At 50.3% G+C, this 115343-nt stretch carries 105 protein-coding genes, 1 pseudogene, 1 riboswitch and 1 other annotated feature (2 of these 108 only partly in view); of the genes and pseudogenes, 48 read left to right on the top strand and 58 right to left on the bottom strand.

Going from position 1 to position 115343, the window contains the following annotated elements; genetic code table 11:
• Positions 1–417: the 5' portion of a zinc ABC transporter permease subunit ZnuB gene (gene znuB / locus AB8809_RS13490; protein ID WP_015840070.1), read on the bottom strand. The gene continues 369 nt to the left of window position 1, outside the view; 417 of the gene's 786 nt are visible here — the first part of the coding sequence; the start codon lies at positions 415–417; the stop codon falls past the left edge of the window.
• Positions 414–1172 carry a zinc ABC transporter ATP-binding protein ZnuC gene (gene znuC / locus AB8809_RS13485; protein ID WP_015840071.1) on the bottom strand — a complete coding sequence of 253 codons (759 nt, stop codon included), beginning with the start codon at positions 1170–1172 and terminating at the stop codon, positions 414–416. The genes znuB and znuC overlap by 4 nt, the downstream gene beginning before the upstream one ends.
• A gap of 76 nt (positions 1173–1248) precedes the next feature.
• On the opposite strand from znuC, the gene znuA reads away from it, so the two are divergent.
• From znuA to lpxM, 3 genes are all read left to right on the top strand, one after another.
• Positions 1249–2268 carry a zinc ABC transporter substrate-binding protein ZnuA gene (gene znuA, locus AB8809_RS13480; protein ID WP_349856318.1) on the top strand — a complete coding sequence of 340 codons (1020 nt, stop codon included), beginning with the start codon at positions 1249–1251 and terminating at the stop codon, positions 2266–2268.
• Between the two features lie 12 nt (positions 2269–2280).
• The gene (gene mepM / locus AB8809_RS13475; RefSeq protein ID WP_349856317.1) at positions 2281–3603 is read left to right on the top strand and encodes a murein DD-endopeptidase MepM; all 1323 of its coding nucleotides are present in this window, start codon (positions 2281–2283) and stop codon (positions 3601–3603) included.
• A 240-nt stretch (positions 3604–3843) separates the two neighbouring features.
• Entirely contained in the window at positions 3844–4815 is a 972-nt protein-coding gene (gene lpxM, locus AB8809_RS13470) for a lauroyl-Kdo(2)-lipid IV(A) myristoyltransferase (protein WP_015840074.1), read from the top strand.
• Positions 4816–4949: 134 nt separating this feature from the next.
• On the opposite strand, the gene pyk is transcribed toward lpxM, so the two are convergent.
• On the bottom strand, positions 4950–6392 hold the full coding sequence (gene pyk / locus AB8809_RS13465; protein WP_349856316.1) for a pyruvate kinase: 1443 nt from the start codon (positions 6390–6392) through the stop codon (positions 4950–4952).
• Positions 6393–6650: 258 nt separating this feature from the next.
• Entirely contained in the window at positions 6651–7520 is an 870-nt protein-coding gene (locus AB8809_RS13460) for a MurR/RpiR family transcriptional regulator (protein WP_010275858.1), read from the bottom strand.
• A 398-nt stretch (positions 7521–7918) separates the two neighbouring features.
• Between AB8809_RS13460 and zwf the strand changes: the two genes are divergently transcribed.
• Together zwf and AB8809_RS13450 are read left to right on the top strand one after the other, a co-directional pair.
• The gene (gene zwf / locus AB8809_RS13455) at positions 7919–9394 is read left to right on the top strand and encodes a glucose-6-phosphate dehydrogenase (protein WP_015840076.1); all 1476 of its coding nucleotides are present in this window, start codon (positions 7919–7921) and stop codon (positions 9392–9394) included.
• Between the two features lie 168 nt (positions 9395–9562).
• On the top strand, positions 9563–10204 hold the full coding sequence (locus AB8809_RS13450; RefSeq protein WP_181828434.1) for a bifunctional 4-hydroxy-2-oxoglutarate aldolase/2-dehydro-3-deoxy-phosphogluconate aldolase: 642 nt from the start codon (positions 9563–9565) through the stop codon (positions 10202–10204).
• Positions 10205–10405: 201 nt separating this feature from the next.
• On the opposite strand, the gene purT is transcribed toward AB8809_RS13450, so the two are convergent.
• A complete protein-coding gene (purT, locus tag AB8809_RS13445; RefSeq protein ID WP_349856315.1) occupies positions 10406–11584 on the bottom strand; it encodes a formate-dependent phosphoribosylglycinamide formyltransferase in 1179 nt (392 codons plus the stop codon).
• Positions 11585–11784: 200 nt separating this feature from the next.
• On the opposite strand from purT, the gene AB8809_RS13440 reads away from it, so the two are divergent.
• Positions 11785–13836: a prolyl oligopeptidase family serine peptidase gene (locus AB8809_RS13440; RefSeq protein WP_349856314.1), complete on the top strand. Its 2052-nt coding sequence runs from the start codon at positions 11785–11787 to the stop codon at positions 13834–13836.
• A 364-nt stretch (positions 13837–14200) separates the two neighbouring features.
• Here AB8809_RS13440 and AB8809_RS13435 read toward each other — a convergent pair whose 3' ends face one another.
• A complete protein-coding gene (locus AB8809_RS13435) occupies positions 14201–14431 on the bottom strand; it encodes a DNA polymerase III subunit theta (RefSeq protein WP_015840081.1) in 231 nt (76 codons plus the stop codon).
• A gap of 370 nt (positions 14432–14801) precedes the next feature.
• Here AB8809_RS13435 and ftnA point away from each other — a divergent pair, with 370 nt between their 5' ends.
• Positions 14802–15308, top strand: coding sequence for a non-heme ferritin (gene ftnA / locus AB8809_RS13430; RefSeq protein ID WP_015840082.1), 507 nt, complete (start codon positions 14802–14804; stop codon positions 15306–15308).
• Here the strand turns inward: ftnA and AB8809_RS13425 are convergent.
• Positions 15300–15494, bottom strand: a complete 195-nt coding sequence (locus AB8809_RS13425; protein WP_349856313.1) for a hypothetical protein — start codon at positions 15492–15494, stop codon at positions 15300–15302. The two genes, ftnA and AB8809_RS13425, sit on opposite strands and share 9 nt — an antisense overlap.
• A gap of 96 nt (positions 15495–15590) precedes the next feature.
• Here AB8809_RS13425 and AB8809_RS13420 point away from each other — a divergent pair, with 96 nt between their 5' ends.
• Positions 15591–15947: a YebY family protein gene (locus tag AB8809_RS13420; RefSeq protein ID WP_205948023.1), complete on the top strand. Its 357-nt coding sequence runs from the start codon at positions 15591–15593 to the stop codon at positions 15945–15947.
• Between the two features lie 558 nt (positions 15948–16505).
• Positions 16506–16718 (top strand): cold shock protein CspG, encoded by a 213-nt coding sequence (gene cspG / locus AB8809_RS13415; RefSeq protein WP_010275831.1) that lies wholly within the window; start codon positions 16506–16508, stop codon positions 16716–16718.
• Positions 16719–16945: 227 nt separating this feature from the next.
• On the opposite strand, the gene AB8809_RS13410 is transcribed toward cspG, so the two are convergent.
• On the bottom strand, positions 16946–17254 hold the full coding sequence (locus AB8809_RS13410; RefSeq protein ID WP_015840084.1) for an excalibur calcium-binding domain-containing protein: 309 nt from the start codon (positions 17252–17254) through the stop codon (positions 16946–16948).
• 237 nt (positions 17255–17491) lie between these two features.
• Between AB8809_RS13410 and AB8809_RS13405 the strand changes: the two genes are divergently transcribed.
• A complete protein-coding gene (locus AB8809_RS13405) occupies positions 17492–17638 on the top strand; it encodes a hypothetical protein (RefSeq protein ID WP_205948024.1) in 147 nt (48 codons plus the stop codon).
• Positions 17639–17680: 42 nt separating this feature from the next.
• On the opposite strand, the gene AB8809_RS13400 is transcribed toward AB8809_RS13405, so the two are convergent.
• Positions 17681–18163, bottom strand: coding sequence for a hypothetical protein (locus AB8809_RS13400; RefSeq protein WP_349856312.1), 483 nt, complete (start codon positions 18161–18163; stop codon positions 17681–17683).
• Between the two features lie 274 nt (positions 18164–18437).
• Positions 18438–18665 carry a YdgH/BhsA/McbA-like domain containing protein gene (locus AB8809_RS13395; protein WP_181844199.1) on the bottom strand — a complete coding sequence of 76 codons (228 nt, stop codon included), beginning with the start codon at positions 18663–18665 and terminating at the stop codon, positions 18438–18440.
• Positions 18666–18868: 203 nt separating this feature from the next.
• On the opposite strand from AB8809_RS13395, the gene AB8809_RS13390 reads away from it, so the two are divergent.
• Positions 18869–19936, top strand: a complete 1068-nt coding sequence (locus tag AB8809_RS13390; RefSeq protein ID WP_349856311.1) for a malate/lactate/ureidoglycolate dehydrogenase — start codon at positions 18869–18871, stop codon at positions 19934–19936.
• A gap of 39 nt (positions 19937–19975) precedes the next feature.
• A complete protein-coding gene (locus AB8809_RS13385) occupies positions 19976–20671 on the top strand; it encodes an extensin family protein (RefSeq protein WP_349856310.1) in 696 nt (231 codons plus the stop codon).
• Positions 20672–20690: 19 nt separating this feature from the next.
• On the opposite strand, the gene AB8809_RS13380 is transcribed toward AB8809_RS13385, so the two are convergent.
• The 4 genes from AB8809_RS13380 to yebS all read right to left on the bottom strand — a co-directional run bounded on the left by AB8809_RS13380 (position 20691) and on the right by yebS (position 26525).
• Entirely contained in the window at positions 20691–20882 is a 192-nt protein-coding gene (locus AB8809_RS13380; RefSeq protein WP_349856309.1) for a YebW family protein, read from the bottom strand.
• A 118-nt stretch (positions 20883–21000) separates the two neighbouring features.
• Positions 21001–22455, bottom strand: a complete 1455-nt coding sequence (gene rsmF / locus AB8809_RS13375; RefSeq protein WP_349856308.1) for a 16S rRNA (cytosine(1407)-C(5))-methyltransferase RsmF — start codon at positions 22453–22455, stop codon at positions 21001–21003.
• A gap of 144 nt (positions 22456–22599) precedes the next feature.
• Complete coding sequence (locus AB8809_RS13370; RefSeq protein ID WP_349856307.1) at positions 22600–25242, bottom strand: MlaD family protein; 2643 nt, start codon at positions 25240–25242, stop codon at positions 22600–22602.
• 2 nt (positions 25243–25244) lie between these two features.
• Positions 25245–26525: a membrane integrity lipid transport subunit YebS gene (gene yebS, locus AB8809_RS13365; protein ID WP_015840093.1), complete on the bottom strand. Its 1281-nt coding sequence runs from the start codon at positions 26523–26525 to the stop codon at positions 25245–25247.
• A 292-nt stretch (positions 26526–26817) separates the two neighbouring features.
• On the opposite strand from yebS, the gene AB8809_RS13360 reads away from it, so the two are divergent.
• The 3 genes from AB8809_RS13360 (at position 26818) to prc (ending at position 30202) form a co-directional block, all read left to right on the top strand.
• The gene (locus AB8809_RS13360) at positions 26818–27324 is read left to right on the top strand and encodes a GAF domain-containing protein (RefSeq protein WP_015840094.1); all 507 of its coding nucleotides are present in this window, start codon (positions 26818–26820) and stop codon (positions 27322–27324) included.
• An 84-nt stretch (positions 27325–27408) separates the two neighbouring features.
• A complete protein-coding gene (gene proQ, locus AB8809_RS13355; RefSeq protein WP_349856306.1) occupies positions 27409–28167 on the top strand; it encodes an RNA chaperone ProQ in 759 nt (252 codons plus the stop codon).
• Positions 28168–28186: 19 nt separating this feature from the next.
• Positions 28187–30202 carry a carboxy terminal-processing peptidase gene (gene prc, locus AB8809_RS13350; RefSeq protein ID WP_015840096.1) on the top strand — a complete coding sequence of 672 codons (2016 nt, stop codon included), beginning with the start codon at positions 28187–28189 and terminating at the stop codon, positions 30200–30202.
• A 140-nt stretch (positions 30203–30342) separates the two neighbouring features.
• On the opposite strand, the gene AB8809_RS13345 is transcribed toward prc, so the two are convergent.
• From AB8809_RS13345 to AB8809_RS13335, 3 genes are all read right to left on the bottom strand, one after another.
• Entirely contained in the window at positions 30343–31200 is an 858-nt protein-coding gene (locus AB8809_RS13345) for a helix-turn-helix transcriptional regulator (protein WP_349856305.1), read from the bottom strand.
• 46 nt (positions 31201–31246) lie between these two features.
• A complete protein-coding gene (locus tag AB8809_RS13340; RefSeq protein ID WP_015840098.1) occupies positions 31247–31879 on the bottom strand; it encodes a YbhB/YbcL family Raf kinase inhibitor-like protein in 633 nt (210 codons plus the stop codon).
• Between the two features lie 397 nt (positions 31880–32276).
• Positions 32277–33098, bottom strand: coding sequence for a helix-turn-helix transcriptional regulator (locus AB8809_RS13335; RefSeq protein WP_349856304.1), 822 nt, complete (start codon positions 33096–33098; stop codon positions 32277–32279).
• Between the two features lie 141 nt (positions 33099–33239).
• On the opposite strand from AB8809_RS13335, the gene AB8809_RS13330 reads away from it, so the two are divergent.
• Together AB8809_RS13330 and AB8809_RS13325 are read left to right on the top strand one after the other, a co-directional pair.
• The gene (locus AB8809_RS13330) at positions 33240–34466 is read left to right on the top strand and encodes an MFS transporter (RefSeq protein WP_349856303.1); all 1227 of its coding nucleotides are present in this window, start codon (positions 33240–33242) and stop codon (positions 34464–34466) included.
• Positions 34467–34671: 205 nt separating this feature from the next.
• Entirely contained in the window at positions 34672–35208 is a 537-nt protein-coding gene (locus tag AB8809_RS13325; protein WP_182099646.1) for a methylated-DNA--[protein]-cysteine S-methyltransferase, read from the top strand.
• A gap of 67 nt (positions 35209–35275) precedes the next feature.
• Here the strand turns inward: AB8809_RS13325 and potD are convergent, their stop codons facing one another.
• From potD to potA, 4 genes are all read right to left on the bottom strand, one after another.
• Positions 35276–36319, bottom strand: coding sequence for a spermidine/putrescine ABC transporter substrate-binding protein PotD (gene potD, locus AB8809_RS13320; protein WP_349856302.1), 1044 nt, complete (start codon positions 36317–36319; stop codon positions 35276–35278).
• A 90-nt stretch (positions 36320–36409) separates the two neighbouring features.
• A complete protein-coding gene (potC, locus tag AB8809_RS13315; RefSeq protein WP_129704678.1) occupies positions 36410–37186 on the bottom strand; it encodes a spermidine/putrescine ABC transporter permease PotC in 777 nt (258 codons plus the stop codon).
• Positions 37183–38043 (bottom strand): spermidine/putrescine ABC transporter permease PotB, encoded by an 861-nt coding sequence (gene potB, locus AB8809_RS13310; RefSeq protein ID WP_180776906.1) that lies wholly within the window; start codon positions 38041–38043, stop codon positions 37183–37185. The genes potC and potB overlap by 4 nt, the downstream gene beginning before the upstream one ends.
• Positions 38027–39142, bottom strand: a complete 1116-nt coding sequence (gene potA / locus AB8809_RS13305) for a spermidine/putrescine ABC transporter ATP-binding protein PotA (RefSeq protein ID WP_349856301.1) — start codon at positions 39140–39142, stop codon at positions 38027–38029. Before potA ends, potB begins: the two co-directional genes overlap by 17 nt.
• 358 nt (positions 39143–39500) lie before the next feature.
• Between potA and pepT the strand changes: the two genes are divergently transcribed.
• Positions 39501–40733 carry a peptidase T gene (gene pepT, locus AB8809_RS13300; RefSeq protein ID WP_349856300.1) on the top strand — a complete coding sequence of 411 codons (1233 nt, stop codon included), beginning with the start codon at positions 39501–39503 and terminating at the stop codon, positions 40731–40733.
• Between the two features lie 77 nt (positions 40734–40810).
• Here pepT and AB8809_RS13295 read toward each other — a convergent pair whose 3' ends face one another.
• The 8 genes from AB8809_RS13295 to rluE all read right to left on the bottom strand — a co-directional run bounded on the left by AB8809_RS13295 (position 40811) and on the right by rluE (position 49259).
• Positions 40811–41932: a cupin domain-containing protein gene (locus AB8809_RS13295; RefSeq protein WP_015840107.1), complete on the bottom strand. Its 1122-nt coding sequence runs from the start codon at positions 41930–41932 to the stop codon at positions 40811–40813.
• A gap of 331 nt (positions 41933–42263) precedes the next feature.
• Positions 42264–43718 (bottom strand): two-component system sensor histidine kinase PhoQ, encoded by a 1455-nt coding sequence (gene phoQ, locus AB8809_RS13290; RefSeq protein ID WP_181844186.1) that lies wholly within the window; start codon positions 43716–43718, stop codon positions 42264–42266.
• A complete protein-coding gene (gene phoP / locus AB8809_RS13285) occupies positions 43715–44404 on the bottom strand; it encodes a two-component system response regulator PhoP (protein ID WP_015840109.1) in 690 nt (229 codons plus the stop codon). The genes phoQ and phoP overlap by 4 nt, the downstream gene beginning before the upstream one ends.
• Positions 44405–44786: 382 nt before the next feature.
• Positions 44787–46157 (bottom strand): adenylosuccinate lyase, encoded by a 1371-nt coding sequence (purB, locus tag AB8809_RS13280; RefSeq protein ID WP_349856299.1) that lies wholly within the window; start codon positions 46155–46157, stop codon positions 44787–44789.
• A 150-nt stretch (positions 46158–46307) separates the two neighbouring features.
• A complete protein-coding gene (hflD, locus tag AB8809_RS13275; protein WP_181846651.1) occupies positions 46308–46946 on the bottom strand; it encodes a high frequency lysogenization protein HflD in 639 nt (212 codons plus the stop codon).
• Positions 46947–46948: 2 nt separating this feature from the next.
• Positions 46949–48055: a tRNA 2-thiouridine(34) synthase MnmA gene (gene mnmA / locus AB8809_RS13270; RefSeq protein ID WP_015840112.1), complete on the bottom strand. Its 1107-nt coding sequence runs from the start codon at positions 48053–48055 to the stop codon at positions 46949–46951.
• Between the two features lie 138 nt (positions 48056–48193).
• Positions 48194–48640: an NUDIX hydrolase gene (locus AB8809_RS13265; protein WP_349856298.1), complete on the bottom strand. Its 447-nt coding sequence runs from the start codon at positions 48638–48640 to the stop codon at positions 48194–48196.
• Positions 48633–49259, bottom strand: coding sequence for a 23S rRNA pseudouridine(2457) synthase RluE (rluE, locus tag AB8809_RS13260; RefSeq protein WP_181829148.1), 627 nt, complete (start codon positions 49257–49259; stop codon positions 48633–48635). Before rluE ends, AB8809_RS13265 begins: the two co-directional genes overlap by 8 nt.
• A gap of 131 nt (positions 49260–49390) precedes the next feature.
• Here rluE and icd point away from each other — a divergent pair, with 131 nt between their 5' ends.
• Positions 49391–50644: an NADP-dependent isocitrate dehydrogenase gene (gene icd / locus AB8809_RS13255; RefSeq protein ID WP_015840115.1), complete on the top strand. Its 1254-nt coding sequence runs from the start codon at positions 49391–49393 to the stop codon at positions 50642–50644.
• Positions 50645–50692: 48 nt separating this feature from the next.
• On the opposite strand, the gene AB8809_RS13250 is transcribed toward icd, so the two are convergent.
• From AB8809_RS13250 to AB8809_RS13240, 3 genes are all read right to left on the bottom strand, one after another.
• Positions 50693–51799, bottom strand: coding sequence for a 4Fe-4S binding protein (locus tag AB8809_RS13250; RefSeq protein ID WP_349856297.1), 1107 nt, complete (start codon positions 51797–51799; stop codon positions 50693–50695).
• A 442-nt stretch (positions 51800–52241) separates the two neighbouring features.
• Positions 52242–52592 (bottom strand): Mor transcription activator family protein, encoded by a 351-nt coding sequence (locus tag AB8809_RS13245; RefSeq protein ID WP_180776898.1) that lies wholly within the window; start codon positions 52590–52592, stop codon positions 52242–52244.
• A 484-nt stretch (positions 52593–53076) separates the two neighbouring features.
• On the bottom strand, positions 53077–53811 hold the full coding sequence (locus AB8809_RS13240; RefSeq protein WP_015840118.1) for a helix-turn-helix transcriptional regulator: 735 nt from the start codon (positions 53809–53811) through the stop codon (positions 53077–53079).
• Positions 53812–54209: 398 nt separating this feature from the next.
• Here AB8809_RS13240 and AB8809_RS13235 point away from each other — a divergent pair, with 398 nt between their 5' ends.
• From AB8809_RS13235 to ihfA, 20 genes are all read left to right on the top strand, one after another.
• Positions 54210–54467: a hypothetical protein gene (locus AB8809_RS13235; RefSeq protein ID WP_015840119.1), complete on the top strand. Its 258-nt coding sequence runs from the start codon at positions 54210–54212 to the stop codon at positions 54465–54467.
• Positions 54468–54862: 395 nt separating this feature from the next.
• Complete coding sequence (locus AB8809_RS13230) at positions 54863–57031, top strand: EAL domain-containing protein (protein ID WP_182099652.1); 2169 nt, start codon at positions 54863–54865, stop codon at positions 57029–57031.
• Between the two features lie 165 nt (positions 57032–57196).
• The gene (locus tag AB8809_RS13225; RefSeq protein ID WP_015840121.1) at positions 57197–58942 is read left to right on the top strand and encodes a sensor histidine kinase; all 1746 of its coding nucleotides are present in this window, start codon (positions 57197–57199) and stop codon (positions 58940–58942) included.
• Positions 58939–59688: a LytTR family DNA-binding domain-containing protein gene (locus AB8809_RS13220; RefSeq protein ID WP_349856296.1), complete on the top strand. Its 750-nt coding sequence runs from the start codon at positions 58939–58941 to the stop codon at positions 59686–59688. Before AB8809_RS13225 ends, AB8809_RS13220 begins: the two co-directional genes overlap by 4 nt.
• 184 nt (positions 59689–59872) lie before the next feature.
• Positions 59873–61096, top strand: coding sequence for an OFA family MFS transporter (locus AB8809_RS13215; RefSeq protein WP_349856295.1), 1224 nt, complete (start codon positions 59873–59875; stop codon positions 61094–61096).
• Positions 61097–61334: 238 nt separating this feature from the next.
• The gene (gene ugpB, locus AB8809_RS13210) at positions 61335–62672 is read left to right on the top strand and encodes a sn-glycerol-3-phosphate ABC transporter substrate-binding protein UgpB (protein WP_369986519.1); all 1338 of its coding nucleotides are present in this window, start codon (positions 61335–61337) and stop codon (positions 62670–62672) included.
• Positions 62673–62702: 30 nt separating this feature from the next.
• The gene (locus tag AB8809_RS13205) at positions 62703–63551 is read left to right on the top strand and encodes a glycerophosphodiester phosphodiesterase family protein (protein ID WP_349856294.1); all 849 of its coding nucleotides are present in this window, start codon (positions 62703–62705) and stop codon (positions 63549–63551) included.
• A 166-nt stretch (positions 63552–63717) separates the two neighbouring features.
• Positions 63718–64599 carry a protease HtpX gene (gene htpX / locus AB8809_RS13200; protein WP_015840126.1) on the top strand — a complete coding sequence of 294 codons (882 nt, stop codon included), beginning with the start codon at positions 63718–63720 and terminating at the stop codon, positions 64597–64599.
• 341 nt (positions 64600–64940) lie between these two features.
• Positions 64941–66107, top strand: coding sequence for an oligogalacturonate lyase (ogl, locus tag AB8809_RS13195; protein WP_015840127.1), 1167 nt, complete (start codon positions 64941–64943; stop codon positions 66105–66107).
• Between the two features lie 214 nt (positions 66108–66321).
• The gene (gene kdgR / locus AB8809_RS13190) at positions 66322–67113 is read left to right on the top strand and encodes a DNA-binding transcriptional regulator KdgR (protein ID WP_015840128.1); all 792 of its coding nucleotides are present in this window, start codon (positions 66322–66324) and stop codon (positions 67111–67113) included.
• Positions 67114–67370: 257 nt separating this feature from the next.
• On the top strand, positions 67371–67634 hold the full coding sequence (locus tag AB8809_RS13185; RefSeq protein WP_015840129.1) for a YebO family protein: 264 nt from the start codon (positions 67371–67373) through the stop codon (positions 67632–67634).
• A gap of 126 nt (positions 67635–67760) precedes the next feature.
• Positions 67761–69161, top strand: coding sequence for an amino acid permease (locus AB8809_RS13180; RefSeq protein ID WP_015840130.1), 1401 nt, complete (start codon positions 67761–67763; stop codon positions 69159–69161).
• A gap of 260 nt (positions 69162–69421) precedes the next feature.
• Entirely contained in the window at positions 69422–71350 is a 1929-nt protein-coding gene (thrS, locus tag AB8809_RS13175) for a threonine--tRNA ligase (protein ID WP_015840131.1), read from the top strand.
• Positions 71351–71353: 3 nt separating this feature from the next.
• Positions 71354–71896 (top strand): translation initiation factor IF-3, encoded by a 543-nt coding sequence (infC, locus tag AB8809_RS13170; protein ID WP_015840132.1) that lies wholly within the window; start codon positions 71354–71356, stop codon positions 71894–71896.
• A gap of 111 nt (positions 71897–72007) precedes the next feature.
• Positions 72008–72205 (top strand): 50S ribosomal protein L35, encoded by a 198-nt coding sequence (gene rpmI, locus AB8809_RS13165; RefSeq protein WP_004263702.1) that lies wholly within the window; start codon positions 72008–72010, stop codon positions 72203–72205.
• A 43-nt stretch (positions 72206–72248) separates the two neighbouring features.
• On the top strand, positions 72249–72605 hold the full coding sequence (gene rplT, locus AB8809_RS13160; protein ID WP_005968887.1) for a 50S ribosomal protein L20: 357 nt from the start codon (positions 72249–72251) through the stop codon (positions 72603–72605).
• A 99-nt stretch (positions 72606–72704) separates the two neighbouring features.
• Positions 72705–72829 (top strand) — a sequence feature (Phe leader region).
• Positions 72711–72755 carry a pheST operon leader peptide PheM gene (gene pheM, locus AB8809_RS13155; RefSeq protein ID WP_106120997.1) on the top strand — a complete coding sequence of 15 codons (45 nt, stop codon included), beginning with the start codon at positions 72711–72713 and terminating at the stop codon, positions 72753–72755. It overlaps the preceding feature by 45 nt.
• 107 nt (positions 72830–72936) lie before the next feature.
• Complete coding sequence (pheS, locus tag AB8809_RS13150) at positions 72937–73920, top strand: phenylalanine--tRNA ligase subunit alpha (protein WP_015840133.1); 984 nt, start codon at positions 72937–72939, stop codon at positions 73918–73920.
• A 14-nt stretch (positions 73921–73934) separates the two neighbouring features.
• Positions 73935–76322: a phenylalanine--tRNA ligase subunit beta gene (pheT, locus tag AB8809_RS13145; protein ID WP_349856293.1), complete on the top strand. Its 2388-nt coding sequence runs from the start codon at positions 73935–73937 to the stop codon at positions 76320–76322.
• A 4-nt stretch (positions 76323–76326) separates the two neighbouring features.
• A complete protein-coding gene (gene ihfA / locus AB8809_RS13140; RefSeq protein ID WP_009112984.1) occupies positions 76327–76623 on the top strand; it encodes an integration host factor subunit alpha in 297 nt (98 codons plus the stop codon).
• A 61-nt stretch (positions 76624–76684) separates the two neighbouring features.
• On the opposite strand, the gene AB8809_RS13135 is transcribed toward ihfA, so the two are convergent.
• The 4 genes from AB8809_RS13135 to nadE form a co-directional block, all read right to left on the bottom strand.
• Complete coding sequence (locus AB8809_RS13135; RefSeq protein ID WP_369987594.1) at positions 76685–77059, bottom strand: nitrous oxide-stimulated promoter family protein; 375 nt, start codon at positions 77057–77059, stop codon at positions 76685–76687.
• Positions 77060–77253: 194 nt separating this feature from the next.
• Positions 77254–78972, bottom strand: a complete 1719-nt coding sequence (locus AB8809_RS13130; protein WP_349856292.1) for an ABC transporter ATP-binding protein — start codon at positions 78970–78972, stop codon at positions 77254–77256.
• Between the two features lie 132 nt (positions 78973–79104).
• On the bottom strand, positions 79105–79992 hold the full coding sequence (yddG, locus tag AB8809_RS13125; protein ID WP_349856291.1) for an aromatic amino acid DMT transporter YddG: 888 nt from the start codon (positions 79990–79992) through the stop codon (positions 79105–79107).
• A 212-nt stretch (positions 79993–80204) separates the two neighbouring features.
• Complete coding sequence (nadE, locus tag AB8809_RS13120) at positions 80205–81029, bottom strand: ammonia-dependent NAD(+) synthetase (protein WP_349856290.1); 825 nt, start codon at positions 81027–81029, stop codon at positions 80205–80207.
• Positions 81030–81255: 226 nt separating this feature from the next.
• On the opposite strand from nadE, the gene osmE reads away from it, so the two are divergent.
• Positions 81256–81588, top strand: coding sequence for an osmotically-inducible lipoprotein OsmE (gene osmE, locus AB8809_RS13115; RefSeq protein WP_015840139.1), 333 nt, complete (start codon positions 81256–81258; stop codon positions 81586–81588).
• Positions 81589–81756: 168 nt separating this feature from the next.
• Here osmE and AB8809_RS13110 read toward each other — a convergent pair whose 3' ends face one another.
• The 11 genes and pseudogenes from AB8809_RS13110 to kduI all read right to left on the bottom strand — a co-directional run bounded on the left by AB8809_RS13110 (position 81757) and on the right by kduI (position 94164).
• Positions 81757–83151: an L-cystine transporter gene (locus AB8809_RS13110; protein ID WP_349856289.1), complete on the bottom strand. Its 1395-nt coding sequence runs from the start codon at positions 83149–83151 to the stop codon at positions 81757–81759.
• Between the two features lie 239 nt (positions 83152–83390).
• A pseudogene (locus tag AB8809_RS13105) lies at positions 83391–83897 on the bottom strand (metal-dependent hydrolase); the annotation flags it as partial.
• Positions 83898–84007: 110 nt separating this feature from the next.
• Positions 84008–84970: a pectin acetylesterase PaeX gene (gene paeX, locus AB8809_RS13100; RefSeq protein WP_015840142.1), complete on the bottom strand. Its 963-nt coding sequence runs from the start codon at positions 84968–84970 to the stop codon at positions 84008–84010.
• Between the two features lie 352 nt (positions 84971–85322).
• Positions 85323–86051 (bottom strand): oligogalacturonate-specific porin KdgM family protein, encoded by a 729-nt coding sequence (locus tag AB8809_RS13095; RefSeq protein ID WP_015840143.1) that lies wholly within the window; start codon positions 86049–86051, stop codon positions 85323–85325.
• A 248-nt stretch (positions 86052–86299) separates the two neighbouring features.
• Complete coding sequence (locus AB8809_RS13090) at positions 86300–87589, bottom strand: ABC transporter substrate-binding protein (protein WP_180776878.1); 1290 nt, start codon at positions 87587–87589, stop codon at positions 86300–86302.
• Between the two features lie 15 nt (positions 87590–87604).
• A complete protein-coding gene (locus AB8809_RS13085) occupies positions 87605–88732 on the bottom strand; it encodes an ABC transporter ATP-binding protein (RefSeq protein ID WP_180776877.1) in 1128 nt (375 codons plus the stop codon).
• 13 nt (positions 88733–88745) lie between these two features.
• Positions 88746–89651 (bottom strand): carbohydrate ABC transporter permease, encoded by a 906-nt coding sequence (locus AB8809_RS13080; protein ID WP_010299968.1) that lies wholly within the window; start codon positions 89649–89651, stop codon positions 88746–88748.
• A complete protein-coding gene (locus tag AB8809_RS13075; RefSeq protein ID WP_005968854.1) occupies positions 89644–90534 on the bottom strand; it encodes a carbohydrate ABC transporter permease in 891 nt (296 codons plus the stop codon). The genes AB8809_RS13080 and AB8809_RS13075 overlap by 8 nt, the downstream gene beginning before the upstream one ends.
• Before the next feature lie 46 nt (positions 90535–90580).
• Positions 90581–92212 (bottom strand): pectate disaccharide-lyase PelW, encoded by a 1632-nt coding sequence (pelW, locus tag AB8809_RS13070; protein WP_349856288.1) that lies wholly within the window; start codon positions 92210–92212, stop codon positions 90581–90583.
• A 272-nt stretch (positions 92213–92484) separates the two neighbouring features.
• A complete protein-coding gene (gene kduD, locus AB8809_RS13065) occupies positions 92485–93246 on the bottom strand; it encodes a 2-dehydro-3-deoxy-D-gluconate 5-dehydrogenase KduD (RefSeq protein WP_015840148.1) in 762 nt (253 codons plus the stop codon).
• Between the two features lie 81 nt (positions 93247–93327).
• Positions 93328–94164, bottom strand: a complete 837-nt coding sequence (gene kduI, locus AB8809_RS13060; protein ID WP_349856287.1) for a 5-dehydro-4-deoxy-D-glucuronate isomerase — start codon at positions 94162–94164, stop codon at positions 93328–93330.
• 366 nt (positions 94165–94530) lie between these two features.
• Between kduI and AB8809_RS13055 the strand changes: the two genes are divergently transcribed.
• Entirely contained in the window at positions 94531–94863 is a 333-nt protein-coding gene (locus AB8809_RS13055; protein WP_010275594.1) for a cupin domain-containing protein, read from the top strand.
• 99 nt (positions 94864–94962) lie between these two features.
• Here AB8809_RS13055 and hxpB read toward each other — a convergent pair whose 3' ends face one another.
• Positions 94963–95634 (bottom strand): hexitol phosphatase HxpB, encoded by a 672-nt coding sequence (hxpB, locus tag AB8809_RS13050; protein WP_015840150.1) that lies wholly within the window; start codon positions 95632–95634, stop codon positions 94963–94965.
• A 287-nt stretch (positions 95635–95921) separates the two neighbouring features.
• Here hxpB and AB8809_RS13045 point away from each other — a divergent pair, with 287 nt between their 5' ends.
• Entirely contained in the window at positions 95922–96470 is a 549-nt protein-coding gene (locus AB8809_RS13045) for a YniB family protein (protein WP_015840152.1), read from the top strand.
• Positions 96471–96549: 79 nt separating this feature from the next.
• Here the strand turns inward: AB8809_RS13045 and AB8809_RS13040 are convergent, their stop codons facing one another.
• The 5 genes from AB8809_RS13040 to AB8809_RS13020 form a co-directional block, all read right to left on the bottom strand.
• Complete coding sequence (locus tag AB8809_RS13040; RefSeq protein WP_349856286.1) at positions 96550–97410, bottom strand: fructosamine kinase family protein; 861 nt, start codon at positions 97408–97410, stop codon at positions 96550–96552.
• Positions 97411–97680: 270 nt separating this feature from the next.
• The gene (locus tag AB8809_RS13035) at positions 97681–98538 is read right to left on the bottom strand and encodes a metal ABC transporter permease (protein ID WP_015840154.1); all 858 of its coding nucleotides are present in this window, start codon (positions 98536–98538) and stop codon (positions 97681–97683) included.
• Positions 98535–99398, bottom strand: coding sequence for a metal ABC transporter permease (locus AB8809_RS13030; RefSeq protein ID WP_180776874.1), 864 nt, complete (start codon positions 99396–99398; stop codon positions 98535–98537). Before AB8809_RS13030 ends, AB8809_RS13035 begins: the two co-directional genes overlap by 4 nt.
• A complete protein-coding gene (locus AB8809_RS13025; protein ID WP_180776873.1) occupies positions 99398–100288 on the bottom strand; it encodes a manganese/iron ABC transporter ATP-binding protein in 891 nt (296 codons plus the stop codon). Before AB8809_RS13025 ends, AB8809_RS13030 begins: the two co-directional genes overlap by 1 nt.
• Entirely contained in the window at positions 100285–101199 is a 915-nt protein-coding gene (locus AB8809_RS13020; RefSeq protein WP_349856285.1) for a metal ABC transporter substrate-binding protein, read from the bottom strand. The genes AB8809_RS13025 and AB8809_RS13020 overlap by 4 nt, the downstream gene beginning before the upstream one ends.
• A 949-nt stretch (positions 101200–102148) precedes the next feature.
• Between AB8809_RS13020 and AB8809_RS13015 the strand changes: the two genes are divergently transcribed.
• The 3 genes from AB8809_RS13015 to rlmA all read left to right on the top strand — a co-directional run bounded on the left by AB8809_RS13015 (position 102149) and on the right by rlmA (position 103454).
• On the top strand, positions 102149–102265 hold the full coding sequence (locus AB8809_RS13015; RefSeq protein ID WP_085996916.1) for a DUF2627 domain-containing protein: 117 nt from the start codon (positions 102149–102151) through the stop codon (positions 102263–102265).
• Positions 102266–102306: 41 nt separating this feature from the next.
• Complete coding sequence (gene cspE, locus AB8809_RS13010) at positions 102307–102516, top strand: transcription antiterminator/RNA stability regulator CspE (protein ID WP_005968829.1); 210 nt, start codon at positions 102307–102309, stop codon at positions 102514–102516.
• 107 nt (positions 102517–102623) lie between these two features.
• Positions 102624–103454, top strand: coding sequence for a 23S rRNA (guanine(745)-N(1))-methyltransferase (rlmA, locus tag AB8809_RS13005; protein WP_349856284.1), 831 nt, complete (start codon positions 102624–102626; stop codon positions 103452–103454).
• 63 nt (positions 103455–103517) lie between these two features.
• On the opposite strand, the gene mntP is transcribed toward rlmA, so the two are convergent.
• The 5 genes from mntP to manX form a co-directional block, all read right to left on the bottom strand.
• Positions 103518–104090 (bottom strand): manganese efflux pump MntP, encoded by a 573-nt coding sequence (mntP, locus tag AB8809_RS13000; protein WP_015840159.1) that lies wholly within the window; start codon positions 104088–104090, stop codon positions 103518–103520.
• Positions 104091–104115: 25 nt separating this feature from the next.
• A riboswitch (yybP-ykoY riboswitch) is annotated at positions 104116–104318 on the bottom strand.
• Between the two features lie 197 nt (positions 104319–104515).
• Positions 104516–104974, bottom strand: a complete 459-nt coding sequence (locus AB8809_RS12995; protein ID WP_349856283.1) for a DUF986 family protein — start codon at positions 104972–104974, stop codon at positions 104516–104518.
• A 197-nt stretch (positions 104975–105171) separates the two neighbouring features.
• Complete coding sequence (locus tag AB8809_RS12990) at positions 105172–106014, bottom strand: PTS mannose transporter subunit IID (protein ID WP_014699846.1); 843 nt, start codon at positions 106012–106014, stop codon at positions 105172–105174.
• 14 nt (positions 106015–106028) lie between these two features.
• Complete coding sequence (locus AB8809_RS12985) at positions 106029–106826, bottom strand: PTS mannose/fructose/sorbose transporter subunit IIC (protein WP_015840161.1); 798 nt, start codon at positions 106824–106826, stop codon at positions 106029–106031.
• A 177-nt stretch (positions 106827–107003) separates the two neighbouring features.
• Positions 107004–107972, bottom strand: a complete 969-nt coding sequence (gene manX / locus AB8809_RS12980; RefSeq protein ID WP_015840162.1) for a PTS mannose transporter subunit IIAB — start codon at positions 107970–107972, stop codon at positions 107004–107006.
• A gap of 567 nt (positions 107973–108539) precedes the next feature.
• Here manX and AB8809_RS12975 point away from each other — a divergent pair.
• The 3 genes from AB8809_RS12975 to AB8809_RS12965 form a co-directional block, all read left to right on the top strand.
• Entirely contained in the window at positions 108540–110096 is a 1557-nt protein-coding gene (locus tag AB8809_RS12975) for a TerC family protein (protein WP_015840163.1), read from the top strand.
• 316 nt (positions 110097–110412) lie between these two features.
• Positions 110413–110868 carry a POTRA domain-containing protein gene (locus tag AB8809_RS12970; protein ID WP_349856282.1) on the top strand — a complete coding sequence of 152 codons (456 nt, stop codon included), beginning with the start codon at positions 110413–110415 and terminating at the stop codon, positions 110866–110868.
• 87 nt (positions 110869–110955) lie between these two features.
• Positions 110956–115343, top strand: partial view of a hemagglutinin repeat-containing protein gene (locus AB8809_RS12965; protein WP_369986518.1) — the 5' portion only. The gene runs 10741 nt beyond the window's last position; the window shows 4388 of its 15129 coding nt (coding positions 1–4388); its start codon is at positions 110956–110958; the stop codon falls past the right edge of the window.

Here is a 115343-nt window from a genome sequence, read left to right as displayed (position 1 = left end):
AGCAACAACGACGATCACACCAGAACCGATGACCCACAGATCTTCTGTCGTGACGGAGAGCAAATCGCCAAACAGGTAAGCCATCAAATCCACGCGCACGTTGTTCATCAGGCTAACGACAACCAATCCAAGCGATAAAGCGCTGTGTGCCATGATGCCGAGTAATGTATCGACGGCCAGATAAGGACGCCGCTCCAGCCAGACAAGCCCCAATGCCAGAATGAGCGTCACGGCGATGACGGCAGCAAATAGGTTGATGTTCAGCAGCAGGCCGAAGGCGACGCCGAGTAAGGATGCGTGCGCCAGCGTATCACCGAAGTAAGACATCCGCCGCCAAACGACGAATGAACCAAGCGGGCCTGCCGCAATAGCCAACAATATCCCCGCCAGCCAACCTGGAAACAGCAGTTCGATCATGCGTCGTTTCCGCCTTGTCTTTTCAGAATGATACGTCCTTGTAGATCGTGACGATGATTATGATGGTGGCGATAAATCGCCAATTGCTCCGCGCCGCGGTGGCCAAACATCGCTAAGAATTCTGGGTGAAGGGAAACGACCTCAGGCGTGCCGGAACAACAAACATGTTGATTAAGGCACAGGACTTCATCGGTTTTCGCCATCACCAAATGCAGATCGTGCGAAACCATTAACACGCCGCAGTGGAATTCCTGCCGCAGCTGGTTGATGAGATCGTACAGCGCCATTTGTCCGTTGACGTCGACACCCTGTGTCGGTTCATCAAGAACCAGGAGTTGAGGCTGGTTGAGCAGTGCGCGTGCTAACAGTACGCGTTGGGTTTCGCCGCCTGAGAGTTTCTGCATCGGTTGTTCCAGCAGGTGTGCCGCCTGAACGCGCTTAAGTGCAGGTAAAATATCCTGCTTTTTCACGCCGGGACGCAGTTGCATAAAGCGGCTGACGGTCAACGGCAGCGTGGTATCCAGATGCAACTTCTGTGGAACGTAGCCGATACGCAGCGCGGGATCGCGGACCAGCGAGCCGGAAGTCGGGGAAAGTAGCCCCAGCACTACGCGCACTAACGTTGATTTCCCTGCGCCATTCGGTCCCAGCAGCGTCAGAATTCGACCTGCCTGCAAGGTAAGAGAAATATCTGACAAGACCTTCCGGCTGCCAAATGTAACTGAAATATTATTGAGTGATACCAATGTGGACATAGAATTCGGTTTGCACAACCCATGTGACGTTATATTATAACAAACAATACGATAAAAATCGATGGGATCGACTTTCATGCAGCTATCTATTCAACAAAAAAAATGTATTCAGCAGAAAAAATGGTTAAAAAGTGTGTTTGTTGCCAGCGCGCTACTCGCGAGCGGGATGTCAATCAGCGCGGCCTCTGCTGCGGTCATTACTTCAATTCGTCCGCTAGGATTCATTGCGTCGGCGATTGCCGATGGCGTAACGCCAACGGAGGTTTTGTTACCGGATGGCGCATCGCCCCACGATTATGCCTTGCGCCCGTCTGATGTCCAGCGTTTACAGTCCGCCGATCTGGTGATTTGGGTTGGGCCGGAAATGGAAGCTTTCCTCGGGAAGCCGTTAGCGAAAATTTCACCTGCGAAGCAGATCGCACTTTCCGCACTGCCAGCCATTAAATCTGAGCTGGAAAAAGACGCCGGGCACGATCATGAGAGTGAACATGAACCTGCGCATGATGACCATGAAAAAGGCCACGATCATAGCCATGCCGCCCATGATGATGGCGACGATGGCCACCATCATGGCGAGTACAATATGCACATTTGGCTGTCGCCGGAGATGACAAAACAGGCGGCAATTGCCATTCATGCAAAATTATTGGAACTTATGCCTCAGAATAAGGACAAACTAGACGCGAATCTGCTTTATTTCACGGATAAAATCGCGCAAGCAGATGAAAAAATTGTTAAGATGCTAGCGCCTGTGCAGGGTAAAGGCTATTTCGTGTTCCATGATGCCTATGGCTATTTTGAGAAACACTATGGGTTAAGTCCCCTGGGTTACTTCACGGTGAACCCCGAAATCCAACCCGGTGCACAGCGTTTACATCAAATACGAACACAGTTGGTTGAGCATAAAGCCGTATGCGTTTTTGCTGAACCACAATTCAGGCCAGCCGTTATTAATGCTGTTGCCAAGGGAACCGACGTGCGCTCGGGTGTGCTCGATCCATTGGGAAGCACTATTGCACTGGGTAGAGATAGCTATGCCGATTTCTTGTTGCAGCTATCGAACCAGTATGTGAGCTGTCTGGAGGAAAAATCATGAGGATACGAATAAGTGCAGCAGATAGTCCGAACTATCGCTCTGGCGTATAACAGCTTACCTCGACCCCATCGCGTCATGCTGGGGTCGCTTACTGTTGTAACATTGGCCGTTGCTGTTTGGCGGCCTTTTGTTTATCCCCACGTCGATGATGCGCCTGTCATCGTGAAAGATATCGACCTGGAAACCAGCCAACTGCGTACGCTAACGCCAGAAGCCAGTGAACCGATAGACCAACCCTCCCCGGATGACGACGTTCCACAAGATGAGCTAGACGATAAGGTGGCCGATGAAGGCGGCGTACATGAGTACGTGGTGTCTACGGGCGATACCTTAAGCAGCATTTTGACGCAATATGGTATCGATATTGCGGATGTCACCCAGCTCGCCGATCAGAATAAAGATTTACGGAACCTGAAAATCGGTCAACAAATCTCATGGGTACTGGGAGAAAATGGCGATCTGCAAAGCTTGACCTGGCAGATGTCCCGCCGTGAAACACGTATTTATGAACGCGTGGGTACTGATTTCAAAGAGCGTATTGAGACGCTGAAAGGCGAGTGGCGCAACAGTGTTCTGAATGGTCGGGTGAGTGGTAGCTTTGTTAGCAGTGCAAAAAACGCCGGTTTGACCAGCACCGAAGTGCGTGAAGTCATCAAAGCACTTCAGTGGCAGTTGGATTTCCGTAAATTACGCAAAGACGATACCTTCTCCGTACTGATGTCCCGCGAAATGCTCGATGGTAAAAGTGAGCAGAGTGAACTGGTCGGCGTGCGTCTGAATACCGGTGGTAAAGATTATTACGCCATTCGCGCGGAAGACGGCAAATTCTACGATCGCGAAGGTTCCGGTCTGACGCGTGGCTTTATGCGTTTTCCAACGATGAAACAGTTCCGTATTTCCTCCAACTTCAATCCACGTCGTTTGAACCCGGTGACAGGGCGCGTCGCACCGCATAAAGGTGTCGATTTCGCCATGCCGGTCGGTTCGCCAGTTTTGGCCGTTGGGGATGGTGAAGTGGTGATTGCGAAGCGAAGTGGCGCGGCGGGTAATTATGTCGTGATTCGCCACGGTCGTCAGTATACGACGCGGTTTATGCATCTCAACCGTATATTGGTTAAACCTGGGCAGAAAGTGAAACGTGGCGATCGCATCGGATTGTCCGGTAATACAGGTCGTTCCACTGGTCCTCATCTGCACTACGAACTTTGGATCAACCAGCAAGCGGTGAATCCGCTAACGGCTCAGTTGCCACGTTCTGAAGGGCTGGCAGGTAAAGAACGTCGTGATTATCTGGCGCAGGTGAAGGAAGTCGTACCGCAGCTTAAGTTTGATTAACCATATCCGTCATACTTCAAGCTGCTTGTGCGTTGGCCGCCTTCATGCAACTTGAATTATTTAGGATAGATATACTGCATGTTATGCCGGTGGCTTGCTGCCGGCATTTTCATTTATAGAGTACGGTTCCTGATTTTTTATTGTCGCGCAGGTATGTTTTTGCGTAATTGTCGGCGGGTGTTGCCAAACGCGGGGTGGCAATTATGATTATGTTTATTGATTGAGCTGAAGAGTTTAGGCATGGAAAAAGAAAAAAAATCGAACGCTGAATTTGTTCCCCAGTTTGAACGCGCCTTTTTTCATCCGCGCTATTGGGGCGTTTGGTTAGGCGTAGGGGTAATGGCGCTGGCTGCCTATATTCCTGCGCGGTTAAGAAACCCGGTGCTGGGTGGGTTAGGGCGTTTTGTCGGGAGAATATCAAAAGGCGCACGCCGCCGTGCCCGCATTAACCTGCTGTACTGTATGCCGGAGTTAACGGAAGCACAGCGCGAAGCCATCATTGATGACATGTTTGCGACGGCTCCTCAGTCGATGATCATGATGGTGGAAGTGGGGATTCGTAACCCGAAGAAAATCGAGAAATATGTTCGCTGGCATGGCGAAGACATTCTGGATCGTATTAAAGAACAAGATAAGAATGTGATTTTTCTGGTTCCGCACGGCTGGGGCGTCGATATCCCTGCGATGTTGCTGACCTCGCGTGGGCAGCGTATGGCGGCGATGTTCCACAATCAGAAGAACGCGCTGGTGGATTACTGGTGGAATCGGTTACGCCGTCGTTTTGGTGGTCGTATCCATGCTCGTAACGACGGTATTAAACCGTTTATCAGCTCCGTGCGTTCTGGATGCTGGGGTTATTACCTTCCCGATCAGGATCACGGCCCTGAACATAGCGAGTTTGTTGATTTCTTTGCGACCTATAAGGCAACGCTGCCTGCTGTCGGACGACTGATGAAAGTATGCCGTGCGGATATCATTCCACTGTTCCCGGTATATAACGCTAAAGACGGCTGCCTGGATGTGTATATTCGCCCGCCGATGGATGATTTGGCCGAAGCGGATGACGCCTATATTGCGCGACGCATGAATGAAGAAGTGGAAATTTTGGTCAGGCCGAATCCTGAGCAATACACCTGGATTCTGAAGCTGTTGAAAACCCGCAAACCGGGTGAGATTGAACCGTACTGTCGGGATGATTTATACCGCAACTAGTTTATATCGCGTCACTAAGAGCAAGATAGACGGCGATAGTAAATAGAACGATAGATAAAAAAGCCGGGCGAGAAATCGTCCGGCTTTTTACTGGAATGAACCGTCTGCCTGCTAGCGAACGGTTATGCCAAGGGTTATTCCACGCGCAGGATGCGGATCGTGTTAGTGGTGCCTACGGTACCCATGATGTCGCCCTGTGTGACGATAACCAGATCCCCAGACATCAGGAATCCTTTATCGCGCAGTCGAATCACCGCATCATTAGCGGCAGCCACACCGTCCGTGTAGCTATCGAAATGCACGGGGGTGACGCCACGGTATAGTGCTGTCAGGTTCAGCGTTTGCTCATGGCGAGACATGGCAAAAATTGGCAGCCCTGAACTGATACGGGACATCATCAGCGCGGTGCGACCTGATTCCGTCATGGCAATCAGCGCCGTAACCCCTTTCAGGTGGTTGGCGGCATACATGGCCGACATCGCGATGGATTCTTCCGTGTTATCAAACAGTACGTCAAGGCGGTGCTTGGAGACGTTGATGCTTGGAATTTTCTCCGCGCCTAAGCAGACTTTTGCCATGGCGGCGACGGTTTCAGCCGGATATTGACCCGCAGCGGTTTCTGCTGACAGCATGACCGCATCGGTGCCATCTAACACGGCGTTGGCGACGTCCATCACCTCTGCGCGCGTTGGCATCGGGTTGGTGATCATCGATTCCATCATCTGCGTGGCGGTAATGACCGCACGGTTTAGCTGACGAGCGCGACGAATCAATTTCTTCTGAATACCTACCAGCTCTGGATCGCCGATTTCAACGCCCAGATCGCCCCTCGCTACCATCACCACGTCGGAAGCCAGAATAATGTCATCCATCGCAGCATCTGAGCAGACGGCTTCAGCGCGTTCAACTTTGGATACGATCTTGGCGTTACAGCCAGCATCGCGCGCGAGGCGGCGTGCGTAGTTGAGGTCTTCACCAGTACGAGGGAAAGAGACGGCCAGATAGTCGACGCCAATTTTTGCGGCAGTAATAATGTCGGCTTTATCTTTTTCCGTCAGCGCTTCGGCAGACAGACCGCCGCCGAGTTTGTTGATGCCTTTGTTGTTAGACAGCGGACCGCCAACGGTGACTTCGGTATAAACTTTCAGGCCTTCAACCTGAAGCACTTTCAACTGCACCCGGCCGTCATCCAGTAACAGGATATCGCCAGGTACTACGTCACTCGGCAAGCCTTTGTAATCGATCCCGACTTTTTCTTTATCGCCTTCGCCTTTCGCCAGATTGGCATCCAGCAAGAATTTGTCGCCGACATTCAGGAAAATTTTACCTTCTTTGAAGGTAGAAACACGAATCTTAGGCCCCTGTAGATCGCCAAGAATGGCAACATGGCGGCCTAATTTAGCCGCAATTTCACGAACTTTGTTGGCACGTAATTGATGATCTTCTGGTGTGCCGTGAGAAAAATTCATGCGTACTACGTTAGCGCCCGCGTTGATAATCTTTTCGAGATTATTATCGCGGTCGGTAGCGGGCCCCAGGGTGGTTACAATTTTGGTTCTTCTGAGCCGTCTGGACATGTATAACTCCGTTCACTTGTGAAGCTGTAGTGTTGCGATTAAGCGTCGAATAACGGTGCAAAATGTCACTTTACAACAAAACTATTTCACCTGCGTTATCCGAACATCGTGTTGAGTCTGATTATCATACTGTACAGGTAATCCCCACCATCTTTCCATGCCTGTAGTCTTTGGCCATATAAAGATGAAGCGGGTAGATGATACCGCTCATTTTTCATAGATATAACTAAAAACAAAGCACAACGTAAAACTTAGCGATCACCTGAAAGGGTTAATCAATCGCTCGTCTTTATCAAAGCGAGATTCGCGCAAGGCCTCTTTGACTCGTTTCAGGTTATCACGAAATTTTTCGCCGCGGCGTAGCGTGAATCCTGTCGCCAGAACGTCGATCAGCGTCAGTTGGGCGATACGGGACACCATCGGCATATAGACATCGGTATCTTCAGGCACATCAAGCCGCAATGCCAGCGAGGCTTCACGCGCCAGCGGGGTACCGTCTGAGGTGATCGCGATAACGGTCGCGTCGTTCTCACGCGCGAGCTGTGCCATTTCAACCAGACTTTTGGTTCTGCCCGTGTGGGAGATCAATACCACGACGTCGCCGTCGCTCGAGTTCATGCAGCTCATGCGCTGCATCACAATGTCATCGAAATAAACGACGGGGATATTGAAGCGGAAAAATTTGTTCATCGCATCGTGTGCGACAGCAGCAGAAGCGCCCAGACCGAAGAAAGAAATTTTTTTCGCCTGCGTCAGCAAGTCCACGGCGCGGTTGACGGCGGTGACATCCAGACTGGATTTCACCTGTTCCAGGCCAGCCATTGCGGATTCAAAGATTTTACTGGTATAGGCATCAACGCTGTCATCTTCTTCAACGTTGCGGTTCACATAGGGTGTACCGTTTGCCAGACTTTGAGCCAGATGTAGTTTAAAATCGGGAAAACCTTTCGTTTCAAGGCGACGACAGAAACGATTAACCGTTGGTTCGCTGACGTCGGCCATTTTGGCTAAGGTCGCGATGCTGGAGTGAATGGCTGTCTGTGGAGTGCTCAGGATCACTTCAGCAACTTTTCTTTCCGATTTGCTCAAGAGTTCTAGGTGACTCTGGATTTTTTCCAGCATATTCATACGACAAGGACCATGTAAGTTTTTTCCAATTTCAACTAAAGGTACAACTGGCGGTATTACGTGAAAAAATGCTACGTGAAAAAATGCAAGTCGTGAAAATATACTACGACCCTGTAGTGGTTGGCAGAGGGCAACACGCTAAGTTGGGTCCTTTTTTTGCCAGAACATGACATGTGTCTAACTTTCAGAAAAGTAATCGACTGTCAGAAACGACGAAAAATTTCGCTTTAGGGCGAATGCCTAAGTGATTTCAACCGCTGCACAGACCGATTTATGTGTGGTTTTCAGCCAATAGTGACCATTATTTGGCATTTTTATGATGGGTTTACTGGCTGTAGTCAAAAAGAGTACATTATCGCTGTAATAAAATTACAGCATCCTGCAACGAGGAGATGAACATGGCGGTAACTTCAACAGCCCAAGCGTGTGATCTGGTTATTTTCGGTGCCAAGGGCGATCTGGCGCGCCGTAAATTGCTGCCTTCCCTGTACCAGTTGGAAAAAGCAGGCCACATCCATGCGGACACCAAAATTATCGGGGTGGGCCGTGCTGATTGGGATAAAGCGGAGTATACCCGCGTCGTGCGCGAAGCGCTTGACACCTTTATGAAAGAAGCCATCGACGACAAGTTGTGGGAAACGCTAAGCAGTCGGCTGGATTTCTGCAATCTTGATGTGGAAGACACGAAAGCGTTCAACAAGCTGGGCAAGATGCTTGACCAGAAAAATCGCACCACAATCAACTATTTTGCGATGCCGCCGAGCACATTCGGGGCGATCTGCAAAGGGCTGGGAACCGCAGGGCTGAATAAAGAGCCGGCGCGCGTGGTGATGGAAAAACCGCTGGGAACCGATCTGGCGTCTTCTCGCGTCATTAACGATCAGGTTGCGGAATACTTCAACGAGTGTCAGGTTTACCGCATCGACCACTATCTGGGTAAAGAGACCGTTCTGAACCTGCTGGCGCTGCGTTTTGCCAACTCGCTGTTCTCTTCAAACTGGGACAACCGGACGATCGACCATGTGCAGATCACGGTGGCCGAAGAAGTCGGGATTGAAGGGCGCTGGGGCTATTTTGATAAAGCCGGCCAGATGCGCGATATGATCCAGAACCACCTGTTACAGATTCTGACGATGATTGCGATGTCGCCGCCGTCTGATCTGACGACTGACCGTATTCGTGATGAAAAAGTGAAGGTGCTGCGTTCACTGCGTCGTATCGACCGCTCCAACGTGCATGAAACGACCGTACGCGGCCAATATACCTCTGGTTTTGTTCAGGGACATAAAGTGCCGGGTTACCTGGAAGAAGAAGGCGCGAACAAAAGCAGCAGCACGGAAACCTTTGTCGCCATTCGTGTTGATATCGATGATTGGCGCTGGTCTGGTGTGCCGTTCTACCTGCGTACCGGTAAACGCTTGCCGACCAAATGTTCGGAAGTGGTGGTGTACTTTAAGAACCCTGCACTGAACCTATTCCATGATTCTTACCAACAGTTGCCGCAGAACAAACTGATCATTCGCTTGCAGCCGGATGAAGGTGTGGAAATCCAGATTCTGAATAAAATTCCAGGATTAGAACACAAGCACCGCCTGCAAACGGTGAAGCTGGACCTGAGCTTCTCGGAAACCTTTAATCAGCAACATTTGGCCGATGCCTATGAGCGTCTGCTGCTGGAAACCATGCGCGGAATTCAGGCGCTGTTCGTCCGTCGTGATGAGGTTGAAGAAGCCTGGAAATGGGTGGATTCCATCATGGATGCGTGGGGAATGGACAATGATGCGCCGAAACCGTATCAGGCTGGAAGCTGGGGGCCGGTGGCATCTGTAGCAATGATTACCCGAGATGGCCGCTCCTGGAATGAGTTTGAGTAATTATTTGATAATACGTCAGTAATTGAGATGCCGAAAACGATCGGCATCCCGCAGTTTTTTAATGTATGGCTAACGGTGCGGTTGGCATCTGCGGCGACGCAGATCCCTGTGGCAGGGGCGCGCTATATAATTAATGATGCCTTCGGGCATGACTGGAGATAACTTTTGATGAAAAACTGGAAAACGAGCGCGGAACAGATTTTGACAACGGGTCCCGTTGTTCCTGTGATTGTGGTCAACAAACTGGAACACGCGGTGCCGATGGCAAAAGCGTTAGTCGCGGGCGGCGTTCGCGTTCTGGAACTGACATTACGTACCGACTGTGCCATCGATGCAATCCGCGCGATTGCGAAAGAAGTACCGGATGCCATCGTGGGTGCGGGTACGGTGACAAACCCTGAGCAACTGGCTGCGGTAGTGGAAGCGGGCGCTCAGTTCGCTATCAGCCCTGGCTTGACTGAGCCGTTGCTGAAGGCTGCGACTGCAGGCAACATCCCGTTGATCCCAGGTATCAGCACCGTATCTGAACTGATGCTGGGTATGGATTACGGCTTGCGTGAGTTCAAATTCTTCCCGGCGGAAGCTAACGGCGGCGTGAAAGCGCTTCAGGCGATCGCGGGTCCATTTGCTCATATCCGTTTCTGCCCGACTGGTGGCATTACGCCGAAGAACTATCGTGACTATCTGTCGCTGAAAAGCGTGCTGTGTGTGGGCGGTTCTTGGCTGGTGCCGAACGATGCGCTGGAAAGCGGTGATTACGCGCGTATTACCGAACTGGCGCGTGAAGCCGTTGCGGGTGCAAAAGCCTAAGTTTGCTCATTACTGAATGACGAAGGCCACTCATTGCGAGTGGCCTTTTTTATGGCGGACATTCATGTCCGCCACCCTGCGGGCCGTCGCAAGCGACGTTGAAAAATGTTCCCCACATTTTTTTATGGCGGACATCCTTGCCCGTCATCCTCCGAGTCGTCATCAGAGACATCTCATCTCGCCGATCGGCAACAGAATGTATCAGCCGCTGACGGTTACGCCTGCAGCGACGCGCTTGGCGATTTCCACGGCATCTTCCGTGGTTTCTGCGCTGGCTAAGGCGACGCCCATACGACGTTTGCCGCCGATATCAGGTTTACCAAACAGGCGAATCTGCGTATGAGGGAGTAGCGCGCTTTCCAGCCCCTGATAACGCACGTTGTTGCTCTCCAGTTCCGGTAAAATCACAGCGGAAGCCGATGCGCCGTATTGGCGAACCGCGCCAATTGGCAAACCCAGAAAAGCGCGAACGTGTAGAGCAAACTCGGACAGATCCTGAGAAATCATCGTCACCATACCGGTGTCGTGCGGGCGAGGGGAGACTTCACTGAAGATGACCTCATCACCGCAAACGAACAGCTCAACACCGAACAGGCCATAGCCTCCGAGTGCTTTCACGACATCGCTGGCCATCTTCTGCGCGCGTTCCTGTGCCAACGCACTCATCTGCTGCGGCTGCCAAGATTCACGATAGTCGCCATCTTCCTGACGATGTCCGATAGGCGCACAGAAATGAATGCCGTCAACCGCATGGATGGTCAGCAGGGTGATCTCAAAGTCAAAATTAACCAGTCCTTCCACGATGACGCGTCCACCGCCTGCACGTCCACCCTGCTGAGCATAGTTCCACGCCTTATCTAGCTGCTCTGCGGAGCGAATCAGACTCTGCCCTTTGCCAGATGAGCTCATGACCGGTTTGACAATACAAGGGTAGCCAATCACCTCTACTGCCTGGCGAAAACTCTCTTCGCTGTCGGCAAAACGGTAGGTGGAGGTAGGAACGCCGAGCGTTTCGGCAGCCAGACGACGGATACCTTCACGGTTCATCGTCAGGCGTGTGGCTTCGGCGCAGGGAACAACATGGTGACCCTGTTTTTCCAGCGTCACCAGCATGTCGGTTGCGATGGCTTCAATTTCCGGCACGATGTAATCAGGACGCTCGGCTTCAACCAACGCTTTCAACGCATCGCCATCCAACATATTGATGACGTGGCTACGATGTGCAATCTGCATGGCAGGGGCATCGGCATAGCGATCGACTGCAATCACTTCGATTCCCAGACGCTGACATTCAATCGCCACTTCTTTGCCTAATTCACCGGAGCCAAGCAGCATCACTCGTGTGGCATCCGCACGCAGGGCGGTTCCAATCGTTAACATAACCTTATACCTGATCGGGTTGTGAAAAATGGCCGCAGTATAAACGAAAACGTTTGCGTGCGCATTAAAGAGGGGGATGCATTGGAATGCGGTGCGCAAAAGCGCACCAAGTGGTAAGGGTGTGACTTGGCATTGCCGGGCAATCGTGCCACTCTTCTTTCAGAGTAAAATTTTATGTTAAGACAACGAGATCCGACGCGATGAAGACACCGCAAGCTGAAAAACGCCCTCATGTAATGAGCACGCATGGCGATACGCGTATCGACAATTATTACTGGCTGCGTGATGACCAGCGTACCGATCCGCAGGTGCTGGCCTATCTGGAGCAGGAAAATGCCTATAGCGATACTGTTATGGCCCCTCATGAGGCGCGTAAACGGTCACTGTATGATGAAATGGTTAAGCGCATCCCGTCGACGGATATGTCCGTGCCGTATGTTCGAAAAGGCTATCGCTACCAAAGTCGCTACGAGCCAGGCAAAGAGTACGCTATCTATCTGCGCCAGCCTGAGCAGGAAACGGACGCGTGGGACACGCTACTGGATGGGAACCAACGTGCGGAAGGGCATGAGTTTTATAGCCTCGGCGCGCTTGAAGTTAGCCCGGACAATAGACTACTGGCACTCTCGGAGGATTTTTTATCCCGCCGGCAGTACACGCTTCGTTTTCGCGATCTGAACAGCGGCGAGTGGCTACCGGATGTGATCGAAAATGTCACGGCGGGAGCGGAATGGGCGGCGGATTCGACGGTTCTGTATTACGTACGTAAACATGAGCAAACACTACTGCCGTATCAGGTCTATCGTCATCGACTGGGGAGCGATCCTGCTCAGGATGAACTGGTATATGAAGAGAAAGACGACACCTATTATGTCAGCCTGAGTAAAACAACATCAGAGCACTACATCTCTATTTATCTCAGCAGCACTACGACGACGGAGGTGTTATTGCTCGACGCGACACGCCCGGATGCCGTGCCGCAGGTATGCATTCCACGCCGGAAAGATCATGAATACGGTATCGATCACTATCAGGGCAAGTTTTATCTGCGCTCTAATCGGGAAGGAAAAAACTTTGGCCTCTACCGATCGGACAGACCTGATGAGCAAACGCTGGAAACGCTGATTGCACCACGTGAAAATCGCGTGCTGGAAGGATTTGAACTTTTCCGTGACTGGCTGGTGGTCGAAGAAAGAGAACGCGGGTTGACCAGCCTGCGCCAGATTCACTGGCATACGCAGGAAGAAAAAGCGATCACCTTTAATGACGCGAGCTATGTGACGTGGTTGTCTTACAATCCCACGCCAGAAACGGCATTGATGCGGTATGGCTATTCATCAATGACAACCCCCAGCACGCAGTATGAATTGAATCTGGATACGGGCGAACAGCAGTTACTTAAACAAGCCGAGGTGAAAGACTTCTCTTCGGACAATTATCGAAGTGAACGCTTATGGATCACCGTTCGGGATGGCGTCGAGGTTCCCGTTTCTCTTGTTTACCATCGCGATCATTTTAGCCCAGGCAAAAACCCGATACTGGTCTACGGCTATGGCGCTTATAGCCATAGTATGGATCCGGATTTCAGCGTTAGCCGTTTGAGCTTATTGGACAGAGGGTTCGTTTTTGCCTTAACGCACATCCGCGGGGGCGGTGAACTGGGGCAACAATGGTACGACGATGGCCGGTTACTCAATAAAATGCATTCCTTCACGGATTTCATCGATGTATCGCGGGCATTGATAGAAAAAGGTTATGGCGACAGGAAAAACATGTTCGCAATAGGAGGCAGTGCGGGAGGATTATTGATGGGGGCGGTAGTGAATATGGCGCCCGAACTGTTTAAAGGTGTTGTCGCTCAGGTTCCCTTCGTTGATGTGTTGACGACGATGTTGGATGAGTCTATCCCATTGACGACCGGCGAGTATGACGAGTGGGGCGATCCGAATGAGCAAACCTACTATGACTACATCAAACAATACAGTCCTTATGACGGCGTTATCGCACAGCGTTATCCACATTTACTGGTGACGACCGGGCTCCACGATTCGCAGGTACAGTATTGGGAACCCGCGAAGTGGGTGGCGAAATTACGTGAAGTTAAGACGGACGATCGTCTGGTGCTGTTGTATACCGATATGGATGCGGGACACGGCGGAAAATCCGGTCGTTTCAAACGCTATGATGATATCGCGTTGGAATATGCGTTTCTGCTGATGGTGCTTGAAATGTCTGAGGATGATCGCGGATAAGGGATAAAAGCGGTATCAATGAGGGTAAACCCATTTTCGGGTTTACCCGATAGGTACATTGCTTAGGTTACCAGAGAGTAGGATTATCAATCCCTAAGTAATGTCAGCCTGCGTTTTCTTTGCTTTTTTGTCGGCCCGCTTTTCGGCGGCAGTTCTCAGCGGTTTCTTCTTACTGTTCTTTTTGCTATCCAGTCCTTTACTCATATCTTGCCTCGCTTGATAAAAGGTTAGGTTGCCTGTCCATTAACCTCCTGTGCGGGCCGATATGCAAGTAGAAAATTGTTTTTGCTGTGTAAGAATGTAACCCGTGGAAAGGGATATTTTCCACGGTATAGTCGGCGCAAACTGGAATGACGGGATAGGGCTATTTAGCCTTGGGTTCGTAGGGTAAACGAGAGAACTGCAGCGAGCGTTGGCGATAAAACATCACGCGCTCACGAAAGTAGTTGCGCAGGTGCTCGGGCTGTTCTCTCTCAACAGCTTCTGGAATGACCGGCATATTGTAACGTTCTTTGAAGGCAACACCTGATGCCGCCAAATCTACGTTCACTTTATCCATATCCTCTTTGGACAATTCTGCCAGATTATATCCCATACCGTTTTCTCCTGCTGATCGATCACCGACTGATGTGTGCCACGGTAAAGTAGCGACAGGAAAATGGCAAGTGTTCGCCCCATCATGTGGATGTTTATTATTCTCATTACGAAATGGGAATCATTTTTAATACGACTTTCTCGTAACTAATATAAATTCCGTTGTTATTTTTGATAATAAAAATGATTCGCAATAATATATTTATCTAAGGTTTAAGTGATAATGAATATCACTTAAATTTAATGTAATTTATTGTTTTTATTGGTTATTTAAATATTTATTTCTCAATGTTAATAAAGTGTTTTTTATTTTGTTTTTTCAGGCATAATGCCCTAAATAATTTCACCTGCCGGGAAAATAGGGAGTTAATATGTTAAAAAAAGAAATGATTCAGAAGCTGAATGAGCAACTTAATCTGGAGTTTTATTCCGCGAATTTGTATCTGCAAATGAGCGCATGGTGCGGTGATAAAGGTTTTGAAGGCGCATCTAGTTTCCTCAAAACACATTCTCAGGAAGAAATGCAGCATATGCAGCGTCTGTTTGACTATCTGGACGACACGGGAAGCCTGCCTGTGTTAGGTGCGATTGCTGCACCGCCAATTGATTTCGATTCATTGGCTGATGTCTTCAAACTGACCTATGAACACGAACAGCTGATTACGGCAAAAATTAATGAGCTGGCCCATGCGGCGATGGCGTTGCAGGATTACTCCACGTTTAACTTCCTGCAATGGTACGTTGCTGAACAGCATGAAGAAGAGAAGCTGTTCCGTTCCATTCTGGACAAACTGGCTCTGGTCAAAGCCAGCGAAGGCGGCCTGTTCTTCATCGATCAGGACCTGAAAAAAATGTCTGCGGCGGCACCGTCAGCCTAACGACAGGCGACGCTTCTGTCGGCCAATCATGATTTGAATGATGCGGGATACGGTTTTCTTTATCCCGCCATTTTCCCTCCTGAACGACTTTTCTGATGGTACCAGACCGCCGATGTTATTCCTGACGTCGCGCTCGACTTCATCTCCCTCTGTCGTTATGATCGCCTCAGTAGTGATATACAACATTCTGTTTTATAAGGTTTGAGGCTGTCTTTCTCTGATTCGGATAAGGCTGCAAAACTTACACACATCATTGTCTGAATACGCCATGTCGGGAATACCATGATGAAGAAATTCTTGCTATCTATCGTGCTTACCACACTTTCTGTGAATGCTTTTGCTGCTGCCAAACTGGCAAATATCAGCCGGCTGGAATACGGCGATCGCTGGGCTTTCACGCGTGAAGAAGTTCAACTGATTTGCCGCCCTGGCAATGCGCTGTACGCTTTACATACCGGGACGCTGATGCAATATCCGTTAAACGATGTTGCCATTGCGCAGATGAAGTCCGGGCAGGTGAGTGCACAACCGATAGACGCTATCTGGCTGGACGATCCTAAACATCCTGGACAGAAAAAAAGCCTTCAGCCATTTATCGAGCGTGCAGAGCAACTGTGTCAGCCAGATGCTAAGCCATGAAGTGATTGATTCATTTGCCAAATGTTAATTTTTAATGCATTTACGGTTAAAGCAAAGTGTGAAATCTGTTCCATTTGTGATAATTGCGAGCGGATTGAAGCTGGAAAACGTGGAGGAGTTGGCTAAGCTTAAATCTACAGGGCTAGTACAGCTTGTATAAATGCCAACTTTTAGCGCACGGCTCTCCCAAGAGCCATTTCCCTAGACCGAATACAGGAATCGTATTCGGTCTTTTTTTGATTTAGAACGCCAATGAATGAAAAACGATCTTTAACCTACTATCTCCTTGGTTTATTTTTTTTCAGAAACTGGCGAATTTTGTCTCTGTAGGCCTTTTAAGGCATATTTAAAAATAAATGCTTGCTAAAGATATTTATACATGCGTTAATGAGTCGTCGGTTTGATTCGCAGACCTAAAAGCAGTTTAGTAAAGCAGTTCTCATTTCTAAGTGTTATCCATAGATATCCCTTCTTTTGAGCCTCCTTATTGTTGCTAATTAAATTCTGTGCACAGGCCCTATTTGCCGGAAGGCGCTATAAAAAATTAAGGTAATTTCTATGTCTAATAAAATGACTGGTTTAGTAAAATGGTTTGACGCGGGTAAAGGTTTTGGTTTCATTACTCCTGACAACGGCAGCAAAGATGTATTCGTACATTTCTCTGCTATTCAGAGCAACGATTTCAAAACTCTGGACGAAGGCCAAAAGGTTGAGTTCACCATTGAAAATGGCCAGAAAGGCCCAGCAGCTGGCAACGTTGTTGCACTGTAATAAAGCCAAATTGCATTAATGTTTCTCTTGCGATAGCGATGATGGTTTAAACCGGAGCAGTCAAGAAAAACACTAAAAACCCCTAGCGTAAAGCTGGGGGTTTTTGTTTGTATTTCATCGCTAATTGGAATGAGATGTTTATACTCAGAGTTCACCAGAATGGCTGAATTATTACTTCAATCACGCATCATTTTTAAATTCATGATGTGCTAGTGTTTATGAGGCAGTTAATACCGCTTGGATCTCAGTGGAGGAAAGCGTGAGTCGTTTTCGCAAGGAATCCCATCACGGTCGCCATCCATTCGGGTGTTAGGGCAGTTTTCAATGAAAAAATATGCCTCTTCTCTCGATCTCATCTGAGAGCAATATTGCCTACCATCACAGACAAAACGATTTGTTTCTTGTTGTCGATCTTCTGTCTCTATTTTTTCTGCTCTCCAACTGTCATCATCATTACGGTATTGATGAGGCGATGCTGCCTGAACAGTAAAAGAGAAGGCTGTAGATAATAAAATAACGAAGAGTGTTCGTTTCATCGATATATCCATAAAAGAGTTGTACAAATCAAGACTATCATTGTCGTTGGGACATAAAGATTAATAATTCTTCATTATCAGCGTAAAGATTATGATAAGAATGCTGTCAGCGCTGTTTAAAAATCAACCACCTTCGGTGAATAAGATCTTTCCCGTGCTGTGTTTCTTTCCGAATTCGTCTCTCGTTCTAAAGATTATCGACTAAATTGATAGAACACGACGTGATGGGAGGAAGCAATGACGGATAAACATACGAGTACCAAACACAAGGATGAAAACGATCATCCAGCAAAAGACGCGCCGAAAGATCAGGGAGAGATTCCTCGCAAACGTGATGACAGCAAGGATGATGTTGAAGATCCCTTTGATGCGAACGAGGATTAATAGGTTGGCGACAGGTTTCTGTCGCCAATGTACTGCGGAAAATTAGTGCGTTTTGGCAATTGCGGCGCCCGATGCGTCGGGGGTGAAATAATCGCTGTCATCCACAATCGGAATATAAATTCTGACCCACTCGCTGCCTTCAACCATCTCCCAGCTATGTCCTTCCCCTTGCGTATCAGCGGCAATCAGCACCGTTCCGGGAGAAAGCAGGAAAGTAGAACCATTGCTGACCCGGAATTTCAACGTGCCTTTCAGCGTGATGACATATTGCTTGCGCGGGGCTGGGTGGACATTCTTTTCCCAGTCTTCAGTAGAATTACTGAGCCAAAATTTCTGTGCGGTGATTTTTTCCAAAGCTGGCACGCTGCCTGTTACGAAGGCCGAGTGATTATCGGGTGTATTGATCAGTTTGATAGCGGGTATCCGTGCTTCCTCCGCGTGAGATGAGGGAGGTGCTGCGGAATAAGTCGTAACGGAAACTAACAATCCGGCAAGCGCCAGAATAAAACGCGATGTTTTTTTCATTTAAATAAAATCCATATTATCTATGTCCGATGAGCAGGCAAAACCCTATATATGTCAGCCGTATCTGTGTACGCCTTACAACGTCGGGGATGGTACTGCTGAGTAGGAGCCTTCACCAGATGGTTAAAACAATCGCACTGATTGGTATTGCACTTGATTTGTCTATATTTTCGCCATGATGGAATGAGAAGGTGAGAAACAGAAACGTCAGGCGGGAATATTGTGAGGGTGATACGACAGAGGAGCCCTGAGGCTCCCTGACGTCTGGTACGATTTATTTGTACAGAATTGCGGTGCCGCGTAATTGATTATTACCGGTTGCAGAAACGATGCGATATGACGACGCACCTGCTTTTTTGGCTTTTTGGGCGACCTGTGCTTCGAAGGCATCTAATGATTTAGCACCGCTAACAGAAACCGTTGCGATTTCTTGTGCTGCAAAAGCGCCGAAAGATAAGGTAGAGAGTGCGATAACTGCGATAAAATTTTTGATGCTTTTCATGATTCATTCCTTCACGTTTTATTGCGTTGATTGGTTATGTTGCCTTGATGTGAAAAATGATAGCGCTGGATGCTGACAATGAATATCAGAGAGATTTGCTTTTCTCTTTCAAAAATATTGACATTTATTCGCTGTGCCATTCATCCCCGTTCCGCAGTAGGATGAATCCTGTGAACATTCATCAATAAATAAAGGGAAGAGGCATGCAGATTTCAGCCAGCCGTCTGATGGCCACGGTACAAGTCATATTGCAAAAAGCAGGATGTGAAGAACATGAAGCCCGTACAGTCACCGAGCATCTCGTAGCGGCTAATCTGAAAGGGCATGACAGTCACGGCGTGGGGATGCTGCCACACTATGTGGAATTTATTGGGAAAGGCATTATGCACCCGAATACTCCGGCCCGTTTACTGCGCGATAGCGGAGCGGTGCTGCAATTTACTGGCGATCGTGGTTTTGGTCAGCGAACGGGAAAGGAAGCGATGCAGGCGGCCATTGATCGCGTGAAAACGACGGGCGTGTGTTTAATGACGCTGTCGTCTACCTGCCATTTAGGACGTATCGGCACCTATGGGGAAATGGCGGCGGATGCCGGGCTCGTTTCGATACATTTCGTCAATGTTAACGATCTCGACCCGATTGTGGCTCCCTGGTGCGGTAGTGAGGCTCGTTTTGGGACAAACCCAATCTGCATTGCATTCCCGCCAACGGAGCATAACGCGGCCTTTGTTCTGGATTTCGCCACCAGCGTGGTGGCGTTGGGAAAAACCCGTGTCGCGTATCTGGCAGGCAAAACCTTTGATGAAGACGTCATGCTGGATTGCCACGGCGTTTCCACTAATGACCCGAAAGTCATGTGGGAAGGTGAGAAGCACGGTGCCTTAAAACCGATTGCGAAACATAAAGGCGGCGGATTGATTTTAGCGGCTGAAATGCTGGCGGGATTGCTGTCCGGCGGTGGAACCATTCAACCGGAAAACGCGCGCCAGGGAGCGATAGTGAATAACATGACGACGATTGTTATCGATCCCTCCAGTATGGTTTCTATGGCGTGGCTGCAGAAAGAATATGATGCGATGCTGGACTATGTTCGTTCTTCAACGGCTCCCGAACCGGCGCAGCCTATTTTAATCGCTGGTGAACCAGAACGTGTTTCTCAGGCGCAGCGCCACGCAGACGGTATTTCTCTGTCCGATCAGGAGTGGCAGAAAATTGTGGAGGCGGGGGTATCACTGGGAATGAATCCGACTGAGTTTGCGTTAATGGCATAATATTACTCAGGAGAAGACAATAATCGGGGGACGATGCTGATGCGAGGATGGTTGATATTTTTGGTAATTCTGGGGACGTTAGTGGCGTTGGCTCCCTGGATCCAACGTCACCTTCCCCCTGGTTACGATCCCTTCTCTCCACTGTCTGTCGATGATCCGCCCACGTTTATCACCCGGCTGAAAATGAAATCGGTCGCCAGCGATCCTGAAGCCTGTTTGGCGGTGTTAAAGCAGGCACAGGAAAGTGGGCGACTCCGCTTCTCTGAGGCTAATGATGTCAGTGGACAATGTCCGGTGGTGTCGCCTGTTCGGGTACAAAGTTTTGGCGCAGTCGCACTGAGTTCCAGTTTCCTTGCGAGTTGTCCGCTGGCGCTGAGTAGCACCATGTTTGTGGCGCAGGTTGCGGGACCGCAGGCACAATCGCTCGGTTCATCGCTGGCGCGTATCGACCATATGGGCAGCTACGCCTGTCGCAATGTCTATCATCGGCCAGAAGGACGTTTGAGTGAGCACGCGACGGCAGACGCGTGGGATATCGCAGCTTTCCGTCTCTCTGATGGACGGCAGGTGAGCGTCCTGAATCAGTGGTCGGCAACGGACGAACGTGGCAGCTATTTGCGCACCACGTTCAGGGAAAGCTGTCGCTTTTTCGGTAATTCGCTGGGGCCGGAATACAACGCCGCACATGCTAATCACTTTCATTTTGGTATGCGCGGTTTTGGCGTGTGTCGATGAGAATACGCAGACGGAAAAACTAAAAATCAGCGTATTCCTGAGCAGGTATCCAGAAGCCATCAATATACTCTTCGATGGGGAAACAGCCTGCGCGGCGCAGACGTTGTTCGTCCATCGCTCGCAGACACTGCGCTTCGGTGTTGTAGGCACCGACGACCACATCGTCACAACCATGCCCGAGATAACAAACAAATATCACTAACGCAAACATGCCGTTCTCCAGACGTTACTGATTTTCTCTCTAGAGATGATAGATGAAAATCCATGAGGAAAGAGAGAACGCGCGGTTCATCAGGTGGTTTTATCGCCACCTGATGCAGAAACCGCATTTATTCTTTAGCAAGTTGCTGGGCGGATGATGCGCCATCTCGCACTAAATCGCGCGGCAGGCTATTTTTTATCCGGCTATTGATACGCTTGGCCAGACCGACTGGCGTGTTCTGGTAGGTTAAAATCAGCTCATCTGAAGTAGGCAGCGGTTTGGGATAGCAGTCTTTGCCCTGGAACCACTCGCAGGCGATGTCATCGGTCAGTGCGTAGGCATTATTTGCGTTTGGATCGGCCAGAGCGACAATCGCTTCATGTTGCCAACGGAAACCTTTAGGGAAGCGTTCGGCGAGTTTAATGCCAATACGCGAGAATTTGATGTTGCCAAAAGCGGAGGTGAGCGCCGCAGGGAAAAGCCAGATCTCGCTATCACGCTGCCACAGTTGCAGTAGCGTCTCATCCCAGTGAATGCCCTGTTTATGTGCCGCTTGTATGAGTGGCACGCAATCTTTGGGGGCAACCGGAGAGAACGGGAATTTACCGACTTTATAACCCGGGCGCGGCAGCGGCGGCACGCTAGCGGTTTTCCGCAAACGGGCAACAAAAAAGCCTTCGCTGTCATAAATCTGCGGGAAAACGTGCAGGAAGCCGTCTTCCGTTGTGGCGCGTTCGGCATCGGTGAAGAGATCCCGTAACGATTCAAATTCACACGCATCGGGAAATTGCGCCTGTAGCCAATGGCAGACCTGCTGGTTTTCCTGCTTATTCAGCGTACAGGTGGAGTAAATCATCACACCGCCGGGCTTCAGGGCATGGAACGCGCTCAGAATCAGGTCGCGCTGGGTGGCGGCAATCTCGGTAATACTCTCCGGCGACCAGTGGCTCATCGCCGCCGGATCTTTACGTACCACACCTTCACCGGAACACGGCGCATCCAGCAGTATTGCATCAAAATACTCCGGCAGCGCTGCGCCAAAAACGCGTCCGTCGAAGTGTGTCATCGCGGTATTACTGACGCCGCAGCGGCTGATATTGGCATGCAGCACTTTTACCCGGCTAGCTGAATATTCGTTGGCGACGATAGCCCCTTTGTTATCCAGCCGTGCTGCGATTTGCGTTGTTTTAGAACCCGGTGCTGCCGCGACGTCCAAAACCGTTTCCAGCGCTTCGTTACGATGAAATAGGGCACTGACGGGCAACATGGAACTGGCTTCCTGAATATAAAACAGCCCGCTCAGGTGTTCCAGCGTATTACCTAGCCGCGTGTTTTCCTCTTCCGCATTCAGCAGCCAGAAGCCTTCCTGACACCAGGGAATTGGCTCAAGCTGCCAGCCATAAGGCTGCACGAGCCGAAGAAAGGCCTCGACGCTAATTTTTAACGTATTGACGCGGATGCTCCGGCGCAGCGGACGCTGGCAGGCGGCAATGAAATCGTCCATCGAAAGCGATGAAGGCATGATGTCTCGCATCGTGTCGAGAAATTCAGCAGGCAGGTTGGCTGGGGTAAATTTTGCCACGGCGTGGTTCCGTACAGGTTATTCAGTAAAACGAGGGGAAGAAGCGGCGAAGTGTAGCACGGATCTTTCATGCATCATGCGAAAACGACAAGACGGCGCGTGAAAACGACAGGGCGATCATCGTCGCCCTGTCAGGTGTGAGCGTTAATTATTGGGGGGATTTGGAATCGCCGTACCCCATTGCCGCCACTCTTTAGGTTCCTCGTTTCGTAGCAGGAAATGTTTCCCTTCCTGCGCCTTAGGCGCGAGCGGTGTGCTAGGCGGCGTGGCGAAAGCGATACCGCCGCGAATAAACTGCTGGAAGGTTCCGCTCTTGATGACGCCACCAACCAATCCGAATTCCAGGTTGTAACCCGAAGCCTGCCAGAAGACGGAATTATCTCGCACCAGATGCTGATAGCGTTTGCTGATGCGTAGCGACACGGCGATACGGTCGGAGAGCGTACCCAGTGACAGCCCGGTTACCGTACCGACTTCAATGCCGCGGAACAGCACCGGTGTACCGACCTGCAACGCGCCGGCTTCCGGTGCATCAACGCTGATATTCAGGCCGTCCTGATAGCGAGAATCGGAGATGGTGGCCTGTTGCAGCTCAAAATTGCGCGTGACGCTGCCGTTGCCCGGCTCGACGTTGATATAAGGCTGGAATAGCGTTTCCAGGTGGTTCACACCAGCGGCGGAGATTTCCGGCGTGACGACGGAAAAACGTGTTCCGGCACGAGCGAAATTACGCACATACTCAGGATAGAGCACGGCCTGCACCAGCACTTCGTTGCGTTGTTCGGACAGCTTCAGCGAATCCAACTGACCGATATCAATGCCCAGATAACGGATCGGCATACCCGGCGCGAGTTTACTGGCGTCGTAGGTGCGCAGAATGATGCGGCTCCCCACGGCGCGCGCCGCCGTTTCGTTGTTGTACAGGACACGTTTGCCGCCTTTAATTTCTGGGGCGCCTTCCAGATTATCAAAACTGATAGCCCCCTTAAGCGCCCGATTCAGCGGGGAAGCTTGCACGGTCAGACCCGAGGTATTCAGCTGTACACGGGCTCCGCCTTCTGCCCAGAACACGCTGTTTTCCGTCAGTAGCTTGCGGTGTTCGGGACGAATATAAACGTCAACCTCAAAGGTATCGGCTTTCGGTCGCACCCGCATGATTTCGCCTACCTGGAATTTACGGTACAGCACGATGGAACCGTCCTGAATATCCGGCAAGCTATCGGTCACTAAGGTGAGGGTGGGCGAGGGGGTGGCACCGCGAATACCTTCTTCGGCTTTTTCGAGATCGCTGAACAGCGGGTAACGCGCCTGCACGTCGCCTTTACTGCCCGGTAAAACCTGAATGCCGCCGTTGACCCACTCTTGCGCGCTGGCACCCAGCACTTGAATCCCATCCAGTCCCATCTTCACATTTACGCGGCTGTTAACGATGAATTTGCTGTCGCGGTGCAATAACTGGCGATATCGCGGCTCGATCACCAAAATGAAGCTGACGCCTTGTTCATCCAACGTGCGTTTCACGACCTGACCGATCTGCACGCCGTGCAGCAATACGGGTTGACCGCTATCAATGCCATAGCTTTGTGCCGCCGTCAGCTGAATAGATAGCGCGCCGGGCTGGGTGAGTTGCTGTTGTCCGCTATCCAGGACGGTAAAATGCTGGCGCGGTTCGCCTTCGCCGGGAATGAGTGTCAGCGTTGGGCCACTCAGCAGGCGTGAAACATTCAGATCGCTGAGCGAAAGCTGGGGTTTGCTGAGTTCGATACGCGTGCCTTCCCGCATCAGCGAAACCACGGAAGGATCGATGATCAGCTCTCCGCTGACCTTGCTGTCGACTGGGTTCAACGTGATTTTATTCAGCGTGCCGACTTCCAGCCCCTGATACATCAGCGGCGTGCGACCTTCGGATAGACTGTCGCCCGAAGGTAAATCCAGTGTGATTTTTACCCCGCGCTGGCTCTGTGCCAGATCGGGATAGAGGCGATAGGATTGCTCGGCACTCGCGTCTTCGCTCTCTTCCGGGGAATCGAACGCGATTGCTCCGTTAACCAGCGCCGCCAGATTCTCCATCTCAATTTTCGCACCGCTGACGCTGATGTCTGCATTAAAACCGGACACGTTCCAGAAGCGGCTATTCTTCTTCACCAGATGGGTAAAACGGCGTTCGACCAGCACGTCAATCATGACACCGCGGCGATCCTGAGAAACCGTATAATCATAGACTTTTCCCACCGGGATCTTACGGTAGTAAACCAGCGAGCCCGTATTCAGTGAGCCGAGGTCGTCCGCATGGAGATGGATCATCAACTCTCCGGTATTCACGCGGTATTTCGGCTGTGTATCCAGCGCGGAAAAGTGCTCTTGCGCCTCGCCGGAACCGGGCATCATACCGATGTAGTTCCCGCCCACCAGCGCATCCAATCCTGAAACCCCGGCAAGAGAGGCTTTCGGCGTCACTAGCCAGAATTGCGTACCGCTGCGCAACGCTTCCTTCATATCGCTTTTGATACTGGCTTCGACCTGTATGGTGCGCAGGTCTTCGCTCAGCTTGATGTTTTGCACGGTGCCGACTTCCACCCCCTGATAGCGCACGGGAGTACGCCCGGCGACAATCCCATCGGCGGAGACGAAATCAATGGTGACGGTGGCGCCACGCTCTTGCTGATTGGTGTAAATCAACCAGCCAGCAATCATCAGTGCAATCAGCGGCAGCAGCCAAAAAGGTGACAGGCGACGCTTGTTTTTCACCGTCGCTTCGGTTGGTGTCCCGGACGTATTATCTTGCATTGTTATTCCACATCAGTGTTATCCCACATCAGTCGGCTATCCAGCCATTCAACGGCAAGGATAGTGAGAATCACCGCTGCGCCAAAGTAAAAAGCAGCAGGCCCCATGGTGAAAGCGAGTAGTTGATCGCGGTTGACGAGTGACATCGTCAGGGCAATCACAAATAAATCGAGCATAGACCATCGGCCGATCCAGCGAATCACGCGCAGCATCTTCATGCGCATCATGATATTGGCTTCTGACCGGAGATGGATGCTCACCAGCAGCCCGAACAACACCATCACTTTCGTAAACGGCACCAGAATACTGGCGATAAACACCACCAGCGCGACAGGAACATTGCCTGATGCGAGTGACAGAATGCCGGAGAAGATCGTGTCTTCCGTGCGGGCACCGTTGACATAAATAATCGATATGGGTAGCAGGTTAGCGGGGAACAGTAAAATGATGGAAGCAATCAGTGCTGCCCAGGATTTTTGCAGACTTTGCCGCTGGCGTAAGCGAAGCGGAATATGGCATCGAGGGCAGCGCCCCCGGTTGTCCGGTGAACTGGTGAAATGGCAGGAAAGGCAGATTCGATAGCGATCCGGCGCAATCAATGGCCTCATGCGTGGATAAAAACGCTGCCAAAGCTGGTCGGTATTTAAGTGAATCAGCGTCAACAGACTTAAGATCATCAGCGCCAGAAAGGCGACCAGCCCGATGCCAGCCTGAACATCCGCGAATTCTCGGACCTTGATCGCCGCGACGGCCATGCCAACCAGATAGATATCCAGCATCATCCACTCTTTTAGCCGTTGCAACATGAGCAGGATGGGCCGCAGATTCATGCCGATTCGGGGAGCAAAGAATAGGTATAACAGCGAAAAGACCAGCGTGAGCGGCGCACCAACGGTACAGAAGGCAACCATGCTTGCCGTGAGCGGATGCCCCTGACGGGTAATTTGCCAAATACCTTCAAACAGGCTGGCATTGATGGTGACGCCCAGAAGACGAATGCTGATTAACGGTTCAGTGAAGGCAAACGGCATCAATACCAGCATGGCAACGGCCATTGCAGCCAGTCGGGAAATCGGCCAGTCTCTGCCTGAGCTGACTTTGGCATCACAGCGTGGACAGTTCGCTGTCTGGTTACGCTTCAACGGCGGCAGCGCAAAAAAAGCATCACATTCTGGGCAACGATGATAACGATCGATTGCGGGTACGGCACTTTTCGCCCCATCGGTTAACGGTGGTCGGGGAGAGGAGTACGGCGCAGGACTGGCGATAGTATGTATTTTCATTGTTCCTGCGATCCGGTAGAAGGTGTTGAGATCCGTTATATTCACGATAGATAACGTATTCACAGCTATTTAGTGTAACTGAAGGCTCACCGAATGATAAATTCATAATAAGGCTCTGATCTCTGCCCGATATTATTTTGCAGGTGGAAATAGCACGATATGCGCGACGGCAGTACAGTAAAGCGAATGATTCTTCGCGCGAAGGCGCTAATCTTATGGCATTCTGTAACCGATGCTAATGCAGTCTGTGCGGGAATTGTTCGCACCGTTTTGAAAAGACAATGATTATTTTATGAATAAACAAGAGTTTTATCAGGATCTCATTCGCGACATGTCATCGCTTATCGCGGATGAAAACCGTTTTATTACGATCTTATCAAACAGTAGTGCGCTGCTGTTTGAGCGTTTGGATGGGGTTAACTGGGCAGGGTTTTACCTGTTGGATAACGACACGCTTTTCCTGGGGCCGTTTCAGGGCAAGGTTGCCTGTGTACGTATTCCTGTTGGCAAAGGTGTATGCGGTGCGGCGATAGCTGAAAATCGCATTCAGCGCGTGGATGATGTCCATGCGTTCCCCGGTCATATCGCCTGTGATGCCGCGAGTAATGCGGAAATCGTGCTACCTCTTGTCGTTAACGGGCAACTGATCGGCGTTCTGGATATTGACAGCACCCTTTATCAGCGTTTTGACGCAGATGATGAAGAAGGGCTGAGGGCCGTAGTTAGCGTACTTTGTGCTCAACTGGAAGCGAGTGATGTGATGACATTCATCAATTCTCTCACGTTGAGACAAGGTTAACGTGGCAATTGCCGATGGCGTCATTATAATGACGCCTGTTCATGCCTGCGCCGGTTGGCAAACCCGTTGTAATCAGGAAATTTCATGGAAAATCAACCTAAGTTGAACAGTAGTAAAGAAGTTATTGCCTTTTTGGCAGAGCGGTTCCCGCTTTGTTTCACCACTGAAGGTGAAACTCGTCCGTTAAAAATCGGTATTTTTCAAGATCTTGTTGAGCGTGTACCCGAGTCCGATAACGTCAGTAAGACGCAATTACGCTCTGCGTTGCGCCTTTACACCTCAAGCTGGCGCTATCTGTACGGTGTAAAATTGGGTGCTCAACGTGTCGATCTGGACGGTAATCCGTGTGGCGAGTTGGAACAGCAGCATGTCGATCATGCCCGCACGCAGTTAGAAGAAGCGAAAGCGCGAGTTCAGGCTCAGCGTGCTGAGCAACAGGCGAAAAAACGTGAAGCAGCCGGAGAGTTGGCAGACGCAGCGCGTACCCCTCGTCCTGCTCAGAAACGTGCGCCGCGTCGCGATGGTTCAAACAATCCATCTCGAAGCAGCTCGTCTCAAACCCATGCATCGCGCAAACCTCGTCAGCCTTCTTCCGGTCAATCGCAGTCCTCTCCTCAGCAATCAGCCAATGCTCAACAGCGTCAGGAAAAACCTGCCAGCAATGAGCGTCAGCGGGTTGCGGTTACGGATGTTTCCAAACTGCAAATCGGTCAGGAAATCAAAGTCAGAGCCGGCAAAGACGCCATGGATGCCACCGTGCTTGAAATTGCCAAAGGCGAAGTCAGAGTACAATTGGCTTCTGGACTGGCAATGATTGTACGCGCAGAACATTTGCAGTTCTGATACGGAGGCCAACCTGGGCATGAACAACTTAGTCAGAATAACCGCCATCGCAGGCTTACTGCTGGCGGGCTCTAGTTTTGCAAATGAAAATATTACGCGTGTTGATCAGATTCCTCAGCTACATCAGGAACCTCAACATGCCACCGTTAGCGACCGGGTGGCCTCACGTTTTCTGCGTTCGCATTACCGCCAGTTTATGCTGGATGCGCAGTTCTCTGAGAAGATTTTTAATCGCTACCTCAACATGCTGGACTACAGCCACAACGTGCTGTTGGCCTCTGATATCGCGCAGTTTTCCGGGCAAAAAGCCCAGTTGGGCGATGCGTTGAAATCGGGCCAGTTGGATGTGCCGTACGCGCTGTACAATCTGGCGCAGAAGCGTCGGTTTGAGCGTTTTCAATATGCGCTGTCGCTGCTGGATAAACCGGTCGATCTGACGGGCAATGACACGTTTGAGCTTGACCGCAGCAAAGCCCCTTGGCCGCAGAATGTCGGTGAGCTTAACCGCCTGTGGGATGCCAAGGTAAAATATGACTGGCTCAGCCTGAAGCTGACCGGTAAAGATGATAAAGACATCAAAGAGACGCTGACCAAGCGTTACCAGTTTGCGATTCGCCGCTTGGCGCAGAGCAACAGCGAAGATGTTTTCCAACTTGTCATGAACGCCTTTGCGCGTGAAATTGACCCGCATACCAGCTACCTGTCACCGCGTAACACCGAGCAATTCAACACCGAAATGAGCCTGTCGCTCGAAGGGATTGGTGCGGTGCTGCAGATGGATGACGACTACACCATGATTAATTCTATGGTGCCCGGTGGTCCGGCTGCGAAAAGCAAAAACATTACCGTGGGTGACCGTGTGGTTGGCGTCGGCCAAAACGGCAAGCCAATGGTGGATGTCATCGGTTGGCGTTTGGATGATGTGGTCGCACTGATCAAAGGGCCGAAAGGCAGTAAGGTGCGTCTGGAAATTCTGCCCGCAGGCAAAGGGACGAAGACCCGTATTGTTACGCTGACGCGCGAACGTATCCGCCTTGAAGACCGTGCGGTCAAAATGTCCGTCAAGACAGTCGGCAAAGATAAAGTTGGCGTGCTGGATATCCCCGGTTTCTATGTCGGCCTGACGGATGACGTAAAAGTTCAGCTCCAGAAGCTGGAAAAACAGAACGTCAGCAGCATTGTGATTGACTTACGTACTAACGGCGGCGGTGCGCTGACGGAAGCGGTAGGACTTTCCGGCCTGTTTATTCCTAGTGGCCCTGTAGTTCAGGTGCGCGATAATAATGGCAAAGTGCGTGAAGACAGCGACACCGACGGCATTGTGTATTACAAAGGCCCGCTGGTGGTACTGGTAGACCGCTTCAGTGCTTCCGCTTCCGAGATCTTTGCGGCGGCGATGCAGGATTATGGCCGTGCCTTGATCGTGGGTGAACCGACGTTTGGTAAAGGCACCGTGCAGCAGTATCGCTCGCTGAATCGGATTTACGATCAGATGCTGCGTCCCGACTGGCCAGCGCTGGGTTCCGTGCAATACACGATTCAGAAGTTCTATCGCATTGACGGTGGCAGTACTCAGATGAAAGGCGTGACGCCTGATGTGATGATGCCAACCGGCACGGAAACGGTAGATACCGGCGAGAAGTTTGAAGACAACGCGCTACCGTGGGACAGCATCAAAGCGGCTAACTACACGAAGAGTGGCGATCTGAAAGCGCTGATTAGCACACTGAATGAGCATCATCAGGAGCGTATCGCCAAAGATCCTGAGTTCCAGTACGTCGCGCAAGATATTGCCCGCTACAACGCGCTGAAGGATAAGCGCAACATCGTGTCGCTCAATCTTGCTCAGCGTGAGAAAGAGAATGATGACGATGAAGCGATGCGTCTGAAGCGGATTAACGATCGACTGGCGAGAGAAGGTAAGAAACCACTCAAATCGCTGGAAGATTTGCCGAAAGATTATCAGGCTCCCGATCCTTATCTGGATGAAACAGTGAAGATCGCTCACGATTTAGCGCAGGAACAGAAAGACTGATACGCTAAAATCGCCCTGATTGTCTGAGATCGTCAAGCGCCCTGTGGGTTATCCAACAGGGCGCTTTTTTTTGAAGAGCACCGTCGTTTACATTGCCGTGGCGCTGAATGCGGCAGGATGCGCAGCGCAGTAAATGACGATTAACGAATCTTGGTGGGTGAACAGCCAAAACGGGTTTTGAACCGTTCGGAAAAACGCGCCGAGGATTTATACCCGCAGGCTTCAGCCAGACGCTGCATACTCCATGACGTCGTCTGTACCAGCATCATCGCGTGTTGCATTCGCGTCTCCAGCAGCAGCACCTCAAAACGTGTCTGCTCGGCGGATAGCCTCCGGCGCAGCGTGGCTTCGCTCATCGCCAGCCGTCGCCCCGCAGACTGTGCCGTCCAGTAATATTCCGGCTCTTCGCTGATAAGCGCACGTAGCTGTGCTGTAATGCCAGGCTGCGGCGGTGCGCCAAAATGGTATCCCCGTTCCGACAGCACCAGCAGCATATCCATCAGACGCAGTGCGAGACGCGCTTCGGGCAGCGTGTTGTCTGTTATTCCCTTCACCAGATACTGCAGTGTGCAGGTCATATCGTCATCCAACGCGAGGGGCGTGAAGGGGGCAGAATGGTGTGCTGACGGCAATTTTTCAGGGTAGCGATGATAAAACTGCGCCAGAAGCGTGGATGAAAACGTCAGGAAGATTGACCGAAAGACAGAGTCATGACCGCCGGGCGTCTTTGTTAAATCTGCACTTGCACCAGACGTAATCAGGCAAAGCTGAGACGGGCTATCGACAACCGTCGTGTTGTTCTGTTCGAGAATAGTCAATCGACCAGAGAGAACCAACAGAAGCGTGGCCTCATAAAAATGAAAACGCGTTGTCTGCTGCGGTGTGCGTAAGTGGGGTTGCGCTAATGCACACAGGCCATACCGCTGTAGCGGCTGGCTTGACGGCAATGTCCAGCCCGCCTCACGAAGAGGCGGAGTCGCTGAGCGTAATACGGTCACGCTCGTAGCCTGTCATGCTTATAATGCGTCATTATCGTACTTATTATCACAATAATGCTGGGTTCAGCGTATACAGCCCAGTGAGTTTCGCTTCTGCTAATACGGGGGCGTTAGCGAGCGCAGCACGAACATTTGCTCCGTTAAGCTCACCTTCTATCGCTAAAGATGGCGTTGCGAGGGCGTAAAGCGTGAAGACGTAGTGATGGACCAGTGCATCGTTCCACGGCGGGCAAGGGCCATCATAGCCATAGTAGGTGCCTTTCATCTGCTCGTCTGTGGCAAACCAGGCGGTGTAATCATTAATGCCGTGTCTGAGGCCTGTTGGCGCATCCGGGCCTGCTTTCCCACGTGGGGTAATCGTATTGGAATGCGAAGAGGCGGGAATCTCACTGACGTTGGCCGGAATATCCAACAATAGCCAGTGGTAGAAATCGACACGTGGCAGAGACGCGCTAACCTCGCGACCTTCCTGATTCACATCGTCACCACGGCTGGGGACATCCGGGTCGTGGCAGATCAACACAAAAGACTGTGTCCCTGCGGGCGCGTCGCGCCAGGCAAAGTGGGGATTGTGATTAGAAGACAGCGCAATGTGGTTATTTGCATCCGGTACGGCAAAGGCAAACTCGCCTGGGATAGTTTCGCCGTCCTGAAAACTGTGGCTGGAGAGTTGCAGCATGGTGGTGCTCCTTATCGTCGTGATTCTTGTGGGTGTGGAATTATTATAGAAGAAGCGACGCGCAATTATTTTCCTAATACCGTCAGGATAATGCTTTTAGCTGTCAATTTGAGGGCTTTAGATGCCACGCTTTACCAGGTAATGTTAAAAAATGACTCTGATAGGGGAAGCAAGTGATGGCTGCCAAAACCCGTTGAGCGGTGGTACGGATAAATCGTAAAGACGCCATAAACATCCCTGTGCGATCGGCTTGCGCGAATATGAATCTCCACCCTGAGATTTACCGTTATACCATTGTGAATGGCATAAATTTGGCATTGTCAGATTGGCGAAGTTCTGCCGCACGAGCGTACCTGGGGGTTCAAGCCTACCAGCAAGCGTTAGCACATGAACTATGTCACCCATCATGTGAGTCAGACAGCCCTGAAAAACATGAAGGAGTCTGGCCCGTCACTGTGCGAAATGCGGCAATAAAGGAAGAGGGGCATGAAAATCCCAGTTTGTAGGCCACATTTTTGACCGGCATTCCGTTAGAAAGCAGGTCCATGGATACAAAAATCCGCGCCCGTTGCTTCCAGGTCCGAAAACTGCACCCGGTATCCTCTGTGAAATAGCGTGAAAAAGTGCGTTCAGACATTGCAACCAGCTCCGCGAATTCACTCAGGGATACGTTCCATCTATTGTTGACGAGTATATCTTGAGCCACTCTGTGCAACTTATCATCACATGGCATGGCTAGATCTACAGGAAGCGCTTCGGTTTCATTTACGATTCTGAGCAATAATTGGGCGATTAACTTTTGTGTCGAGTGGTTGAACGATTGCTCAAACAAGCTGGATATCAGGTGTTGTGCGAAAGGCGTCATGCCGATGACATGAATGTGATCCAGCGTTTTCATACCGCAGGTTTCCGCCACAAACGAAGGTGTGAAGTACAACGTTCTTAATTCAGTATGAGAAAGCAGGGTGAAGGAATGCCACTGCTCCGCGGGTAGCCAAAGTGATCTTTGAGGAGGTATTACCCACTGTCGGCTACCTGTTTGAACTAACATCACACCTTTTACAGCATAAAGTAGTTGCCCCCGTTTATGCTTGTGTGACGGATTTAATTCACCCCGCTCGTATGATCGGGCGAGACATCCCCAGTCGGAATTGTTCATTTCTATTGTCATCTCATCTGTATCGATTGGCGTATCAAATTCAGTCGATGCCATTATCATAATTTTTTCCGCAAGTATGTACGAATGAAACGACATTGTTTCTGTGAAATAGTCGATGTCAGGCACCGGACTGTAGGGGGGTATGGTGAAAACTGGCATGCAGATAATGTTGTTTTTCACCTGCCAATGAGAAACTAAGATATGTCTTCTACTGAAGTTAGCGAACAAGTACCAACACAATCAAATGTTGGGAGTGACACTGGAAAATTTTTGGTTAACATCGTCGGTGCAGTCGCGTTAACTCATGCATGCAATGATGTTATTCAGGCCACGCTGCCATCAATTTACCCGATGCTGAAAGAAAATTTCACATTGTCATACGCACAGATTGGCATGATTGCGCTGGTTTACCAAATTACGGCCTCCCTTCTTCAACCCTGGGTTGGTTTGTATACCGACAAACGTCCTAAACCCTATCTTCTACCCGCAGGGATGGTTGTTACGTTTCTGGGTATCGGTTTGTTGGCAATAGCTAACAGCTTTACCCTGTTGCTCATCTCTGCGGCGTTAGTTGGAGTGGGGTCGTCCACATTTCACCCTGAGGCCTCACGTGTTGCCCGAATGGCTTCCGGCGGGAAGTTTGGTACCGCTCAGTCGGTTTTTCAGGTCGGGGGAAATGCGGGTACTGCATTCGGTCCTTTGATCGCCGCGCTTTTGATACTTCCCCACGGGCAAATGTCAGTCGCGTGGTTAATGATCATCGCGTTTATCGCCATTGTTATTTTGACTCGTATAAGCCGTTGGACTATTGCTCACGGGCATGCGCAGAGCAAAAAACATGATAGCGTCCGCGGTGAAAGATTACCCCGAAACAAGGTTATTCTTGCCGTTGCAATTGTCAGTGTTTTGATGCTGACGAAGTTCACCTACATCGCCTCCATCAGCAATTACTATACGTTTTACCTGATTCAACGTTTTGATATTACCTTACGTGATGCTCAGTTCTGCCTGTTTGCTTTCCTTGCAGCAGTAGCGATTGGGACGTTTGCTGGTGGGCCGGTTGGCGATCGTATCGGCCGCAAGGCGGTGGTCTGGATATCATTTTTAGGGGTTATTCCCTTCGCTCCGATCCTGCCGCATGCAAATTTTTTCTGGACCGTCACGTTAACACTCATCATTGGTTTTGTACTGTCTTCGGCGTTTGCTGCACTCGTGGTCTATGCGCAAGAAGTTGTGCCAGGAAGGACGGGGATGGTTGCTGGAATTATGTTCGGTACCATGTTTGGTGTGGGGGGAATTGCTGCTGCAGGTTTAGGTAAGTTGGCAGATATCTATGGAATAGTGTCGGTCTATGATGCCTGCGGCTACCTTCCGCTGCTTGGGCTAGCCACTTTGCTGATGCCGGATACGTGCAAAAAATCAAGATAGCCACCGCTGAACAGTCTGTCTTGATATTGATAAGTCATTTATTGTAAGAGTGATCCGCCCTTACATGATGAGTGAATGCGTAAGTGTTGTTAGATCTGTCACCGTTTCATCACAGCCAGTTTTTGTGTTGTTTTAACCTGAAGCAACACATAGCAAATGCTTCAGATGTTTGTTAATGCATTAACCCAACGAAAGGGGACAGCATATGTTTTTCAGCCAGTATGATTCTCCAATGGGAGAAATTACGGTAGCAGCCGATGGGAGAAACTTGACCGGGCTCTGGTTCGTAGGTCAAAAATATTATGCGGGATCCTTTCAAGTCGAACCGTCGATAAGCCCCGAACTTCCGCTTTTTTCTGTCACTAAACGATGGTTAGATGCTTACTTCTCAGGCAAGAATCCCTCCCTCGATGCTCTGCCATTGGCACCAAGCGGCAGTGATTTTAGGCTGGCTGTTTGGCAACGATTATGTCAGATCCCGTATGGTGAATATGTCACATACGGAACGGTAGCCAGAGATGTTGCGGCTGTTATGGGGAAAACCAGTATGTCAGCTCAGGCTACCGGTGGGGCGGTTGGTCACAACCCAATATCTATTATCATTCCCTGCCATCGGGTAATCGGTACCAATAACAGCTTGACTGGGTATGCTGGGGGTATCGCAAAAAAAATTCAGTTACTTGAACTGGAAGGTGTGAACACCATGAATATGAGCGTCCCTATCAAAGGGACGGCTTTGTAATAATTACCGTATCTACCCGATGGGATAAAGAAACAATATCCCCGCCGCGTGATACGGTGTCGCGTGATTAACGACCCGCTTTTAGCTGCTGGAAGTAGGTTTCATACAGCGTACTGGCGCTGCCAACGTCGTTCTGCCATTCACCTTTTGCGATGGTTTCATCATCCGGGTACAGCGTTTTGTCCCCTGAAACCTCCGCCGGCAGTCGTTTTTTCGCTGCCAGATTCGGCGTTGGATAGCCGATAGTTTCCGCAACCTGTGCCGCCACTTCCGGGCGCAGCAGGAAATCGATCAGCTTCATCGCGCCGTCAACGTTTTTGGCGTTGGCTGGAATCGCCAGGCTATCCATCCAGAAGATGCCGCCTTCTGCTGGCCAGATGACATCCAGCGGTGTACCTGCCTGACGCGCCACGTAGGCAGAACCGTTCCACACCATACCCAGATTGACTTCACCTTCGATAAACGGGTTGCCGGGGTTGTCTGAATTGAACGTCAGTACGTTCGGCATCAGTGCTTGCAGCTCTTTATACGCTGCCTCAATTTCTTTCGGATCGGTGGTATTCGCGGAATAACCCAGCTTACGTAGGGCGATTTGAAATACCTCGCGCGCATCGTCCGTCAGCAGCAGGCTGTTTTTATACTTCGTATCCCATAGGTCGGCCCAGCGGGTGACGCTGGCGGGGTCAATCACTTCATGATTAACGCCAATCGCCGTCGCGCCCCAGATATAGGGAATAGAGTAGTCATTGTTCGGATCGAAGGACTTGTGCAGCAGGTTCGGATCGAGATTATGGAAGTTACTGAGCTTGCTGGTATCAATCTTTTGCAGCATGCCTTCTTTGCTCATCTTGGAGATGAAATAGGTTGATGGCACAACCAGATCGTAGGCACCGTCCTTATAGGTTTTCAGCTTGGCATACATACTCTCGTTGGATTCATAGGTGGAGTAAATCACCTTGATACCCGTTTCTTTCGTGAACTGTTCCAACAGGCCCGGCGGCACGTATTCGGTCCAGTTATAGAAATAGAGCGTTTTACCGTCGTTGGCATTGGCGGTGCTGATGCCAAACGCCAGCGTGCAGGCTGCTAGTAGGTGTGGCCACTTTTTCATTATATTTACCTCCATATAGGTCCCAAAGAAAATACCTGCTTGATGTCAAACGGTATGAAAATAGCGGTATTCATCGCGTGAGTCGCTGCCTTATTTTCCGGTGCGGTCACGTAAAATCAGCTGGCTACTGAGCACCAGCACGAGCGATAGAATAAGCAAAATCGTCGCCAGCGCGTTGACTTCAGGGGAGACGCCAACCTTAACCATCGAGTAAATCTTCAACGGCAGAATTTCATACGCGGGGCCGGTGACAAACGAGGAAACCACCACGTCATCCATCGAGAGCGTAAAGCTGAGCAACCAACTGGCCGCTACTGCTGGCATCGCCAGCGGCAGAATGATTTTGCGCAGAATAATGACTTCACTGGCACCCAGGTCGCGCGCGGCTTCCAACATCCGTACGTCAAAACCTTTCAGACGCGAATAGACGGTGACCACCACAAACGGCAGGCAGAACGTGATGTGGGAAAACAGTAGCGACCAGAACCCAAGCGAGATGCCCAGTAGCATAAACAGCACCAGCAGAGAGATCGCCATAACGATATCCGGCGACATCATCACCACGAACAGCATGCCGCCGACAAAAGGTTTGCCGCGAAAGCGATAGCGATACAGTGCGACGGCGGTCAGGGAGCCAATCAGCGTCGCGAACGTTGCGGAAAAAATGGCCATCGTCAGTGAGTGCTGTGCGGCCTGAAGCAGGCTATCGTTGTTCATCAGTAGCCGATACCAGTCCAGCGTAAATCCCTGCCAGTTGATGCCGAAGCGTGCCTGATTAAAGGAGTTCACGATCAGAATAATGATCGGGATATACAGGTAAGCGTAAATGATGGACATAAACCCACCGCGGATTAAGCGTCCGGTCATTCCAGCTCTCCTTTTTTATTCAGCAGGCGCGCTGTGCGGTAGTAGATAAACAGCAGCACGCCCATGACCAGCGTCAGGCAGATACTGGTCGCGGCACCAAACGGCCAATCGCGGATATTGAGGAACTGGCTTTTAATGACGTTACCGATCAGCAGATTCTTGGCTCCGCCCATCAGGTCGGCCACGAAAAACAGTCCCATGGCGGGCAGCAGCACCAGCAGGCAGCCAGCGATAATCCCCGGCATGGTCAGCGGGATTACCACGCGAGTAAAGGTTTGCCACTTATTGGCACCCAGATCGCGAGCGGCTTCAAGGTAGGATTTATCGAGCTTTTCAATGCTGGAATAGAGCGGCAGCACCATAAAAGGCAGCAGGATGTAAATCAGGCCGAGAATGACCGCTTCGGAGGTGTACATGATCCGTAGCGGCGTATCAATTAGGCCAGTCCAGAGCAGAAATTCATTCAGATGGCCGCGCGTGCTGAGAAAGATTTTCAGCCCATAAATGCGGATCAGCGAGTTGGTCCAAAAGGGCACAATCAGCAGAAACAGCATCAGTGGCTGAATTTTTTTCGGTAAGCGCGCCAGAATAAAGGCAAACGGATATCCCAGCAGCAGACAGCAGAGCGTGGCGATAACCGCCATGTTCAGCGAATGCAGCAGGACTGATGCATAAAGCGGATCGACCAGTCGCGTGTAATTTTCCAGCGTAAAGACCAGACTGACGAAATGCGTGTCATCGCGCGTCAGAAAGCTGGTTGCGATGATCATCAGGTTGGGCAGGAAAACAAACAGCACCAGCCAGGCAACGATAAGTGTGATAATGGTGTTTTGAAAGCGTTTACGCGACTTCTTCATCGTGCAGAACGACCTCCCAGCTTTCCACCCAGGTGACGTCGACTTTCTGGTTGAGTGAATGGTCGAAGTCGGGATCGTCTTCGTTAAAGAACTCGCTAACCATGACCATTTTGCCGTTTTCCAACTCGATATTGGATTCCAGCGTCATGCCTTTATAGTTGCGTTCGCGCACGTAGCCCACCATGCCTTCCGCCTGCATACCGTCGCCCAGTTCTTCGACGCGCAAATCTTCTGGTCGTAGCAGCACGTTGAGGTGTTGGCCGACGGTGACCGGGAAACTGACGGTAATAACGCACTCGTGGCCTTCGACCTGAGCGCGAACCCGCTGCTTGTCCAACGGTTCCAGTACGATCGCATCAAAAATATTGATTTCACCGATAAAGCTGGCGACGAACAGGTTTTTCGGTTCTTCGTAGATTTCACGCGGCGTGCCGTCTTGCTCGATGCGTCCATCACGCATCACCACGATACGGTCGGACATGGTCAGGGCTTCTTCCTGATCGTGCGTGACGAAAATAAAGGTGATACCCAGCTTACGTTGCAGCGCTTTAAGCTCATTCTGCATCTGCTTACGCAGCTTATAATCGAGCGCGGACAGGGATTCATCCAGCAGCAGAACTTTTGGTTGATTGACGACGGCGCGGGCGATAGCCACGCGCTGTTGCTGGCCGCCGGACAACTGGTGCGGGCGACGTTGCGCCAGTTCTTCCAACTGCACCATTTTCAGCGCGTCAATCACGCGTGGTGCAATCTCTGCGGCGGGCGTTTTTTGCATACGCAGACCAAACGCAATGTTCTCAAACACGCTGAGGTGAGGAAACAAGGCGTAACTTTGAAATACGGTATTAACGTGTCGCTGCTCGGCGGGCTGGTGGGTGATGTCCTGCTTTTCCAGCATGACATTGCCGCTATCGACTGTTTCCAGACCGGCAATCAGGCGCAGTACGGTGGTTTTGCCGCAGCCGGATGGCCCGAGGATCGTCAGGAACTCACCGTTATTAATGGTGAGATTAAAATGTGAAATGATGTCTTTACCATCAAAGCCTTTATGGACGTTGAGCAATTCAACGACCGGCACAGCCAGGGAGTTTTCTTTCATTAGGTAGCGTTCTATTTCCTGATTTGGCCGATCAACGGTATCGCCGTTGCGATCGTACCAAGGGTTATCACCTTTCAGACAGCGTGCGTAGTAAGGGCCGTATTTTACGGGAAACGTTGCTTAACGCCAACTTGTGTGGCCCTACGTCTGGCCAACTGGTGGTGATTCAGCCAATGAATTTACGTATATGTTTCTCGATTGTTACCTGATTTGGGCACTCTTCGTGATGGGGCAGCCGCTTTTTGGCCTGAATTCTGATCTGACAGTTTGTTAAATCGGAAAAAAACTGACCTGACGCAATATCTACCGAGGTAGCCCTATCCATAATGCCTTTCAGGGTTCAGGGGGCATAAATAAGATGGATAAATTACTCGACAGATTTTTGAACTACGTTTCATTTGATACACAGTCTAAATCCGGCGTTCGGCAGGTGCCGAGCACCGACGGTCAACTGAAACTGGCGCGTGCGTTGCAGCAGGAATTGCTCGAACTGGGATTTGAACAGGTTGTACTCAGCAAGCAGGGCTGCCTGATGGCGACGCTTCCAGCTAACGTTGCCTGGCCCGTTCCGGCTATCGGCTTTATTTCACATATGGATACGTCGCCGGATTTTAGCGGCAAAAACGTGAATCCGCAGATTCTGGAAAACTACCGCGGCGGCGATATTGCCTTGGGCGTGGGGGACGAAGTGCTGTCACCCGTGATGTTCCCGGTGCTGCACCAGCTACTGGGGCATACGCTGATTACCACCGATGGCAAAACGCTGCTGGGAGCGGATGATAAAGCGGGGATTGCGGAAATCATGACTGCGCTGGTGCGACTGAAAAAAAGCCAGCTCCCGCACGGCGATATTCGCGTTGCCTTTACGCCGGATGAAGAGATTGGCAAAGGCGCACAGTTCTTTGATGTCAAAGCATTTAACGCACAATGGGCCTATACCGTGGACGGCGGTGGTGTAGGGGAACTGGAGTATGAGAATTTTAACGCCGCCTCGGTTCAGGTGAAAATTGTGGGCAACAATGTGCATCCCGGTAGCGCCAAAGGCGTGATGGTTAACGCGCTGACGCTCGCCTCTCGCTATCACCAGCAGGTGCCAGAGAGCCAATCACCGGAGCAAACGGACGGCTACCAGGGGTTCTACCACCTTCACAGCATGAAAGGTTCTGTAGAGCGTGCAGATTTGCATTACATCGTTCGGGATTTTGACCGTAACGGCTTTGAACAGCGTAAAAAAACCATGCTGGATATTGCGGAGAAGGTTGGTGCGGGGCTGCACCCGGATTGCTACATTGAAGTCACGATTACCGATACCTACTACAACATGCGTGAGCAGGTTGAGCAGCATCCGCACATTATTGCGCTGGCGCAGCAGGCGATGCGGGATTGCGATATTGAGCCGAATATGAAGCCGATTCGCGGTGGCACTGATGGCGCACACCTGTCATTTCAGGGCTTACCGTGCCCGAATCTGTTTACCGGCGGCTACAACTATCATGGCAAACATGAATTTGTCACGCTGGAAGGCATGGAAAAGGCGGTTTCTGTCATTATGCGTATTGCCGAATTGACGGCGCTGCGTGCGAAGCCGTAACGCTTCTATTCTATAGAAACGAATAAGGCGGGAATATCCCGCCTTATTGTTGTGTAAACCGCTATTCAGGTTTGGCCTTAATCCGCGAAGTACCAATAACCGCTGTTGATCAGCACGGTGAGTTGCGCAAGGAAAGAAGGGTCTTCCAGTGCATCACCCAGTTGTTCCGCATCAATAGTCGTGTGCTCAGCTAATGCAAACAGCGCCGCCTTGTGCGTACTGTTCACTTTCTCTCCGTTAACGAAGCAGCTATCCCCAACGCAGATGACACGCAGGCCGCCTAAACGACGCAGCGGTTCACCCTGTTGCAGATATTCATACACTTCGCCTGCCTGATAAGGCGGTTCCGGCGGAGAGAGGTCAAGCTCATGACGGGACTGGGAGATGAATTCACCAAACCAGTTCTGGAAATGTTCCGGCTGCTGCACCAAATCCAGCATCATTTTTTGCAGTGCATCCAGCTCTTGCGGCAGCACGCTGGCGATATGTTCACGGGAGGGAATCTCAGGATCGCTGTAGCGATGGCTGCCGAGCTCACGGGAAAGCACATAGTCCGCAAAACCACTCACCAGCTCGCGCGCATTGGGCGCCCGGAACCCCACCGAGTAGTTCAGCGAATTCTCCAGCGAATAGCCTTCGTGTGGGAAACCCGGTGGAATGTAGATGATATCGCCCGGTTCCAGTTCTTCATCAATAATGGCTTCAAACGGTTCGACCTGCAGCAGGTCTGGGTGCGGACAGTGCTGCTTCATCGGTATTTTTTCACCAATGCGCCAGCGGCGACGTCCCGTACCCTGAATGATGAAAACATCATATTGATCCAGATGTGGCCCAACGCCACCGCCGGGAACGGAAAACGAAATCATCAAATCATCAGTACGCCAGTCCGGCAGTTGCCGAAATGGCTGCATCAAGGCAGAGGAGGGCTCATGCCAGTGATCGACGGCCTGCACCAGCAGCGACCAGTTACTTTCCCCCAGATGGTCGTAGCTCTCGAAAGGACCGTGGCTGACTTGCCAGCGTCCGTTCTGATGGCTGACCAGACGGCTATCGACCTCGTTTTCCAACGCCAGACCAGCGAGTTCGTCAGGTGAAATCGGATCGATAAAATTCGTGAAGCCGCCTTTAATCAGGAGTGGGCGCTTTTGCCAGTAGTTCGCTAAAAAATCCTGCCAATCGAGATTGAGCTGATAGTCCATACTGTTTTCCAGAAACTCGTTTTTGAGGAAATGACTGTTCTTGAAGACATGATTTTTCTTGAAATAATCAGTATTTTAAAACAATCCGCATTGTGGCAATAAGTATATACTCTAAATAATTCGAGTTTCATGCAGGCGGCAAGAGAAGGACAAATTCGTCAGGAACGAATTTGACCAGCCAACGGCTGGCCTTCGGTGAGAGACAGGATGTCTCTCATTTCATCCCGATGAGCTTACTTAAGTAAGTGATTCGGGTGAGCGAACGTAGCCAACGTACATGCAACTTGAAGTATGACGAGTATAGCGGAAGCATCGCGCGCTGTACTGCCTTTCACCCCTCATTCTGACTCAGGTTCTGGCGAGAGAAAATGGCTTCGACTCGGGCGCCGCCCAGTGCGCTGTCGCTGATGAGGATCTCACCCTGATACTGTTCGATAATTTCGACGGCGACGGCAAGGCCGATACCTTGCCCTGGGCGCATGCGGTCAGCGCGTTGCCCACGCAGGAAAATCATTTCTCGTTTGCTCTCATGGATGCCAGGACCATCGTCATCGACAATCAGATGCAGCTTGTGATCGGAGTACTGCACGCTAATTTCGACAAATTCCAGACAATACTTACAGGCGTTATCCAGAATATTGCCCAGCACTTCCATGAAGTCATTCTTCTCACCGACGAAAGTGAGCTCGGGCGGTATATCGAGCGTCAACACCACACCTTTGCGTTGATACACCTTATTCAGCGCGGAACACAGGCCATCCAGCAGCGCCGGAACCGAGTGTACCTCACGTATCAGTAAATTATGTTCGGAACGCACGCTGGCACGATGCAGGTAATAACCTATCTGCTGCGAGATGCGGCTGATCTGCGACAGCATAATGGGCTCAGCCTGATCGATAGTGATCTCTTTACCGGTACGCAGCGCGCGTAACGTGGTCTGTAAGACGGCCAGTGGCGTTTTCAGACTGTGGGTGAGGTCGGTGAGCGTTGTGCGGTACTTATGGTAACGCTGGCGTTCGTTATTCAGCAGGATATTCAGGTTCTTCACCAGACTGAACAACTCTCGCGGCGGATTTTCATCCAGCTGTTCGCGCGTGCCTTTTTCCAGCTCGGCAATCTGTTTTACCAAGTGCTGAATAGGGCGCAGGCTCCAGTGAGCGCCCAGCCACAGCAGGGGAAGCACCAGCAGCAGGTTGGCGATCAACACATAGCTGAACCATTCCCATACGACGTCTTGCTGCTGAAGCTCTTGCGGAATGCGATCGACAACAACAATCGTGATGGAGGGAAGATGATCGGTCTTTGGATAAACGTTCACGGCGATGGAGTGCGTTAGCGCATTGCTTTGTGTGCCGTTCAGCGCTCGCAGACTGCTCAGCAGCAAGGTGTTGCCCGTGAGTACCGCACTGCTGGTATCGGTGTCGGTATCCAACTCATGATAGGCCGTTTTATTCAGCCATTCTGGTTTGATAAGCGCTTCCAGCTCAGGAACGTGCTTTTCACGCCAGATCATGTTGCCGTGTTCATCGTATATCAACACCAGTGTGGGAAAGTTGATATCAACGTCGGGCGGCGTGATGATGTTCAGTTGGTTATCGCGCCACTGTGCGAGACTGTAGTAGAGGTTACTCTCACCGCGCAGCAGGCGGAATGAGGTTTTATCAAAGTTGACGCTGTAGCCGATAATGGCGACGACACCATAGGCTAGCGACAACGCCAGCACGATGGCCGCTGTCGCGAGTAAAAAACGAATACGAAGCGAGAAGGGCAGCCTCTTATCACTCATACTGAGCCTGACGGCGTATCAATATCAAAACGATATCCTTGTCCACGCACGGTAGTGATCACATCTGGCGCTTCAGCCTGCTGAATTTTCTTACGCAGTCGCCCCATCAGCACGTCGATGGTATGACTTTCCCGCAGTTCTGCATCCGGGTACAGCTGTAACATCAGCGACTCTTTGCTGACGACTTTTCCTTTGTTGCGAATCAGTGTCTCGATAATGGTGTATTCGAACGCGGTGAGCTTGATAGGCGAACCGTGGATCACCAGTTCGCGGCGCGATAAGTCGATCTCAAAGGGCGGCAGGCTGATGACTTGCGATGCCAGGCCGCTGTTGCGCCGCATCAGCGCCTGCAGGCGCGCAACGACCTCTTCCATATGGAACGGTTTCGTCACGTAATCGTCCGCTCCCGCTTCCAGCACGGCCACTTTGTCCTGCCAGCCTTCACGGGCCGTCAGCACCAGAATCGGGAGTTTGACCTGATGAGTGCGCCAGCGGCGAATCATGCTCATGCCATCTTCATCGGGCAACCCGAGATCGACAATCGCGATGTCCGGCATATTCTCATGCAGGAAGTAATCCGCTTCTTTGGCGTCAGACGCGGCGTCAACCTGATGCCCCATTTCGTTCATCTGAACGGTTAAGTGATGACGCAATAATACATTATCTTCAACGACCAGAATCCGCATCGTTATATCCTCTGTCGAATAGATAGGGTCATATTCCCGTCATGCTTCAAGCTGCATGTGTGTTAGCAATACTTGGCTCATCTCTGAGCTTCGCCCTTGCGGGGCAGCGCGTTACGTTGTTCAAAACGTAGACGTTTTGTCTTGCAACTTGAATGATTTAGGGAATTGTATTCGAAATACTTTTATGCACGCTATCTTTCACGTATGCCACTGCTACTTCCGCGTATCAACATTATACGCAGAGAAAGCTATTTATTTTATTTGCTAAATTATCCACAGGGAGGGTAAACCGGGTTTAAACAGGCTGGAAATGCTTGGTCTTATACAAAATTGGCGGGCAGGGCGCCCGCCAGAGAGAGGTTGCGATCGGGATTGAGAACGGTTATTTCAGGTCATCGACCATCGCAATCGCGCGGCCGATGTAGTTAGCTGGCGTCATGGCTTTCAGACGCGTTTTTTCCGCTTCCGGCAATGCCAGACCATCGATAAATTCCTGAATACCCGCGGCATCCACGCGTTTGCCGCGCGTCAGCTCTTTCAATTTCTCGTACGGTTTTTCAATTCCGTAGCGGCGCATGACCGTTTGAATCGGCTCTGCTAACACTTCCCAGTTGTGATCCAATTCGTCAGCCAGACGATCGCGGTTCACTTCCAGTTTGCTGATGCCTTTCATCGTGGCCTGATACGCAATCAGCGCATAGCCAACGCCGACGCCCAGATTACGCAGCACGGTCGAGTCAGTAAGGTCACGCTGCCAGCGAGAAACCGGCAGTTTGCTGGCCAGATGCGCCAGAACGGCATTTGCCAGACCCAGGTTGCCTTCCGAGTTTTCGAAATCAATTGGGTTCACTTTATGCGGCATGGTGGAGGAGCCGATTTCGCCTGCAATGGTTTTCTGTTTGAAGTGATTCAGTGCGATGTAGCCCCAGATATCACGGTCAAAGTCGATCAAAATCGTATTGAAACGCGCGATGCAATCGAACAGCTCGGCGATGTAATCGTGCGGTTCGATCTGCGTGGTGTACGGGTTCCAGTTGATGCCCTGCGAGGTGACAAAGCTTTCGCTGAACTGATGCCAGTCCACTTCCGGGTAGGCAGCCAGATGAGCGTTATAGTTACCGACGGCGCCATTAATTTTGCCCAGAATCTCAACCTGTTGCAGTTGACGATATTGGCGTTCCATACGGTAGGCCACGTTCGCGAACTCTTTACCGATGGTGGATGGCGTGGCGGGCTGACCGTGTGTGCGGGAAAGCAGCGGGATATCGCGGTATTCCTGCGCCAGCGTTTTCAGCGCATCAATGATTTGACGCCAGTGCGGCAGGATGACGTCGCGGCGAGCAGAATCCAGCATCAACGCATGAGACAGGTTGTTGATATCTTCTGAAGTACAGGCGAAGTGAATGAATTCGTTGACGGCGTGCAGTGCTGGAATCGCAGCAACTTTTTCTTTCAGGAAGTACTCAACGGCTTTCACGTCGTGGTTGGTCGTACGCTCGATAGTTTTAATGCGAGCCGCATCTTCTTCACTGAATTCGGCGACAATTTTATCAAGGAAAGCGTTTGCGTCAGCATCAAATGCAGGAACTTCCTGGATCTCTGCACAGGCTGCCAGTTTTTGCAGCCAACGTACTTCAACCTGCACACGGAATTTCAGCAAACCGAATTCGCTGAAAATGGTGCGCAACGTGCTGACTTTATCGCCGTAGCGTCCATCGATAGGGGAAACGGCGGTCAGTGAGGATAATTCCATCGCAAGCAACTCCTGAGATTGGTTTCAATAACGATTAATTTCAATAAGAACGGCGAATTTCAATAACAATAAGCCATTTCAATAACAGCAACGGGTTTAGTGACGTTGGCGTTAATCACACCAACGTCAGGCATAGCGGCAAGAATACCATCAAACGGATGGGCAACGCGCCAATATCTGTTTCGCTTCTTTGACCAACTGGCCGCGTGAAAACATCAACTGCAAGCGCCCGCCGCCAATTTGCTGCCAGAGTACCGCAGAGCGGATACCGGCCAGCAGCGCAGCGCGCACTTTCGCCTGCACCTGACTGTTTTTCAGCACTTCCGGTGAACCGGTAACCTGAATACGTGGCCCCAGCGTACTGATGACATCTACGTAAATCGCCGCCAGTGCGCTCACAATCGTTTCGGAAAGCAGGTCAAAATGCTCCAACTGGCGCTCTAACTGCCCGATGCGTTTGCCCAATTCGTCAAGCGCGGCAGGTTTTGCTTTCAGCTTGCGTTCTAACGCAATCAGGCTGAAGGCATAGCGTGATAATTCAGCCCCCGCGCCTTTATTACTGCTGGTGTTCAGAATGCCTAACAGCGTTTCCAACCCAACTTTCAGGTTTTGCTCGTCATTACCGTAAACGGCCAGCGTGGACGACGGATTGAGGTTCAACACGCTGTTCAGCGAGGTATGCAGCACATCGTTATTACAGTGACCCGTATGGGCCAACTGCTGGACGATATGCGCTGATTGGCAAATGCCCGCTAACGCCAGCGTAATCTCATAATAATTCTTAGCCACGGTTACTCCTGTAAGCGTTCTTCAATGATGCCGCCGCCAAGGCACACGTCGTCCAGATAAAAAACGGCGGATTGGCCGGGCGTTACGGCTGCAACGGGCTCATCAAAACGCACGGTAATACGATCGTCACCAAGCGGCGTGACGGTGCAAGGGATGTCCGCCTGACGGTAACGGGTTTTCACCGTACAACGTAATTCAGCGGTTAGCGGCTGACGGTCAACCCAATGCAACTGCTGTGCGATTAAGCCGTGCGACATCAGGCGAGGGTGTTCGTGGCCCTGTGCGACATACAGAATATTGTTGGCGACATCTTTATCCACCACGTACCAAGGATCTTCGCCGCCATCTTTGACGCCGCCGATGCCCAAGCCTTTGCGCTGTCCTAGCGTGTGGTACATCAGCCCTTGATGTTGTCCCATCGGTTTGTTGTCGTCGACGGACAGAATCGGACCCGGCTGTGCGGGCAGGTAGCGCGCCAGAAAATCAGTGAATTTGCGCTCGCCGATAAAGCAGATACCGGTAGAGTCTTTCTTCTTCGCGGTTGCCAGCTCGAGCTCTTCGGCGATCTTGCGCACCTGCGGTTTTTCCAGTTCGCCGACGGGGAACAGACTTTGTGCGATCTGCTCGTGGCTCAGCGTATAAAGAAAATAGCTCTGGTCTTTGTTGCCGTCCATGCCGCGTAGCAAACGGCTTTTGCCGTCAACGTCGTGACGACGAACATAGTGACCTGTCGCGATGTAGTCGGCTCCGAGATCCTCGGCGGCGAATTCCAGGAAGGCTTTGAATTTGATTTCTTTATTGCACAGGATATCGGGATTGGGAGTACGGCCCGCTTTGTATTCTTCAAGGAAGAGTTCAAACACGTTGTCCCAATATTCAGCGGCAAAGTTGACGGTATGCAACTCGATACCCAGCTTGTCGCAAACGGCCTGCGCATCGGCGAGGTCAGTGGCTGCTGAGCAATATTCCGTGTCGTCGTCCTCTTCCCAGTTCTTCATGAACAGGCCTTCAACATGATAGCCCTGTTGCTGTAACAGGTAAGCGGAAACGGAGGAATCAACACCGCCGGACATACCGACAATCACTTTTTTCTGGCTGTTATCTGACATGGAAGTCTCACGAACTGAAATTTACTGACGCATTGATGCGAAAAACAAGCGGCGTATTTTAGCATGTTGAACCGAGGGCTGCATCGCTATTCCTGCCATGCGCTGGCTCGCTCGAGCCTGGCAGGAATAGCAGAATACCTAGAACGGCCAGTTGAACGCGCCCAGTACCGTTAACGGATAGCGTTCTGGCTGCTGATAGCAGCGGATACTTTCAGCCACCAGCGGCGAACGAAGCTGGCGAGAATGCAGAATTTCCTCGGCGGTCAGCCAGCGGCAGCATTCGATATCACTGTCATGCGGCTGGGTTGCGGCCCGCTCAGGCAGATCGAGTGCGAAGCAAAAGCGTAAAAAGGGCGTGCTGTCGGGCGCGATCCATTGGTGCAGACGTAAGAAACTCTGCGGCGTGGCCTGAATGCCGGTTTCTTCCCACAGCTCACGGCTTGCTGCCTGAATCAGCGTTTCGTCCGCCTCCAGATGGCCTGCCGGCTGGTTCCACAATAATTTATCGTTAATCAACTCTTCGACGACCAGAAAATGGTTTTCGGCCTGTACCACACAGGCCACTGTCACATGGGGCTTAAACATCCGCTATCTCCTTCCATTCTCCGGGTAACAGGTTTTCTACCGTCTGATTGGCCATGCCGTACCGAATCAGACGCAATGTAGGATAACCGATATTCGCCGTCATACGACGGACTTGCCGATTACGACCTTCATACAGCGTTATTTTTAGCCAGCAGTCAGGGATGCTTTTACGTTCGCGTATGGGGGGATTACGCGGCCATAGCCAGCTAGGCTCAGGTACGATTTCTGCCCCAGCGGGCAGCGTTTTGCCATCATTCAGATCCAGACCCGTACGAAAGCGCGTCAGTGCGGCATCGTCAGGTATACCTTCGACCTGAACATAGTAGATTTTGGCCGTTTTTTGCGTTGGCTGGGTCAGTCGAGCCTGAAGTTTGCCGTCATTGGTGAGAATCATCAGACCTTCGCTGTCGCGATCCAGACGACCGGCGGCATAAATACCGCTAACCGGAATATAGTCTTTTAGCGTGCGGCGTCCGGCTTCATCAGTGAATTGCGGCAGGACATCGAAGGGTTTATTGAACAAAACGATTCGGCGCGGCGCATTGTCAGGTTGCCTTTTTCTTGCCGGCTGTGAGCTGAATCGTTTAACTTTGTGATTTTTAACAGGGAATTTATTCATCATCTTTATAGTCGCGGAAAACAAAAGCATTATACTCGAAATGGTTTGCGATTGGCGCGGGCTAAATATTCAAGTAGTATTGACACGCATCTTACAAGTCATTAACAAAATTGCGCTCGAAGGAGAGGTTAATGGAAAGCAAAGTAGTTGTACCGACAGAAGGTCAGAAAATCACGGTTGATGCTCAAGGCAAACTGGTTGTTCCAAACAATCCGGTTATTCCTTTTATCGAAGGTGACGGCATTGGTATCGATGTAACGCCTGCCATGATCAACGTCGTTGACGCCGCCGTGAAGAAAGCCTATCAGGGCAAGCGCGCGATTTCCTGGATGGAAATCTATACCGGTGAAAAATCCACGCAGGTTTACGGTAAAGATGTCTGGCTGCCAGACGAAACGCTGGATTTGATCCGTGAATACCGTGTGGCGATTAAGGGCCCGCTGACAACGCCAGTCGGCGGTGGTATTCGTTCTCTGAACGTTGCACTGCGCCAACAACTGGATCTGTATGTTTGCCTGCGTCCGGTACGCTACTACGAAGGTACACCTAGCCCGGTTAAACAGCCTGAGCTGACCGATATGGTGATCTTCCGTGAAAACGCCGAAGACATTTATGCAGGTATCGAGTGGAAAGCGGGTTCTGCTGAAGCAGACAAAGTGATCAAATTCCTGCGTGAAGAAATGGGCGTTAACAAAATCCGTTTCCCTGAGCAGTGTGGTATCGGCGTGAAGCCGTGTTCCGAAGAAGGGACCAAACGTCTGGTTCGCGCCGCAATCGAATACGCGATCACCAACGACCGTGATTCCGTGACGCTGGTGCACAAAGGCAACATCATGAAATTCACCGAAGGCGCGTTTAAAGACTGGGGATACCAGTTGGCGCGTGAAGAATTCGGCGGTGAGCTGATCGATGGCGGCCCATGGGTGAAAATCAAGAACCCGAACACCGGTAAAGAGATCGTAGTAAAAGACGTAATCGCCGATGCATTCCTGCAACAAATCCTGCTGCGTCCTGCTGAATACGATGTGATCGCCTGTATGAACCTGAACGGTGACTACATTTCTGATGCTCTGGCGGCACAGGTTGGCGGTATCGGTATTGCCCCTGGCGCGAACATCGGTGACGAATGTGCACTGTTTGAAGCCACGCACGGTACGGCACCGAAATATGCTGGTCAGGATAAAGTGAACCCAGGTTCCGTTATTCTGTCTGCTGAAATGATGTTACGCCACTTACAGTGGTTCGAAGCAGCTGACCTGATTGTTAAGGGCGTTGAAGGCGCGATCAAGAACAAGACCGTGACTTACGATTTCGAACGTCTGATGGAAGGCGCTAAGCTGCGTAAATGTAGCGAGTTTGCGCAAGACATTATCGACAACATGTAATCTGCTATTCAGCGCAGATGAAAATCAGGGGCCAATTTGGCCCCTTTTTTATGGATGACCAATGCTCTGTGAGCCGGGAATGAGCCGGAAATACATGTGCTCGGGAATCGGACTGTCCCAGCCGCCGCTGTACATCGCAAAACCAATCATGCCGAAAAGAATACCGAGTACCAGCACCGTCATCGTAATACCGGACAGCGCGGTTTGTCGCCATAGTGGTTTAGTTGCTTCGCTGTCTGCTTGCGAACCTGAGGGTTTTGTAAGTGAAAAATGGAGCGTTGATGCCACCGGGCAGCATTCGACGCAGGTCATGCAGGCCGTGCATTCCGCCGTTCTCACCTGAATTAGCTTATCCACCGGAATGTTAGACGGGCAGGCTCTGGCGCACTTACCGCAGTCGATACAACTGGTGGCGTTGCGACGAATTTTGAAGGGGGACAGCAGCGAAAATACCCCCATGAGCGCACCGTAGGGACAGAGGTAGCGACACCAGAAATGACGGACAAACAGGCTGGCAAACGTGAAGAAAAAAACGCAAACCAGCGTGATAGTGCCGATATTGCGGAAGAAGCCGAGCATTTTAACGTCGGCGATCAGGCCATAGGGCGACATCAGGAACATATAAATGCTCTGTGCCGGCATCGATAAGGCGATATAAAGGAAAAAGCCTAGTAACAGATATTTCAGGCTGCGCAGCGGAATATCCAGCCACTTCGGAAGAATGAAGTGACGGCCAACTATTTTTTTCCCTAATGCACCTACCCATTCGGAAATCGTGCCGATAGGGCACAGCCAGGAACAGAAGGATTTTTTCAGCAACAGGCTAATAAGAATAAACGCAACAAGTAATAGCATTGACGCAAGGTGGATAGGGGGGAAATGGCCCGTTTCCCATGTGAACTTAGCGTTCATCAATCCAGCAATGGGCAGCCAGCCTTCGATGCCGCCCGGCCTCTGCATATAAAGGCTCGTCCCACCCGTTTCAAAGTAGCGAACCCAAAAATAGAAGGTGATACCGATATAAACGTTGATTGCCAGCAGAAGAATTTGTATTGCTCTGCGCCAGGTCAGAGCATTGCGCCAATCGTTCCAGAGACGTTTACCGCCGGTGGTTCCAGGACGGCGTTGCCACCGCTTTCTCGCTTTTTCACTCATTGCTCTCAATTGCCCCCATTTATTTTTTTCACTCGACACTCTCAACATGCCGGCGGGATTGTGGGGCAACGTTATCACGCGTTTAATAGTTAAAAATTGATTTGTGCATTATAAATGCATGTTTATGATTTTTTTAGCTGAGTGATTTGAATAAGAAGAGGGAAAGAGTGCAGGAAGATCAAAAATGCTGGAGATATAAAAAGAATGGATACGTAAACGTACCCATTCTATTAATTACCAAAGGTTACTATAGTTGTAGGTATCTACCATACGTCAAATTGCGTGTGTTGCACGGGAGTCGCGTATAGCAATACCTTGCTGCATTTGCCACAATTCTAATGATTTAATTTGTTTTTAATTAAAAATAGAAACTATCGTTGTTATTAGATCATCGTTTTTATTTTAATTATCGCCTGACTTTTTAATTTATGACTTTTTTGCATTATGCCTGAGAGTGTTGCTTGGCCTGTAATTCCTCTTTTCGCATTGTTCTGACAATCTTATAAATCCATTGCAGCGAGACATTATATTTTTTTGCCAGCGCACTGTGATTTCGTCCGTCAAATTCTTCATAGATTTGAAGATCGCGCTGAGAAGCACGCCAGGATATTCCCATTGGGAAATAAACGTTTTGCCCGCCCCAGACGGTCATCATATGTTTGGCAACGGCATTGCCGACCAGCTCGGCTGTTTGCGGATCCAACTCTGTGACGTTTTTGACCGTATCGGCCACGTGTTGAGAAAGTTCGACCAGAAGCTCAGGACCTTTACTGCGAAATTGTGGTTCAGTCATAAATCACCTTATTGTTATGCATGTGTGTTGTTACTGACGTGAAAACTGGGTTGTTGCCTTTGCAGAGATTGCTCTGCTGCTATGTGTCTATTTAAAACTATAGTTGTTTTCATGTCAACATCTTTAGTTTTAATTTGAGTTGTTTTTGGTTGTAAAAAGAAATGACAACCTGCGAGGCTGCGCACATAAAAGGCCAGATGAAGGACAAAAAAATCCCGCCATAAAGGCGGGAAAGGAACACAGAGACAGGATGAATAACACAACATCAACAAGGGTTGATGAAACAATAGCATGGTGATTGTATAAAACTGTTGCGTGTGGGTAAGGTTATCTGGGCGAGGGTAAACGTTTTTTAGCGGCGCAGCGTTTATTCGTAACGCGGCTATTAGCGGCAGCAACATAAAGCCGGTGTCCGTATCGATCCACCGGCTTTGGTAAGAGGAAAAGAGAGACGACTATGGCACGGATACCGCCAGTATCGGGACTATAGCAGCACCGAATACCAGAATACGCGGCCAATGATCTCGACTTCTGATTCGTAAGCTTCTTCGTCAGCCTCGCGATTGAAGCTATGGATGACGAGAAGGCCACCAGGTTTGCGGTAAAGCTGCTTGATTCGCTTGAGCTTATCGTTACCACCGCCTTCCTGAGCGATAGCGTAGAGCTTTCCATCAATGATGCGTTTGTTGTTGGTATCAACCGCGACGGTGGTTCCATCCGGAATGATGGGTTCCATACTGTCGCCAGCCGCCGGGAAACAAAGCACGCCCGAGCCATCCGTATTGGCGCCAACCTTACGCAGCGTTGCCTTAGAAAAACGGAGTTTAAAGCCGTTGTAATCCTCGCTTTGAATGCGTCCGTCGCCGCAGGCAAACTCAATATCCTTTAAAAAGGGCACTTCCACCTCGTCCTTTGATAGTTCTGTCGTGCTGTCCCAAGCTGATACGGTGCCCCATTCTGATTTTGGCGGAATGCTCGATTCCTGGACTGGTCGAGTCACCCCGTCGCTACGCATTGGGTCTTCGCCGTTTGCCAACCATTCAGGGCGAACATGTAGTGCATTGGAAAGCTCAACAATTTTGGTTGTCTGCGACGCTTTCCCCACCTCGATCTTCTGTATGGCGGCCTGAGATACGCCAATCAGGTCGCCAAGCGCTTTTTGGCTCAGCCCCTGTGCGATTCTGGCGGTCTTTAATCGTTCTGCAAGTGTCGTTTTCATCCGTTCAATGTACAACTTAGGTTGTCACTTATCAAGCGGGTATTAATCTTGTTTAAAAAAAACCAAAGTTATCTCTCATTGATAGGGGCAAGATTTTCTGAAAAAACAACTTTTAAAACGATTTAAGTTGTTTTTTGGAACAGCAAACCCGTTTGGATAAGTGAGATAACGTCGGCATACATCGGCGCTACTGACGACTATCAAAAATCCTAATAAGTATCATGCAGTCATAGTATCGTCTTATTCCACCCCTGATTTGCTTTAAAGGTGTATGTCACTTGATCTAAATCACAATTTGACTGCATGCATTTTGCTCTTATGAAAATCCCGCTGTGGGAAATATAACCAATAAATTCGTTTCATTAAGCATGCGCATGACTGCGTGTCGCGGAGGATGTATGTCTGTAATTCGCACGTGTTTAAGTCTGTTTGGTGGTGATACGGTAATTGTTCGATGTGCAAATACATTTGAAGTACAAATGAGCAATGGTGAACAGGAAGCTCTAGCTGAAGAGAATAGTGCTACGCAGGATTCTATTTGCTGTCATGCGGAAGGCGAAGTGTATTTAACGGTACCTTATACCGGGATTTGGGATGTCGTGATCCGAGCAAAAAATGACACACCTGAGCATTCAATAACCTATTTCCCTGCCTGATGATTCTCCGGTTGGTTATATTCTGTTAATAACTTGATAATATGTTGTCGTTATCCTGTCGTGAAGGCTTGAATATACCAACCGTTCCCTTTCTTTTTGGCCTCCATCGTTCAACGTTGTGAGTACGTCGCTATCTTTCTATTTCGCTTTTCATCTATCATCTTAATTGACACTTCCACTTGTTATTATTAATGATTCGAAGGGATGATAGAGTCTGGATCTTTTGCCATACTCAACACTCAGCCACCGCGCGTCGTGATTCTAGGCAAGAGAAGGGGCTTTGGTTTGATAACGCGGGCCCGCTGTTCTTATCGTGCTCATTGCTGCAACATTTTGGATTTATAGCTAAATTTTTGTCTAATCTGAACATTAAATACGATGGGAGGGGGGAACCCATGAGCCGTGCCCCAGTAAGCAAAGATGAAGACAAACGTCTTGCTGCTCTTCGTGAGTATGGAATTAAGAACGTATTATTTGACCCGAGTCTGAGTAACCTGATTAGCCTGGCCGCTAACATCTTTAATGTGCCTATCGTTTTGGTGTCGTTAGTGGAGGCTGAACGCCAACTGTTTGCTGCCAGCGTGGGGGTTCCTTTTTGTGAAACGTCTCGCGATATCTCTTTCTGTGCGCATACGATCCTGAAGAAAAAGATCATGGTGGTGCCTGATGCACTCAAGGATGCGCGTTTTAGAAATAACCCGCTGGTGGTGGGCGTTCCTTATATTCGTTTTTATGCTGGCATTCCTTTAATTACGCCGTCCGGGCATGCCATTGGCACCTTATGCATTATCGACTTGAAACCCCGATCGACATTCACTAAACGTGATGAGCATAATTTGCAGGATCTGGCTTCATTAGTGATGGACAAGCTGGAAATGCGGCGTCTGGAGCTGGCGCGTAAAGCCAGTCAGGTTCGTTTTGAAAATATTGCCAATACCTCGCCTGATACCATTCTGTGCGTTAATGAGAAGGGGATGATTACTTTCTGGAATACCGCTGCGGAACATATGCTGGAATATACTGACGAAGAAATCATTGGCCGCAGTATTAATACCATCGTGCCCGATGCCTTTGTTGTGCAGCTTAATCACTTGGTTACCGATCGTGATTCGCTGATGAAAGGCGTGACGCTGGAACTGAATGTGCAAGCCAAAAGCGGTAGCCTGGTTCCGGTTGAATTGTCGGTTTCAATGTGGGAAGACAACGACAATATTAGCTATGGCGCAATATTGCGTGACATTACAGAGCGGCGGCGCAACGAAGAACGCCTGTTTTTGCTGGCGCATCTGGATCCGTTAACCGGATTGGCAAACCGGACGCTGTTGACATCCAATCTGGAAACGGCGCTAAAGAATGAACCTGCGGTCTGCATCATGATGGTGGATCTGGACGGGTTTAAAGATGTGAATGACAGCCTGGGACATTCTAGCGGCGATAATATTCTGGTGCACGTTGCTAAAAAAATAAAAGCTACGGTTCGCTCCGGTGATGTGGTGGCGCGAATGGGCGGGGATGAATTTGCGCTGTTGTTTCCCGGTCTGAATGATAAAAAAGTCGCGGGCAAAATTGCTGAGCAAATTATTCATGAAATTTCTCAGGCGATGATTATTGACGATCATCAAATCAATATTAGCGCCAGCATTGGCGCGGTGTTGTATCCAGAATATGGGCTGACCGTGCAGGATCTTTTGACCAGCGCGGATTTAGCGCTGTATCAGGCGAAATCCGAAGGTCGAAACTGTTACCGCTTTTTTACGCGCGAACTACTTGAAGTCTTTCAGGCCAAGCATGCCTTCCAGCTCGAGTTTGTGCGGGCTTACGAGCAGCATGAATTTGAGATGTTTTATCAGCCACAGGTGAAGCTGGCGACAAATGAGATTGTTGGCGCAGAGGCGCTGCTGCGCTGGCGTCACCCAGAAAGAGGGTTACTTAGCCCTGCCGCCTTTCTTACTGCGCTGGAAAATGGCCCGTGGGCTGAGCGAGTCGGTGATTGGATCGTCGAAACGGCATGCCGGCAGGCGGCGGAATGGTGTCGGGAGAGTGACCGCTATTTTCGCATCAGCATTAATCTTTTCAGCGCACAGTTTCGTACTGGCATGTTGGCGCAAAAAATTATGGATATCCTTGCGCGTACAGGATTGCAGCCAAGTTCGCTGGAACTGGAAATCACGGAAAATATCATCCTGCGTTATGATGAAAATATGCTGCAACCGTTGAAGGCGCTGCGTGATGTGGGAATCGGTATTGCCTTTGACGACTATGGAACGGGCTATGCGTCGCTCAGTATGCTGAAAAACTACCCGGTGACGCGGTTGAAGATCGATCAGACTTTTGTCAGAACCATGTGTGAATCTCCGCCTGACGCGGCGATTGTCCGGGCGATCCTGTATCTCGGGAAAAGTTTTGGCTTGGGCGTAATTGCAGAGGGTGTGGAAACATTAGAACAGAGCGAACGACTGCGGGGCAAAGGGTGTGAGGAAGCACAAGGCTACCTGTTTGGGCATCCGATGCCTGCGGAGGAGTTTACTCAGCTACTGAAATTGAATAAGCCCATAGATGTTTAAGTTAGTAAATAGACGGATAACGGTGTGCGAGCTCTCTTTTCTCAAAAGCCAGCGTTCGCTGGCTTTCATACTTTCGCGCTGCACACGCAGCTAACAGACTAAAAAGTGGAATCCGGATCACATTTTTTCTATAGTGCAGGCTTGTAAACCTGTACCGGATGTCCCGTGCACGAAATATTTGAGATGCTCCTTGCGGTCTTTGACCGCGCCGCGCTGATGCTGATTTGCCTGTTTTTCCTCACCAGAACACGCCAGTTCCGGCAATTACTGCAAAAAGAGCAACACTCGCCGGGAGAGCGAGCGACAGTGACCGCCATCTTTTCACTGTTTGCGCTGTTCGGTACGTATTCCGGTATTAATGTTGAAGGGTCGCTCGTCAACGTGCGCGTCATTGCCGTGATGTCTGGCGGTATTCTCTTCGGCCCCTGGGTGGGGATTGCGACGGGTATCATTGCGGGAGTGCACCGTTATCTCATTGATATCGATGGTATCACTTCCGTGCCTTGCCTGATTACCAGCATCATCGCCGGTATCACTTCTGGCTACATCAATAAGAAAGTCAAAAAAGAGCAGCAGTGGAGCATCGGGATTCTGGGCGGCATGTTATGTGAGTCGTTAACTATGCTGTTGGTTGTCGCATGGGCGACGCCTATCGCGTTAGGGCTGGATATTGTTTCAAAAATTGCGGTGCCGATGATTCTCGGCTCTGTCTGTATTGGCCTGATCGTCTTGCTGGTACAGAGCGTGGCGAATGAAAAAGAGGTGATTGCTGCCAGACAAGCCAAGCTCGCACTGGATATCGCGCATAAAACTCTGCCGTATTTCCGTAATATCAACAGTGATTCACTGACGGCTATCTGTCGCATTATTCGCACCGAGATTAATGCGGACGCGGTGGCGATAACGAATACGCAGCATATTCAGGCTTATGTGGGGATTGGGGAAGAAAAATATAATATCGGCCACGATATTATCAGCCCAATGACGCAACAGGCGATTCATGACGGGAAAATCATCATTAAAAATAATGATGAACAGCACCTGACGCCGGAAATCCATTCTATGATTGTCATTCCGTTGTGGGAACATGGGCAGGTGACCGGGACGCTGAAAATCTATTATCGCCATGCCCACAAAATTACCTATTCATTACGCGTGATGGCCGTCGGTTTATCACAAATCATGTCAACGCAAATTGAGGTATCCCGCACCGAGCAACTGCGTGATATGGCAAATAAGGCGGAGCTGAGAGCGCTGCAAAGTAAAATCAATCCGCACTTTCTTTTTAATGCGTTGAACGCGATCTCCTCATCGATTCGTATTAATCCCGATACCGCGCGTCAGTTGGTGATCAATCTGTCTCGGTATTTGCGCTATAACCTTGAGCTTAACGATGATGCGCTGATCGATATAAAAAAAGAGCTGTACCAAATACAGGATTATATCGCGATTGAGCAGGCGCGATTTGGCGCCAAGCTCACGGTGATTTACGACATCGATGACGATCTGGCGTATAAGATCCCCAGCTTATTAATTCAGCCGCTGGTAGAAAACGCGATTGTGCATGGTATTCAGCCTTGCAGAGGTAAAGGAACCGTGGTGCTGTCTGTGAAGGAACTGGGCGACAGATTGCTGGTGGCGGTAAAAGACACGGGGCACGGCATCAGTCAGGAAACGATGGATCGCGTCGCGCGCAATGAACTACCGGGGAATAAAATCGGCCTGCTGAATGTCCATCACCGGGTTCGCCTGCTCTATGGTGATGGTCTGCATATTCGCCGTCTGGAACCCGGAACCGAGATTTATTTCTACATCCCACGAGAAGATAAAATACCGTCGGCCTTGCCGGATACCGTTCAGGTGCCGCAGCCGGGATATTCTGCTGCTGAACAAACAGGAGGCAACCCATGAAAGCCATTATTGTTGAAGATGAGTTCCTCGCGCAGCAAGAGCTGAGTTACCTCATCAAACAGCACAGTAATATTACGATTGAGGCGACATTTGATGACGGGCTGGATGTACTGAAGTATCTGCAACATAACGAGGTCGATGCGATCTTTCTGGATATCAATATTCCCTCGTTGGACGGCGTCTGGCTGGCGCAAAATATCAGCAAATTTGCACATAAGCCCTACATTATTTTTATTACCGCGTACAAAGAACATGCGGTGGAGGCCTTTGAGGTCGAAGCCTTTGATTACATTCTTAAGCCGTATCATGAATCACGTATTGTCACGATGCTGCGTAAGCTGGAAGCGACCTGGCAACAGCAGAAAATGGCACCCGCTGTCGAAACCGGCGCGGCGTCTGGCGCACCGAGAAGCGCACAGCACACCATTAACCTGATGAAAGACGAGCGAATTATCGTGACGGATATTAACAATATCTATTACGCCGCGGCGCAGGAAAAGGTCACGCTGGTTTATACCCGACGTGAGGAATTCATCATGCCGATGAATATTACGGAATTCTGTAGCCGTTTACCGGAAGAGTACTTCTTCCGCTGCCACCGTTCTTACTGCGTCAACCTGACGAAAATCCGTGAAATTGTGCCGTGGTTTAACAACACTTATATCCTGCGATTGAACGATCTGGATTTTGAAGTGCCGGTAAGCCGGAGCAAGATAAAGGCATTCAGGTCATTGATGCGTCTTTAAAGGCATTTCATTCCGCGTTTCAGGCATCTCATTCCCCATTCGATCAACCACTGTCAGCCCGCTTGTATACTGGCTTCAGCCCATAAGCTGACAGTGTCTTGATAGATTTTTCCGTCTCCACATCAGCTTATATTTTTTAGCGTACCGAGTGAATCGGACCACTTTTTGATGTAGGGGAAAACCCATGAATACCAAACCTGCTAATCGGGGATTGATTGTCCTCGGGACCATTATCACCCAAATGGGACTTGGCACGATTTACACCTGGAGTTTGTTCAATCAGCCGCTGGTGGACAAATTTGGCTGGACGCTGAGTTCAGTAGCAACAACGTTTTCCATCACCAGTTTCTGTCTGGCATTTGCCACGCTATTTGCCGGTAAGTTTCAGGAGCGTATTGGTCTGCGTCGTTTGACCATGGTTGCTGGTATTGCGCTCGGGGCAGGGCTGATGGCGAGTGCGGTGAGCCCGTCGCTGACGCTGATTTACCTGCTAATGGGCGTGGTTGTTGGTTTTGCTGACGGTACGGCTTACATCACGACGCTGTCCAACCTGATCAAATGGTTCCCTAATCGCAAAGGATTAATCGCGGGGATTTCTGTTGGCGCATTTGGTACCGGAAGCCTGCTGTTCAAATACGTAAACAGCTTTTTGATTGCGGAAGTCGGTGTGTCGGAAGCCTTTTTCTACTGGGGCGTTATCGTCATGGCGATGATTCTGGTCGGCAGCTCACTGCTGAAAGAGCCTGCTGCGGTTCCGGTTCAACAGACTGCGGTTCAGGGACAGACACGTGATTTCTCACTGGCTGAAATGTTGGCAACGAAAGAATCGTATTTGCTGTTTATTATCTTCTTCACCGCATGCATGAGTGGCCTGTATTTGATCGGTATTGTAAAAGATATCGGTGTACAAATGGCCGGAATGGATATGGCGATGGCGGCGAATGCCGTGTCGGCGATTGCAATTTTTAATACCGTGGGACGTATTGTACTTGGCGCGCTTTCTGACAGTGTCGGGCGTATGCGGGTAATCAGTTTTACGCTGTTCGTGACGATTCTCGCGGTCTCCGTGATGACATTCCTGCCGCTGAATCCGGTGCTGTTCTTTATCTGTGTCAGCGCGATTGCTTTCTGCTTTGGTGGCAATATTACGGTATTCCCTGCGATTGTCGGCGACTTCTTTGGCCTGAAAAATCACAGTAAAAACTACGGCGTCATTTATCAGGGATTCGGCATTGGCGCGTTGTCTGGCTCGTTTATCGCCGCTCAGCTAGGGGGCTTCCAGGCTACATTTATGGCAATCATCATTATGTCTGTCGTTTCTCTGCTGATTACCTTGTGGGTCAAACCACCTAAACATCAATCGGTCAGCACTTCACTACGTGCGGATATGGCACACGCACAAAGTTAATTGCATATCGTGGCGGGCAGACGACGTTCTGCTCGCCACAAGATTGTCCTGTCATAGCCCTCTCTTACTTGCTGAAATATCGCGATACAGTTCACCACTTCCCCAGTCATCTCCATGTCACAGGTAAATCCTAGCGTCGTTATCAGTGCCGCGTTTTCCTAAAACACATTTTCCAAAACGACACTTTCATAAAAGCAGAGATTTTTTCCTAAAAACAAAGAGTACCGGAGAAAACATCATGACGATTCGGTTTAGGTTCACGTCCGTTTTTCTGATGCTGTTAAATATGGTCTTGCTCGTCCCGCTGTCTGCCAAGGCAGCCGTTGAACTGACGTTTTGGCATGGCATGGACAGCAACCTGAACACGGAATTGATACGGTTGGTCAACCGATTTAACGAATCTCAGACCCTGTACCATGTTGAACCCATCTATAAGGGCAGCTATGAACAGACGCTGGCCGCGGGTATTGCCGCTTATCGCACCGGTAACGCCCCGGATATTTTGCAGGTTTATGATGTTGGTACGCCGAATATGATACACAGCGGGGCGATTATCCCGGTGTTCGACCTGTTCAAACAGGTGGGTATCGATAATGACGAAAAAGCCTTTCTGCCCGCAGTGGCGCTGTTTTACAGCGACAGCCAGACCGGACATCTGATTTCCCAGCCGTTTAACAGTTCAACGCCCGTTCTTTACTACAACAAAGATGCGTTTATTAAGGCTGGGCTCGATCCTGATAAGCCACCGCGAACCTGGAATGAGCTGGAGTACGATGCGGCGCGATTGCGTCAGAGTGGGATGACGTGCGGCTACACGAATGCGGGGCAGCAGGGCTGGATATTACTGGAAGCGTTTAGTGTGTGGAACGGGCTGCCGATCGCGACGAAAAACAATGGTTTCGACGGTGTCGATGCGCATCTGTTGGTGAACGGTCCGTTACAGGTCGCACACATTACCCAGCTTGCGGAGATGATGAAAAAGAACGAATTCAGCTATTTCGGCCGCAATGATGAGGGCACTGCGCGCTTTTATAACGGCGACTGCGGCATCTTGACCACCTCATCGGGCGGGCTACGCAAGATTCAGAACTATGCCAAATTTCACTACGGTGTAGGCATGCTGCCCTACAGCGAAGAAGTTAAAGGCGCGCCACAGAATACGTTTATCGGCGGAGCAAGCCTTTGGGTCATGAAAGGGAAAGCGACCTCGCATTATCAAGGTATTGCTGAATTCCTGCATTTCCTGACGCTGCCGGAAAATGCGGCCGAATGGCATCAGATGACGGGCTATCTGCCAGTGACACAACCCGCTTACGAACTCACGCGCGAGCAGGGGTTTTATGTCAGATACCCCGGCAGCGATGTTGCTATGAAACAGCTTACCAATAAACCGCCACTGCCTTATACGCGCGGGTTCCGCTTGGGCAATATGCCGCAAATTCGCACCATCATGGATGAAGAGCTGGAGAAAGTATGGGCAGAACAGGAAACGCCACAACAGGCGCTGGACAATGTGGTTTCGCGGGGCGATCTCCTGTTGCAGCATTTCGCGCAGTCGGTTTCCCGTCATTCGTGATATTCCCCGTTTATTTGGAGCTTTCGACTGATGACAAAGCAAAATAAAGGTATGACTCAGAGTGTCATCGCGGCGCAAAATGCGACAGTTCTGGCCGTCGCACATCGCGGCGTTTGGGCATCGGCACCGGAAAATTCGCTGGCAGCGCTACGCGAGGCGATTCGTCTGGGCGTTGATATCGTAGAGATTGATGCGCAATTGACGGCAGATAGCCACGTTGTGGTGATTCATGATGACACGCTCGATCGCACGAGCGATATGCGCGGTCGCGTTAGTCAGATGACGCTAGCAGAAATTCGTCGAGCGCGTCTGCGCGGGAGCGACGGCGATTTGGCATGGCCATTGAGTGACGAAAAGGTGCCGCTGTTATATGAAGTTCTCGAAGAGGCGCGAGGACGGGTTGTCATCAACGTGGATGTTAAACATGCGCGAGAATTTGATGTGATTGCCCGCGATATTCGCGATAAAGGCTTGAGTTCTGGCGTGATCATGAAAAGTCCGGTTGATCTTGCATCTGCCTCTTTTCCCATTGCATCACCGTCGCGGGATACCCAGATACCCTATATGCCGATGATCCACCTCAAGCGGGGAGAAACTGCCGGCATTCTGCGGCAGGTTGATGACATTGGCGTCGCTATTGTGGAAGCCAATTTTGATCATATTGATGCAGTGATCGAAGCGTATGCCGAGTTTCAACGGCTTGGGGTGAGGATTTGGGTGAACACGCTGGATTGCTCGCATTCTCTCGACTATAGCGATACGCGCGCCTTAGCGGATCCTGAAGCCGTATGGGGAGCATTGATTCACGCCGGGGTGGGGGCAATTCAGGTCGATCACGCTGATGCGTTTATTGATTTTCGATCGGCGCTGTCGCGCTGATTTGCCGCAGGATTAACAGCAGGCAGGACGCTGCTTTCCTTTTGAAAAATGTAAAGTTATGTGGATTTAGTAACTGAAAAGTTAAGAATGCTTGAAAATGCCACGGCAACCCATACGATGTAGGTGTTGCAAACTTTATTTTTCTGCGAGAGGAAATCAGACCTTTATGATGCGTATTGCGCTTTTCCTGATCACCAACCTGGCGGTGATGTTGGTTTTCGGGCTGGTACTCAGCCTGACGGGAATTCAGTCCAGCAGTGTCCAGGGCTTAATGATTATGGCTGGGCTGTTTGGCTTTGGCGGTGCGTTTGTTTCACTGCTGATGTCTAAATGGATGGCGTTACGGTCCGTTGGCGGTGAAGTCATTGAACAACCACGTAACGAAACTGAACGTTGGCTGGTGGAAACCGTTCGTACACAGTCACAGCAGGCAGGGATCGCGATGCCGCAAGTGGCAATCTACCACGCGCCGGACATCAATGCGTTTGCGACGGGCGCCCGCCGCGATGCATCGCTGGTGGCAGTCAGTACCGGTTTGTTGCAAAACATGAGCCGTGACGAAGCAGAAGCTGTTATCGCGCATGAAATCAGCCACATCGCAAATGGCGACATGGTGACCATGACGTTGGTTCAGGGGATAGTGAACACCTTCGTTATCTTCGTTTCTCGTCTGATCGCTCAGGTCGTTTCCGGTTTCCTGTCCGGCAACCGTGATGAAGGTGAAAGCAGTAACGGCAACCCGCTGGTTTATTTTGCTGTCGCAACCGTGCTGGAACTGGTGTTTGGTATTCTTGCCAGCATTATTACCATGTGGTTCTCACGCTACCGTGAATTCCATGCAGATGCGGGTTCCGCCAAGCTGGTGGGGCGTGAGAAAATGATCGCTGCACTGCAGCGCCTGAAGACCAGTTATGAACCGCAAGAGGAAAGCAGCATGATGGCTTTCTGTATCAACGGTAAATCAAAATCCTTCAGCGAACTGTTTATGTCTCACCCGCCGTTGGATAAGCGCATTGAAGCGCTGCGCTCCGGTGATTACCTGAAGTAATTCACGATATTCTCTTCCCAAAGGCCCATTCGGGCCTTTGTTATTTCTGCGTTTATTGATTCAGCCAACCTGTGCTTTCTCTCTCCATGTGTTTTCATTAGATCTGAAACAGGTGGTGAAAAGAGAAAGAATGTTTTATAAAATAAAACCACGATCACGGAAAAATGAAACATTGTTTCTATAATGCCGATATAACAGGCGTCTCGCGTGAGATTGGTGGCCTGATTTTTGAACAACCGATGTCGGGGTAACCCGTTTGTCTGGCGTTCGGAATGTCAGGTTGTCGAAGAGTATCTGCGTGTGGCGTCAGATTCTTCATGACAAGTTCTAAGGATTTACGGATGGCCAAAGGTAACAAGATCCCCCTAACGTTCCATACCTACCAGGATTCAGCAACCGGCACCGAAGTTGTGCGTTTAACCCCGCCCGATGTTATCTGCCATCGCAATTATTTCTACCAGAAGTGTTTCTTCAACGACGGCAGTAAGCTGCTGTTTGGTGCTGCGTTTGACGGCCCGTGGAACTACTATCTGCTGGATTTAAAAGAGCAGAGCGCTACGCAGTTGACAGAAGGTAAAGGCGACAACACCTTCGGTGGTTTCCTGTCTCCGAATGACGATGCGCTGTATTACGTTAAAAATACCCGTAATCTGATGCGTGTCGATCTGGCTACGCTGGAAGAGAAAACAATTTATCAGGTGCCTGACGATTGGGTCGGCTACGGTACCTGGGTTGCCAACTCCGATTGCACCAAAATGGTCGGTATTGAGATCAAAAAAGAAGACTGGAAACCACTGACCGATTGGAAAAAATTCCAGGAATTCTACTTCACTAATCCTTGCTGCCGCCTGATTCGTGTCGATTTGGTCACAGGCGAAGCGCAGACTATCCTTCAGGAAAATCAGTGGCTGGGTCACCCAATCTACCGTCCGGGTGATGACAACACGGTTGCTTTCTGCCACGAAGGCCCGCATGACTTGGTTGATGCCCGTATGTGGTTCATCAACGAAGATGGCACCAACATGCGTAAAGTGAAAGAGCATGCTGAAGGCGAAAGCTGCACCCACGAATTCTGGGTACCAGATGGTTCCGCGATGATCTATGTCTCTTACCTTAAAGACGATAGCAATCGCTATATCCGCAGCATTGATCCGGTTACGCTGGAAGATCGTCAACTGCGTGTCATGCCACCGTGTTCTCACCTGATGAGTAACTATGATGGCACGCTGTTGGTGGGTGACGGTTCCGATGCACCAGTAGACGTACAGGACGATGGCGGCTACAAAATCGAGAACGATCCGTTCCTGTATGTTTTCAACCTGAAAACCGGCAAAGAACACCGTATTGCACAGCACAATACATCATGGGAAGTATTGGAAGGGGACCGTCAGGTAACTCACCCACATCCTTCTTTCACGCCGGATAATAAACAAGTCCTGTTTACTTCTGACGTAGATGGCAAACCTGCGCTGTATCTGGCGAAGGTTCCTGATTCAGTCTGGAACTAATAATACTAATAAATCCGCGTCACATTTTATGGCGCGGATTATTTTAAAATATTTACTTACATATTATTTTATTAAGTCTCTGACGCGGTTATTTCTCAAATTCAACTTGATTATCGTTATTGCTCCATTGCCATAATCAAAGCGTTCCCTTTATACTAAAACCATTGTTCTATTTTTTTTAAAACAAAAAAACCTGAGTAGGGTAACCACAAAAATGGCTATTGCAGATTTAGATAAACAACCCGATTCCGTGTCGTCCGTTTTAAAGGTTTTTGGTATTTTGCAGGCATTAGGTGAAGAGAGAGAAATTGGTATTACCGAGCTTTCTCAGCGAGTCATGATGTCTAAGAGTACCGTTTACCGCTTCTTGCAGACGATGAAATCCCTGGGCTATGTTGCGCAGGAAGGTGAATCAGAGAAATATTCGCTAACGCTCAAGTTATTTGAACTTGGTGCAAAAGCATTGCAGAACGTAGATTTAATCCGCAGTGCGGATATACAGATGCGTGAGTTGTCTGCACTAACGCGGGAAACGATCCACCTTGGCGCGTTGGATGAAGACGGCATCGTTTATATCCACAAGATTGATTCGATGTATAACCTGCGCATGTATTCGCGCATTGGTCGTCGTAATCCGCTGCACAGTACCGCAATCGGTAAAGTGCTGTTGGCATGGCGCGATCGTGGCGAAGTGGCCGAAGTTCTGTCGACTGTCGAATTCACCCGTAGTACACCGCACACATTGTGTACTGCTGAAGATCTTCTCAACCAATTAGACGTTGTCCGCGGACAAGGTTACGGAGAAGATAACGAAGAGCAGGAAGAAGGACTGCGTTGTATCGCTGTGCCAGTATTTGATCGCTTTGGCGTTGTGATTGCTGGCCTCAGTATTTCTTTCCCAACGATTCGTTTTTCAGAAGAAAACAAACACGAATACGTGGCTATGCTGCATACTGCCGCCAGAAATATCTCTGAGCAAATGGGCTACCACGATTACCCTTTCTGATATTCACTATCGATTCCTGAGCCTGTCCTTGTCGACAGGCTTTTTTATGGAATGCCATCTCTGCCGCCACCCTGCGGGTCGTCGCAAACGACGTTGAAAAACGTTCCCCACGTTTTTTATTTTTTTGCACCAATACGATAGCGATGCGCATTGATACGATATGAGTAACGGATAGGGTTGGGTATCGAACTTGGCTACGCCACGGTGTTAAGATAGCCCACAGGTACCTGTCATAAGTGGTTATAAGTGGAGTCGTTGTGAACATATTAGAAGTGGTGTTTGTCTTGCTGGTGGTGCTGCTGGCCGCGCTGGTCTGGTTTTTTGTTAATCGAGCGAGCGTCAGAGCGAATGAGCAAGTGAAATTGCTGCAAGAGATCGTAGAGCAGCAGCGCCAGCAGTTAGCGTTATTGAAAAAATTGCTGCCTCAAACTTCAGAGAAAAGTGAGCCCGAAACGCTGGCCGCCGAGTTGGAGCGTGATGACGTGGAGTTAACGTTTAAAAGTGTCATCCCTGAACGTTAATGGTTTATCACCGTGTCGCGTTTAAACCCCTATCCCTTTGCCTGCTTGCGTCATCCTTCATAGTGATGACGTGAGCGGGCATTGTTATAAAAATGAAGAAGGCTTTACAGGAAGCACAAAAACAACATGGCAAATGCGCAAAACAACATAGCAAATGATCAGCAGGAGTTGGTTTTAAAACGAGGGTTAAAAAACCGACATATCCAACTGATAGCGCTGGGTGGCGCTATTGGTACCGGATTGTTTTTAGGAATATCGCAGACAATCCAAATGGCCGGGCCGTCCGTTTTATTGGGCTACGCGATTGCGGGAATGATTGCGTTTCTGATTATGCGACAGTTGGGTGAGATGGTGGTGGAAGAGCCCGTAGCGGGTTCATTTAGCCATTTTGCCTATAAATACTGGGGCGATTTTGCGGGCTTTCTGGCTGGTTGGAACTACTGGGCGATGTTTATTCTGGTAGGGATGGCTGAACTGACAGCTGTGGGGATTTATATCCAATATTGGTGGCCTGAGACACCAACCTGGCTGTCCGCCGCGATATTCTTCGTACTGATTAACCTGATCAATTTGGTGAATGTGCGGATGTTTGGTGAAACGGAATTCTGGTTTGCCATTATCAAAGTGCTGGCCATCGTCGGGATGATAGTCTTCGGTAGCTGGTTGCTGCTGAGTGGCAATGGCGGCGAAACAGCCACGGTGCGCAACTTATGGATTCATGGCGGATTCATGCCGAATGGCGCAAGTGGATTGATCATGGCGATGGCCGTGATTATGTTTTCATTCGGCGGACTCGAATTGGTGGGTATCACCGCTGCAGAAGCTGCCGATCCGAAACGTTCTATCCCTCAGGCGACTAATCAGGTGGTTTACCGCATCCTGATTTTCTATATCGGCGCGTTGTCTATTTTGTTATCACTTTATCCGTGGGGGAATGTCGTCGATGGCGGTAGCCCGTTTGTTCTTATTTTCCATGCGCTGAACAGCAATATAGTGGCAAACGTACTTAACATCGTGGTACTGACAGCAGCGTTATCGGTTTACAACAGCGGCGTGTACTGTAATAGCCGGATGCTGTACGGTTTGGCAAAACAGGGGAATGCGCCGAAGTCTCTCGCGAAGGTCAACGCGCGCGGTGTTCCCGTTCGCTCTATCGCGCTGTCAGCCTTAGCGACATCCTTCGGCGTGGCGATCAACTACCTGATGCCAGGCAAAGCCTTTGAGCTGCTGATGGCACTGGTGGTGTCGACGCTGGTGATTAACTGGATCATGATCTGCTTTGCGCACCTGCGTTTCCGTCAGGCGATGATTGAGAAGGGGATTGTCCCTGCATTCAAAGCCTTCTGGTATCCGTGGGGCAATTACGTGTGTCTGGCGTTTCTGGCGGGGATTTTAGTGATTATGCTGCTGTCGCCGGGAATTCGCATTTCGGTCATTTTAATTCCGTTCTGGATTGCTGTTATTTGGCTTGGTTTCCGATTTTCCCGCAAAAATAACGCGGCGTTGAAATCGACGCAAACACAGTAAACACTTCCGTGGCCTGTTCATCACGCGGTAACGATGCACAGGCTACCCATCTGGCTTTAACACACCACTTATAAGGTGTATTATTGTCGCCGACGTTATCCATGTCACGCTAGTGCACGCCTTTAGTCGTGTGCATCATGTGTATATATTTCACAGAGTACAGAGGAATAGCATGGTTAACACTTTTGATTTTCAATTGATATACGATTTTTTGCATGTGAGCTTTCGTGTGGCTCACCACTGTAAATAAGGGAATTATAATGCCAGTTATCACCCTTCCTGATGGAAGTCAGCGTCATTACGACCATGCCGTTTCTCCCCTGGATGTTGCACTTGATATCGGTCCCGGTCTGGCAAAAGCCTGTATCGCCGGACGTGTCAATGGCGAGTTAGTTGACGCCAGCGATAAGATCGATACCGATGCGCAGTTAGCCATCATCACTGCCAAAGATGAAGCAGGTCTGGAAATTATTCGCCACTCCTGTGCGCATTTGTTGGGTCATGCGATCAAGCAATTGTGGCCAGATACCAAAATGGCGATTGGTCCGGTTATCGATAACGGTTTTTACTATGACGTAGATATCGACCGTACCCTGACTCAGGAAGATATTGAACTGCTCGAAAAGCGTATGCACGAACTTGCTGACACTGACTATGACGTCATTAAGAAAAAAGTCAGCTGGCAGGAAGCGCGCGACGCGTTCGCTGCACGCGGTGAGACCTACAAAATGGCGATTCTGGATGAGAACATCAGTCGCGATGATCGTCCGGGTCTGTATCACCATGAAGAATACATCGATATGTGCCGTGGTCCGCACGTACCGAATATGCGTTTCTGCCATCATTTCAAATTGCAGAAAACGTCAGGCGCCTACTGGCGCGGCGACAGCAAAAACAAAATGCTGCAACGCATCTACGGCACTGCCTGGGCAGATAAAAAGCAGTTGGCTTCTTACCTGCAACGTCTGGAGGAAGCTGCTAAGCGCGACCATCGCAAGATCGGCAAACAGCTGGACCTGTATCACATGCAGGAAGAAGCGCCGGGTATGGTGTTCTGGCACAACGACGGTTGGACGATCTTCCGTGAGTTGGAAGCGTTTGTGCGTATGAAGCTGAAGTCGTACCAGTATCAGGAAGTAAAAGGTCCATTCATGATGGATCGCGTGATGTGGGAAAAAACCGGTCACTGGGAAAACTACAAAGAAGCGATGTTCACGACCTCATCAGAGAACCGTGAATACTGCATCAAGCCGATGAACTGCCCGGGTCACGTACAGATTTTCAATCAGGGATTGAAATCATACCGCGATCTGCCGCTGCGTATGGCTGAGTTCGGTAGCTGTCACCGTAATGAACCATCAGGCTCTCTGCATGGCTTAATGCGCGTGCGTGGTTTTACCCAGGACGATGCGCACATCTTCTGTACGGAAGAGCAGGTTCGCGATGAAGTGAACAGCTGCATTAAGATGGTGTATGACATGTACAGCACCTTCGGTTTTGAAAAAATCGTGGTGAAACTGTCTACACGTCCTGAAAAGCGCATTGGTAGCGATGAGATGTGGGATCGTGCTGAAGCCGATTTGGCCGCAGCGTTGACTGAAAATAACATCGAATTTGACTATCAGCCGGGTGAAGGGGCGTTCTACGGCCCAAAAATTGAATTTACCCTGCATGACTGTTTGGATCGTGCGTGGCAGTGTGGTACGGTGCAACTCGACTTTTCATTACCGGGTCGCCTGAATGCGTCTTACGTTGGCGAAAGCAACGAACGTCAGGTGCCGGTTATGATTCACCGGGCTATTTTGGGATCAATGGAGCGTTTCATCGGTATTCTGACCGAAGAATTCGCCGGTTTCTTCCCAACCTGGTTAGCTCCGGTTCAAGTAGTGATTATGAATATCACGGATACTCAGTCTGATTATGTCAACGAATTGACCCGAAAACTGCAAGAAGCGGGCATTCGAGTAAAAGCAGACTTGAGAAATGAGAAGATAGGCTTTAAAATCCGCGAGCACACTTTACGGCGGGTTCCCTATATGTTGGTTTGTGGCGACAAAGAAGTTGAGGCAGGAAAAGTTGCTGTCCGTACTCGTCGCGGTAAAGACCTGGGGAGCCTGGATGTCAGTGAAGTCATCAGTAAGCTGCAGCAAGAGATTCGCAGCCGTAGTCTTCATCAATTGGAGGAATAAGGTATTAAAGGCGGAAAACGAGTTCAACCGGCGCGTCCTAATCGCATCAACAGAGAAATTCGCGCACATGAGGTACGCCTGACAGGCGTCGAAGGCGAACAGCTTGGCATTGTCAGTCTGAATGAAGCATTAGAAAAAGCCGAGGAAGCAGGTGTTGATTTAGTTGAAATCAGTCCGAATGCCGAGCCGCCGGTTTGCCGAATCATGGATTACGGCAAGTTCCTCTATGAGAAGAGTAAGGCCACAAAGGAACAGAAGAAGAAGCAAAAAGTTATTCAGGTCAAGGAAATCAAATTCCGACCTGGTACCGATGATGGCGACTATCAGGTCAAACTACGCAACCTGATTCGCTTTCTGGAAGATGGTGACAAAGCCAAAATCACACTGCGTTTCCGCGGGCGTGAAATGGCGCACCAACAGATTGGTATCGAAGTGCTTAACCGCGTTCGTGACGATCTGAGTGAACTGGCTGTCGTCGAATCCTTCCCTACGAAGATCGAAGGCCGTCAGATGATCATGGTGCTAGCACCGAAGAAGAAACAGTAAGGCATTCAAGTAACAGGACCACACTGCTTTTCTTGCGTTAAGCAATAAATTTGTGCGGTTTTGTTCGCCTTATCTGATTCGTTTTATTAACAATGCGAAGTGGAAATAAAAATGCCAAAGATTAAAACAGTACGTGGCGCCGCTAAACGCTTCAAAAAAACCGCCGGTGGTGGTTTCAAGCGTAAGCATGCTAACCTGCGTCATATTCTGACCAAAAAATCGACTAAGCGTAAACGTCACCTGCGTCCGAAAGGCATGGTCTCCAAAGGAGATCTGGGCCTGGTTGTCGCATGTCTGCCGTACGCATAAGTAACCTTTTTTTAATTCAGAATAAGACTTTAGGAGAGAGCATATGGCTCGCGTAAAACGTGGTGTAGTTGCCCGTGCACGTCACAAGAAAATACTGAAACAAGCGAAAGGTTACTACGGTGCCCGTTCGCGTGTTTATCGTGTTGCCTTCCAGGCAGTAATCAAAGCTGGTCAATACGCTTACCGCGACCGTCGTCAACGTAAACGTCAATTCCGTCAGCTGTGGATTGCACGTATCAATGCAGCAGCCCGTCAAAATGGCTTGTCTTACAGCAAATTCATCAACGGCCTGAAAAAAGCCTCTGTTGAAATTGACCGTAAGATTCTGGCTGATATCGCCGTATTCGACAAATTAGCGTTCAGCGCTCTGGTCGAAAAAGCGAAAGCAGCCCTGGCGTAAGTCAGTTGAGAGAGGGAGCTTTGGCTCCCTCTTTTCGTCAAGTGCCACAGGTCGTTTTATTATTCTCGACACTTTTTGTGATTCTCAAGACAAGGTAACGCAGGTATGAATGCTGCTATTTTCCGTTTCTTTTTTTACTTTAGCGCCTGAACTCAGGGGGCTTTGCGCGTAAGAAAAGAAACGAAAAGTAGCGCTTAAGCCTCCCTCAGGGAGGCTTTTTTGTTTACAACAATCGGTTTTTGCTATTGTTTTTAGTAATATTCATCGCTTTAGTAAAACGACATTCTTCAATCATGACCGTTGGCCACATAGGCAGAAAAAGAGGAACACAATGCCACATCTCGCAGAGCTGGTTGCTAAAGCCAGAACAGCTATAGAAGAGGCCCAGGATGTTGCCGCACTGGAAAATGTGCGTGTCGAATATCTGGGTAAAAAAGGTCACTTAACCCTTCAGATGACCTCGCTGCGCGAGTTGCCGGCTGAAGAACGCCCTGCTGCGGGTGCCGTCATTAATCAGGCTAAGCAAGACGTTCAAGACGCGCTGAATGCCCGTAAGCACACGCTGGAATCCGCGGAGTTAAATGCGCGTCTGGCGCAAGAAACCATCGATGTATCTCTGCCGGGCCGTACGATTGAGAACGGTGGTCTGCATCCGGTAACGCGTACTATCGATCGCATCGAAACCTTCTTCGGCGAACTGGGCTTCTCCGTTGTAACCGGGCCTGAAATCGAAGATGACTACCACAACTTTGATGCGCTGAATATTCCTGGGCATCACCCTGCGCGCGCTGATCACGACACGTTCTGGTTTGATGCGACACGCCTGCTGCGTACGCAGACGTCTGGCGTTCAGATTCGTACGATGGAAAAGCAGCAGCCGCCTATTCGTATCATTGCGCCGGGTCGCGTCTATCGTAACGATTACGATCAGACCCACACGCCGATGTTCCATCAGATGGAAGGGTTGATCGTCGATAAAGACATCAGCTTCACCAACCTGAAAGGTACGCTGCATGATTTCCTGCGTAATTTCTTTGAGGAAGATTTGCAGGTTCGCTTCCGTCCTTCTTATTTCCCGTTTACCGAGCCGTCCGCTGAAGTAGATGTGATGGGTAAAAACGGCAAATGGCTGGAAGTTCTGGGTTGCGGCATGGTGCACCCGAATGTCCTGCGTAATGTCGGTATCGATCCAGAAGTGTATTCCGGCTTCGCGTTCGGTATGGGTATGGAGCGCCTGACGATGCTGCGCTATGGCGTGACCGATCTGCGTGCATTCTTCGAAAACGATCTGCGTTTCCTCAAACAGTTTAAGTAAGGCGGGTATACATCATGAAATTCAGTGAACTCTGGTTACGCGAGTGGGTAAACCCGGCGGTTGACAGTGAAACGCTATCCGAACAAATCACGATGGCAGGGCTGGAAGTGGATGGCGTTGAGCCGGTTGCTGGCGCATTCCACGGTGTGGTTGTCGGTGAAGTGGTTGAATGTGGGCAACACCCGAATGCAGACAAACTGCGTGTAACGAAAGTCAATGTAGGCGGCGATCGCCTGCTGGACATCGTGTGCGGCGCACCGAACTGTCGTCAGGGGCTGAAAGTAGCGGTGGCGACGGTAGGTGCCGTGTTGCCGCGCGATTTCAAAATCAAAGCCGCCAAACTGCGTGGCGAGCCGTCTGAAGGCATGCTGTGCTCATTTTCCGAATTGGGCATTTCCGACGATCACGACGGCATCATCGAACTGCCAGCCGATGCGCCAATTGGTACGGATATTCGTGACTACCTGAAGCTGGATGACAACGCGATTGAAATCAGCGTGACGCCAAACCGCTCAGATTGCCTCGGCATCATCGGCGTGGCACGTGACGTAGCTGTGTTGAACCAACTGGCGTTGAATGCACCGGCTATTGAACCCGTTGCTGCAACCATTCAGGATACTTTCCCGATTCAGGTCGATGCACCGCAGGCATGCCCGCGTTACTTAGGCCGTGTGGTGAAAGGCATCAATGTTAAGGCGGCAACGCCGCTGTGGATGCGTGAAAAGCTGCGCCGCTGTGGTATTCGTTCTATCGATCCGGTGGTGGACGTGACGAACTACGTTCTGCTGGAGCTCGGCCAGCCGATGCACGCATTCGATCTCGACCGCCTCAATGGCGGTATCATCGTGCGTATGGCGAAAGAGGGCGAAACGCTGACGCTGCTGGATGGCAACGAAGCGAAACTGAATGCAGATACGCTGGTTATTGCTGACCAGCAGAGCGCGCTGGCAATGGGCGGTATCTTTGGCGGCGAGCATTCTGGCGTCAATGAAGCCACGCAGAACGTTCTGCTGGAATGTGCCTATTTTAATCCGCTGTCAATTACCGGGCGCGCACGTCGCCACGGCTTGCACACCGATGCTTCCCACCGCTACGAGCGTGGCGTCGATCCGGCGTTACAACACAACGCTATTGAGCGCGCGACTCGCCTGCTGATCGATATCTGTGGTGGCGAAGCGGGGCCGGTTGTTGATGTAACCAGCACGGCAGATCTGCCGACGCGCGCAACGATTACACTGCGCCGTGAGAAGCTTGATCGTTTGATTGGACATGTGATCGCCGATGAGCAGGTTAGCGATATTCTGCAACGTCTGGGCTGTAATGTGACGAAAACCGACGCAGGCTGGCAGGCGACGGCTCCGAGCTGGCGTTTCGACATGGAAATTGAAGAGGATCTGGTTGAAGAAGTCGCGCGTATTTACGGCTACAACAACATTCCGAATATTCCTACTCAGGCTCCGTTGATCATGACCTCGCATCGCGAAGCGTCACTGTCATTGAAGCGTGTGAAGACATTATTAGTCGACCACGGCTACCAGGAAGCAATTACTTACAGTTTTGTGGACCCGAAAATTCAGGGATTAATCCACCCTGATGAAGCGTCATTAAGCCTGCCGAGCCCGATTTCTGCAGAAATGTCGGTGATGCGTCTGTCGCTGTGGAGCGGCCTGCTGAGCGCGGCGGTGTATAACCAAAACCGTCAGCAAAGCCGTCTGCGTTTGTTTGAGAGCGGCCTGCGTTTTGTCCCGGACAGCAGTGCCGATCTGGGTATTCGTCAGGATCTGATGCTGGCGGGTGTGATTACCGGCACGCGCTATGAAGAACATTGGGATCTGGCGCGTCAGGCTGTTGACTTCTATGATTTAAAAGGCGATTTGGAAGCTGTACTGGCATTGACGGGCAAATTGTCTGAAATCGAATTCAAGGCCGAAAACAATCCGGCATTGCATCCGGGACAAAGTGCTGCTATTTATCTGGGCGAAGAACGTATTGGATTTATTGGCGTTATTCACCCAGAACTGGAGCGCAAGTTGGATCTCAACGGGCGCACCGTGGTGTTCGAACTGTTGTGGGATAAGGTCGCAGACCGCGTATTGCCTGAGGCGAACGAGGTTTCCCGCTTCCCAGCGAACCGTCGTGATATTGCCGTTGTGGTCGCTGAAAATGTCCCTGCTGGAGATATTTTGGCCGAGTGTAAGAAAGTTGGCGCAAATCAGTTAGTTGGCGTAAACTTATTCGACGTGTACCGAGGGAAGGGCGTAGCGGAAGGTTATAAGAGTCTGGCTATCAGTCTGACCCTGCAAGATACCACGCGTACACTGGCAGAAGAGGAAATTGCTGCTACCGTTGCAGAATGCGTAGCAGCATTAAAACAGCGATTCCAAGCATCCTTGAGGGATTGAACCTATGGCGCTTACTAAAGCTGAAATGTCAGAATACCTGTTTGAGAAGCTCGGGCTGAGCAAACGGGATGCCAAAGAGCTAGTCGAGCTGTTTTTTGAAGAAGTTCGTCGCGCTTTGGAAAATGGCGAGCAGGTCAAGTTGTCAGGTTTTGGCAATTTTGATTTGCGAGACAAGAACCAACGTCCGGGACGTAACCCAAAAACTGGCGAAGATATTCCGATTACGGCGCGCCGTGTGGTCACGTTCCGTCCGGGGCAAAAGCTAAAAAGCAGGGTAGAGAACGCCTCTCCCAAAGAGTAATCGTGTCACCCAAAAAGGCCGCGCAAGCGGCCTTTTCCTATTTGATTCGTCTTCACTTCATCTATCTCAATGTCGCGTCGGTATCCACCGGTGCCGTTTGCTGCGAGGCTAAACGGGTTGCCCGCTCGGTTGACGCTTTTGGCGCGGTTTCTTTCTTCGGCTTCGGATAATCCGGCACCGGTCGATGATCGTCAATCAAGTGACGTATTGCCAGAATCGGGTGACGTAACAGCATCCGCGGCCCTGACCAGCGCATAATCGCTTTTATTGCTTCACGTCTGGCAGGTTGATAGCAGTGGATAGGGCAATGCTTACACGCAGGTTTATCTTCACCGAAATGACAGCGCTCCAGACGCTTGATGGCGTAGCTGAATAAGTCTTTATACTGCGCGTTATCGTCGGTTTCAGGGTGGTGCTTTTCATACAATTCAATCATCAATCCGACGGTACGGATCTCCCTCTGTCGGTATTTTCCCAGGGGTTTTCTCGCCATGTGCGTCATGTCCTGATGAAACTATAATAAGTGTATTTTAAATGCAATTTATTGCAAGAGAAACCTCTTAAGTCACATCGATGCATAAAAGGAGAGAGAAAAAGGCGAGGAGAACCCTCGCCGAAGGAGGTGAAGAATCAGGCCTGGCCGAACTGTGCCTGATGTAATCTGGCATAAATACCGCTTTGTTCCAGCAGCCCCTGATGGCTACCTTGCTCAATGATGCTGCCGTTATCTACCACCACAATACGCCCGGCATTCTGTATGGTTGCCAGCCTGTGAGCGATGACCAACGTGGTACGTCCTGCCGAAAGTTCGCTGAGAGACTGTTGTATTGCCTGTTCCGTTGCCGTATCCAGCGCGGATGTTGCTTCGTCAAGAATCAGAATCGGTGGATTTTTCAGGAAGATGCGCGCGATCGATAGGCGTTGTTTCTGCCCGCCCGACAACTTAACGCCGCGCTCACCGACCACGGTATCCAGCCCATCGGGCAGATTCTCGATCAGTTCATCTAACCGTGCACGCCGTGCGGCTTCCATGATTTCGTCATCGCTGGCATCAAGTTTGCCGTAGGCGATATTTTCCCGAATGGTGCCGCCGAACAGGAATACATCCTGCTGTACGATGCCGATTTGGCTGCGTAGCGACGCTTGTGTCATCTGACGGATATCCATACCGTCAATGGTGATGGCTCCGCTGGTTAAATCGTAGAAGCGGGGAAGCAGAGAACAAAGCGTCGTTTTACCCGCGCCGGATGGGCCGACAAAGGCTACGGTTTCCCCGGCACGAATCGACAGGTCGATATTACTGAGAATCGGGCGATCGGCGGAATAGCCAAAGCTCACCTGATTAAACCGGATATCGCCTTTCAACTGCTCGGCATCACGTGCGTCGGGGGCATCGGCAATCTCGGGAACGGTATCGATCAGCTGGGTAAAGCGTTTGAAGCCCGCAATGCCTTTAGGATAGCTCTCCAACACCGAGGTAATTTTTGCCACTGGGCGGAAGAAAACTTCAATCAGCAGCAGGAAGCCGATAAAACCGCCGTAGCTGAGTTCACCCTGAATGACATACCAAATACCTGCCAGCATGACGATAAGCTGTATCAGACGCGTGCTGAGGTAGCTGAGCGTTAGACTGGCGGTCATGATGCGATAGGCCTGCAATTTGGTTCGGCGGTAGTTTTCGTTATCGTTAGAGAACAGTTTTTTCTCATGCGCTTCATTAGCAAACGCTTTAACGACGCGGATACCGCCTACGCTCTCTTCAATCCGGGCGTTGAAATTGCCAACCTGACCGAAGAGTTGACGCCAGGTTTCCGTCATGCGGGCGCCATAGCGGCTGACGAGATACGTCATGAAAGGCACGATAATAATCGTCAGCAGCGCCAGGTTCAGGTGAACGGTCGCCATCAGGATGAACGCACCGATGAAGGTCATGATCGCGAGGAAGAGGTCTTCCGGGCCGTGGTGGGCGATTTCTCCGACTTCTTCCAGATCTTTGGTGACGTGGGTGATGATATGCCCGGTCTTCATATTATCGTAGTAACGGAACGGCAAATTTTGCAGGTGTTCAAAGGCCTGCCGCCGCATATCGGTTTCAATCCCTACGCCCAGTGCGTGTCCCCAATAGTTGACGATGGCCATCAGCGCGGTATTCAGCAGATAGATCGCCAGTAGCGCCACCGACGCTAGCAGGATTAGCGACCAGTCCTGAGCCGGTAACAGTTTGTCGATGAACGCTTTAATCGCCATCGGAAACCCTAATTCAAGCAGGCCAGCGATGATGGCGCAGCCGAAATCGAGAACGAATAACCCTTTGTAAGGGGAATAGTAAGAGAAGAAGCGTCTTAACATGTGTGACTGTTTTTAGGTAACCAAATGTGAGGGTGACTATAACAGCTTAGCGAGAGGAATGTGACCGCGTGCAGATTAAGGTTTTTATTGGCCGGGGAGTTCTGACTGAAAACAGAGGGGGACGACAGCAGATCAGTTCGTGGGCGACCGTGTTGCATACCAGCAGAGCAGTGAACCTGCTGTAACCATGGCGACGCCTTGCCAGAACGACATGGCGGGCGTGATATTGAGCCAGAGCGCAGCAAGCAACGTGGAAAGCACGGGGGTAAAGTAAGACGCAGCTGCCAGTAGCGTCAGGTTGCCGTGCTGAATACCGATATTCCAGGCGGAATAGGCCAGAGCGGTCGACGCGCCCATAAAAATCAGTTGCAGCGAACTCGGCAACGTTAATGAAATCGTACCTTCGGTGCTGAAGGAATATTGAATCCATAGCACGAGGGAGGAAACGAAAAAGAACAATGATACGCCGCTTTTTCCCTGTCCGTAACGCTTAGTGATATTGCAATAGAGTGCCCAGGTCAGTGCCGCAGAAAATGCCAGACTGTAGGCTAGCGGGTTGGCAAGAATGTTGTTCCATAGAAGTTCTGGTGTCCAGTTGCTGTCTCCTTTCATAATCCACACAATGCCGCCCAGCGCGAGTGCGAGGCCGGGCCAGAGCAGGAAACGGCTTTTTTGCTGATTGATAAAAAGAGAAAAGAAAATGGTCAGACTGGGCCATAAATAGTTAATCATCCCGATTTCTATCGCCTGCATGCGGCTATCCGCTAACCCAATCGAGAGTGATAGAAATATCTCGTAGCAGACAAACATCGCACCACCGGCGAACAAATAGACGTTGGGCAGTGTTTTAATACGAGGCAAACCATAAAAAGCGACTAAACATAGTGTGCTGGTGGAATAAATCATCGCGGCACCACCGATGGGGCCAAGTGCTTCTGTCAGGCTGCGGATAAGCCCAACGGATGTGCTCCATAGAATGATTGCCAGTAACCCCGTGAGCGTGGCACGTTGTGGCGTCATATTTATTCCTGTCATCCTTCAGACTGCCTTTGCACTGACTATTATTCTCGGCCTTTCTATGGGGCTCGCTCTTACGGGCAATGTTTCGCCTTGTTCCAAACGCTAGCGTTTTGTTCCGCCACTCGAATGATTGGGAGAACCGTGAAGCGTATAGAAAAATCAAGAGCAAATCGGGTGCCATTATCCGCGCCCGATTTGCTCACTGCGATGATTTATCGCCAGAAATCATCAAAAATGGTAATCGGCGGACGGCGCTTATGTTCGGTTTTGCGATACCAGTTTTCGATAATGGCTGCATCCTTAGGCTCAATCTGCTTGCCTTCCAGATAGTCGTCGATCTTTTCATAGGTGACACCCAGCGCGACCTCATCTGCGAGAGACGGGCGATCTTCTTCCAGATCGGCGGTGGGGGCTTTGGTATAAAGATGAGAAGGGCAGCCCAGTTCGCGCAGCAGCGCTTTGCCTTGACGCTTGTTCAGTCGGAAAATCGGGTTGATATCGGTACCGCCATCGCCGTATTTGGTGAAAAAGCCCGTTACCGCTTCTGCGGCATGATCGGTGCCGACGACCAGCCCGGCGTTCATTCCCGCAATACTGTACTGCGCTTTCATCCGTTCTCTGGCTTTCTCGTTGCCTTTGACAAAATCGGAAATCTCCACGCCAATGGCGCGTAAGGTGGCTTCACTGGCCTCAATAGCGGGCTTGATGTTAACGGTTAACACGCGGTCCGGTTGGATGAAGGCGATGGCATCCTGACAGTCGGCTTCATCCGCCTGTACGCCGTAAGGCAGTCGAACGGCGATGAACTGATAGCGAGCGTTCCCCGTTTCATTGCGTAATTCCGTGATAGCCGTCTGGCACAGTTTGCCGGTCAGCGTAGAATCCTGACCGCCGCTGATACCCAAAACTAACGACGTAACGAACGGGTGAGCATTCAGATAATTCTTTAAAAAATCAACGCTAACGCGGATTTCCTGTGCTGGTTCGATGCTGCTTTTCACTCCCAACGCAGTGATAATGTCGTTTTGTAATGACATGCCATCCCCCTCCTGAACTTATTGATACTGCAAAAGAATTATTACGATTGCCTGAGTGTAAAACGAATTGGCGTGAAGAAAAAGAACAAGCTGTCAGGTAGTCATTTTCCCTATAGGTAACCGGTTTTTGACTATCGGCCAATATGTTACATATCCACGTTATGATTTGAAAAAGTGGTCGCCGCCGACTAGCCTTAGGGTGACCCATTCATAATGAGGTGATGAGATGAAGAATAACAGATTACTGATGTGTATTGCGGCAGCAGGTGCTGTCATGTTGGCGGGATGTTCGGCTTATAACAAAGCAGAAAGCTATGTCAATGAGCCTGTGGTGAAAGATGTGAAGGTGGGAATGACGAAGCAGCAGGTTCATCAGATTGCGGGGACGGGCGGCACTGAGAAACGTTTGGTGAATGCCAAGGGTACCTGCAGTGATTATCTGCTGAAAAACCGCGATGGTACCGCGCAGAACTATTTCGTGAGCTATAACGACACAGGGCATGTTCTCAATAAAGGCTTCCAGAGCTGCCAGGCTTACGATACTAACCCACAGCGCTAGTTAACCTGATAGCACGATATCGTTATTAGAAAAGTGTTATAAAAAACGTAGGGAACGTTGTCAACGTTGTGCAGCAACGACCCGAAGGGTGAGGGACAAGGATATCCATCATAAAAAAACGCCGACAGCTCCAGCCGTCGGCGTTTTTTTATGTGCAGCAAGCGTGGCTTAACGGTGTGTCAGTTCCGCGTCATCCTGCGCGTTGAAAACCGTTTTATCTGTTTGTTTCATCAGTTGGCTGGTGACGGTACCGGCCGTCATCGAACCGCTGACGTTAAGCGCAGTACGGCCCATATCGATAAGTGGCTCAATGGAGATCAGCAGCGCAACGAGGGTCACCGGCAGCCCCATCGCAGGCAGGACGATGAGTGCGGCAAAGGTTGCGCCGCCACCGACACCGGCTACGCCGGCAGAACTGATCGTGACGATACCGACCAGCGTCGCGATCCAGACAGGATCCAGCGGGTTAATGCCGACCGTTGGGGCGACCATGACGGCCAGCATTGCCGGATAAAGCCCTGCACAGCCATTCTGACCGATGGTCGTACCGAAAGAGGCTGCGAAGCTGGCGATAGACTGCGGTACGCCAATACGGCGCGTTTGCGCCTCAATGCTGAGTGGGATCGTCGCTGCACTGGAGCGGCTGGTAAACGCGAACGTCAGCACTGGCCAGACTTTACGATAAAAACGCGCCGGATTGATACCGGTGAAAGACAGAATCAGCGCATGGACGCCGAACATAATCGCCAGCCCCAGATAGGACGCGACAACGAAACTACCCAGCTTGAGGATGTCTTGCAGGTTAGAACTGGCGACCATTTTGGTCATTAACGCCATGACGCCGTATGGGGTCAATTTCATCACCAGACGAACGAGCTTCATCACCCAGGATTGCAGCGTATCAATGGCGGTTAACACAAGTTCGCCTTTCACCGCATCATCTTTCAGTAGTTGCAGGGCGGCCACGCCAAGGAACGCCGCGAAGACGACGATACTGATAATGGACGTCGGGTTAGCGCCGGTCAGCTCAGCAAACGGGTTTTTAGGAATGAATGACAGGATAAGCTGAGGAACGTTAAGGTCAGCAACTTTACCGGCATAGTTGTTTTCAATCGCCGTTAATCGCGCGGTTTCTTGTGCGCCTTGCACTAACCCGGTAGCCGTCAGGCCAAACAAGTTAGTCACAAAGACGCCGACCAACGCAGAAATCAGCGTGGTGATCAACAGGGTGGAAAGCGTTAATAGGCTGATTTTCCCTAATGACGACGCATTATGCAGCTTGGCAACAGAATTCAGGATGGAGATAAATACCAGCGGCATGACGATCATCTGTAACAGCTGCACATAGCCATTACCGACGATGTTAAACCATGAGATGGACTGTTTAATGACCGGGTTGTCGCCGCCATAAATCAGATGCAGCGCCAGGCCAAATAATACCCCGACAACCAAACCCAGCAACACTTTCTTTGCCAGACTCCAGGAGGCGTTACGGCTGGCGTAACCGAGTCCGAGTAGTAATACGACAAATAGCAGAATATTTATGAGTAGCGGAAAATTCATCCGGCTTTGCTCCCTATCAGTGAATCGCACCACATTGGCCACGCCCTGCGTCACAACGCAGAACGGTAGAGGCAGTGTGATCTTTTGCGATAAAAAATAACAAACGCGCACAGGATAACAGGTCTTTTGCCATCATGTTACAGACATATGTCTGACGGTAGGTCACGCGGCTATTTCACATATTGAAAGAGGTACGTTTGGGCTGACTGCAAAAAGCGAAATGACTGCTCGTAGGTACAGCAATTCAAATTCTTCTGCGGTTGATACAGTGAAAAACCGATACAGGCAATGCACAGGAATCGCTCCAGTTGATTACCTTTTTGGCTGTTTAAGAGCGGTAAGCGGAAACGCCAGCGGCAGGGCCAAAGCAGGGGAACACCTGAGGGGGTCAGCATGTCAGCAAGGATATGGCTCAAATAGCCGACGATCATGGCATGGTAAGCATCAGTCGGAATCGGCCAATCTGGCGGCAGACGCGTTTGAATAAAGAAGATACCGGCGGCGATAGCAAGGAGGCTGTGTGTAAACCCTCGATGGCCAAAGAGGCGGGCAATCGGCGCGGAAAGCCACTTAAGGCGCTGTCCGAGGACAGATTTGGGGTGATCGATATCGGGCAGCAGCGCGGTAAGGAGTGCACCGGGAATAATGTGCCACCAGTCTCCGGCAGCCAGCGCGGGCGATAATTCAACTTTTTTAGCCAGAATCGCGCAGGCAACAGAAAACAGCAGGTGTCCTTCCGCAGTCATGAAACGTCTCAAATAAAACTGTTATTTTATACAGTATAAGAGATTATCCCTGCCTGCGGAAGCGGTGACGGCGTAACGATTTATTTCGGCTATGGTGTGCTTGCCGCCTTTTATGGCACGGCTTTCGGCTGTTCTGTGCTTACCGGTAAAACACGCAGCCAGTTGTCCAGAAGCTGAGGCCAGGCAGCGGCAGGCAGCCCTTTGGTACCGCGCAGGCCGAAACCGTGTTTACCTTTCTCAAAGAGATGCATTTCAACCGGAATTTGTTTTGCCCGCAGTGCGCTGAACATCACCAGACTGTTATCAACCGATACCGAAGGGTCATCAACCGCATGCACCAGAAACGTAGGGGGCGTTTGCGCGGTAACCTGTTTCTCTGGAGAGTAACGCAGCACCTGCGCTTCTGTCGGCTGTTCGCCGATCAACTGTTTGCGCGAGCCTGCATGTGCAATATCCGCCTGCATCGAAATCACGGGGTACATCAGCACCATGAAATCAGGACGTGCACTTACGCTATCAATGGCGTCTGTCGCGGGGTAAACGGACTGCGCAAATCGGGTTCCGAGGCTGGCAGCAACATGACCACCGGCGGAAAACCCCATAATACCGATGCGCTGCGGGTTAATGTGCCATTTCTCAGCGTTGGCTCTCAAGGTTCTTATAGCACGCTGTGCATCGGCCAATGGAGCATCAGCGCCTTCTTTATGGCCTTCACCGGGCATACGGTAGGTCATCACAAAAAGCGTGTATCCCTGCTGATTAAAGAAAGGGGCCAGATCGCTGCCTTCCTTATCCAACACCACGCGCTGGTAAGAGCCGCCTGGTGTAATGAGCAATGCCATGCCATTGGGCTTCTCTGCTGGATAAACGGTAATTTCAGGGCTGCGGATACCGGTTGCTGCCCGATCGGGAAGAGAAGGATCTTTGCTTCGTTCGACCAGTTGCGGCTGTGCCGTTGAAGAAGAGGCTCCCGGCGCTTCGCCGTGTGGCCAGACAGGAAAAACAGGTTGGGCGTAACTGAATCCATTTACAGACATCATAATGGCCCCGACAAGCAGAGAACGAACAATCATGATAGATCACCTGACAAAGGGAAGGAGGGGGGAAATCGTTGGGCGATGGTAAAAAAATAGGGTAGCCATCACATCGGAGAAAAAATGACCACCCTGAACCGCAAATTTTAATAAAGAAATAACATTCATACACGAAGAGGGTAAATCAGACACAGCAATTCCAACAGCTAAAACGCATGCAGCTAAATCGTATTTAACGACACCACATGTAACAACGAAACGTAACTAACTTGCTAAACCTACTACGGACATAATAAAGAGATGTTAATGATAAAAATAAAACCGAGTGAATCAATTAACACTAACATCCCTTTGCCAACTCATAACGCTTATTTAAATAATAAGGCCGTTATTAGAAGCTGTATTGCACACCAACACGGTAACGAGTTTGACGCTCGTCAGTGTTTTTATCACCGACAACGTTACCGATGGCCATATAAGGTTTCCAGTTTTTGTCTAACTTATAAGCCAATTTAACATCGTGCTCGATCTTCCAGTTTTCTTTGTCTGCTTGAAAACCACTCGGCCCTGCTTTGTTGGCTTTTTTGTAATCTAATTCATAATCAATCTGGTAATCTTTCAGGAATTTATAGCTAACAACTGCGGTCAGGTTGTAACCAGTTTCTTTGGTATAATTGGCTGGTCCTGTTTTAGTTGTATTTGCATTTTTTCTTAAGTAGTAAGGACGATAACGGAGAGAAGTTGAAAGATCGTCTGTGATGTTAATTTTACCGCGCAGATAAGGGCGATAGTTGTTAGAGTCAGAGCTTGAATCTAAAGAGAAACCTGGTTCCAGAGAGAAAGTTTTATTGAAGTTGTACACATAGCTGGCAACGACTTCAGTACCGTTGCTGACAGGTTCATTAAATGGTTTATTCGGAGTGTTGTCTGAACCAGATTGTTTCCATTTCGCTTCAGCAGATAAACCAAAACCATTAGCAAAACGGTGAGACATTGAAAGACGATCTTTATGGTCGTTTTTGACAGTGTCTTGCATTTCATGACGGTAATCAATTGTCACAGCCATTGCATTCACACTAATTAATGACGTAACAGCCAGAGCTAGTAATTTAAATTTCATTGTTATATTCCCTATTGGTTAGGATATTGCTTAATTAAAAACGCGCATTATGCTTTTTGGGACAAGTTCTATTCTATTTATTATTAAACTACGTTCTGTGATCGAGATCGTCTTGAGTAACAAAAAGTAAAATGGGGTTTCAAATTGTGAGGGAGATCGAATTGAATATCGCGGTTGTTTTAATTTAAATGAAAAATCCCTGCCGTCAGTGCGGCAGGGATGAATTACAGGGTAAATCGAGTACTACATTATTTCATTGCGCGTTTCAGAATACGCTCAGATTGACGCTGGAAGTATTTCGCTGCGTCTTCCACAGATTTCTGACCGTAATCGATAGACTGGATGGTATCACCAAACAGAGAAACGATTTGTGGATCGTCGAAATAAGGAGAAACGGCAACGTCATGTGGCAGAGACAGCGCCAGTTTCAACCCGGCAACCGCTGGTGCATCGTCTTTGATTACGCCATCAGCAGTCAGCTGAGCAACAGCCGCTTTACTCAACGGAACACCACGTTCCAGACCCAGAGCCTGAGCACCTTCTTTACTGTTCAGCAGGAAATTGATCAGCTGAGCAGACTCTTTAGGATACTTAGTCGATTTACCGATAGACAGCATCTGTGCAGGTTTGAAGAACAAGCCGGCATCTTTCGCGCCTGGCAGCATTGGGTAGCTACCCAATTCCAGTTTTGCTGGTGGTTGCAGGTTGTCAGAGTACTTGGTAATGGTGGAGTTCCACATGTAAGTACCAGACCACTCGCCGTTGATCCATGGCTTCATTTCATACATGTTGCTCTTGCCGAAAGAGGCATAGTACTTAGCATCAGGCATGACATGGCTGTCGATCAGTTTTTTATACATGCCAAAGAATTCAGCCCATTGCGCATCGGTATAGGCGAATTTCTGACCTTTTACATCAATCGCTGGAATGTTGTACTTCTGAACCATATAAGAGTTCAGCAGTGCCAGAGAATCCTGGTGTTCCAATACGATAGGGTAGTATTGGTCGCCCAGTTTCTCTTTGAACACTTTACCGGCGTTCAGCAGTTCGTCCCACGTTTTCGGATATTCCAGACCGGCTTTTTTCCAGCTTTCGGTATTGAAATAGAACACGCGAGCAGTAACGGAAATCGGAATACCGTTCAGTTTGCCGTTGACCGTGGTGTTTTGCAGTTCTTTGGATTCGAACTGGGTCAGATCCAGAGAATCTTTAACCTTGTTCAGATCGTAAAAACCATCGCCGTTTTTAGAGAAAATCGGCAGCCAGTTCCAGTTGGTCTGCATCACATCTGGCTCGGTATTACCGGCAATCTGCGTTGTCAGACGAGACAGGTGACCATCCCAGCCCGTGTATTCCGCTTTAACGGTGATGTTTGGATGCTGCTTATGGAACTCTTCAATGGCTTTGAGCGTCTGCTGGTGACGGCTGTTGCCGCCCCACCAGGACATTCTCAATTCCACATTATCAGCGGCTAAAGACGGCATTGCCACTAACGCCAGAGATGAAGCTATTAACGTGTGTAGGATCGCTTTTTTCATCGGTTACTACTCCTGTTAAAGAGAGATATTTTTTTCTGTTTTTGCATCAAAAATATGGCATTTTTCCATGTCGAACTGGAAATATACCGGACGATGCAGTCCCTTCTCGATAATCAGCCGACCTTCGTCATAAGGAATGCGGCTGGTTAATTCAAAGCCATCGACTTTAATGTACATAAAGAATTCGTGACCCATGTTTTCTACGCGAACCAGCTCACCCTGTGAGTGGCTGCCTTCAAATGGCGTATCTGACACGGAAACATAGTCTGGACGAACACCGAAGAATACGTCTTGTCCGATATAGCTGCGGACTTTGTCTTGCTTTGCACTGCTTAATACCAGCGCGTTATTACCCACAACAACGCCAACCTGACCGTCTTTCTCGACCAGTTTGCACGGCTTAATGTTCATTTCTGGTGAGCCAATGAAGCCAGCAACGAACATGTTGACAGGGAAGTGGTACAGGTTATCTGGTGTGTCGACCTGCATGATGTGACCGAGTTTCATCACGCAGATACGGTCACCCATGGTCATGGCTTCAGTCTGATCGTGGGTAACATATACGCTTGTCGCCGCTTTGCCGCTTTTCTTCAGCTGCTTATGCAGGTCGGAAATACGGATACGCATGGAAGCACGCAGTTTGGCATCCAGGTTTGACAACGGTTCGTCAAACAGGAACACATCTGGTTTTTTAACGATGGCGCGGCCTACGGCCACACGCTGTGCCTGACCACCAGACAACTGGCGCGGCAGACGATCCATCAGTTCTTCCAGCTCCAGAATTTTGGCGGCTTCAGCTACCTGCGCTTCAATTTGCTCTTTAGGAAGTTTGCTCAGCTTCAGACCAAACGCCAGGTTCTCTTTTACCGTCATGTGAGGGTAGAGGGCATAGTTCTGGAACACCATTGCAATCCCACGCTCTTTTGGCGCCAGATTGTTAACAACGCGCTCACCGATGCGAACTTCACCGCCGCTAATGGTTTCCAGACCTGCCAGCATGCGCAGCGTGGTGGATTTCGCACAGCCAGACGGGCCGACGATAACCATGAATTCGCCGTCTTTAATCGTCAGGTCGATGCCGTGAACAGCTTTGAAACCGTTGGAGTATACTTTTTCCAGTTTATTGAAAATAACTTCAGCCATGATAAATCCTCTATTAACCTTTAATTCCGCTGCTGGTCACGCCTTGTACGAAGTAGCGCTGTGCCAGGAAGAAAACAATAATGGATGGCAGAATGGAGATGCTGGACATGGCCAGAATTTCATTCCACGGAGCGCCTTCAGTAACGTCGATAGACATTTTCAGCGCCAGCGCAATCGGATATTTATCCACGCTATAAACATAAATCAGCGGACCGATGAAGTCGTTCATTGACCACATGAACTGGAACAGCGCAACAGAGATGATGGCTGGTTTCAAAATCGGCACGACCACATACCACAGAACCTGGAAAGAGTTACAACCATCGATCTGGGCCGCTTCTTCCATATCACGTGGTACACCACGCAGAAACTGGATCAGCATGAACACAAAGAACCCTTGTGTTGCAAACGCTACCGGCAAGTACAGTGGCAGATAGCTGTTCAGCATGCCCATTTCACGGAACATAAGGTACTGAGGAATCAGCAACACGGTGCTTGGTAGCAGCATGGTGGCAATCAGCGTGGCAAACCAGAAATTCTTCCACGGAATGTCAAAGCGAGCGAAACCATAAGCCACAATCACCGAGGAGATGACGGTCAGAACCACTTTCGGAATCACATACTGGAAAGTGTTAATCATGTAGTGACCGAAATTGTATTCCGTACCGGTTTTCCAACCGTTAACGAAACCGTCCCAGGTGGCGTGAGCAGGCCACAGACCCAACGTAGTGAAGATCTCATGGTTCGGTTTGAACGACGCCGAGAACATCCACGCCAATGGATAAAGCATCAGTAAACCAACAAACAGCAGTATCACGTAACGGATAGCGGCACTGAGTTTTTCTTTACGCAGCGTGCGGCGTACTTCTGCAGCAGCAACTTCTTGTGCTGTAGTCAGGTTTGAATGCATGTCAGCCATTTTTTCCTCCTTTATCAGCGGAGTAGAACACCCAGTATTTCGACGACTTAAAGGAGATAGACGCAAATACTGCAACAACCAGGAACAGAACCCATGCCAACGCAGCACCGTAACCCATATCGAAATACTTGAACGCCGTATCGTAGATATAGAGCGAGAACAGGTAGGTGTAGTGTGTTGGACCGCCGCCAGTGATGACGTAAGGCGCCGTAAACTCCTGGAATGCCTGAGTGGTCTGCATGATAAAGTTAAAGAAGATAACTGGTGTAATCAGCGGTACCGTTACTTTCAGGAACATTTGCCATTTGGATGCGCCATCGATCATTGCCGCTTCATACTGTGATTGCGGAACGTTCTGCAATGCAGCCAAGAAGATAACCATCGCGGAACCGAACTGCCATACGCGCAACAGTGTTACCGACATCAGTGCCAGAGACGGTTCGCCCAGCCAGTTGATGGCGTCAAAGCCAAACACGCCGAGGAAGCTGTTTAACAAACCATCGATGGCGAACAGTGCACGCCACAATACGGCGATTGCCACGCTGCTGCCCAGAATAGAAGGCACATAGTAAGCAGTACGGAAGAAACCGATACCACGCAATTTGAAATTAAGTACAAACGCAATTAACAGCGCGAAGATTAATTTCAATGGAATGGTCAGAAATACATAGGCAAAGGTAACGCCCATTGATTTCCAAAAGAGGTCATCCTCCAGGAACATGCGGTGATAGTTTTCTAGTCCCGTAAATTCAGGCGGATTTATCAAATCATACTCAGTAAAACTGAGGATAAATGACGAAACAAAGGGGAAAGCGGTAAAAACTATCAGCCCTATAATATAGGGGGAGATATAGGCTAACCCCAGCATTCTGTTTTCATTCATAATGCTTACCTATTGATTAATTGTGAACCATTAAAAAAACATAAAATTAAGCTGTTAATAACTCTGGATAAATTAATTCCACGTCATAAACAATTCTATTTTCCCCGTTAACGTGAAAATCACCGTGAACATATCCACCCTGTGTCAGGTACGGCGGGATATCGTTTAATTTGTTGCGACAAGCGGCAACGAAAGTCAGTAAAGCCAGCGGATAGGTATCATCCAGACGAACATAACGATGCTGTGCGGAGCGAACAAACAGACCACGATGGAAATGTTGTTCAAACAAAACGTCAGCCAACTGCGCGGCGTAATGTGCCCAAGATTCTGATTGCTTGTGATCGGCCAGTTCGATGACGGTTAACAACAGTAACGGGCTGGCGATGGATTGAATATCTTCTTTATTCAGTCGCGTCAGCATGGTGTTAACCAGTGCGTACAGGTCCTCATCACCGCTCAGGCGATAAGCCCGAACCAGCGGTAATAAATAATCACCTTCTAATGCGAACGGTTTTAACTCCGTTCCTGCTTTGCCGTAGTAGCCATCACGTTTAAAACGGTAGCCTGTCATGTCCTGACCGTTGTTCCACATCGGGCGCAGCGTATTGCTGGTGACATCATAAGCGTATTGGTAGTAATTTTTTAACCCTGAAATAACCCAATCCAGTATTTCGGCATCAGGTTGCGTGCGGAGAATATCCAGCATTGCCAGTGGGTTATCAATCAGCAGGGGGCGCATATCGCGGAACAGCACATTGGCTTCACGCGCGATTTTACCGAACTCCGGACCAAACTGGCGTTGTGCGCGATCGCCAAACCAAGACTGCGTCTGGTTGTCATCTTCCGGCACCGGCTGGCGCTGCTGTGGTGAACTGAACTGATACACGGGCATACCGGTTTCTGGGTTGCGCGCCAAAACGTATTGGCGATAAAGGTGTTTCCCCCAGGCTGCGGCGTGGCTGTCGCCCGTGTATTCTGCATATTTGAATGCGGCGTAAATCAGGTCTGTGCCTGCATTAACAAAAGTCAGCCCCTTGGTTAATGGCAGAACAGGCCACTGCGCCGGATCGACGACATCATGGCGGGCATGCAGGAAAACATTTGGGTCGCGTTTCTTGCTGTAATCGCCATGGCGGCCCAGATCCAGTGAATCCCAGTCTTCAACGTGCGCGTTCCAGAACCCCTGAAAGAAGTTCAGCGTCTTTTCCGCATTCACATGATGTAACAGCGCATAATAGGGCAGGTGGTGCTTTAATTCGTGCACCTGAGCTTTAGATTCTGGACCTTCACCGTCCAGCGTATCCAGATTAATAAAACGGTGGCCGCCCCAGTAGAATAGGCCGCTATTATCATCAACGAAGTGATCCAGGAAATATTCGCTTTGTGCGATAGCATGCTGCAGGTAACTATCATTACCTGTAACCACGCTCATAGCGCACAGCGTTCTTAACCAATTTTGCTGGCTGGCAAAATTAGAAATAGGTGCGCTATGGCCATCCGGAAATTGCCACATTACTGGTGCATAATTTTCCACATCAAAACCGTCAGCCAATAATAGCGTCGGCTTAGTTTGGCTACGGCCTTTATCCTGCACACAGGCAATATGACTATCAAGTGCTGCAACCCATTCGTCGAGCTGCGATTTCCTGCTGGTGTATAAGTTTTCAAAAATACTCATGGAGTACCTTCTTATGGAACCGTGGAACAGTTCCTTATAAATAGAAACACTGTTTTGATTGATTATATTGCGCTATTAACCTTGTCGTCATGCACGCAATATCGAAAGTGTGATCAAAGTCGGAACGTTGTTTTGATTTTTTTTAAGAAAGGATTGTGGCAGGAGAAAGAATCGTAAAAAGAGAAATAACAGGTTGAAAAATAAATAAAAAGCACAACCGAAATTGTGCTTTTTATCGTAAGTTGGCGAAATGCCGCTAAGAAAAACTGCGCTTAGCGAGCCAGCCAGCCGCCATCAACAGCAATCGTGTAACCGTTGATGTAGTCAGATGCGCTGGAAGCCAGGAATACTGATGGGCCCATCAGGTCCTGCGGTAAGCCCCAGCGACCTGCCGGGATACGATCCAGAATTTCTTTACTGCGTTCTTCATCGGCGCGCAGCTGCTGGGTATTGTTGGTAGCCATATATCCCGGTGCAATTGCGTTGACGTTGATACCGTGTTTTGCCCATTCGTTCGCCATCAAACGAGTGATGCCCATAACGGCGCTTTTTGACGCAGTATAAGAAGGTACGCGGATACCACCCTGGAAGGACAGCATAGAAGCGATGTTGATGATCTTGCCGCCTTTACCTTGTTTTATGAACTGGCGCGCAACGGTCTGAGACATAAAGAACACGCTCTTAATGTTCAGGTTCATTACGTCGTCCCAGTTTTTCTCGCTGAAATCGATCGCATCTTCACGACGGATGATACCGGCGTTGTTGACCAGGATGTCAACGTGGCCAAATTCAGCAACGGCTTTTTCTACCAGTTCAGCATGACCAGCGACGTTGCTCATGTCAGCGGTCAGGCTCAGGAAACGGCGTCCCAGTGCAGTGACTTTTTCGATGGTGTCTTTCGGTTCAACGATGTTGACGCCGACGATATCACAACCGGCTTGTGCCAGACCGATAGCCATACCCTGACCCAAACCCGTATCACAACCAGTGATAAGAGCAACTTTACCTTGCAAATCAAAAGAATTTAAAATCATATCTCTAATCTCTCTATAAGCGACAATAATTAGTCGTTAGCTGTTACTGTAGGGAACACCGGTAATTCCGGTTGAAAGCGATTAACGTAACTCGCTAACCTTGACGTGATCCATGTCACCGAAAACCTGATTCTCGCCAACCATGCCCCAGATGAAGGTGTAGCGTCTGGTGCCAACACCGGAATGAATCGACCAGCTCGGTGAAATCACCGCCTGCTCGTTTTTTATAACTATGTGACGGGTTTCCTGCGGTTGACCCATCATGTGGAAAACGGCCGTTTCATCGTCCATGTCAAAATAGAAATAGACTTCCATTCGGCGCTCATGCGTATGGCAAGGCATGGTGTTCCATAGGCTGCCTTCGGCCAGCTTGGTTAATCCCATTGTGAGCTGGCAGGTCAGCAATACATCGGGAACGATGTATTTATTAATTGTACGGCGATTGCAACTGGCATCTTCACCCACAGTTTGTGGTGAGGTGTCAGCCTGAGTAATCTTGCGGGTAGGGTATGTCGTATGTGCTGGCGCGCTGTTGTAGTAGAACTTGGCGGGATTAGCCGCATCGGCGCTGGTAAATTGCACGTCTTTCACGCCCATACCAACATAGATTGCTTCCTCATTACCCACGTCATAGCGTTCGCCATCGACAGTCACGATGCCTGCGCCGCCAATGTTGATGGCGCCGAATTCGCGGCGTTCCAGGAAATAGCTGACGCCGAGTTGTTTGCCCACTTCACCGCCAATCGTCACGGCGCTGTGTACGGGCATAATGCCACCGACGATGATTCGGTCGATGTGGCTATAGGTCATAGTGTAGGCATCGGCAGAAAAAATCTGCTCGATCAGAAATTCACGACGTAGGCCGGCGGTATCCAGTTGCTTCGCGTGATCGCTGTGAATGCTTTGACGAACTTGCATTGCTTAGCCTCTCTTTCAGAGAAAAACAAAAATCAGGCGCGATTCCTGAAGCAGGAATCATTCCTGGTGAAAGCGCCGGGCGAAACAGATGATGTTGCGTGGCAGTGACAACGTCACCTGTTCCTCAACGTGCCCGGTTCTTTCTTGTTATGCGGGATGATAGTTTGGATGGGATGTGAATTCAATAAAAATGAAATAATGTTTTATTTATTTCTTGAGGGCCGTCATGGTTTTGCTTATTTTATGTTTCTTCTGGTACTGATGTGGCTAAAATGTCGCAATCCATAGTCATACACTCGTTGTCGTGCACGGTTTGTTGACGCAATAGAAGGTATGGGCAATACAAGCGTTAGAGGAGAGATGATAATGAGAAGATACTTTATTGATGATGAAACCCCGTGGGAAGAGCTGGGCGGTGGCATTAAACGTAAGATCATGACCTGGAGCGATGAGCTGATGATGGTCTACGTGCACTTTGATAAAGGTGCCATCGGTACGCCGCACTTTCATGAAATTCACGATCAGATTGCTTATGTTGCCGCTGGCAGCTTTGAAGTCGTGATCGAAGGTGAAAAACGTATCCTGAAAACCGGCGACGCCTATCTGGCGGTGAAAAACGAGATGCACGGCGTGGTCTCGCTGGAAGATGGCAGCGTTCTGATCGATGCTTTCTCGCCTAAGCGCGCTGATTTCCTGTAATACCTAAAGTGTGGTCAGTCGATTGGCTGACCACACTTTCGTTATATCCTGCAATGTTTGTTTTCTATTCTTTCGCTTCTTTATTCCTACATTAAATTCCTACACTAGCAGCAGGTGTTCAGCGGTCAGCTGATTCAGGGAGTCCAGCTTATAATCGGCTAACGCCCATCGTGCATCAGCGCGGAATTCGGCCTGCGGAATAACGATTGAACGCATGCGTGCTGCCTTGGTGGCGATCATGCCATTCACCGAATCTTCCAGCGTCACGCATTGCGTGGGGGAAACGCCGAGCGCGTTTGCTGCATTCAAATACACTTCAGGATGCGGTTTGCTATACGGCAGCGCTTCGGCTGACATTAAGACATCAAAGTAGTGATCCAGGTTAAACATGCGCAGCACCTGCTGCTGCATATGGAGCGGTGACGCGGAAGCCAGCCCAATTTTGAGATTCTGTTCACGGCATAGTTGAAGTGCATGCTCGACACCGGGCAGAAGCGGGCGTTGTTCGGCAACGAGTTCGATGGCGCGATCGATAATACGGCGAACAACCTCGTCCCGGCTTGGTGTCGTCCAGGGTGAGTGCTGATACCAAAGTTCAACAACCATATCGATGCGCAGGCCCAGCGTGTCTTTCATTGTGTGTCGCAATGAAATATCAACGCCCAGCGAAGCGATCACCTCCAGCTCTGCTTTATCCCACAACGGTTCTGAATCAATCAGCAGCCCATCCATATCGAAAATCGCCGCTCGTATAGAAGAATCAAAGGACATACCACTGGCTCCGTCAGCAAAGAAAAAGGAAATTTAATGGTAAACTATACCCTAAAGAAGTCGAGTTGCAGGACAAAACGCGAAGCGTTTACCCATCAGGACAAATTTCACGGACGGGCGAGGAATACAGTCAATGCGCTCGCTGCTATATGAGAGGGGTAATGTCGTCATTGTGGCTTATCAGGCGGTGGGGGAGATAAAGTGTTGACTGCTCGTAAACTTACAGTAGGCTACCCGTCGTACTAAAACGATATATTACCGATGTGCGTCGCTAAGAAGGGGTTCTCATGACGTATCAACAGGCTGGCCGTATTGCCGTCGTTAAACGCATTGCCGGATGGATCCTTTTTATTCCCGCGCTGCTTTCAACTTTCGTCTCGCTGGCTAACTATCTCTACGCGTATACCCAGAAAAAACAGGGTATTGACGCTGTTCTCCTGGATTTTCTGCATTTGATGGTCGACATGGTGCGATTTAATACGCCTTTCCTGAACATTTTTTGGTTCAATTCGCCGGTGCCGGATTTTACGCGCTTTTTTAGTGCCGCGACGCTGATGTTTTGGCTGATCTACATCCTGATTTTTATTGGCCTGGCTTTGCAGGTTTCGGGTGCCCGGATGTCTCGTCAGGCGAAGGCAATAAAGGAAGGCATTGAAGATCAACTGATTCTGGAAAAGATGAAAGCGGATGGCGGGAACACGCGTGAGACGTTGGAATCACGTGTCATTGTTCCTGGGCATACGATTTTCGTGCAATTCTTTCCGCTTTATATCCTGCCGGTGATTATCGCTGGTGTGGGTTATCTGGTGCTGCGCTTGTTAGGGCTACCCGTCTGAATGACGGTCTGGCGCAATGGTTGCGCCAGACTCCGTATCCTTCCTGTCCCATCTCTCATCTTAGAACAAACGTCTCACCCTAGATTAACAACTGCCGCTCAATGAGTTGTTGCGCCTCAACGATATGTTTGCCGCCGAAAAGATTGGCGCGGTTAAGCAGATAATAAATTTGGTAAATAGGCTGGCGATCGATAAAGCCTTTATCCAGCGGCCATACGCTTTGGTAGCCATCATAAATTTGTGCGGGCAGGGCTGGGTAGCGCGGCAACATCGCCAAATCACATTCTCTGTCTCCCCAATAGCAGGCCGGATCGAACAGATAAGCGCCATCCTGGCTATTCGCACAGTTATCTGGCCACAGGTCGCCGTGCAAGAGCGACGGCTGTGGCTGATGCCCCGCCAGACGTTCTTCTACGCGTGCGATCAGCGTTTCAATGTGACCAAAATGCATCCCTTTTTCTGCTGCCAGCTGTAACTGCCATCCAATACGCTGTTCGGCAAAAAAGGTCGCCCAGCGCCGCTGCCAGCTGTTTGGCTGAGGCGTGGTTGAGAGATCGTTGTCGAAATCCAGTCCAAATTGCGGCTGGTCGCTCCATTGGTGCAGACGCGCTAACTGCTCGCCCAGACACCAGGCACTGTGGGCATCCAACGGTTTAACGGGCAGGAATTGCAGAAGCAGGAAGCTGTGATCGCGTGAACTACCGACACCGTAGACGGCTGGCACTCGCACGGTATTGCTGCGGCTCAGCAGGTGCAGTTGATCGGCTTCAGCGGTGAATTTAGCCAACATTTCACGACTATCGCATTTTACGAAGACGTCATGATCGCCGTAACGGACATACCAGGCTGGATGTATTTCCCCACCGGGCAGTTCGCTGTGTTCCTGAATATCCGCAGTACCGTGATGCTCTTCCAAAAGTCGGCTGATAGCTTGCCACATAAGGTCATCCTCCCGTTGATGTTGCCGATACCCTGCTATTCACTGGGGTGATTCGTTTACGGTAACCCATTGAGCGCAATAAAAATGGAATCTATAGCACACTGATAACAATAGGCGCAGATAGCGAGAAACAAGTATAGTCGGAATTAAAAATAGCGGGGTTAGGATAACGCCCCATCCGCCGGATGAAGGCAGAGAATCGTGATGAGTGACGTAACCGGCAGCGGTCTTCCGGTTACGTCATGCTCAGAGGCTTGCAGCGAGTAAGCGCTATAGCGCGTCAGTGACAACCTGAGACGCTGACTGACGACGCAGTTTTAGCTGGTGGTATGTCAGCGCCAGCGTGAAGAACAAGGCCTGAACGATAACGATGCAAGGGCCTGTCGCGCCATCGATATAGAAACTGATCAGCGTACCAGCGATACAGGAAATGACGGAAACCAGCGTGGCGACAAGCACCATACGCTCGAAGCGCTTGCAGACCATAAAGGCAATAATGCCCGGGGCAATCAGCATCGCAATCACCAGAATAACGCCGACAGCCTGTAGTGATGCAACAATCGTCATTGCTAGCAGGCTTAACAATCCATAGTGCAGCAGCTTAACGGGCAGGCCGATGACGCGCGCATGGTTGGGGTCGAAGCAGTACAGCATGAAATCTCGCCGTTTCAATAACACAATACCCAGCGTTACCCCGGCAATCAGCAAGATTTGCGTCAGCTCTTGCTGAGTGATGCCCAGTACGTTACCAAACAAGATATGGTTTAGATGCTGATCGGTATCGATACGCGCGAACATGACGAGCCCCAGAGCAAACATACCGGAAAAGATGATCCCCATTACCGTATCTTCTTTTACGCGGCTGTGTTCTTTCACGTATCCCGTTGCTACTGCACAAAAAATACCGGAAACGAAAGCGCCGATGACCAGCGGGATCCCCAGTAAAAATGCGACAACAATACCGGGCAGCACGGCATGGGAAATGGCGTCCCCCATTAGCGACCAGCCTTTCAGTACCAGATAGCACGACAGTACCGCGCAGACCGTACCAGTGACGACGGCGGCAAGTAACGCACGTTGCATGAAGGGATAGGTCAGTGGGTCAATTAACCAGCTCATCAGCGTCATAATGCATCTCCTGATTGATCGCGTAGCCGCAGGCGGCGCGATGCCAGTAACCCGTGCTTGGGGGCAAAGACAAACGCCAACAGGAAGACGACGGTTTGCAAGGTGACAATCACGCCGCCAGTTGCGCCATCAAGGAAAAAGCTCAGATACGCACCCACGGCGCTGGTAATGGCGCCCAGTGCAATAGATATCACAACCAGACGACCAAACCGATCGGTGAGCAGGTAAGCGGTGGCACCCGGTGTAATCACCATTGCGATTACCAAAATCGCCCCGACGGTTTGCAACGCCGCGACAGTACAGGCGCTCAACAGCGTAAAGAACAGAATTTTCAGCTTTAGCGGAGAAAGGCCAATCGAACGGGCGTGATTTTCATCGAAGAACACGGCCAGCAGATCTTTCCACAGCAGGCAGAGAATCAGGAACGTTACACCAATGATGATTTCAACTTGCAGAATATCTTCGTCGGCAATGCCCAAAATATTGCCGAAAATGATGGATTGCACGTTAACCGATGTCGGATTAAGCGAAATGATCAGCAGACCGACAGCGAAAAACGTTGAGAAAATAAAACCGATAATCGCATCTTCGCGCAATCGGGTAATGTGACGGATGAGGGTCATCGCCAGCGCGGCGAGCATTCCGGTAAAAAATGCCCCCGCCGCGTAGGGCAGGCCCAATGCATAGGCACCTGCAACACCGGGAACGACAGAGTGGGAGAGCGCATCGCCCATCAGCGACCAGCCTTTCAGCATCAGGTACGCTGAAAGAAAAGCGCATACGCCGCCGACAATCGCGCTGACCCAGATCGCTTTGACCATGTAGTTATAGCTGAATGGCTGCAACAGGATATCGATCATCAGGGCTGCTTCTCCTCCGGTATTGTACGTGACGCTGGAGGATCGCTCTTGGTCGAACCGTAGAACACAGCCGGACGTTCATCGTCTGTCAGCACTGTCACCGAGCGGACATCGTCATCATCGTGAAGATGAGATCCGCCAAGGTTGATGTGTCGTAGAACGCCACCGAACGTTTTCTCCAAATTGCTTTGTGTGAAGGTACTGTGCGTCGGCCCGGCGGCTAAAACGGTACGATTGACCAAAATAACGTTGTCGCAAAACTCGGGAACGCTGCCAAGGTTATGGGTTGCCACCAGAATCAAATGGCCTTCATCGCGCAACGTGCGTAGCAGATCGATAATGGCGTTCTCTGTTTTAACGTCTACGCCGGTGAAAGGTTCATCCAGCAGTAACACGCTGCCTTGTTGAGCCAGTGCCCGCGCCAGAAATACCCGTTTTTTTTGACCGCCGGAGAGTTCACCGATTTGGCGATGTTGCAGCGTCGATAGCCCAACGCGTTCCAATGATTCCGCGACAATGGTGCGATCCTGTTTACTCGGGATGCGCAGGAAATTCATCCGTCCGTAGCGTCCCATCATGACAACATCGGACACCAGAACGGGAAAATTCCAGTCTACATCCTCTGTTTGTGGAACATAGGCAACCAGATTCTGTTTTAGCGCCTGATAGATCGGCTGCTGGTTGAGCAGTACCTGCCCAGAGGTAGGCTTGACTAACCCCATGATGCTTTTGAACAGCGTCGATTTTCCACTGCCGTTTACGCCAACCAAGGCGCAAATCGTACCGCCGGTCAGGGAAAATGAGGCGTGGCGAATAGCTTGATGCCCGTTGCTGTAAGTAACCGAAACATCATTGACTTCTAATGACTGTACTGCTCGATCGCTACTCATTGATTAAATCCTTTCGCGATGGTTTCCACCGTCACTTGTAACAGGTCGATATAGGTTGGCACAGGGCCTTTTTCTGTAGACAACGAATCAACATATAGTACGCCGCCATATTTAGCCCCCGTTTCCTTGCTGACCTGTTTGGCTGGTTTATCGGAAACGGTACTTTCGCTGAATACCACAGGAATAGATTTTTCGCGCACGGTATCGATAACCCGACGCACTTGCTGCGGAGAGCCTTGCTCGTCGGCATTGATTGGCCAGAGGTAGACCTCATTGAACTGATAATCCTTCGTCAGATAGCTGAAGGCGCCTTCACTGGTGACTAACCAACGTTGTTGTTCTGGAATGCGGGAAAGACGCTCACGCAGCGGTGCGTCGAGAGCCTTAATTTTTTCTGCATAGGCTTTGGCATTACGATTATATGTCTCTGCATTAGCAGGATCGGCTTGCACCAGGCCTTTGCGGATATTTTCAATATAGATTAATGCATTGGAGGGAGACATCCAGGCATGCGGGTTTGGGTTGCCATTATAAGCACCTTCGCGAATTGGAAGCGGCGTGATGCCTTCCGTTACCACAACGGCGGGCACATTTTTCACGTTTTCAAAAAAGCGCGTAAACCAGCGCTCAAGATTCATTCCGTTCCACAGTACCAACTGCGCAGACTGTGTTTTCACAATATCGCGCGGTGTCGGTTGATAATCATGAATCTCGGCACCGGGTTTGGTGATGGACTCGACGGTCGCGGCATCGCCTGCAATATTCTGTGCGATATCCTGAATGATGGTAAAGGTGGTGATGACTTTAAGCTTTTCAGCCGCCTGAGCGGAGGTACCGGCTAAAAGCAGTAACGTGCACGGCAGTGCGATGCGACGAAACAGGGCGGGTAAACGGGCGTGAAAACCAATCATGCGGATATCCTTACAAACCGTGAAAGTGTTACTTGAGAATAATTATCAATATCATTTAAGTCAAGAGGCAGAGAAGGGCAGGGAGGCAATATTGGAGGGTGTCTCATGACACAATAAATCACTGTTCGCAGGCTCGTTGCACGCGCTTGCGCGGGTAAGGAACGCATCATGCTCCTTTAGTAACAGAAATGTTGCTTTAATTTAATGAATCGTACTTAAGGTTACAACGAAAGTCTAACGGTAACGGTAGTGAACTGTCGCGCGACTATACATAGTTATACACATGGTGAAATTTACGCCAAAAAAAGAGATAAATCTGATGTAACCTTAAGAAAATAACGGTAGCTGCCGATAAACCATAAAGAATGTGAGAGATGTCTCTATTTTATACGAAAGGATTGTAAGTGATATGAGCACAAAATCAGAACGACGTTGGAAGCTGGCAAGTTTGGTCCTATTGACTTTTTTAATGGCATTATTAGTGTTGTTGGTTCAAACAAGTTAATTCCTGACGTAACGAAAGGTTAGGTTATAAATAATTTCTATTATGTAATGTATTAATGCAAAAGATATAGATAGCATAAAAATGGCAATCGATTTTAAGCATTGATATAAGCAGCGACTGCTATCGGGCACGCGTGTTGTTAGTGTTCAATATCTCTTCATAGTCGCCCGCCAATTATAGCTTTTTGTTATGATTACTGGTGCGACTGTGTCAGAAATGCGACGGTTGTCGCGTATTTTTTTGCATAATAGAATCCAGTGAGCGCTTATTGTACGGGGGCAGAAGCAACCTCTGAATATAGGCGCCAGCTAACCTTATCGTGTATTAATGAATCAGGGATGACGTGAATTTGTGCGGCATGTCCACGACTGATAAAAAAGGCCTTGCCATTGATTACATAGTGTGTAATAACGCTTCTGGGTAAAACGAGGTACAGTTCTGTATATGAATGGCATTTTCAGTAAAGAAGACTTAAGTACAACCTTTAGCGTTGCATGCTGCTTCTCTGCCGATCCTTATCTTAGTGCCTCAAGCAGTAACGACTTTGGTTTGTCTGTATAACGCCTTTTTGGCGGTTTAAACAATTAAAGGAAATATTTGAAATGGCAAAGATTAAAGGTCAGGTTAAGTGGTTCAACGAGTCTAAAGGCTTTGGTTTCATCACTCCTGCTGACGGCAGCAAAGATGTATTCGTACACTTCTCTGCAATTCAAGGCAACGGCTTCAAAACTCTGGCTGAAGGCCAGAACGTAGAATTCGAAATTCAGGATGGCCAGAAAGGTCCTTCCGCAGTAAACGTCACTGCGCTGTAATTTTACAGCTCTGTTGCAAAACCCGCCATGGTGCGGGTTTTTTGTTGTCTGCGTTTTATCTTTACCCGTGACGCAATAAAGATGTTTTTAATGAGGAAAATGTGCCGATGAGTTATCAGTGTCCGCTATGCCAGTTACCTCTGGAGCGACACCCGCGGCAATGGACGTGTGGTAAACATAGCTTTGACTGTGCGAAAGAAGGGTACGTTAACCTGTTGCCAGTGCAGTTTAAGCGTTCAAAACAGCCTGGCGACAGTGCCGAAATGATGCAGGCGCGGCGCAGTTTTCTGGAAGCCGGTCACTATCAACCGCTACGCGACGCCGTGGCACAACACGTTGATACTATTGTGGCAAGTGACGCTACTGCACTGTTGGACATCGGCTGTGGCGAAGGATATTACACCGCGGAGCTGGCGCATCGTCTCACCTCGCACAGAACGATGACGGTCTACGGACTGGATGTATCCAAAGCGGCGATTCAGCGTGCGGCAAAGCGGTATGAAAATGTTGAGTTTTGCGTTGCATCCAGCCAGAGACTGCCTTTTAGCGACGCATCCCTTGATGCAGTGGTAAAAATCTACGCGCCGTGTAATGACGCTGAGCTACAGCGCACCATTAAGGTGGGTGGTTGGGTCGTGACGGTGTCTCCGGGGCCGCGACACCTTTATCAACTGAAAGCGGAAGTCTACGATGAGGTGTTATTACACCCGAGTAAAGATGAAGTGCTCGCTGGCTTTCAGCTTATGGATCAGCAAACGCTCGCGTACCCGATGCAGTTATCCGGGAACGAGGCTGCCGCACTATTGCAAATGACGCCTTTTGCCTGGCGGGCAACGCCAGACGTTAGCGAGCGATTGCGAGCGACTGCCGTATTTAGTTGTGAAACGGATTTTATTATTCGCTTGCATCAGCGTGTTGATAGCGTCGTCGTCGCTTAATTAAACAGAATAAAAAACGGGCAGCGCGATAGTCGGGCTGCCCGTTAGTGTAGGTGTGTTTTATCAGGCGGCGTAGCCGAGATGCTCATACAGGATATTACAGCCGATACCAATCAGAACCAGCCCACCCATCACTTCTGCTTTTTTACCAAGAATTGGGCCAATATAGCGGCCAATCATCATTCCAAGCGTAACCATAATCATAGTGGCGCAACCAATCACCATCGCAGTATGGAGAATATTGACCTGAAGGAAAGCCAGACCGACGCCGATGGCCATGGCATCCAGACTGGTGGCAATAGCCGTGCAGACCAGCAGCGCCAGGCTATGATTTTTGACTTTTTCGCAGCGACAGTCTGAAGAACCTTTGAATCCTTCAACGACCATACGTCCGCCTAAGATCAGTAAGAGCGTAAAGGCAACCCAGTGATCCCACTCGAGAATATATTGGCTGGCAAAGAAACCAAGTGCCCAACCGATGAGCGGGGTGATAGCTTCAATAACGCCGAAAATGAGACCAGTACGAATGGCATCACGGAAACGAGGATTATGCAGGACGGCACCTTTACCGATTGACGCGGCGAAGGCATCCATTGACATACCAAATGCTAGGATAAGTGTTGCTGACATATTCATTGTAAATAGCCTCGGCTGGACGATTAACCATATACACGCAGATCATCCCCAACCCGAACGACGATCTTACGTGTCTATGGTCTCGCCTGCCAATCACGCTTGGCCGCCCGCACCACGTTCATGCTCCTGTAAATTAGGAGATAAAACGAGTATGTTGATACGAGCATTTCTGATTAGTTCGGTGAATATTAATTAATCAGAAATCGGCTACTCCCCAATGACGGCGCAACCTTACCATATTATTTATGCAGTAAACAACACTAAAAGTTTTACGTGTTAATAATGCAATTGATAATTATTTTCATTTGATTGCTGAAATCGACTAATCGTATAAAATAACGACAAGGTTATTGGGGTTAAAATACCACCAGGAAACCAGGTGTATATTGTTGGCTATTTTAAATAATTTGCCTGATAAGCTTACCTCATTGATTCTCAATCATAAATTTATATATCTTTTCTAAATCATCAAGCTGCGTAACCTGTATTAATAAACGGCGTTTTTCAAGAGCAATGACTAATACGCCATCCTCAGATAAATTCATATTTTTAATTCTGGTATAAGGAATGAATATATTTGCATAAAAGAAACCGGTTGATTTAAAAACCAGTTTAGGTCGACGAATATAAGTCAGATAACACGCCATGAAAGCGAGAGAAATCAAAAGATAGGTAGTGAGAATAGCGCCATTACTCATCACATTTTGATAAATAAGAATCCCCACTAAGCCGATAAAAATCAGCGTATCGAGCCGATTCGTCCGTTTCAGCGGGACGAAGAGCAACGTTTTCCCTTTGCGTTTATCTATGATGAACTCATCATAGATGGCGTAAATCAACGCTAATGCAATCAACACGACCAGCGCGATATCTGTCATTGTCATTCGTATTACCCTTGCCTGTTATGTATCTGTATTCGCTAAGCATTCATATCCGTTAAACATCCATATCCGTTAAACATCCCGATAATAAAAAGCGCAGGGAACATTTTTCAACGTTGCTTGCGACGGCACGCAGGGGGGCGGACAAGGATGTTCATCATAAAAAATGGCCGGACGTATTGGCGCCCGGCCATTGAATATTACACGCCGAGCAGACCGATCCAGTATCCGAAGATACCAATGGCGAAGAAGCCCATAATCAGCCACAGTGCGTTCACTTTGCGCCGTAACAGCCACATACAGCCGAACGTCAGCAATAGGGGAACGAGCCCAGGCATAAGCTGATCAAGGATGGATTGAACGGTTGTCACCGTGGTTTCACCGTTCTGGTTCGTCACCGTCGACACCACCATCGGAATGTTGACGTGGGTCCATTTATTGACCAACGCCCCCATGACGAATAGACCGAGAATAGAGGCCGCTTCGGTCATTTTTTGCAGGAAGCCGCCGCCCATATCGCTAACGATATCAATTCCTTTACGGTAGCCGTAAGCAACGCCATAGTAGCGCACCAGCAGGCGAACCAAATTGAACAGGACGAAGAAGAGGACAGGCCCCAACAGGCTGCCGCTCATGGCAATCCCCGCACCCAGCGCAGCGAATACCGGACGGGCTGTGCCCCAGAATATCGGGTCGCCGACGCCAGCCAGTGGCCCCATCAGCCCGACTTTCAGGCCGTTTATTGCCGCGTCATCAATGGGAGCGCCATTCGCGCGTTGCTCTTCCATCGCCATCGTTACGCCGAGTACCGGAGCTGCAACAAAGGGCTGTGTATTGAAGAACTCCAGATGGCGCTTGATCGCCTGTTTACGCTCTTCCGAATTTTCAGGATAAAGACGGCGAATTACCGGCACCATGGAAAAACAGAAGCCGAGTGCCTGCATACGTTCAAAGTTCCAGGAGCCTTGAAACAGGTTGGAACGAATAAACACCGCGCGGATGTCGCTGTCAGTGAGTTTTTTGACATTCGTGTTTTCGACCATTTTTCTCACTCCTGTTAATCCAGTTCGTTATCAAGGTCGTTATTGCCTGATGAAACCGGCTGGCCTTGAACCTTGTTATATTTCGGGCTGAGCTGGATATACAGCACCGCCATCACAATACCGATTACGCCCAGCGCCACCAGATTGAACTCGGTGAACGCAGCGGTAACGAAGCCAAGATAGAAGAAAGGCATCAGGTAGCCTGCACGCATCATGTTGATGACCATCGCGTAACCGACGACGACAATCATGCCACCGGCGATATTCAGACCGTTGGTAACCACTTCCGGGATGGAATTCAGCATGGCGTGGACGGCATCGGTGCCGACGGAAACCGCGACAATGACCGCAGGGATCGCGATGCGCATCGCTTGTAGCAGCAGTGCGGAGACGTGAATCCAACTGATGGCTGTCAGATTACCTCGCTCTGCCGCGCTATCAGCCGCATGTTGGAACGCGACTGTGATGGTACGAACAATGATGGTTAATACTTGTCCGGCTGCGGCGAGCGGAATCGCCAGCGCAATCCCGGCGCCGATCCCCTGACCGCCGGCAATAACCAGAATGGTTGAAATAATCGAGGCCAGGGCCGCATCCGGTGCGACGGCCGCACCGATGTTCATCCAGCCTAATGCGATCATTTCCAGCGTACCGCCAATAATGATCCCGGTTTTTAAATCACCTAATACTGCGCCAATCAGCGTACAGGCGACGAGTGGACGGTGGAACTGGAATTCATCAAGAATTGAACCCATCCCCGAAACACACGCGACGAGAAATATCAGCACAATTTGAAGTGTGGTAATCTCCATCGTACTTCTCCTATAAAATGTGTCTGAGTAAAAATAAATCGCCATCCCCATTGTTTTTCTATATCGACATAAAGCGTTGCAATATCGACATAAATACCTATCTTGAAAATCGCCAGGGCTATAAAGCTATTATTGATGGTGACATTCGCGTTAATCACATTCGCATTGCGATAGGTATCAGCGCGGCATTTTGTTAATTAAATCCATCATTTTAAGCCGGGTATCGGTTGAGACTTTTCGAACCTCCAATTCAATTCCGCGTTTATCTAATTCTCGGAATGCAGCGATATCCTTCTCATCGATAGAAACAGCGTTATTGACCTGCGTTTTTCCCTGTTTGAATGCCATTCCGCCAATATTGACCGAAGTGATTTTTACGCCATTTTCGATCAGCGTTAATACATCCGTCGGATTGGTGAACAGTAACATCACGCGATCGGCGGCATATTTGGGGTTGTCATAAACACGAACGGCTTTTGCCACATCCACCACGTGAGCGGTAACGCCCGGTGGCGCAACCTGAGTCAACAACGTTTTACGCACGTGATCGGCGGCGACTTCATCGCTGACGACAATAATGCGCGAAACATTGGTTTCTTTCGTCCATCGGGTGGCGACCTGACCATGAATCAGACGGTCATCGATACGCGCCAGTCCTATCTTCATGTGTTCACCGGATCCTGCTGGTGTGGGAACGGCGTTGGCTTTTGGAGGTGGTGGAGGGGAAGGGGGCGTTGCCTTGGGTTTTTCCTGATGCTTCAGCGCTTTTACGCCATCTCTACCAGCTTCAAGAGCGATAGAAACCAGAGCGGAAAAGGAAGGATCATCATCCCGAGCCATAAAGGTTTCTGCCAACATGGGGATATTCACGCCAGCGATAACATCATGGTTTTCTTTATCGGTGACGAGGCGACTGGCGGCGTTAAACGGGCTGCCGCCCCAGGTATCAACGAGAAACAGCACGCCTTGCGATGTGTCCAACTGCGTGAGTTTTTCCTGATATTTTTCTATCAAGGTTTCGGCGTTTTCTCCAGGAACGAAATCGATCCAGGCGACGTTACTTTGCTCGCCAAGGATCATTTCTGCTGTCTTTAACAGCGGTCCCGCAGTGGCGCCGTGAGTGCATAACATTATGGCAATACTCACTTGCTACCTCCTCACGTTCACGATCAAAAAGAGTCAATGTGTCAGGAAACAGGGTTAACGCTGAGCTACTGAATGTTAACCGTCGCGGTATTAGTATGGCTGCAAGAAAAAATTTTACCGTGGATTCATGACATTCACTGTGTTCCTCCAGGTTGTCAGGCGAGAAATCGTGACTGACAGATTTATTTTACTTATCGAAAAAATAAATAGTGTGATGATGCTCTAATGCTGACCAGTTAGGTGTGCGCCTAAAAGGGGGCAAAATAGGAAAATTAGAACGCGTTATCAATGCGAAGCAGGTCTAAGAAATTCTTTGTGAAAATTGGTAACAACCTGTTAGAGTAAACGTCCCTTAAATTGCTTAGGAGCACCGGGCATCAGCCCTTCCCATGGACTGTCACCGACAAAACGTTCTCTGTTTTCCCGCTAATGCTGGCGGTTTTCTGTACTCAGCTGGTCACTCAGACCACACTCAGAATCTCTCTGATTCACATCAACTCTTTTTATTACCATTCAATGCGGCTCATGCATTGATGTCATCTGCTCGTTCATTTTCTGGAGTCTGACATGGAATTTTTGCTAGATCCTTCAATCTGGGCAGGCCTATTGACGCTGGTGGTACTTGAAATTGTTCTGGGTATCGACAATTTGGTATTTATCGCTATTTTGGCGGATAAATTACCCCCCAAGCAGCGAGATAAAGCCCGCATTATCGGTTTAAGCCTGGCGTTGTTAATGCGTCTGGGTCTGTTGTCTTTGATTTCCTGGATGGTCACCCTGACGCGTCCATTGTTTAGCCTTGGCGATTTCAGCTTCTCAGGTCGTGACCTGATTTTACTGTTCGGCGGTATGTTTCTCTTGTTCAAAGCCACGATGGAGTTGCATGAACGGTTAGAGAACAAAACGCACGATGGTAACGGCAATCGCGCTCACGCCAGTTTCTGGGCCGTGGTGGCGCAGATCGTCGTGCTGGATGCCGTGTTCTCGCTGGACGCCGTGATTACTGCAGTGGGAATGGTAGATCACCTGGGCGTGATGATGACGGCGGTGATCATTGCGATGGGCGTCATGCTGATTGCTTCTAAGCCACTGACCCGATTCGTCAACGAGCATCCAACCGTGGTTGTTCTGTGTCTCAGCTTCTTGCTGATGATTGGTCTGAGCCTGATGGCGGAAGGTCTTGGCTTCCACATTCCGAAAGGCTACCTGTATGCCGCGATTGGCTTCTCTATCCTGATCGAGCTGTTTAACCAGATTGCCCGTCATAACTTTATGAAGCATCAGTCGCACCGTCCTTTGCGTGAGCGTACCGCAGAGGCCATTCTGCGCCTGATGGGCTCACGGAAAAACACGGATGATCTGGATGCGGATGAACCGCAGAAGAAACTCACGACAGAGGAATTCGCTGAGGAAGAGCGCAATATGATCAGCGGCGTGCTGACATTGGCGTCGCGCTCGCTGCGCAGTGTGATGACGCCACGTACGGAAATTTCCTGGGTGGATAGTGAAAGTTCTGTCGAGCAGATCCGTATGCAATTGCTGGATACACCTCACAGCCTGTTCCCAATATGCCGCGGCTCTCTGGATGAACTTATCGGCGTCGTCCGTGCTAAAGATCTGCTGGTGGCGCTGGAAACACAGACCGATGTGGAAAGCTTTGCCGCAGCGAATCCGCCAATTGTCGTACCCGAAACGCTGGATGTGATAAACCTGCTGCCCGTTCTGCGCCGTGCGAAAGGCAGTCTGGTCATCATCGCCAACGAATTTGGCGTGGTACAAGGGTTGGTAACGCCGCTGGACGTGCTGGAAGCGATTGCGGGTGAGTTCCCGGATGAAGACGAAACGTTGGATATCATCCCTGACGGCGAAGGCTGGCTGGTAAAAGGTGGAACGGATCTACACGCTCTGCAACAGGTAGTGGATAGCAGCGATCTGGTTGATCCGAAGGAAGATTATGCTTCACTGGCTGGTATGCTGTTAGCGCACAGTGATGAGTTCCCGAAAGTCGGTGCCATCATTGAGTTGTACAACTTGCGCTTCCATATCATTGAGGTTTCCGAATACCGCATTGAACTGGTTCGTGTGGAACGCATTGTGGATGAGGACGACGCTGAAGAGGCGTAATGCGCTCCGCGTAAGTTGAACGTTTAAGAATATTTGAACGTTCCTGCCAATAAGAGACAATCCGGAATCAGTTTTCTGATTCCGGATTTTTTACGCCTGAACAGAATAGGGTTTCGCTGTTGATCTCTTGTTTCTAAGCGTATCCAGACGGTGAGGTGATAAGAGGAGGTCATGAAATAGGCAGTATTGTATGACGATGTGTAACAAACCTGAAATTATTGGTTAAGGGGAGATTTTATCTCAACTTAACGCAAATCGATTGTCATAAAATTATATATTACCTGACATATTGAGCTTGGTAATTAACGGCTCTACTATGCCAAAAAAAATTATTATTATCAGGGATGAAACCATGCGTGGTTTTTTCAGGCTGATTGCTATCATGCCTGCGCTATTTTCTTATACCGTATTCTCCGCGTCGCTTAATCTGGCAGACCGAAATGACATTCAGCGGTTTCAGGTTGAGATGGTCGATCAATCCCGGCAGCAGCGCGATGCCTTATTGCAATTAAATCAGCCACAAACGACGGTGAATCCCACTGGCGGAAGCAATGCTGGGAATGGCTTGTCCACTCAGGCAATTCATTATCACAATAGCTCGCTGTTGGGTGAAAGAGATAAAAACAGGTTAAATAAAAATGATATTAACCGTTGTATTAATGTTAATAACATTAATCAGCTGATTTATGACGCCAGCAATAAATATATCAAATGGGACTATATTACCAACCTGGCTATGCCATTGTTAATTTCACTAATAAAAACCGGATAGCGCCGTGGTGTATTACCGCGTTGGGCTGTCGTTTTAATTATTCGTTGTTAATGTTTCGTTGTTAATCGTTAAGACCGGGGATCAGGGATGAAACCAGTAAAAACCACACAGCGCCTGCTGGCGTACACGCTGATCCACCTGATTGCGTTTCAGCCGCTGCTGCCGGCCATGGCGGCGGGCGTGCAGGTCGCGACGGGCAACACCGCGCTGGATCAGGCCGGTAACGGCGTCCCGGTCATCAATATCGCCACGCCAAACGGTGCGGGAATTTCCCATAACCAGTATCAGGATTTTAACGTCGATAAACCCGGTCTGATCCTGAATAACGGCACGGCGCAGCTCAATCCCACCCAGCTTGGCGGGCTGATCCAGAACAACCCGAACCTGAAAGGCAAGGCTGCCGACGCCATTATCAACGAAGTGGTGTCGACCAACCGCAGTACGCTGGCGGGGTATCTGGAAGTGGGCGGCAAACAGGCCAGCGTCATCGTGGCCAACCCCAACGGCATCACCTGCGACGGCTGCGGTTTTATCAATACTCCGCAGGTGACGCTGACCACCGGCAAACCGCAGATGGATGCGCAGGGGAATTTGCAGCAGATCGACGTGAAGCGCGGCGATATCACGCTGACCGGGCAGGGGCTGGACGCAAGTAAAAGTGACTACCTCAGCCTGATTGCCCGCACTGCGCAGATTAATGCCGGGCTGAATGCCAATGACACACAGATTGTGCTCGGTGCTAATCAGGTTGACGCGACGGGCAAGGTGACGGCGCAGGCAGCAGACAGCGGTGTGAAGGTCGCACTGGATACGGGTGCGTTGGGTGGCATGTACACCAACCGCATCAAACTGGTTTCCAGCGATAAGGGCGTGGGCGTCAACGTCGGCAACCTCAGTGCACGCAGCGGGGATATCACGCTGTCGGCCAACGGTAAACTCAGCCTCGGCGATACGATGGCGCAGGGGAATATTCAGGCTGACGCGGACGCGCTGGCGCTGCGGGGCAAGCAGCAGGCGGGTGACGCGCTGACGCTGAACGCCAAACAGGACATCACGCTGCAGGACGCTACGCTGCGTGCCGGACAAGACATCGCGCTGTCATCGGGTGGTGGGCTGAAGGCGCAAAACAGCGTCATCAGCGCGGGCGTTGATGCGCAGGGCACCGTCAAACCCGCCAATCAATTATCCCTTAACGGTGACGCTGTCACGCTTGAGGCTGCCCAGCTTGCCGCCGGCAAGGTGACGGTCAACGCGGGCCAGTCGCTGCAGCAGGATGCGGCAAGCGGCATCAAGGCGGAGTCGGTGCTCGATATACGCGGCGACGCGGTGTCGCTGGCGGGCAGCGCGGGTGCTGAAGACGTGCGACTGGCGGCGAAGACCCTTACCGGTGCCGGCAGCGCCCAGCTTCAGGCGAAGAATAATGCCACGGTGCGCGTTACGCAGCAGGGCGACTGGCAGGGGAATCTGACCGCCGGTAATGTGCTCACCGTTGACGGCGGACGTCTGGTACAGCGCGGCACGCTGGCAGGGAAAACCCTGACGCTGACGCTGGATGCGCTGGACAATCAGGGTGATATCGCCGCGCGGCAGGGGCTGACGTTCAGCGGCGGCGACATGACGAACCGCGGCACGCTGGCGGCGGCCGAGCGCCTGACGGTTAACGCGCAGCGTCTGGACAACACCGGATTACTCAGCGCCCGCCATGACTTGAGGCTTGAGCTGCAAACGGTGCTGAACAATCAGGGCAATATCCTGACGGATAATCAGCTGTTTTTGCTGGCCGACACCATCACCAACGGCGGCACACTGCAGGCCGCGACGCTGACCGCACAGGCTAACCAGTTCACGAATCAGGGCGAGGTGACCGCGAACACACTCGACCTGACCAGCCAGACGACAGAAAACCACGGCACTATCAACGCGCGGCAGATGCTGGCGCTGCACGGCGGCAGTCTGGTGAACCGCGGCACGCTCAGCGCCGGGGAAAAACTGGCACTGACGCTGGGTGACACGCTGGATAACCGTGGCCTGATGCAGGCCGGCAACACCCTGCAGGTGACCGCCGACCGTCTCAGCAATGACGGCACGCTCACGGCGCCTGATTTACAGCTGCACACCGGCACACTTGCCAATCAGGGGGCGCTGCAGGCCGACAACGCGCTGCAGCTTGAGGCCACGCGTGCGCTGACGCAATCCGCCGCCGGCACGCTGCTGGCCGGCACGAACCTGACGGTGAACGCCGGACAGGCCGAGACCGACGGTACCATTCAGGCACAGCAGTTCCTGCTGAATGCCGAACGCTGGCTCAATACGGGCAAAACCAGTCTTACCGGCGACGGACAGGTTACGGCCACCCATCTGGACAACCGCGGCAGCCTGTTGACGGCGGGCAACTGGACCATTCACAGCGATGTCGTCAGCCAGGCCGGGGCGTTGCAGGGCCATGCCCTGACCCTTCAGGCCAGTACCCTTACGAACAGCGGACAGGCACAGGCGCGGGGCGCGGTGAACCTGACCGTCGCCGATACCTTTACCAATAGTGGCGACTGGCTCAGCGGGGAGACGCTGCGCCTTCAGGCGGCAAAGACCGAAAACCGGGGCACGCTGCAGGCGCTAACCCTGACGGCGGAGGGTTCGTCTTTCGACAACCGTGGCACGGTCAGCGGTATCACTAACCTGTCGCTCTTCCTGAACGGCAACCTGTCCAGTCAGGGAACACTGCTGAGTGAGGGTGACAGCACCACCACGGCCAAACGGTTCGATAATCAGGGCACGTTGCAGGCGAAAAACGTCGCGCTGCAGGTGGATGAGCTGGATAACGCGGGAACGATTTTCGGGATGTCCTCACTGGCGCTGACGGCGGCCAGCGGGCTGACCAACCGGCAGGCGGGGAAACTGCTGTCTCAGGGCGCGGCGGTGCTCACCGCGGCGGAGGTGGTGAATGCCGGGGACTGGCAGGCGAAAGCCCTGACGCTGACGGCAAATAATCTCACCAATGACGGCCAGATCCAGGGGGATGACGCCTTGTCCCTGACGCTGCCAACGACCGGCGGCACAGGGACGCTAATCAACCGCGGTACGCTGACCACGGGCGGTGACGCCACGCTGTTTGCGCGCCTGATGGAGAATCCGGGCACGCTGTCCAGCCGGGGCCACGCGACACTGATGGGCATGTCGCTGATGAACGACGGCCGTCTGGTTGCGGCAACAGGGCTGTCGCTGTACGGCGACTATCAGGGCCGTGGCCTGCTGAACACGGCGGGCACCCTGACGCTGGAGGGCGACACGCTGGTTAACGGCGGGCACTGGGAAAGCCGGGCGTTGTCCCTGCAAGGGAAGCACTTTACCAATCAGGGCACGGTGCTGGGTAATGACGTGACGATAACAGCGAACCGCCTGACGAATCTCGGCGGCGTTGTGGGCACCGATTCGTTGGGGATCGTGTTGTCGGGCGGTCTGGATAACGGTGGTGAACTGCGCAGCGACAACCTGTCGGTTGCGGCGGCGGCGGTGAACAACCGCGGCGACATGCAGGGCATCAATACCCTGCAACTGAACACCACCGGGCTGCTGGATAACACGGGCGTCATCAGCGGCAGCCAGTCTGTGGCGGTGACAGCCGGTGACGTCAGACAGGGCGGCACGCTGGAAGGGAAACGCGTCACGCTGGACGCCGCCTCGCTGACCAATCAGGGCAAAATGCTGGGCGTGGACGCGCTGACGCTCGCCATCACAGGGAATGTCACGAACCGTGGCAATCTGCTGACGCAGGGCAACGCAACGGTGACCGCGCAGAGCATGGATAACCGCGGGCTGCTGCAGGCCGGAAACCTCACGCTGGAAGCGGATGACGTGACCAATGCGGGGCAACTGCTCGGGATTCAGGCACTGTCGGTAACGGCACAGGGCGGGCTGACCAACCAACAACGCGGCAAACTGCTCACGCAGGGGGCAGCGCTGTTACAGGCCGCTCAGGCCGAGAACCACGGCGAGTGGCTGGCGGATACTCTGACGCTACAGACCGAACGTTTCGCTAACACGGGACGGGTGCAGACCGATCGTGAACTTAGCGTCACCGTTGCGCCCGTAAGTGCCGTATCTCAGCGTTCTTTCCTGCCGATGGCGCTGTCGCTGGCGGCAGATATTCAGCAGCTCAACGCCTCATCTTCACCTCAGGGACGCGGGGCGGGCGACGGTGTACTGGACAACCGCGGCACGCTGGTGTCGGGCGGTGATCTTCAACTGCAGGCCACGCAAATCACCAATCAGGGCTCGCTTTCCGGTAACGGCACGGCAACCCTGACGGGCAACACGATCCAGAATGACGGTGCCGTGGTCGCCCTGACATCCCTGTCGCTGACCGGGGATTATCAGGGACTCGGGACGCTGCAGACCGACGGGCGGCTGGACTGGTCCGGCACCACGCTCACCAACCGCGGGCGCTGGCAGGCGAATGCCATTCAGTTGCAGGGGCT

This window comes from Pectobacterium aroidearum, from assembly GCF_041228105.1.
GTDB lineage: Bacteria > Pseudomonadota > Gammaproteobacteria > Enterobacterales > Enterobacteriaceae > Pectobacterium > Pectobacterium aroidearum.
The sequence above is the reverse complement of the archived record's forward strand: the minus strand, read 5'-3'. Positions and strand labels throughout refer to the sequence as shown.

Coding starts and splice junctions, on each gene's coding strand:
- znuC (WP_015840071.1), bottom strand. CDS start 1,172: ATGTCCACATTGGTATCACTCAATAATATTTCAGTTACATTTGGCAGC.
- znuA (WP_349856318.1), top strand. CDS start 1,249: ATGCAGCTATCTATTCAACAAAAAAAATGTATTCAGCAGAAAAAATGG.
- lpxM (WP_015840074.1), top strand. CDS start 3,844: ATGGAAAAAGAAAAAAAATCGAACGCTGAATTTGTTCCCCAGTTTGAA.
- pyk (WP_349856316.1), bottom strand. CDS start 6,392: ATGTCCAGACGGCTCAGAAGAACCAAAATTGTAACCACCCTGGGGCCC.
- AB8809_RS13460 (WP_010275858.1), bottom strand. CDS start 7,520: ATGAATATGCTGGAAAAAATCCAGAGTCACCTAGAACTCTTGAGCAAA.
- zwf (WP_015840076.1), top strand. CDS start 7,919: ATGGCGGTAACTTCAACAGCCCAAGCGTGTGATCTGGTTATTTTCGGT.
- AB8809_RS13450 (WP_181828434.1), top strand. CDS start 9,563: ATGAAAAACTGGAAAACGAGCGCGGAACAGATTTTGACAACGGGTCCC.
- purT (WP_349856315.1), bottom strand. CDS start 11,584: ATGTTAACGATTGGAACCGCCCTGCGTGCGGATGCCACACGAGTGATG.
- AB8809_RS13440 (WP_349856314.1), top strand. CDS start 11,785: ATGAAGACACCGCAAGCTGAAAAACGCCCTCATGTAATGAGCACGCAT.
- AB8809_RS13435 (WP_015840081.1), bottom strand. CDS start 14,431: ATGGGATATAATCTGGCAGAATTGTCCAAAGAGGATATGGATAAAGTG.
- ftnA (WP_015840082.1), top strand. CDS start 14,802: ATGTTAAAAAAAGAAATGATTCAGAAGCTGAATGAGCAACTTAATCTG.
- AB8809_RS13425 (WP_349856313.1), bottom strand. CDS start 15,494: ATGTTGTATATCACTACTGAGGCGATCATAACGACAGAGGGAGATGAA.
- AB8809_RS13420 (WP_205948023.1), top strand. CDS start 15,591: ATGATGAAGAAATTCTTGCTATCTATCGTGCTTACCACACTTTCTGTG.
- cspG (WP_010275831.1), top strand. CDS start 16,506: ATGTCTAATAAAATGACTGGTTTAGTAAAATGGTTTGACGCGGGTAAA.
- AB8809_RS13410 (WP_015840084.1), bottom strand. CDS start 17,254: ATGAAACGAACACTCTTCGTTATTTTATTATCTACAGCCTTCTCTTTT.
- AB8809_RS13405 (WP_205948024.1), top strand. CDS start 17,492: ATGACGGATAAACATACGAGTACCAAACACAAGGATGAAAACGATCAT.
- AB8809_RS13400 (WP_349856312.1), bottom strand. CDS start 18,163: ATGAAAAAAACATCGCGTTTTATTCTGGCGCTTGCCGGATTGTTAGTT.
- AB8809_RS13395 (WP_181844199.1), bottom strand. CDS start 18,665: ATGAAAAGCATCAAAAATTTTATCGCAGTTATCGCACTCTCTACCTTA.
- AB8809_RS13390 (WP_349856311.1), top strand. CDS start 18,869: ATGCAGATTTCAGCCAGCCGTCTGATGGCCACGGTACAAGTCATATTG.
- AB8809_RS13385 (WP_349856310.1), top strand. CDS start 19,976: ATGCGAGGATGGTTGATATTTTTGGTAATTCTGGGGACGTTAGTGGCG.
- AB8809_RS13380 (WP_349856309.1), bottom strand. CDS start 20,882: ATGTTTGCGTTAGTGATATTTGTTTGTTATCTCGGGCATGGTTGTGAC.
- AB8809_RS13370 (WP_349856307.1), bottom strand. CDS start 25,242: ATGCAAGATAATACGTCCGGGACACCAACCGAAGCGACGGTGAAAAAC.
- yebS (WP_015840093.1), bottom strand. CDS start 26,525: ATGAAAATACATACTATCGCCAGTCCTGCGCCGTACTCCTCTCCCCGA.
- AB8809_RS13360 (WP_015840094.1), top strand. CDS start 26,818: ATGAATAAACAAGAGTTTTATCAGGATCTCATTCGCGACATGTCATCG.
- proQ (WP_349856306.1), top strand. CDS start 27,409: ATGGAAAATCAACCTAAGTTGAACAGTAGTAAAGAAGTTATTGCCTTT.
- prc (WP_015840096.1), top strand. CDS start 28,187: ATGAACAACTTAGTCAGAATAACCGCCATCGCAGGCTTACTGCTGGCG.
- AB8809_RS13340 (WP_015840098.1), bottom strand. CDS start 31,879: ATGCTGCAACTCTCCAGCCACAGTTTTCAGGACGGCGAAACTATCCCA.
- AB8809_RS13335 (WP_349856304.1), bottom strand. CDS start 33,098: ATGATAATGGCATCGACTGAATTTGATACGCCAATCGATACAGATGAG.
- AB8809_RS13330 (WP_349856303.1), top strand. CDS start 33,240: ATGTCTTCTACTGAAGTTAGCGAACAAGTACCAACACAATCAAATGTT.
- AB8809_RS13325 (WP_182099646.1), top strand. CDS start 34,672: ATGTTTTTCAGCCAGTATGATTCTCCAATGGGAGAAATTACGGTAGCA.
- potD (WP_349856302.1), bottom strand. CDS start 36,319: ATGAAAAAGTGGCCACACCTACTAGCAGCCTGCACGCTGGCGTTTGGC.
- potC (WP_129704678.1), bottom strand. CDS start 37,186: ATGACCGGACGCTTAATCCGCGGTGGGTTTATGTCCATCATTTACGCT.
- potB (WP_180776906.1), bottom strand. CDS start 38,043: ATGAAGAAGTCGCGTAAACGCTTTCAAAACACCATTATCACACTTATC.
- potA (WP_349856301.1), bottom strand. CDS start 39,142: ATGAAAGAAAACTCCCTGGCTGTGCCGGTCGTTGAATTGCTCAACGTC.
- pepT (WP_349856300.1), top strand. CDS start 39,501: ATGGATAAATTACTCGACAGATTTTTGAACTACGTTTCATTTGATACA.
- AB8809_RS13295 (WP_015840107.1), bottom strand. CDS start 41,932: ATGGACTATCAGCTCAATCTCGATTGGCAGGATTTTTTAGCGAACTAC.
- phoQ (WP_181844186.1), bottom strand. CDS start 43,718: ATGAGTGATAAGAGGCTGCCCTTCTCGCTTCGTATTCGTTTTTTACTC.
- phoP (WP_015840109.1), bottom strand. CDS start 44,404: ATGCGGATTCTGGTCGTTGAAGATAATGTATTATTGCGTCATCACTTA.
- purB (WP_349856299.1), bottom strand. CDS start 46,157: ATGGAATTATCCTCACTGACCGCCGTTTCCCCTATCGATGGACGCTAC.
- mnmA (WP_015840112.1), bottom strand. CDS start 48,055: ATGTCAGATAACAGCCAGAAAAAAGTGATTGTCGGTATGTCCGGCGGT.
- AB8809_RS13265 (WP_349856298.1), bottom strand. CDS start 48,640: ATGTTTAAGCCCCATGTGACAGTGGCCTGTGTGGTACAGGCCGAAAAC.
- rluE (WP_181829148.1), bottom strand. CDS start 49,259: ATGAATAAATTCCCTGTTAAAAATCACAAAGTTAAACGATTCAGCTCA.
- icd (WP_015840115.1), top strand. CDS start 49,391: ATGGAAAGCAAAGTAGTTGTACCGACAGAAGGTCAGAAAATCACGGTT.
- AB8809_RS13250 (WP_349856297.1), bottom strand. CDS start 51,799: ATGAGTGAAAAAGCGAGAAAGCGGTGGCAACGCCGTCCTGGAACCACC.
- AB8809_RS13245 (WP_180776898.1), bottom strand. CDS start 52,592: ATGACTGAACCACAATTTCGCAGTAAAGGTCCTGAGCTTCTGGTCGAA.
- AB8809_RS13240 (WP_015840118.1), bottom strand. CDS start 53,811: ATGAAAACGACACTTGCAGAACGATTAAAGACCGCCAGAATCGCACAG.
- AB8809_RS13235 (WP_015840119.1), top strand. CDS start 54,210: ATGTCTGTAATTCGCACGTGTTTAAGTCTGTTTGGTGGTGATACGGTA.
- AB8809_RS13230 (WP_182099652.1), top strand. CDS start 54,863: ATGAGCCGTGCCCCAGTAAGCAAAGATGAAGACAAACGTCTTGCTGCT.
- AB8809_RS13220 (WP_349856296.1), top strand. CDS start 58,939: ATGAAAGCCATTATTGTTGAAGATGAGTTCCTCGCGCAGCAAGAGCTG.
- AB8809_RS13215 (WP_349856295.1), top strand. CDS start 59,873: ATGAATACCAAACCTGCTAATCGGGGATTGATTGTCCTCGGGACCATT.
- ugpB (WP_369986519.1), top strand. CDS start 61,335: ATGACGATTCGGTTTAGGTTCACGTCCGTTTTTCTGATGCTGTTAAAT.
- AB8809_RS13205 (WP_349856294.1), top strand. CDS start 62,703: ATGACAAAGCAAAATAAAGGTATGACTCAGAGTGTCATCGCGGCGCAA.
- htpX (WP_015840126.1), top strand. CDS start 63,718: ATGATGCGTATTGCGCTTTTCCTGATCACCAACCTGGCGGTGATGTTG.
- ogl (WP_015840127.1), top strand. CDS start 64,941: ATGGCCAAAGGTAACAAGATCCCCCTAACGTTCCATACCTACCAGGAT.
- kdgR (WP_015840128.1), top strand. CDS start 66,322: ATGGCTATTGCAGATTTAGATAAACAACCCGATTCCGTGTCGTCCGTT.
- AB8809_RS13180 (WP_015840130.1), top strand. CDS start 67,761: ATGGCAAATGCGCAAAACAACATAGCAAATGATCAGCAGGAGTTGGTT.
- thrS (WP_015840131.1), top strand. CDS start 69,422: ATGCCAGTTATCACCCTTCCTGATGGAAGTCAGCGTCATTACGACCAT.
- rpmI (WP_004263702.1), top strand. CDS start 72,008: ATGCCAAAGATTAAAACAGTACGTGGCGCCGCTAAACGCTTCAAAAAA.
- rplT (WP_005968887.1), top strand. CDS start 72,249: ATGGCTCGCGTAAAACGTGGTGTAGTTGCCCGTGCACGTCACAAGAAA.
- pheS (WP_015840133.1), top strand. CDS start 72,937: ATGCCACATCTCGCAGAGCTGGTTGCTAAAGCCAGAACAGCTATAGAA.
- pheT (WP_349856293.1), top strand. CDS start 73,935: ATGAAATTCAGTGAACTCTGGTTACGCGAGTGGGTAAACCCGGCGGTT.
- ihfA (WP_009112984.1), top strand. CDS start 76,327: ATGGCGCTTACTAAAGCTGAAATGTCAGAATACCTGTTTGAGAAGCTC.
- AB8809_RS13135 (WP_369987594.1), bottom strand. CDS start 77,059: ATGATTGAATTGTATGAAAAGCACCACCCTGAAACCGACGATAACGCG.
- AB8809_RS13130 (WP_349856292.1), bottom strand. CDS start 78,972: ATGTTAAGACGCTTCTTCTCTTACTATTCCCCTTACAAAGGGTTATTC.
- yddG (WP_349856291.1), bottom strand. CDS start 79,992: ATGACGCCACAACGTGCCACGCTCACGGGGTTACTGGCAATCATTCTA.
- nadE (WP_349856290.1), bottom strand. CDS start 81,029: ATGTCATTACAAAACGACATTATCACTGCGTTGGGAGTGAAAAGCAGC.
- osmE (WP_015840139.1), top strand. CDS start 81,256: ATGAAGAATAACAGATTACTGATGTGTATTGCGGCAGCAGGTGCTGTC.
- AB8809_RS13110 (WP_349856289.1), bottom strand. CDS start 83,151: ATGAATTTTCCGCTACTCATAAATATTCTGCTATTTGTCGTATTACTA.
- paeX (WP_015840142.1), bottom strand. CDS start 84,970: ATGATTGTTCGTTCTCTGCTTGTCGGGGCCATTATGATGTCTGTAAAT.
- AB8809_RS13095 (WP_015840143.1), bottom strand. CDS start 86,051: ATGAAATTTAAATTACTAGCTCTGGCTGTTACGTCATTAATTAGTGTG.
- AB8809_RS13090 (WP_180776878.1), bottom strand. CDS start 87,589: ATGAAAAAAGCGATCCTACACACGTTAATAGCTTCATCTCTGGCGTTA.
- AB8809_RS13085 (WP_180776877.1), bottom strand. CDS start 88,732: ATGGCTGAAGTTATTTTCAATAAACTGGAAAAAGTATACTCCAACGGT.
- AB8809_RS13080 (WP_010299968.1), bottom strand. CDS start 89,651: ATGGCTGACATGCATTCAAACCTGACTACAGCACAAGAAGTTGCTGCT.
- AB8809_RS13075 (WP_005968854.1), bottom strand. CDS start 90,534: ATGAATGAAAACAGAATGCTGGGGTTAGCCTATATCTCCCCCTATATT.
- pelW (WP_349856288.1), bottom strand. CDS start 92,212: ATGAGTATTTTTGAAAACTTATACACCAGCAGGAAATCGCAGCTCGAC.
- kduD (WP_015840148.1), bottom strand. CDS start 93,246: ATGATTTTAAATTCTTTTGATTTGCAAGGTAAAGTTGCTCTTATCACT.
- kduI (WP_349856287.1), bottom strand. CDS start 94,164: ATGCAAGTTCGTCAAAGCATTCACAGCGATCACGCGAAGCAACTGGAT.
- AB8809_RS13055 (WP_010275594.1), top strand. CDS start 94,531: ATGAGAAGATACTTTATTGATGATGAAACCCCGTGGGAAGAGCTGGGC.
- hxpB (WP_015840150.1), bottom strand. CDS start 95,634: ATGTCCTTTGATTCTTCTATACGAGCGGCGATTTTCGATATGGATGGG.
- AB8809_RS13045 (WP_015840152.1), top strand. CDS start 95,922: ATGACGTATCAACAGGCTGGCCGTATTGCCGTCGTTAAACGCATTGCC.
- AB8809_RS13040 (WP_349856286.1), bottom strand. CDS start 97,410: ATGTGGCAAGCTATCAGCCGACTTTTGGAAGAGCATCACGGTACTGCG.
- AB8809_RS13035 (WP_015840154.1), bottom strand. CDS start 98,538: ATGACGCTGATGAGCTGGTTAATTGACCCACTGACCTATCCCTTCATG.
- AB8809_RS13030 (WP_180776874.1), bottom strand. CDS start 99,398: ATGATCGATATCCTGTTGCAGCCATTCAGCTATAACTACATGGTCAAA.
- AB8809_RS13025 (WP_180776873.1), bottom strand. CDS start 100,288: ATGAGTAGCGATCGAGCAGTACAGTCATTAGAAGTCAATGATGTTTCG.
- AB8809_RS13020 (WP_349856285.1), bottom strand. CDS start 101,199: ATGATTGGTTTTCACGCCCGTTTACCCGCCCTGTTTCGTCGCATCGCA.
- AB8809_RS13015 (WP_085996916.1), top strand. CDS start 102,149: ATGAATGGCATTTTCAGTAAAGAAGACTTAAGTACAACCTTTAGCGTT.
- cspE (WP_005968829.1), top strand. CDS start 102,307: ATGGCAAAGATTAAAGGTCAGGTTAAGTGGTTCAACGAGTCTAAAGGC.
- rlmA (WP_349856284.1), top strand. CDS start 102,624: ATGAGTTATCAGTGTCCGCTATGCCAGTTACCTCTGGAGCGACACCCG.
- mntP (WP_015840159.1), bottom strand. CDS start 104,090: ATGAATATGTCAGCAACACTTATCCTAGCATTTGGTATGTCAATGGAT.
- AB8809_RS12995 (WP_349856283.1), bottom strand. CDS start 104,974: ATGACAATGACAGATATCGCGCTGGTCGTGTTGATTGCATTAGCGTTG.
- AB8809_RS12990 (WP_014699846.1), bottom strand. CDS start 106,014: ATGGTCGAAAACACGAATGTCAAAAAACTCACTGACAGCGACATCCGC.
- AB8809_RS12985 (WP_015840161.1), bottom strand. CDS start 106,826: ATGGAGATTACCACACTTCAAATTGTGCTGATATTTCTCGTCGCGTGT.
- AB8809_RS12975 (WP_015840163.1), top strand. CDS start 108,540: ATGGAATTTTTGCTAGATCCTTCAATCTGGGCAGGCCTATTGACGCTG.
- AB8809_RS12970 (WP_349856282.1), top strand. CDS start 110,413: ATGCCAAAAAAAATTATTATTATCAGGGATGAAACCATGCGTGGTTTT.